Here is a 115,343-nt window from a genome sequence, read left to right as displayed (position 1 = left end):
ATCGCCACACGGACCGCGCAGTGGGTGGACCGCCTCGGCCCCCGGACCAAGGCGATCTTGCAACTGAACCTTGACTTCGGCAGGGCTGCGAAAGCTCCCACGGCAGGGACCGGCCTGCTCCGGGGCGCACTGAAGCTTGGCTCCAAGCTTCCTGTCGTCGGGTTCGGAATCACCCTGGGCGGCATCGGCTATGACATCGGCATCGCCGGCAAGGACCCGACGACCAGCGTCGCGTCCGGGCTCGGCGGATTTGTAGCGGGTGCCGCTACCACGGTCGGGTTGGCGGCGATGGGCACCCCAGTGGGATGGGTCGTCGCTGGCGGCGCCGTCGCCTCCTGGGGCGTCGGGTTCGCGATCGAGGAATGGGGCGACGATATGGTCCAGGGCATGGAGGACACCGGTAGACGACTGGAAGAGATCAACCCGAAGATGGGCCGATGAGCGACGGACTTCCACCGAAACCCGACTCGCAGACCGGAAAACCCAGGCCGCCTCGTGCTCCGCTGGAACCCGGCTGGAAGTCGCCGGAGGTCAAGCACCGGCGTGGCGTGACCAAGGTTCCCCAGCCGCCGGAGGGCGAAGGGCCGATCTTGGAATGGTTCTTTCCCACCCGAGGCCGTGCCCTTACCTTCGGCCTGATCATGGTCGCGATCATGGCGGTGTTCTTCACCTGGCGCGACTTCGGGTTCGGCTGGGTGACCGAATGGTGGCTCTGGCTGTTCATCGTTCCGTGGCCATTCCTGTTCCTGCTCACCGGCCGCAACCTCCGCATGTCGGTCGGCGCGGACTGGTTGGCCTACGATAAGAGCTTCATCAAGACGTACGAGCTGACCAAGGTCAACGTCACCGTCGGCGGAGCCGCACACTATCTCGACATCGAGGACAGCCACGGCCACCAGCTCTACGCGCAGATCAACAACCTGCAACTTAACCGGGAGTTGTGGGACCTGGTCTATCTCGGCCTGCTCTACTCGGTCCACGAGGGTGGTGCCAGCTCCAATGAGATGGCCCGTAACTACCTTGGCCTCAACATCCCCTTGCACCTACGGAAGTGGGAATCACGCGACGCCTAAACCTAGTGTTCCGTAATTCTGGTTACTTTACTCTGGCTTGATTGATCGTCGTGTTGACTGGGGCCGTGGAACTGTCGACGGGTGAGGAAACCGAGCTGCGGGCGCTGACGAACAGTCGGGATGTGCCGGCGCGGGTGGCGACGCGGGCACGGATTGTGTTGTGGTGCGCGGAAGGCAGGCGCAAGAAGGAGGTCGCATCGTTGGCCGGGGTGTCGCGGCCGACGGTGGATCTGTGGCTGGACCGGTATGCCACGGACGGGATCCCGGGCCTGCTGGATCAGTCGCATGCCGCGCCTCGCGAGCAGGTTCCGGCCCGGATTCGCGGGCGGATCCTCGCGCTGACGCAGGCAAGCCCGCCGGGCGAGACGGGACTGTCGCACTGGTCTAGCCGGGAGATGGCCGCCTATATCAAGCGCACCGAGGGCGTGGCCGTGTCTCACAACTACGTGGCGAAACTGTGGCGAGAGCACGGATTGCCACCGCATCGGCAGGGCACGTTCAAGGTCGGCAAGGATCCCGAGTTCGCCGACAAGGTCGCCGACATCGTCGGACTTTACCTCCAGCCACCAGGTAGCGCGGTGGTGCTCTGCGTCGACGAGAAAACGCAGGTCCAGGCCCTCGATCGCACGCAGCCGGTGCTGCCGATCGCCTTCGGTGCAGCCGAGAAACGCACCCACGACTACGTGCGGCACGGCACGACGAACCTCTTCGCCGCGCTCAACGTCGACACCGGCGAGGTCTTCGGCGAGTGCAAACCCACCCGCAACGGCGCGGACTTCCTGGCCTTCCTCAAACAGGCCGTGAAACCCCACCACGGCAAGGACATCCATGTCGTGCTCGACAACCTCTCCACCCACACCACCCCGCAGGTGCGGGCCTGGCTTGAGAAGAACCCACGGGTGAGGTTCCACTTCACACCCAAAGGATCCTCGTGGATCAACCAGATCGAGAACTGGTTCTCGATCATCACCCGGCAGGCGATCCGGCGCGGCACCTTCAGCTCGGTCAAGGTCCTCATCTCCCGCATCCGCGACTACATTCAGCACTGGAACACCAACCCGAAGCCGTTTGCCTGGACCGCAACAGCCGACGAGATCCTGGCCAAGGTCCGGCTCGTCCAGACCAACATCAAGAAGCTTGTCGACAACAACGCTAAGTAAAGAGTCCAGCATTACAAACCACTAGGCGCTCTGGGACCTCGTCTACAACGGCATCCGCTACTCCGTGCAACGCGGCAGCGCCAAGACCAACCAGCGCGCGTTGTACAAACTCAAGCTTCGGTAGCGTGGTCATGGTCCAGCGGTGAGGTAGCGGCGACGAACTCATCGATGTCAAAGTCGTGGGCACCTGCGCCCCGACTCGACGTAGGGTACACGGGCGAACATCGCTGGTAGGAGGGGTGCTGTAGCTTGGACCCTTGCCCGATATTGGGTGGCTAACGGAAGCTAACAGGGCGGTACTGCAAGATGTCTTGTATGCACAGCGACCTTCTCGTTCGGGCGGAGCGGAACCGAGTGGCAGCTCTAACTGCCCTTGACCCGAAGACCCAGGACTCCCTGGGGCAGTTCTTCACTCCGGCGCGGGCTGCGTCTCTGATTGCGGCGATGCCGCGTCTCCCCGCGGAAGGCCGGATAAGGGTCCTTGATCCTGGTGCCGGTTCTGGAATGTTGTCGGCGGCGTTGGTGGCTCGCGTGCTTGACGAGCGCCCTGGCCTCGCGGTGCATATTGTCGCGGTCGAGCGCGACGAGACGCTACTGCCACACCTGGTAGATACGCTCGACGCCTGTGCAGCGGCAGGTGACGGTCAGATCACCTATGACGTAGTCGAGGCCGACTACGTCATCGCCTCGACCGGCGTTGACCAAGACGACCGGACCAACGGTTTGGACTTGGTGATCCAAAACCCACCGTATGCGAAGCTAGCCGTCTCCTCTCCGGCCAGAGCCGCGGTACGCGCGGCCGGAGCCGATGTCCCGAACCTTTATGCCGCGTTCTTGGCGCTAGCGGCTAGTGCGCTAAATCCTGGCGGCCAGTTGGTCGCGATCACTCCGCGGTCGTTTTGCAATGGTCCGTACTTCGGCGCTTTTCGCTCTTACCTGTTGGATCGGATCGCTCTTGACCGGGTGCACGTCTTTGAATCGCGGTCGACTGTGTTCGCGGACACTGGTGTGCTACAGGAGAATGTGATTTTCTCCGGAACTCGGGGCGGTCTGCGAGATAATGTACTGTTGTCGGCTAGCGATGGCCACGAAGATGACGCATCCCACCGTGATGTGGCATACGCCGATGTTGTCCGTCCCGACGATCCACACCAGTTCATCCGTATCGCCACCAACGACGAAGACACTGAAGTGGCCGAGCGAATGTTGTCCCTTCCGGCCACTCTGGCGTCTCTCGGGATCACAGTGTCCACTGGCCGCGTGGTCGATTTCCGGTCGAAGGAGTGCCTGCTCTCAGAGGCCGATGATGAAGCAGTACCATTGATTTATCCCACCAATGTCCGTAATGGATTTGTGGTCTGGCCGTGCGTAACCAAAAAAGCGCAGTGGTTCCGAACGGTGAGCGAGAAGGACAAGAAGATGCTGGTTCCGGAGGGCTGGTATTGTGTGGTCAAGCGGTTCTCCGCAAAAGAGGAGCGCCGTCGAATCGTTGCCGCGGTCTGGTCGCCTGAGCAGGTAGCGGGACCTGTCGCCTTCGAGAATCATCTGAATGTCTTCCATATCCGCGGTGAAGGACTGGACCGCCACATCGCTCTGGGGCTGTCCATGTGGCTGAACTCGTCTCTTGTGGACAAATTTTTCCGGACTTTTTCCGGTCACACCCAGGTCAACGCGACCGACCTGCGGACGCTCCGATTCCCCGAACTGGATTCGCTACGGACTCTAGGCAGGCTTGCTCCCGGGCGACTTCCGGAGCAGGATGAAGTCGATGGACTGGTGGAGAAGGTGCTCAGCGTGATAGATACTGCCGCGTGAAGATCGACAGCAAGATCCGCGAAGCGAGCGAAATCCTGGCCGCGCTTGGCATGGATGACCAGCGGTCAAACGAACGATCCGCACGTGTCCTCCTTGCGCTTCTTAGGCTTCGACCGGAAGATAACTGGGACGCCGCGGACAACCCAATGCTTCGCACCAGAGAAATTATGAACTGGGTGCGTGATTATTACAATCACGAGTATGCCCCCAATACCCGCGAGACTATCAGGCGATTCACTCTTCATCAGTTTGCTGAAGCTCTTTTAGTCCACCAGAATCCCGATAAGCCCGACCGGCCAGTGAACTCCCCTAATTGGAACTACCAGGCCGCCGGCGAGGCGCTCGCAGTGATCCGCCTGTACGGGACACCGCAATTTGATGCGGCAGTGGCCGAATATCGCGCCAAAGTTCCGGGACTGAAAGAGCGCTATGCTGCTGCCCGGGAGATGAATCGGATTGCAGTAAAATTGCCAAACGGAAATCCTTTCTCTCTGTCTCCTGGCGGCCAAAACCCACTCATTAAGCAGATGATTGAGGAATTCTGCCCGCAGTTCACTCCTGGTGCTGAGATCCTCTACGTGGGGGACGCTGATGCCAAATGGGCGCTATTTGAGGCTGACCGGCTTTCCGGGCTTGGCGTGACCGTCGACCAGCATGGGAAAATGCCAGACCTTGTGGTCTATATGCCAGACAAGGATTGGCTCTTCCTTATGGAAGCAGTAACATCGCACGGGCCGGTCGACGCCAAGCGTTATGGTGAACTCGCTTCCCTGTTCAAAGATGCGACACCAGATCTGGTCTACGTCTCATGCTTCCCCGACAGGAAGAAGATGCGGGAATACCTTCCGGTGATCGCTTGGGAGACCGAGGTTTGGTGTGCAGAGTCCCCGACCCATTTGATCCACTTCAATGGGGACAAGTTTTTAGGGCCGCATAAATAGATCTCTGCGGGGTGTAGCGTTTATCCCGACCGACGACACAAGGCAAGATGCGCCTTGCCACCCGGAGGAACCCCGGAGGAACCGGGAGACGGGGCGCTGTTCATTAGCGTGAGGGCCGTTGGTTCGGGTAGCTGGGTGCGCGGGTGGAGCCGAGCAGCAGGTTGCCGAGCGACTGCGGGAGACCGGGCCGGGTTTCCCGCCATCGGGCCGCGCCGTAGACCAGGGCACCGGCGACGGGGACGAGCACGGTCGTGGCGAGAGTCTGGGCCTGTTCGCCGATGTCGGTGGGCAGGAGCCGGGTGGAGACAAGCCAGGCGATCAGCGCACCCCAGGCCGAGGGCAGGACGGTGCGGATGAGGGACACAAGGTAGCCAGCGAGCCCGCCGGGCTGCTCGCCCGGTGCCGGGTTCTGCCCTTGTGAGTTCTGGCTCGGCGGGGTTTGTCCCGGTGGCGGTGTGGGCTCGCCCCGGGGCGGTGGGTTCTGGGCGTTCGACGGCGGCGGTGGCGGGTTTCCGCCCGGCGGGGCGGGCGTGGCCGCGAGCCTGCCGAGGCTGGTCTCCATGTCGTCGAGGCGCTTGATGATGCTCTTGGGGCCGGCGTCGGCTCCGCCGTGAAAAACGGCGCCGTGCATGGTCAGCAGTGCGTTGCGTTCGTCGGGTTGCACGTCTTGCTCCCGTGGTCGGGGGTGTTGGCCGATGTCGGGGCGGGAGGTGGTGTTGATGTTGCACTCGACGCCGTCCACTCGCACGGTCTCGGTCTGCTGCACGACGTGCGCGTGCGGCGAAATCCGTTTGCGCGACCACGCTTTCGTTTGCCAGAACCAGCGGGCAACGCCATCACGCTGGGCGCGGTCGACGACATCGGCCTCGCCGTAGACCCCGACCTTTTCGACGCCGAGCACATCGCCGGCGCCGCGCAGGTACTCGACGACCGTGCGCATCTGGCTTTCGGTGGTGATGTCCTGGTCGACGGCCATGTAGATGGGCCTGTCGGCGGGCCACCCGAAGCTGTTCGCGTTGTCGAGTGCGGCTCGGGCGTTGCGGGCTCCGGCGGCGCGGCCGGCCAGGGCGTCTCCGGCGCGGTTTTCGAAGATCAGGGCGACGCCGACGCCGTTCGTGGTCATGTCGCGGTACTCGCCGGCGGTGATGTTCTTAGGTCTGCCCGGGGTTCCGACGTACCGGATTACGAAGTCGAACCCGGCGGCACGGACCGCGGCGGCTTTGGGCACGCCGGCGGAGTAGTCGAGTCCTCGGCACGGCTCTACCTCCTGCCCGGGGTTGTGGATGACGGTGTGGACAAATCGCGTTCGGGCTGGTCGCTCGGGCTTTCGCGTTGGATGAGGCCGAGCGCGGTGCTGCGGATCTGCCCGCGACCGGTGGTGCGGCGCCACAGCACGGTGACCGACACAGTGCCCTCGTAGGGCCTGCCGGGAACTGGGAACGGCCCGCGACGGCGGTTGGCGAGCTGCTCGCCGACGGCCCAGATGTCGACGACCTCGGCGTGGCCAGCGGGGTCGGTGATGACGACCCGGCCCTCGCCGGCGGTTTCCGACTCGGCGGTGTCAAGTGTGGACAGTTCGATGACGGCGTGCGTCTTGGCGAACCTCGCCTCGACGACCGTCTCGAACCCGGCGGCGGTCACCGCTGGGAGATCCTGCGGGCGTACCGGCGTCGTCGGCACGGGGATCCACGGCCGGGCCAGCGCGTTGCCGGCAGCGGGGTCGTCGGCGACCACCACGTCACCACTGTTGGCCGACAGCGCCCACCCGGGGCGCCCGTCGGTGGTGGTGTAGGTGGCGAGGATGTCACCGCCACCTTGGCGGCGGAACCGGATCATCTGCCGCCCGTCCGGTGCGGGGCCGAAGTATACGAGCTCGGGGTCATCCGGGTCGAGCATCCGCAGACTGCCGCCACGCTGGATGATCAGCGACCTGTCGGAGATCGCGCCGCCACCGGTGCCACTGGTACGGCGGACACCGGCGATCTCGCGCCGCAGCGGTGAAAGTCGATGTTATGACGGCGTCTGCCTTGATTCTTGCGGTAGCAGCGACCAGCATCGCGGCCCGTGGTGTGTAGGCGCGGGCGTTGCGGGTACCGGCGGCGCGCCCGGCGAGCGCGCCGTGGCCTAAACGACCGAGCGGCCGGTCGCCTGATCACTTTCGACATCGCGTTGCACGTCCTGCGGGACCGCTTTCGTCGATTGCGCATGGATCCGACCACGCGGCGACGTTCATGCCATGCACGGACCTGATCAGCGCCAGTTCGCTGCCGGTGCTCATCTGGTAACGCGTTTGGTTGCTCGCTTTCGGGAAACGGGCTTTGGCGGTGGGTTGGCGTGGCAAGATCGCCGTCGGAAACCGCGTAGTGGCACTGTTGTCGTTGACTGGGAGGAATCGTGGCGACCTGGGAAGATCTGCTCGCTTTTGTCCGCACCGAATACCAGCTCGCATCCGGCACCGTCGAGGACGGCGAGACCGAATATCGGATCATTGAGGACAACGACGATGAAGTCCGGATCCTCGTCGAATACGACGACAACCGCAGTCAGATCGTCATCGTCTACCACGAACAACTCGACGGCCACGAAGACTGGGTACAGGTCATCTCGGTGTGTGGCCGGGCCTCTGACGTCGATCTCCAGCGGCTGCTGGAGGAGCTCGGGCAGACCTCCGTGGTGTGCGGTGCGGTGATCATCGGCGAGCACGTCGTGCTGCGGCATTCGCTGCCGTTGGTCAACCTCGACATCAACGAGTTCACCGATCCGCTGAACTTCGTCGCCGAGACAGCCGACCACCTGGAAGCGCTCTTCTTCCGCAACGACGACTACTGACCATTTGCGGCATCCGGCTGCTGATACCGGTGCGATGACGCCTAGGAACATCAGGTGACCGGGGTCGGGACCTGATCGGCCGATGCGAGGGCTTCCTTGGGCTTCGTCGCGATCGCGGCGGCCAGCAAGCCGATGCTGATCGCGGCGAGGATCGCGCCCACCCACAGCGGGGACGTGTAGCCGAGGCCGGCGGCGATGGTGAGGCCGCCCAGCCAGGCGCCGAGGGCGTTTCCGACGTTGAAGGCCGCGATGTTGATCGCCGAGGCCATCGTCGGCGCGTCACCGCCGTACTTCATCACCCGGGTCTGCAGGGGTGGAACGGTGGCGAAGCCGAAACCGCCCAGCAAGGCGATCGCGATGATCGTGGGGATCCGGTGGCCGGCGACGAAGGTGAAGCCGACCAGGATGGCGGTCAGGGCGATCAGCGCCGCCAACATGGTGCCGTCGAGGTGCCGGTCGGCCGCCTTGCCGCCGACCAGGTTCCCGGCGAACAGGCCGATCCCGAAGATCAGCAGCAGCCACGGCACCGTCGCCGTTGCGAACCCGGAGACCTCGGTGACCAGCGGCGCGATGTAGGTGAAGGCCCCGAACATCCCGCCGTAGCCCAGGATCGTGATGGCGAGCGTCCACCACACCTGCGGGCGCTTGAGAGCGCCCAGTTCGGCACCCAGGTCGGCTGCGGCCGTGTCGCGGCCGGCCGTGCCGGGAACCAACTGCCGGATGCCGATCAGGGCGATGATGCCGATGATCGTGATGGCCCAGAACGTGGCGCGCCAGCCCAGCGCCTGACCGAGGAACGTGCCCAGCGGGACGCCGAGGACGTTCGCGGAGGTCAGTCCGGTGAACATGATCGCTACCGCGGCGGCCTTGCGGTTCGGCGGTACCAGGGCGGCGGCCACCACGGATCCGATGCCGAAGAACGCGCCGTGCGTCAGCGCGGCGAGGATGCGCCCGATCATCATCACGGCGTAGTGCGGCGCGATCGCGGAGAGCAGGTTTCCGGCGATGAACAACACCATCAGCCACACCAGCACGGTCTTGCGCGGCAGCCGCGTCACGGCGGCGGTCAACAGGATCGCGCCGACTGCCACGGCGAGGGCGTAGCCGGAGATCAGGTAGCCAGCGGTCGGGATGCTGACCGCGAAGTCGGCGGCCACTTCCGGTAGGAGGCCCATGATGCCGAACTCGGTCAGGCCGATGCCGAACCCGCCGAGTGCGAGTGCGATGAGTGCTACGGGCATGCCCGTGACTCCTTAGCGGTAGATGCGCGAGTAGGTATAGGGCGCAAGCGTGTAGTTGCAAGCGCGCTACAAAATACTTGCACGCGCTTCATGTCGGCGCAAGCTGCTATAGTTGGAAGCGGTACAAGTCACGGGAGGTGTGCAGTGGGAATCGCCGACGACGCCGTCGAGATTCGGGCCCACGGTTGGCGCACGCTCGCCGCGCTGCACGGGACGCTTGAAACCACGCTGGAGAAGGCACTGCAGGCCGAGCACGGGCTATCGGTCGTCGAATACACCGTCCTCGACGCGCTGAGCAGGCAAGACGGCTGGCACATGCGGATGCAGCAGCTCGCTCGCGCCACCGCGCTCAGCGGCAGCGCGACAACGAGGCTGGTCAACCGGCTGGAAGATCGCGAGCTGTTGACACGGATCCTGTGCAAGGACGACCGCCGCGGCATCTACACCGAGCTGACCGACGCTGGCCGGGCCCTGCTGGAGGAAGCTCGCCCAACCCACGACGAAGCGCTGGAGAAGGCACTGGCCGAAGCCAAGCAGGTCCCGGAGTTGGCGCCGATGGTGACCGCGCTGCACCACCTGCCGCCGCGCCCCGGCGCCTGACCGATCGTGCAGGTGACCCACGCGACGATCGCGACGCCCGGGAGGACGAACGAGGACTACCTCGCCACCGGGCCGGACTGGGCGTTCGTCCTGGACGGCGCCACCGCAGCCTCGGGTGTGGACAGCGGTTGTATGCATGACGTGCCCTGGCTGGTCCACCGGCTCGGCGGTGCGCTGGCCCAGCGGCTCGCCGTGCCGGGCGGAACCCTTGCGGACGTCCTCGCCGACGCGATCCAGGCGACCTGCGCAGCGCACAACGACACCTGCGACCTGCGGAACCCCTCAAGTCCCTCCGCAACCGCGTCAGTGTTGCGGCTTCGCGGCGATGCCGTGGAGTACCTGGTGCTGGCCGACAGCCCGATCGTGCTCGACGTCGACGGTGCGGTCAGGCCAATCATCGACGACCGGCTCGACCACCTGCCGAGTTACACCGTCGAGGCCGTGCGTGAGCAGCGGAACCGACCGGGCGGCTTCTGGGTCGCCAGCACGAAGCCCGAAGCGGCGTACGAGGCCGTGCTTGGAGCGGTTCCGGCGGCCGAGGTGCGCCGGGCGGCGCTGTTGAGCGATGGTGCATCGCGTTACGTCGAGCGGTTCGCCCAGTCCGACTGGGCCGGGCTGCTGGATCTCGTCGAGCGAGCCGGACCCGCCGAAATGCTGCGCCGGGTGCGGGTCGCGGAATCGGCGGAGACGGCGGCGGCGCGCCGTCGGCACCGGGGAAAACGGCACGACGACGCCAGCGTGGTGTTCCTCCGGTTCTGAGCCCGTTACGATCTGTGCGCAAGCCTGCTCTGTTCGAGCGGAAATCGGCTTGGACGGTTCCGCTCCGCCGCGAGCCCGGTACTGAATTGTGTGCAGCCCTGGGCCGGTGCGTGGAGGAACCCCCGATGAATCGTGAGCAGCGTGGCGTCGTGAAGGCAGTGTCGGTGATCGCGGCGTTGCTCTGGGTCGTGCTCGGCTTGCGGTTCGGGTGGCCATTCTGGGTGTTGCTCACCTTGATAGTCGTGACGATTGCGGCTCCGTGGCTGGTGATTTGGCGATATCGACGTTGGAAGGTGCAAAGACTCGCGTTGGCGCCCCGGCCCGTTGAGACCGTTGAACCCCCGGAACGACCGAATCCGACCGAGCGGCCGTTGTCGGGTGTGCCGCTGCGCAGCGCACATCCGGACTACAAGTTCCTTTTCTCCGGCACGGTGTTCTGGTACTCGAAGCCGGATGCGCCGGGGCTACCGCACGTCGATCCCGGTGGGCTCGCGGCCGACCTCATCCTGGAACAGGCGAGGCGCCTCGTGGCGGAGGTGCCGCCGGACGAGGGCGAACTAGCGGAGTACCGGCTGAATGCCGCGCTCGGTGCCGAACGCTGCGACCCCACCGGGCACGTGGCCGTCTGGGCAGGCGAGGTGCGGCTCGAACTCCCGGAATCGGACGCGGCGCGACTGCGGCGCCTGGCCGAGGCGCGAAAGCAGAGGGAGCTCTGGGAGCGGGCCCGAGACCACGAGCGCGACAAGCGGGCGTACCTGGCCGACGAAGTGCTGAAAACCCCTGGTAGCGCGCTGGTCTGGTGGCTGGCGCGGGAAGACTGCAACGTTGACGAGGCGGTCCGGCAGATCGGCAACCTGCGGAGGCTGACCGCGGCCGCGCACGACACGCGGGTGCCGGCCCCGGATTTCGATGCTCCACAGTGGATCACGGCGGTGTCCGCCGATCAGCCCTCGATGCACTCGTTCCTGCTGGAGGAGTTCGACCTGGGCAACAATGGCGGGGGCACGTCGCACCATGTGCTGGCCGCGATCGAAGGCCTGGCCACGGGGGAGGAGCGCGCGGTGCTCAGTCGCCGGATGGCAGAGGTACTGGCCGCGCACGGGCACCGCGAAATGGCGGAACTGGTCCGGGACACCTTCGACGCGTCCAACCGACGTGAGCTACCCGGCTCCGGCGCGTCCTGACCGGCGAGTGCCAGCCGGTGCGATTACGCGCGGAATCGCCCGCCACCCGGCCTCATGCGCTCCCGCAGCGCTTGGCCAGGGCCATCGCGTCGTGCGGGGCGTGGGCCTTCACGTCGTTGTCGAAGTAGGCGTAGACGTCGCGGCCTCGGGTGCTCGGGGCCGGGGCGGCGACCGTGTGCTTGGTGGTGGGGCACTCGCCCGCGTGCCAGGAGCGGATCAGCTTCGCCCAGCGGTCCAGGTCCTTCGCGGTGTAGCCGCTGGCGTAGAGCTCCTCGGCGCCGTGGAAGCGAAGGTAGACGAAATCGCTCGTGACGTCCTCGAGATGCGGCCAGCTGCCCGCCGCATCCGCGACGACGAGGCCGATGTCGTGGCTGCGGAGCATCTCCACGGCCTCGGCGGCGGCGAAGTCGGGGTGGCGGACCTCCAGCGCGTGGCGCAGCGGGCGATCCGCGTCGGTCTCGGCGAGCGCGCGGCCCGCGAGCCGGTCATCGTGCCGAGCGGCCAGCGCAGCGGCCGCAGCAGTGCTGCGGGGCAGGAGGCGGAAGAACGCCGTCAGGCGTTCAACATCGAAACCCAGCGACGGCGGGAGCTGCCAGAGCAGCGGTCCTAGCTTCGGGCCGAGCGCGAGGACGCCCGAGGCGAAGAAGTTCGCCAGCGGCGTTTCGACATCGCGGAGCTTCTTCATGTGGGTGATGTAGCGGCTTCCCTTGACCGCGAACAGGAAGTCGTCCGGGGTCTGCTCGGACCAGCGGCGGTAGTGCTCCGGCCGTTTCAGCGAGTAGAACGACGCGTTGATCTCGGCGGAGCCGAGCCGGTGCGAGAGATACTCCAGCTCCGCACCGCGGCGCAGATCGCGCGGATAGAACGGACCGTGCCACGGGCCGTACACCCAGCCGGAAGTGCCGATCCGGATCCTGCGCGACGTGGAGCGAGCTCGCATGACCCTGTCCACGGTACCCGCACCGGGGTGGGCAAATTCCGATCTTGCCTAAAATTGGGAGGATCTGGGCGAACCGGGCGCTGCCGTTCCGGTCAGTGCAGGGTGACGGGGAGGGTTCGCAGGCCGCGGTTCCGGAAGGAGTTCCGCCACTGCAGCTCCTCCTCGGTCACGGCCAGCGCGAGGTCTGGGAACCGGCTCAGCAGGGCGCCGAAACCGATCTCCGCCTCCATCCGCGCCAGCGATGCACCGAGGCAGAAGTGCGGCCCGTGGCCGAACGCCAGGTGCGGGTTGTCCTCGCGGCCAGGGTCCAGGCGATCCGGGTCCGCGTAGCGGTCCGGGTCGTGGTGCGCCGACACCAGCGAGAGCAGCACTGTCTCCCCAGCCGGGACCGTCACGCCACCGATTTCGATATCCGTCAACGGGAACCGGCGAAGCGCCAGCGGCAGCGGCGGGTCGAAACGCAGCAATTCGTCCACAGTGGTCGATGAAACCCCTTGGCGTGCCAGGTTGAGCGCCGAAGGTCGCGTCAGCAGCGCGGCGATGCCGTTGCTCAGCAAGTGCACCGTGTTCTCGTATCCGGCGAACAGCACCAAAAACGCCGCTGAGGTCAGCTCGTCCTCGGTGAGTTGGTCCTCCTCGTCGCGCAGCTCGATGAGCGTGCTCAACAAGTCTCGGCCGGGTGCTGCGCGTTTCGCCGCGATCAGCTCCAGCAAGTAGCGCTGCAGCGAGCTCAGCGCCTCACGGGCCTGCTCGGGGGAGTCGGGCGCTAGCAGGCCGTCCGTCCAGGACCGGAAGTCCGGCCGGTCGGCGGCACCGACGCCTAGCAGCTCGCAGATCACCGTGATGGGCAGCGGTCCGCAGAAGGTCGGCAGCAGATCCGCTTCGTCCTGCCCGGCCAGTGCGTCCAGCAACTCATCGGCGATCTGCTGGATCCGGGGGCGCAGCGGTTCGATCCGGCGCGGGATGAAGGCCTTGCCGATGATGCGGCGCAGCCTTGTGTGCTCCGGCGGATCCATGTTCAGCAGGTTCGCGTCCAGCGCGGGCGGCAGCGAGAAGCCGCGGTATCCGCCGGTGGAGTTCTTCTTGTCCAGGGACAGCCGAGGGTCGGCCAGCGCCGCGCGCACGTCCGCATAACGGGTGACCAGCCAGACCGAGGTGCCGTCCGGGGCGATGGCGCGATGCACGGGGCCCTGCGAGCGGAGCCGCGCATAGGTGGCGCGGGGCGCGGTGACGAATGCGGAGTCGATCTCGATCACGGGGTCGAAAATACGCGACATGCCGACGCTGCGTCCGGATCGCCGTCGAAATGGCGGGGGTACCAATCGGATGACGGGTGTCGGTGCTTGGGTTTCGGCCGATTTCAATGGAAATCATCGCGCCGACTTCCATTGAAATCGCCGAACGACGTGCCGCTACGCGCCGCCACGTGCTGCGGCGGCTTCCAGCGCTCGCCGCACCAACACCTTCGCCAGGTGCCTCCGGTAGTCGGCGCTGGCGCTGGCCTGGTCCGGCGGCGAGGTGTCCTCCGCCGCCCGCTCGGCTGCGTCCGCAGCGCTCGCTCCGCTCGCCAGTGCCTCTTCGACGCCGCGCGCCCGCATCGGCGTCGGGCCCATGTTCACCAGCGCGACCCGCCCTCCGGCGACGGCCACGCCGACCACCGCCCAGTCGATGGCCCGCTTGGTGAACTTCTGGAAGTCCCAGCCTTGCGCGGGGTTCTTCGCGACCCGGATCTCCACCAGCAGCTCGTCCTCGCCGAGCGCGGTCTCGAAGAAGTCGGTGAAAAACTCCGTCGCCGGGATCTCCCGGCGGCCCGAGGGCCCCTGCGCGACCAGCACCGCGTCCAGCGCGAGCGCCACCGCGGGCAGGTCCGAGGCCGGATCGCCGTGGGCCAGCGAGCCACCGATGGTGCCGCGGTGGCGGACCTGCGGGTCGCCGATGGTGCTCGCAGCTTGCGCCATCAGCGGCACTTCCCGGCCCAGCAGCTCGGCGTGCTCCAGGTCGTGGTGCCTGGTCAGCGCGCCGATCCGGATTTCCGAGCCCTCCTCGCGGACGTAGGACAGGTCGCGCAACCCGCCGAGGTCGATCAGCACCTCCGGCACCGACAACCGCAACTTCATCAGCGGCAGCAGCGAGTGCCCGCCGGCGAGCAGCTTCGCGTCCTCGCCGTGCTCGGCCAGCAGGCTCAGCGCCTCCTCGACGGAGTTCGCCTTCTTGTAGGTGAACGCGGCAGGGATCATTCCGCGGCCCCCGACTTCTCCTTGGCCGCGGCCAGCACGGCCTCGACGATGTTGTGGTAGCCGGTGCACCGGCAGAGGTTGCCCTCCAGGCCGGAACGCACCTCGGCTTCGGTCAGGTTCGGGTTTTCCGCGACGAGAGAAACCGAGGCCATCACCATGCCCGGCGTGCAGAACCCGCACTGCAGCCCGTGCTTCTGCTGGAAGGCGCGCTGCATCGGGTGCAGGGTCGCGCCGTCGGCGAGGCCCTCGATGGTGGTGACCTCGTGGCCGTCGGCCTGAGCCGCGAGCACGGTGCACGACTTCACCGACTCGCCGTCGAGCAGCACGGTGCAAGCCCCGCACGAAGTGGTGTCGCAGCCGATGTTGGTGCCGGTCAGGCCGCAGTTGTCGCGCAGGTGGTGGACGAGCAGCGTGCGGTCCTCGACCTCGTGGCTGCGCTGCTCGCCGTTGACGTTGATCGAAACTTGCACGGACGAACTCCTAAGCACTTGTCGGGCGAGCACCCGCGAGAGCGGGCCGAATCACTCACCCCAACCAACTCCCCGGGCTTTCTATGCCCGGTTGATCGCTTTCCACACTCGTTCGGGCGTGGTGGGCATGTCGATGTGCCGGACCCCGAGGTGGGCAACGGCGTCGATTACGGCGTTCTGCACCGCCGGCGTGGCGCCGATGGTGCCGGCCTCCCCGATTCCCTTGGCGCCCAACGGGTTGAGCGTCGTCGGTGTCTCCATCGTGAGCAACTCGAAGCTGGGCAGCTCGGCCGCCGTGACGAAGGCGTAGTCGGCGAGGTTTGCGTTCTGCGGGTTGCCGTCAGCGTCGTAGGAGACCTCCTCCAGCAGTGCCTGGGCGGCGCCCTGCGCGATGCCGCCGTGCCGCTGCCCCTCGGTGAGAACCGGGTTGATGATCACACCGGCGTCGTCCACCGACACGTGCCGAAGGTAGTTCACCTTGCCGGTCTCGGTGTCCACTTCGACCACCGCCAGGTGCGTACCGAACGGGAAGGTCGGCCGGTCCTCGGTGAAGTGCACGTCAGCGGCCAGCCCGCCCTCGGCGCGTTGGGCCAGCTCCGCCCAGGACAGCGTGATGTTCGGCGTGCCGCGCACCCGCCATGTGCCGTCGGCGAGCTCGATATCGGCCTCGTCGATCTCGATCAACTCCGCAGCCATCTTGCGGCCCTTCTCCAGGACGTCCACCGCGGCCCGGTGCACCGCCGACCCGCCCAGCTGCAGCGAGCGGGAGCCAAAGGTGCCGATGCCCTGCGGGATCAGGTCGGTGTCGCCGTGCACGACCTCGATCTTGTCCAGGTCGATGCCCAGCTGGTCGGACACCAGCATCGCGTAGGACGTCCAGTGGCCCTGCCCGTGCGGGGAGCTGCCGGTGAGCACCAGGACGCTGCCATCCGGGCGGATTTCGACGTGCCCGCTTTCGCCCTCGGCGTTGTTCGGCGCCGTGATCTCGACGTAGCTGGACAGGCCGATACCGAGCTGGCGGGTGGCGCCTTGCCCGCGGCGCCGGGCCTGCTCCTTGCGCAGGGCCTGGTAGTCGGCGGCCGCCAGCACCGTGTCCAGGCCCTTGACGTACTCGCCGGTGTCGTAGGTCATGCCGCCCGGCGTGTGGTACGGGAACTGTTCGGGGCGCACGAGGTTGCGGCGGCGTACCTCGGCCGGGTCCACGCCGACCTCGGCGGCGAAAAGGTCCATCGCGCGCTCCACCGCGGCGGTCGCCTCCGGCCGCCCCGCTCCCCGGTAGGCGGCGATCGGGGTGGTGTTGGTGACCACGCAGCGGGCGATCGACTCCACCTTCGGGATGTCATAGACGCCGCCGACCATGTACCGGGTCAGCAGCGGCAGGAACGCGCCCATCAGCGGGTAGGCCCCGACGTCCTGGACGATCTCCAGGCGGTAGGCCAGCACGGTGCCGTCGCTGCGCCCGCCGATGGTCACCACCTGCCGCTGCCCGCGCCCCTGCGTCATCGCGACGAGGTTCTCGCTGCGGCTTTCCACCCAACTCACCGGGCGGCCGGCCTGCTTGGCCAGGAACGCCAGCAGCCCCGCCTCCGGCTCGACGCCGATCTTGGCGCCGAAGCCGCCGCCGACGTCGGGGGTGATGACCCGAACCTGCTCCTGCGGCAGCCCCAGGTTCGCCACCAGCGCATCCCGGCAGCTCTGGGCGTTCTGGTTGGACAGCCACAGCGTGACCTTGTCGCCGGCCCAGGCGCAGGCGGCGGTGCGCACCTCCAGCGGCGCCGCGGCGACGCGCTGGTTCTCGATCTGCTTGGTGACCACGACTTCGCAGCCCTCGAACAGGGAGTCGTCCAGTTCGCCGCTGGTGCCGGTGACGTTGGTGCCCGCCGCCGGGAACAGCAGGGTCTGCCCGCGCAGTGCGTCGTCGACGTCGACCACCGGGTCCAGCGGGTCGTAGTCGATGGAAATGAGTTCGGCGGCGTCCTCGCCCTGCGCGCGGGTTTCGGTCAGCACCACGGCCACCGGCTCACCGACGTAGCGGACCGTGCCGCGAGCCAGGTGCGGGCGCGCCATCGCCTTCGGCGGGGGACCGCTGATGCCGCCATTCGGCGGGAATGGCGGGAGGTTGACCTCGCCGGCGGTGAACACGCCGACCACGCCCGGCAGGCCCCGGGCCTGTTCGGTGTCGATCTCGGTGATCTTGGCGTGCGCCAGCGGGCTGCGCACGTAGGTGGCGTGCAGCGCCCCCTCCAATGCGGGGTCACGCAGGTCGGCCACGTACGTGCCGCCGACGGTGAGCAGACGCGGGTCTTCGCGGCGTTCGACCCGGGTGCCGAGAATGCTCAATGCTGCCTCGCAGTCCACAGATCAGATCGGGAACCGGACCGCGAGCTCCATCGAGTTCACAGGCCCTGACCTGGCGTTTCGCTTAGGCGTAGTCGTTCGAGCCGGTGGCCTCCTCCGCTCCCCAGTCAGCCGACGTAGCCCGGCGTGGCCGTCCTGCGGGGCAGGACCGCGCCGGAGGCCAGCGTCGTCATGCCGAAGCCCAGGTCTTGCCAGCGTTGCACGGTTCGGACGCTGTCACAATGTGTGCCCGCCGCGACATCGTTCCGCTTGCCACTGTCCAAAATGGATAGAGTGAGCCGCTCGCCTTGTGGACCGCGTGTCGCCACCGTTTTCCTTCGAACGTGCAGCGGGAAGTCCACGGCCGACGGCCCGACTTCGAAAATGTCCAACACGGAGCGCAAAAGCCGCCGGTCCGCGCGCAGGGGTCGATGGGGGCCGGCCGGGCGGCCATGCGGCGCCGGAGACGGTGCTGGTCGAAAGGGATTCGGCTGTGCTCAGCACGCTGGCGACATTACGACACATCTGATGTTTCAGGCAATGTGGTCAGGACGTTTTGCGCCCTTTGAGGCCAACCGGACAATCAAAGCAAGCCTTTTCGTGATACGCCGTCAGGTGAACGATCAAGGTGGGAATGCGGAACATCTGATGTGTTCGCTCGCTTGGGCGTACGTACCACCACCGCCGCTGCTAGTGCCGTGTCCAGAAACGGTAATCGAGCGCGCGTTGCGTTTTCGTGCCGAAATCGGCGCTTCGGTCTTTTCCTGGGTGTCATGCCGCCGGGCTGAGGAGGGTGACGGGATTTCCCAATCTTTGGGCAAAGTCGGAGAGCGCAGCCGCTCACGTCCACAACGGACCACCTCGGTTCGGCCTTCGCATGGGTGGTCACCGGGCCGTGATCGCGCCTACTACGCTGGGCCGCCTTCGAATGGAAGGAGCGGGATGGGGCGGAGTAGCGACGCGATCGAGAAGATTCGCCGGCTCATCGCCACCGGTGAGCTGCGCCCTGGCTCCCGCCTGCCGCGCGAGCCCGACCTCGCCGCGCAACTCGGCCTGTCCCGAAGCTCGATGCGGGAGGCCGTGACGGCGTTGGTGTACGCGCAGGTGCTCGACGTTCGGCGCGGCGACGGCACTTACGTCACGAGCCTGGAGCCGCACCGGCTCTTGGCGGGCATCGCGCACGCGGTCGAGCTCATGCAGGACGGCACGCTGCCGGAGATCTTCGAGCTTCGCCGGTTACTGGAGCCGCAGGCGACGGCGCTGGCTGCGGAGCGGATCACGCCAGAACGGCTCGCCGAGCTGCGCGAGCACCTGGATGCGATGCGCCGGTCGGAGACGATCGACGAATTCGTGGTGCACGACGCGGAATTCCACGCAACCATCATGGCGGCCACGCGCAACCGCACCCTGATATCGGTCGTCAACGGCCTGGCGGCGCGAGCGTTACGCGTCCGAACCTGGAACTCCCTGAACATCGCCGATGCGCGCCAGCGCATCATTTCCCGGCGCCAGGCGATCTACCAAGCCCTCGAAAAGGGCGACGCGGCCCTGGCGCTGTCTTGGGCGACGGTCCACGTCACCGACTCCGAACGCGACCTGCTCCGCACCGTCCCCTCGGCCGCCCCCACCGAGGTCGGCTGACACCGGCCGCATAAGCGGAATGCGCACACCGGCCCGAATGTCCACAGTAGATATTCAACGATCGCTCATCGCGACTGCGAACAGGGGTTCGGCGGTGCCCTGCCGACGATCGCTAGGGCGTCACCAACGGGCTGATCGATACCGCGCAACCAGCGGATCGGCCGGGCTCAGGTGCGGCTCGGCCCCCACCGTTCAGCTGGAAGGGCGACACGCTGCACGTCGGCCACCTAGGCGACCAGAGTGACAGGTGTTGCAGGGGAGACGAAGTCGGGCATCCGCCGTGACTGTGGGTTAGCGCCTCGCTGGTGGTGCTGGCCTGCTCCGCTTTGATCGTCTACCGGGACTGCCGCCGCAACCCGCGAGACGAGGACCAGATCACCTGACTGCGCGCCACCGCGCACGGCTACCGCTGGTCAGGGCCGTCAGCACGCCGAGGCACGGTAGTCCCCGGAAGCGCTCACGGGCATCGCCCGCATCGAGGGCCGGGCCTTAGCGAGACTGCGAAATGACCCCCGCTGGGGGAATTCCCCCCGTGATCTACAGTGTGGTACTTGTCACATTTCGTCGTTCGGGGCAGAGTCGGGTCGGTACAGCCACCACTAGGCGGAAGAGGTGTTCGCCAATGGCCTCGACGACGACTGAACTGGCCGAGCTTCAGCGGGCCTTGGCGCAACTCCGCAGCAGCGTCGGAGCGCTGCGGGCCCGCTACGGCGACGCCCCGGCCGTGCGCCGCATCCACAACGACGTGGAGCGGCTGGACATCGACGTCGCCGAACTCTCCAGCGTCCTGCCTGTCCAGCGGCACAGCACCGAGTCCCGCGAAGACGTGGTGATCGTGCCGGACACCCCCTACGACCCGGCGTTGTGGCGCGACGCCGACGACGAGGGGCTGGGTGGCCAGGCTCCGCAGTAGGCACCGCCCATCACCAGTCGGCAGCCGCCGCACCTGTTCGCCGCGGACCCGTTCGGATACCAGAGATGAGCCCCCGCCTCCCGGGCTTGATCCGGGGCACGCCAGAGCCGGTTGCACCGGTCGGGGGACTACCTGTGCCGGGAACCGTGATCCACAATGAGCGATCTCAGGTGAGCACTGCCGGACAACCCACGACAACGAGGTCTGCGAATGTCCGCAACCCCAACCACCACCGGCCGGGCACGGATCTCCGTGCGAACCCTGCGAACCGACCGGTGGTGGGTAGCCCCGCTGGTCACCTCCCTCGGGTTGCTGGCCTTCGTGGTCTATGGCTTGATCCGCACCTTCATGAACCAGTGGTACTGGGTCCCCGAGTACCACTACCTGGCGCCGTTCTACTCGCCGTGCCTGAGCACCGCGTGCGTGCCGGGCTCCAGCCACTGGGGGCAACCGGCCCCGGACCTGGGACCGTTCGTGCCGCCGCCGATATTCGTGCTGCCGTTCGTCCTCGGCTTCCGGCTGACCTGCTACTACTACCGCAAGGCCTACTACCGGTCGTTCTGGGCATCGCCGCCGGCCTGCGCGGTCGCCGAACCGCACCGCCGCTACACCGGCGAGACCAGGTTCCCGCTGATCATGCAGAACGTGCACCGCTACTTCTTCTACGCGGCGCTGGTCGTGGCGGCGGTGCTCACCTACGACACGGTGATCGCCTTCACGGGCGCCGACGGCGGTTTCGGGATCGGGCTCGGCACGCTGCTGATGGTGGTCAACGTCGTGCTGCTGTGGTCGTACACGCTGTCCTGCCACTCCTGCCGACACCTGGTGGGCGGCCGGATCAACCACTTCTCCAGGCACCCGGTGCGCTACTGGTTCTGGACCAAGGTGACCTGGCTCAACGGCAAGCACATGCTGCTGGCCTGGTCGTCGCTGGTGTCGGTGGCGCTGGTGGATGCCTACGTGATGCTGGTGGCCAGCGGCGCGTTCCCGGATCCGAGACTGTTCAACTAGAAGAAGGTCAATGGTGGAGATCGAACGGCACGAGTACGACGTAGTCGTGATCGGCGCCGGTGGCGCAGGTCTGCGCGCGGCGATCGAAACGCGCTCGCAGGGCCTGCGCACCGCGGTGGTGTGCAAGTCGTTGTTCGGCAAGGCGCATACGGTGATGGCCGAGGGCGGCATCGCCGCCTCGATGGGCAACGTCAACTCCCGCGATGACTGGCAGGTGCACTTCCGCGACACGATGCGCGGCGGGAAGTTCCTGAACAACTGGCGGATGGCCGAGCTGCACGCAAAGGAAGCGCCGCAACGAGTCTGGGAGCTGGAGACCTACGGCGCGCTGTTCGACCGCACCCCGGACGGCCGGATCAGTCAGCGCAACTTCGGCGGCCACGAGTACCCCCGGCTGGCGCACGTCGGCGACCGCACCGGGCTGGAGCTGATCCGCACGTTGCAGCAGAAGGTCGTGTCGCTGCAGCAGGAGGATCACGCGGAGTACGGCGACTACGAGGCCCGGATCAAGGTCTTCCAGGAGTGCACGGTCACCGAACTGCTGAAGGACTCCGCCGGCGGGGGTGTCGGCCGGATTTCCGGGGCGTTCGGGTACTGGCGGGAATCCGGGCGGTTCGTGCTGTTCCAGGCCCCGGTGGTCATCCTCGCCACCGGCGGGATCGGCAAGTCGTTCAAGGTGACCTCGAACTCCTGGGAGTACACCGGCGACGGGCACGCGCTGGCGCTGCGCGCCGGGGCGTCGCTGATCAACATGGAGTTCGTGCAGTTCCACCCGACCGGCATGGTGTGGCCGCCGAGCGTGAAGGGCATCCTGGTCACCGAGTCGGTGCGCGGCGACGGCGGGGTGCTGCGCAACTCCGAAGGCCGCCGGTTCATGTTCGACTACATCCCCGAGGTCTTCAAGGACAACTACGCGGACAACGAGGACGAGGCGGACCGCTGGTACGACGACCCGGACAACAACCGCCGCCCGCCGGAGCTGTTGCCCCGCGACGAGGTGGCGCGCGCGATCAACAACGAGGTGAAGGAGGGCCGGGGTTCACAGCACGGCGGGGTGTTCCTCGACGTGGCGACCCGGTTGCCCGCGGAGAAGATCACCCAGCGGCTGCCGTCGATGTACCACCAGTTCAAGGAACTGGCCGATGTGGACATCACCGCGGAGTCCATGGAGGTCGGGCCGACCTGCCACTACGTGATGGGCGGCGTGGAGGTGGAGCCGGACACCGCGGCGTCGCGGGTACCGGGCCTGTTCGCGGCGGGCGAGGTCGCCGGTGGGATGCACGGGTCCAACCGGCTGGGCGGGAACTCGCTGTCCGACCTGCTGGTCTTCGGACGCCGCGCGGGAGCGGGCGCCGCCGGGTACGTCGCGGGCCTCGCTGCTCGTCCGGAGATCGACCAGTCCGATGTGGACGCTGCCGCTCGGCGCGCGCAGCATCCGTTCGAGGACTCCGCCTCGACGGTGGCGGAGAACCCCTATGGGCTGCACTCCGAGCTGCAGCAGGTGATGAACGACCTGGTCGGGATCATCCGCAAGGGCGAGGAGATGCGGGATGCGCTGGAGAAGCTGCGCGACCTCAGGGTGCGCGCCGAACACCTCGCGGTGGAAGGCAATCGGCAGTTCAACCCGGGCTGGCACCTGGCATTGGACCTGCGGAACATGCTGCTGGTCAGCGAGTGCGTGGCGCGTGCGGCGCTGCTGCGCACCGAAAGCCGCGGCGGCCACACCCGCGACGACCATCCGGCGATGGACTCGCAGTGGCGGCGCAAGCTGTTGGTGTGCGCGGCGGTCGCCGAGCGGATCGACGTCGTCGAGCAGCCGCAGGAGCCGATGCGCGAGGACCTGCTGACGCTGTTCAAGCTGGAAGAGCTGCGCAAGTACTACACCGAGGATGAGCTGGCGGAAGTCCAGGTGAAGGGGCACTGATGGGATACCAGGCGCACTTCCGGGTGTGGCGCGGATCGGCCGACGGCGGGCTCCGTGACTACACCGTCGAGGTCAACGAGGGCGAGGTGGTCCTCGACATCATCCACCGGTTGCAGGCCACCCAGTGCCCGGACATGGCGGTGCGGTGGAACTGCAAGGCGGGCAAGTGCGGCTCGTGCTCCGCGGAGATCAACGGCCGGCCGAGGCTGATGTGCATGACCCGGATGTCCACGTTCGAGCAGGCCGAGACGATCACGGTCGCGCCAATGCGCACCTTCCCGCTGATCAAGGACCTGGTCTGCGATGTGTCCTACAACTACGTCAAGGCCCGCGAGGTCCCCGCGTTTGCGCCGCCGGAGGGGCTGAAGCCGGGCGAGTACCGGATGCAGCAGGTGGACGTGCAGCGGTCGCAGGAGTTCCGCAAGTGCATCGAGTGCTTCCTGTGCCAGAACACCTGCCACGTCATCCGGGACCACGACGACAACAAGGAGGCATTCTCCGGGCCGCGCTTCCTGATGCGGGTTGCGGAGCTGGAGATGCATCCATTGGACGAGGCGGAGAACCGCCCGGAGCAGGCCCGCGGCGACCACGGCTTGGGTCTGTGCAACATCACCAAGTGCTGCACGGACGTCTGCCCGGAGAACATCCAGATCACCGACAACGCCCTGATCCCGCTGAAGGAACGAGTGGCGGACCGACGCTACGACCCGATCCTGCGTTTCTTCGGCGGCAAGAAGGACTGAGCGGCGTGCGCCGTCGTGAACAGCGAGAAGCCGTGCGTAGGTCTAGACCTGCGCACGGCTCCTGACCAGCTCGGCTGGTGACGTCAGCTCGGTGCGTTGAGCTTGGCGAGGGTCTGCTGCGCCTCGGCGACGAACTCCTCGGCCAGCTTGCGCATCTCCCGCGACGAGCCTTCCTCCTGCTCGGTGCGGGCCAGCTGTACACCGCCCTGCTGTAGCGACTGCACCGCCAGCTTCCACTGCTGTTCGAACTGCGCGCCGGAAAGCTGCGAAAGGCGCTGCACCTGCTGCGGGGTTTGCAAGCCCGCGTCGTCGGCGCCCGGGGCGTCGTCCTCCGGGGCGCTGCCGGACTGCTGCCCGGCGGCCGAGTTCAGGAACGCGTTCAGCCGCGATACCTGCGGTTGGGCCGACTGCTCAAGTTCCGTGGCGAGGGCCTTGACGTCGGCACTCTGCGCGTTCCGGCTGGCCAGTGCGGCCAGTTCCAGCACCTGCTGCCGGTTGGCCAGCAGTTGCTGGGCGAACTCGCGATCCGTCGTGGTGTGCTCGCCGTTCGAACCGTGCCCCTGCTCGGCGTGCTGCTGCGCGGTCGCGGGCGGCGGCGTGCCGGGGGCCGGGGGCTGGTCGCTGGGTTCCTCGCTCGGCGTGCAGCCCGCGAGTGCGAGACCGCCGGCCAGCACGGCGCCGATGATCGTGCTCCTCCGCACGTGCTTCCCCTCCAGGATCTGGTGGACTTCGTCGCAGGGCGGCCCGTTGATCGGTAGCGGCTGATCGCAGGTGGGCTGCCGGACCTCTTGCCCCGTAGGCTAACCGGCGCCCCGTGGGCGCGTGCGGCCGACGCCTCCCGTTCGCGGCCTGTCTGATTGATCTCACTGCGCGTGACGAGGCGGGCCGCAATGAATAGGGTGGCTACGGCCCGGCCGAACTACGGCCGGAGGCCCGGACTAGTATCCGCAGTCGGCAGGCATCGCGACTGGCTTGTACTGCAGGGGTCTGCAGCGGGTCGCGTGCTGTTGACCGGCCCAACCGGGTCGGGGCGGACCCCAGCCGGGTCCGATGAGGCTTCAAAGGGAGTGCAGGAGGCACCGTGACGGCCGTCGCGCCACAGCCGATCGCCACGCGCCCCTATCCGGTGCGCAAAACGGTCAAGGGGTCATTCCTGGCGCGGATGTTCCGCACCACGGACCACAAGCAAATCGGCATCCTCTACCTGGTCACATCCATCGCCTTCTTCCTGGTCGGCGGCCTGATGGCGATGCTGATCCGGGGCGAGCTGGCCGTTCCGGGGCTGCAGTTCCTGTCGCAGGAGCAGTACAACCAGCTGTTCACCATGCACGGCACGATCATGCTGCTGCTGTACGCGACCCCGATCCTGTTCGGCTTCGCGAACTACATCCTGCCGCTGCAGATCGGTTCCCCGGACGTCGCGTTCCCGCGGTTGAACGCCCTGGGGTACTGGTTGTACCTGTTCGGCGGCCTGATGGTCGTCAGCGGCTTCCTGCTGCCTGGTGGCGCCGCCGACTTCGGCTGGTTCGCCTACACCCCGCTGTCGGACGCCCTGCACTCGCCGGGCCACGGCGCCGACATGTGGATCGCCGGTCTGGCGGTCTCCGGTCTGGGCACCATCCTCGGTGCGGTCAACATGCTGACCACTGTGGTCTGCCTGCGCGCGCCGGGCATGACGATGTTCCGGATGCCGATCTTCACCTGGAACATCATGGTCACCAGCGTGCTGATCCTGATGGCCTTCCCGATCCTGACCGCCGCGCTGCTGGGCCTGATGGCCGACCGCCACCTCGGTGCGCACGTGTTCGACCCGGCCAACGGCGGCGTGATCCTCTGGCAGCACCTGTTCTGGTTCTTCGGCCACCCCGAGGTCTATATCGTCGCGCTGCCGTTCTTCGGCATCGTCTCGGAGATCTTCCCGGTGTTCAGCCGCAAGCCGCTGTTCGGCTACTCCGGCCTGGTCTACGCGACGCTGGGCATCGCGGCCCTGTCGGTCGTGGTGTGGGCGCACCACATGTACGCCACCGGCGCCGTGCTGCTGCCCTTCTTCGCGTTCACCACCTTCCTGATCGCGGTACCGACCGGCGTGAAGTTCTTCAACTGGATCGGCACCATGTGGAAGGGGCAGCTGACCTTCGAGACGCCGATGATCTTCAGCGTCGGCTTCCTGGTCACCTTCCTCTTCGGCGGTCTCACCGGTGTCCTGCTGGCCATGCCGCCGGTCGACTTCCACGTCTCGGACACCTACTTCGTGGTCGCGCACTTCCACTACGTGCTCTACGGCACGATCGTGTTCGCCACGTTCGCCGGGATCTACTTCTGGTTCCCGAAGATCACCGGCCGGATGATGGACGAGCGGCTGGGCCAGCTGCACTTCTGGCTGACCTTCATCGGCTTCCACGGCACGTTCCTGGTCCAGCACTGGCTGGGCAACGAGGGCATGCCGCGCCGGTACGCCGACTACCTGGAGTCCGACGGGTTCACGACGCTGAACACGATCTCCACGATCGGCGCGTTCATCCTGGGCGCTTCGATGCTGCCCTTCCTGTACAACGTCTTCAAGAGCTACCGGTACGGCGAGGTCGTCACGGTCGACGACCCGTGGGGCTACGGCAACTCCCTGGAGTGGGCCACCTCGTGCCCGCCGCCGCGGCACAACTTCACCGAGCTGCCCCGGATCCGTTCCGAGCGGCCGGCGTTCGAGCTGCACTACCCGCACATCTCGGAGCGGATGCGGCTGGAGGCGCACCTGAGCCTCACCGGCAAGACCCTCGCGCACAAGCACGAAGCGGAGGGCAAGACACCGGTGCCGGCGCGCGACGACGCCCGCAAGGAGAAGTGACCTGGTGGCTAGCCCCGCGGCACGAAATTGTGCGAGTGTGGGGTTAGCTCGACGAAGAGCCCCGGCGGGCTGTGCTCCGCTGGGGCTCGTCGTTTGTCTGGGGTCTAGAGAGGGAGAACCCTGTCGTGGATGCGACTACCGTGCTGATCACCGTGACCGGGAAGGACAAGCCGGGGGTCACCTCCGTGCTGTTCGCCGCGCTGACCCGGCATGGGGTGGACATCGTCGACGTGGAGCAGGTGGTGATCCGCGGTCGGCTGGTGCTCGGTGTCTTGGTGTCCACGGAGCGCGACCCGGAGCAGCTGCAGGAGGCCGTCGAGCAGGCGATGGCCACTGTCGGCATGACCGTTGACGTGGCCATCGGCACAGAGGACGGCGGTGCCGCCAAGCTCGGCTCCACCCACGTCGTGGTGGTGCTCGGGCAGCCGGTGACCGCCCGGAGCTTCAGCGCGGTCGCCCGCGGCCTGGCCGACATCAACGTCAACATCGACTCCATCCAGCGGGTCGCGGACTACCCGGTGACCGGGCTGGAACTGCAGGTCAGCGCGCCCGACACCGGCGACGGCTCGGATGACGCGCTGACCACGGCGATAGCCGACCTCGCCGCGCGCACCGGGGTCGACCTGGCCGTCGAGCGCACCGGGCTGTCCCGCCGGGCCAAGCGGCTGGTGGTCTTCGACGTGGATTCCACGCTGATCCAGGGCGAGGTCATCGAGATGCTGGCCGCGCGCGCCGGTTGCGAGGAGCAGGTCCGCGAGGTCACCGAGCGGGCCATGCGCGGCGAGCTGGACTTCGCCGAGTCGCTGCGGCAGCGGGTGGGGGTGCTGGCGGGCCTGCCCGCCACGGTGCTCGACGAGGTCGCCGGGCAGCTCGAACTCACCCCCGGCGCCCGGACCACCATCCGCACGTTGCGCCGGCTGGGCTTCCACACCGGCGTCGTTTCCGGCGGGTTCACCCAGATCATTGATCAGCTGGTCGACGAGCTCGGGCTGGACTTCAGCGCCGCGAACGAACTGGAGATCGTGGACGGCAAGCTGACCGGCCGGGTGATCGGGGAGATCCTGGACCGGCCCGGCAAGGCCAAGGCGCTGCGGCGGTTCGCCGAGTCGTTCGGGGTCCCGGCGGCGCAGTGTGTGGCGGTCGGCGACGGGGCCAACGACATCGACATGCTCTCGGCCGCCGGGCTCGGCGTGGCATTCAACGCCAAGCCGGCCCTGCGCAAGGTCGCCGACACCGCGCTTTCGTACCCGTTCCTGGACACCGTGCTGTTCGTGCTGGGCGTGACCCGGGCCGAGATCGAGTCCGCGGATGCTGAGGACGGGGTGCTGCGGCGGGTGCCGTTGGATGGGTGAGGTCGGTGGCCGGGCGGGATATCGATGGCCCGGAAGCCGATAATGGGTGCGTGCCTGATCCCGCCATCGCGCCCTTCTCCGTGTTGGACCCGCTGATCTCCCGGTACTCCTCGTGGCTGGCGTTGCCGGGTGAGGTCACCGCGGACACCTCGGACGAGAATCCGCAGAACGTGGTCCTGATGCCGATGGTGCTGCGGATCGAGCGCCGCGAGCCGCCGGACCGCACGGCGCTGCTGGAGGCCGCCGCCGCGGCGGCGATCGCGGTGTGCCTCGACGAACGCTGCAAGCCGGGCGGGGAGTGGCACGAGGCGATGCGCACCTGGATCTCCGGGCGGATCCGGAAGGTGGCGCGCCGGGCGCGCGGCGCGCACTGGGAGGCGGTGCAGGCGCTGCCCGGGCGCACTGTGCGGGTGGGCAACGCCGAGGTGCGGGCGTTCTTGCCGATGCGCGTGGCGGACATGCCCAAGGAACTCAGCCGGTTGCAGATCTCGGGCAGCGAACTGGACGCCGATGAGCCGCCGCAGCCCGCGGCGGATGCGCCGACGCTGTGGCTGAACCCGGATGTGCCGATGAGCGCGGGGAAGTCCGCGGCACAGGTGGGGCACGCGACGATGATCCTGGCTTCGCTGTTGCACGGGGCGGGGCTGGATGCCGCGCTGGAGCGGTGGGCGGTCGACGACTTCCGCTGCTCGGTGCGGCAGGCCGACGCGGACACTTGGGAGCGGCTGCACCCGTGCGACGACCCGGAGACGGCCTGGCGGCGGGCCCGGGTGGCGATGGTCCGCGACGCGGGTTTCACCGAGGTGGAACCGGGTACGGTTACCGTCCTCGCCCAGTGGCGTTGACCCAGTGGCGTTGACCCGGTGGCGTTGACCCGGTGGCGTTGACCCGGTGGCGTTGACCCGGTGGCGTTGACCCGGTGGCGTTGACCCGGTGGCGTTGACCCGGTGGCGTTGACCCGGTGGCGTTGACCCGGTGGCGTTGACCCGGTGGCGTTGACCCAGTGGCGTTGACCCGGTGGCGCTGACTCTGCGGCGGTTTCCGTTGAAATCGCTGAACGGGCCCAGACATAGGCCAAGCCCGAGAATGTTTTGCAATCTTTCGATTGCTTGGTCATTGGCGGCTTGATGGTCGTCAAGGCCACTGCATTCTCGGGCCGGTCGCCGGGTTTCCCCGGTAACGTTCAATATGCCCATGCCCGGGACAGCGACGATAGGGCCGAAAGTCCCTCCGCGCCGTTCAGAAGTGGGCTGATGAACTCAAAACCATGCGAGTGTCAGTCGTCGCCGACGCCGCGGGCCGCGAGGGCTTCACCAAGCTCGTCGGAATGGCGCAGCGTGCGGACCAGGAACGGCACGGCGAAGGCGGAGATGGAGCGTTCCGCGTTGCGGGCCCGTTGCGCTTCCCGGACTTGCGTCGCGATCGTCGACAGGGCCGCGACGGCCTGCAGCGTCAGGCCCACCAGCAGGCCGATCCGTTCCGGCCGGATGCCGAAGCGCCGAGCCGGGCCCGCTCCACGTTCCACGGCCGTGACCAGGTCGTCGACCCGGGTGGTCAGGGTGAAGAGATTCGCGGCACCGAGCGCGCCGAGCAGACGCAGGCACACCACGGCAGCGCTGTCGAGGCCGAGCATCCACCACTGCAACAGGAACACCAGCAGCACCAACGGGATCAGCAACCGGGTCGCCTGCCAGCAGCGACGCAGCGGAAGCCGGGCGACGAGGTAGCCGACCGCGACACCGACCACGCATCCGGCCAGTGCCAGCGGCGAACGCAGAACGAAGATCAGCACCGCAAAACCCAGCAGCGTTAGGAACTTCCACCCCGCCCCGAGCCGGTGCAGCGGGCTACTTCCGGGTTCGTACAGGCCGAGCGGGCTCATTTGATCAGCTCGCGATAGTACGGGATGGCCGCGGCCGGTTCGTCGTCGGCGACCACCTTGCCCGAGTCGAGCACCACGACCCGGTCGAACCCGTCCAGCAGGTCCAGGTCGTGGGTGACCAGCACGACCTGCTGCGGCAACCCACCCAGGACCTCGACGAAGTGCCGCTTGTTGCGCAGATCCAGCAGGGTCGTCGGCTCGTCGCAGACCAGCACGTCCGGTTCGAGCACCAGCATCGAGCACAGCGCCAGCAACTGCTTCTGACCGCCCGAGAGCTGATGCGCCGGGTGCTCGGCGTAGCCCTCCAGCCCGTGCTGGGCCAGCACTTCCACGGCCCGGCGCTGCCGCTCCGCCTTGGAAAGGCCCTGCCTGCGCAGCGAGAACGCGACGTCCTCGCCGGCTGTCGGCATCACGATCTGGCTGTCCGGGTGGGTAAAGATGAATCCCACGCGCCGCCGGACCGCCCGGCCGTTGCGCGCCGGATCCACCCCGTCGACCAGCACCCGGCCCCGGCTCGGGTGCACCAGGCCGTTGATCATCCGGGCCAGGGTGGACTTGCCGGAACCGTTCGCGCCGACGAAAGCGACGCGCTGCTCGGCCAGCCGCAGGTCCACCCCGTCCAGCACGGTGCGCTCGTCGTAACTGTGCCCGACGCCCTCGAACTCGATCAACCCACTCGCTCCCACATCGTGGCCACGCCCAGCCCGCCGCCGGAAGACAGCGCCGCCAGGCCGATGCGCGCCCCGTCCGCCCGCACCATCCGGCTGAACAAGCGCACCACGAGCACTGCGCCGGAGGCACCCCAGGGGTGGCCCAGCGCGACCGCGCCGCCGTCGGGGCTGACCAACTGCTCGTCGACGCCGACGGCGTCCAGGCAGGCCAGCGTCTGCCCGGCGAAGGCTTCGTTGAACTCGACGACCTCCGGGGTATGCCGCGTCAGCAGCTCCCGCATGGCGGGCACCGCGCCCAAACCGAGCCGATTCGGGTCGACGCCCGAGGTGCGCCAGCCCAGCAGCCGCAGCCCCGGCAGGCCGAGTCGGCGGCGCTGCTCTTCGGTGGTGACCAGCACGACCGCGGCCCCGTCATTGATCCCGCACGAGTTCGCCGCCGTCGCGGTCCCGTCCGGGGTAAACGCCGGCCGGAACCTGGCCAGCCGTTCGGCGGTGAAACCGTCGCGCGGGCGTTCGTCCGCAGCGACGCCGCCGACCGGCACCATCTCGGCGGCAAAGCGCCCTGCTTGCTGCGCGGCGACGGCTCGCGCGTGGCTGCGGGCTGCGAACGCATCCTGGCGCTGCCGCGAAATCCCGGCTTCGGCCGCCACCAGGTCCGCCGCCGGGCCCATGTCCGGATCACCGATCTCGGCCGGTGCGAACGGTGCTCGGCCGTAGAAGCGGGGTGGTTCGGCAGCCGAACGCGGTCGCCATGCCCGCCACGGCGCGGTCGACGGGCTTTCGACACCGCCCGCGAGGAACCATTCGCCGACTCCGCCGCGGATCATCGCCGCAGCGGTGGTGATCGCGGTGAGCCCGCTCGCGCACTGCCGGTCGATGGTCATGCCGGGCGTGGCCTCGCCCAATCCGGCGCGCAACGCCGCCACCCGAGCGGGATTCCCACCCGGGCCGAGCACATTGCCGAGCAGCACGTCGTCCACTGCGTCCACAGCGGCGTCGTCGAGGACGGCGCGCAGCACCGGCGCAGCGAGCCGGTCGACGGGCAGGTGGCGCAGTCGGCCGCCCGCCTCGCCGATGGGGGTTCGTCGCGCCGCGATCACCACGGGAGTTCGGTTCACAGCGCCTCCGCATCGAGAGTTCCGGCGCGAAGCCGCTCCGTGACCAGCGCGCGGGCAGGCTTGCCGGATGCCGTCCGCGGAAGTTCTCGGACGGCCAGCCAGCGTCGAGGCCGCTTCGCAGGTTCCAAGGCCGCCCTGGCGCTGGCCCGCATTTCGCGCAGCGACGGCGGGGCGAGCGGGTCGATCTCGATGACCGCGGTGACGAGCTCGCCGAACCTCGGATGCGGGCTGGCGGAAACCAGCACGTCACGCACGCCTTCGGCGCCGCGCAGCACGGACTCAATTTCCTCCGCGCCGATGATCCGGGCGCCGGTGTTGATCGCCGAGCCGGCGCGTCCCAGAACCTCCAGCGAACCGTCGGCGTGCTGCACCGCGCGGTCGCCGACCGTCGACCAGCCGTCCTCCGTCGCCGCCGGCACGATCGTTCCGTTGCTGAGGTATCCGTCGAAGGCCAGCTCGGAGCGCACCCACAACTCGCCCACGCCGTCAACGGGATCGCGCACGTCCACCTCGACCACCGGGCGCAGCGAGCCGCCCCGCCGAACCGCGATCAGCGAGTGTTCGGCGGACCCGTAGTACTCGACGAGCCGGCACCCGGGAAGCACCTTGGTGAGCCGTTCCGCCAGCGCCTCGTCCACCCGAGCCCCGCCACAAACGACCGTGCGCAAACCGCATTCGGCCCGAAGTACCGGACTTCGTTCCAAAGTGGACAGCAGCGCGGACAGCATCGCGGGCACGAGGTGGACCACGGTGGCCCACCGCGACGCCTCGGCGGCACCGGCCACGGACCACTTGTCGAGCAGCTCCACATCGGCGCCCGCGTGGAGCGCGTGCAACGCGCCGAAGAGGAACAGCGAGCTGCTCAGCGGGCCAGGGATCAGCACGCGATCTCGCGGCTCCAGTCCGAGGCCGAGCGCGGCGAAGCTGCGCGACCACGACCGCCGCGACCTGATCAGCACCTTCGGGCGGCCACTGCTGCCGGAGGTGGTGGGCAGGTAGAAGTGGGTGTCACCCGAAGCCGTGCGTGCGCCTCGGCCGGCCCGTTCGCCTCGATGTGTGGCGGTGCCGGGCCGTTCGTTCAGATCCAGCACCAGGTCCGGGCGCGCATCGGCGAGGACCGCGGCGCGGTCGGACGCGGTCCAGGTGGGCTCCACGAGCAGGGTTGCGCAGCCCGCGAGGTCGGCCCCGAGGAAGTGGGTCAAGCGCGTCAGCGCGTCCCCGCCGTCGAGGGCGACTCGTTTGCCGGATGGCAGGCCTCGCGCGGCGTGGTTGGCCCGCGCGAACAATTCCTGAGCGTCCAGCGTGGTTCCGGCGTGTGCGACTCGCGAAGCTGGGGAGCGGCCGAGGATCGGCAGCACGCTCAGCCCTCGGCGGTGGCGCGGCGCGCCGAACCGGTCAGTGTCGCCGGGATGGCGCGATGCCCCGCGACGGCGACGAGGGAGACGGCGACGAGCTTCACGGCGTCGCCGGGGACGAACACCAGCGACTGCACGGCTGCCGCGCGCAGGTCGCCGATGACCAGGCCCCAGTACGGGATGCCGATCAGGTAGTCCACGGCGACTCCGGCGAGGTTGGCCCCGAGCAGCACGAACAGGCCGGGCTTCGGCAGGCTGCGCTGCACGATCAGGCCGACGACAACCGCCGAGACCACCCAGCCGACCACGAATCCGCCGCTGGGTCCGATGAACGGTGCGATGCCGCCGCGGCCGCCGGACAGCAGCGGCAGTCCGATCGCGACGAGGGCGAGGAACAGCAGCACGGCCGCACCGCCGCGACGGGCGCCGAGGATGCTGCCGGCCAGCAGCGGGCCCATGTTCTGCAGCACGACCGGCACCGCCGCGCCGCCGAGGTAGAAGCCGGGGAAGATCCCGAGGACGGCGATGAATGCGGCGAAGACCACAGTCCTGGCCAGGTTCGCGGCGGGCGCGGCTTGGCGTGGTGCGGACACGGCGTCTCCCTAGCGGTTGATCGACAAAATTGCTTCAGAGCGGCGGGCTCAACCTACCCGCCAACCCCGCCGGAACAGAAAGCCGAACGCGGGATTGTCGATCTGCTACAAAGTTCTCCGGTGCGCTAGACCTCCGCCGCGGCTGCCGACAGGCGTCGCAGTGCGCCGCGCACGACCTCGGGATCGTGGGTGGTCCAGAACGGCGGCAGCGAAGCGCGCAGGAACCCGCCGTACCGGGCGGTGGCCAGCCGTGGGTCCAGCACTGCGATGACACCGCGATCCCGCGGCGACCGCAGCAACCGTCCGGCGCCCTGCGCGAGCAACAGGGCCGCGTGCGTGCCCGCCACCGTGATGAAACCGTTCCCGCCGCGTTCGGACACCGCTTTCTGCCGGGCCGAGGCGAGCGGGTCGTCCGGTCGCGGGAACGGGATCCGGTCCATCACGACCAGTTGCAGCGAATCGCCCGGCACGTCCACGCCCTGCCACAGCGACAGGGTGCCGAACAGCGAGGTCGCCGCGTCTTCGGCGAACCGGCGAACCAACAGCGCGGTGGCGTCGTCGCCCTGGCACAGCACCGGGGTGTCGAGCCGCTCGCGCAGCTCTTCCGAAGCTTGCTTGGCGGCGCGCATCGAGGAGAACAAGCCGAGCGTGCGGCCTCCGGCGGCCTGCACCAGCTCCGTCAGCTCGTCCAGGTACTCGGGTGGCAGCCCGGCGCGGCCGGGCGGCGGCAGGTGCCGGGCGATGTAGAGGATGCCGCTGCGCTGGTGCTCGAAGGGCGACCCCACGTCCAGCCCGGTCCACTTCTGATCGCCGGTGTCGGAGGGGGCCTCCTTCGCGGTGGCCATCCCGGCGACCGCCTGGGCCTGCTGCTGTGGCGGCAGGCCCCACTGCCGGGCGAGCGTGTCGAACGAGCCGCCCAGCGCCAGCGTCGCCGAAGTCAGGACCGTGGTGCGCTGCCCGAAGAGCCGTTCCCGAAGCAGTCCGCCAACTCCCAGCGGCGCGACCCGGATGGACGGCGGGCGGTTCGGTTCCCCTGATACCCACACGACATCGTGCTGCGTGTCGCCGTCGAAGGCATCCAGCAGCCGGACGGCGGTGTCGTGGATTTCTTCGGTGAGCGCATGGGCGAGCTTGCGCGCCGTGCTGCCATCGGTGTCTTCTTTGCGTTCCGGGCCGAGGGCGTTGACGCAGGCCCACGCCGCGTCCCGGGCCACCGTGAGCGCACCGCCGAGGTCTTGCGGAAGCTCTTCCAACCGACCGGGATTGGCCGCTTGCAGCACCAGGTCCAGCCCTTCCGCGGCCTCGTTGAGCCGGTCGGCGATCTCCTCGTCGATGACCCGTCCGCAGCGCCGGGCCGCGAGCTTGACCGCGCCCGCCGTGAGTTCGCCGGTGGCCGCCGAGGTCACCCGGTCCACCAGGTCGTGTGCCTCGTCCACCAGGACGACGTCGTGGTCGGGCAGCACCGGCCGGTCGTCCAGCGCGTCGATGGCCAGCAGGGCGTGGTTCGTCACGACGATGTCGGCACGCCCGGCCTCGGCCCTGGCGCGCTCGGCGAAGCAGTCGACCCCGGACGGGCAGCGGTGCACGCCGAGGCACTCCTTGGCGGTGACCGACAGCTGCCGCCAGGCCTGGTCGGTTACGCCCGGCACGAGCTCGTCGCGGTCGCCGGTTTCGGTCTCGGTGGCCCATTCCTGGATCCGCTTGACCTGCCGTTCCAGCGCCGACGCCGCGAAGGCGTCGAACAGGGCGTTGTCGTCGGGTTCCGCGGGCGCGTTGCCGTGCACGCGGTTCAGGCACAGGTAGTTGCGGCGGCCCTTGAGGATCGCGAAGGTCGGCCGTCGCCCGAGCGCTTCGGCCAGTGCCGTGGAGAGCCGGGGCAGGTCCCGGTCGACGAGCTGGCGTTGCAGCGCGATGGTCGCGGTCGAGACGACCACGGTGGTGCCTTCCGCGACGGCGTGCCGGATCGCCGGGACCAGGTACGCCAGCGACTTCCCGGTGCCGGTCCCGGCCTGCACGGCCAGATGCTCGCCGGAGCCGATGGAGTGCTCGACCGCTTCGGCCATCCGGGCCTGCCCGTCGCGTGGCACGCCGCCGACCGCTTCGATCGCGATCCGCAGCAGGGTCGGCAGGTCCGGGATGTCGTGCTTGGCCTTGCCCACCACCGGAAGTTCCGGCGCGTCCCGCTCCGTCCGGCCGCCCCGGGCGAGGTCGGCGGCGATTTCCGGTGGCAGTTCGTCGTCTTCGTCGGGCTCGAACGCAACCGGGTCAGACCATCGCGGGACAGAGGTGGGCACGGGGAGAAACTACCGCGCACCCCTGTCCACCGAAGGCGGACACCATCGTTCCGCGATGCGCCAGCTGGTCAGGCGTCCTCAGCAGTGCCGCGCGCGCTGGCCCCCGCAAGCTCAGGTGCCGGTGACCTACTGGACGATGGGCGCCCCGATCAGGTCGACGCCCGCCGAATCCAGCTCCGATAGCGCCGCGTCGACCGTTTGGCGCGATACGCCCGCCGTGAGCTCCAGCAGCACCGTGGTCTCCAGCCCCGCCCGGGCCGCGTCGAGCGCCGTCGCGCGGACGCAGTGGTCGGTGGCGATGCCCACGATGTCCACCCGGCGGACGCCGTGGTCGGCGAGCCAGTCGCGCAGCGGCCGGTCCCGGAAGTCGATGCCCTCGAAACCGGAGTAGCCGTCGCTGTACTGGCCCTTCGAGAACACGGCCTCCACCGGGCCCACGTCTAGCTCCGGGTGGAAAGCCGCACCGGGGGTGCCCGCGACGCAGTGCCGCGGCCAGGAGCGCACGAAGTCCGGCTCATCGCTGAAATGCGCGCCGGGATCGATGTGGTAGTCGCGGGTGGCCACCACGTGGTCGTGGTCGAACCCCGCGAGGTACCGCGAGATCGCCGTCGCCACGCTCGCGCCCCCGGCGACCGCGAGCGATCCGCCCTCGCAGAAGTCGTTCTGCACGTCCACGATGATCAATGCCTTGGTCATCACGACTCCCTCGCTGCCGTTACCGCAATTCTGCAAGCGCCGCCTGGCCTTGGGAAAGCGCGGAACTCAGGACCCGTGGAACACCGTCGGGATGGCCGGCTCGCCGTGCGAGAGCTTCAGGCCCTCCCACGGCAGTGTCACCAACGCGTGCCGCAGCCGCTGCCGATCGTCCTCCAGCGTCGGCAGTTCGTCGACGCGCTTCCCGTCGCGCAGCAACGGGATTTGCAGCAAGCGGTCGTGCGGCCCCAGCACCGGCTCGGCGGCCCCCGGCGCCACCTGGAAGATGACCTCCTCCACCGCGGTGCCGGTCTCCTTGTGCCGCCGCACCGCCGCCTTGCGGCCGCCGCGCGACGTCTTGTGCGAGCTGCGCTTGGCGACCGGGCGTCCCTCGACCTCCACCAGCTTGTAAACCATCTCGGCGGTCGGCGCACCGGAACCGGTGACCAGCGCGGTACCCACCCCATAGCCGTCGACCGGCTCGGCGCGCAGCGCCGCGATGGCGTACTCGTCTAGGTCGCCCGAGACGACGATCCGGGTGCTCATGGCGCCGAGCCGATCGAGCTGCTCGCGAGCCTGCCGGGCGAGCACACCGACATCGCCCGAGTCGATCCGGACCGCGCCCAGGCCGGTCCCGGCGACCTCCACCGCCAGCTCGATGCCGCGGGTGATGTCGTAGGTGTCGACCAGCAGCGTGGTTCCCGTGCCCAGCGAGGCGATCTGGGATTCGAAGGCGGAGCGCTCGGAGTCGTGCAGCAACGTGAACGCGTGGGCCGCCGTACCCGCGGTCGGGATTCCGTAGCGGCGGCCCGCCTCCAGGTTCGAGGTGGCGGTGAAGCCGGCGAGGTAGGCGATCCGCGCCGCGGCCACGGCCGACTCCTCGTGGGTGCGCCGCGAGCCCATCTCGATCATCCGCCGACCGTTGGCCGCCGACACCATGCGGGCCGCCGCCGCGGCGATGGCGCTGTCGTGGTTGAGGATCGACAGCACCAGCGTTTCCAGCACCACGGCCTCGGCGAAGGTGCCGCGCACGGTCAGTAGCGGGGAGCCGGGGAAGAACAGTTCGCCCTCGGGGTAGCCGTCGATCTGCCCCTGGAAGCGGTAGTCGCGCAGCCATTCCAGGGTCGTGTCGTCGACGACCCGGGCGGCGGCGAGCTGCTGAAGTTCCGGCTCGCCGAACCGGAAGTTCTCGATCGCGTCCAGCGCTCGGCTGGTGCCGCCGGTGACCCCGTAACGCCGACCATTCGGCAACCGCCGGGTGAACACTTCGAAGGTGCACGGTCGGTGCGCGGTGCCGTCCCGCAGCGCGCTCGCGAGCATCGTCAGCTCGTAGTGATCCGTCAGCAGCGCGGTGCTACCAGTCGGGGAGCTCATGCCGCAGACATTACGTGGTGGGCGGGGGGTGTCCACCCGCCGAACCCGGTGGGTGGCGGGTTTGCCCGTGTGGTCGACACGGCCGTGACGGCCGCGTGCGACGATGGGGGCATGACCTCGCCCGCTGAAATCGAGCGCGCGCAACTCGAGCCGGACGCATTCGGTACCGAGGACAGGCCGTGGGTGACCGTGGTGTGGAACGACCCGGTCAACCTGATGTCCTACGTGACCTATGTGCTCCAGAAGATCTTCGGTTACACCCGGGATCATGCGACGAAGTTGATGCTGGACGTACACCACAAGGGCCGCGCGGTGGTGTCCTCGGGCTCCAAGGAGAAAGTAGAGGGCGACGTGGCGAAGCTGCATGCCGCGGGCCTGTGGGCGACGATGCAGAAGGATTCCTGAGTGGAAGGCTGGACCCGCAAGAACGGTCACCTGCAGGCCGAGCTGTCCCAGCAGGAGGCCGCGGTCATCCGGGGCCTGGTGGGCCAGATCAAGGACATGCTCACCGCCCGGACCGACGAGGCGCCGAAGGACGAGCTGGCCGAGCTGACCGGCATTCGCACCGGACCGGCGACGCCGCCGGAGGACCGCGTGCTGGCGCGGTTGCTGCCGGACTTCTACCGGCGCGACCCGATCACCGGCGAGACCGATGAGGAGGAGTCGGACGCGGCCGGTGCGATGCGGTCGCTGCACGAGCCGGGGCTGCTGGAGGCCAAGACCGGAGTGGCCACGCTGGTGCTGGAGACCTGCCCCGCGCAGGGCGGACGAGTGAAGCTGACCGGTGAGCAGGCCGACGGATGGCTGGCGGCGCTCAACGATGTCCGGCTGGCGCTGGGCACGGCGCTGGACATCGAGGAGGACATGCCCGAGGAACTGCCCGACGACGACCTGCGCCGCGAGCACCTCGGCGTGTACCAGTGGCTCACCTGGGTCCAGGACAGCCTCGTTGGCGCTCTGACGGAGTAGGACGCGAGCAGCGGCTTAGACGCTGTTGGGTATGTGAGTGATTACGCTGCGAGATGGGTCTCCACGGTGAGTCGGCGGGCGGCTTCGCGTTCGGTGGTGTTGGACCACTGGACGGTCTGGCCGGCCAGCCGGGTGGCCATGAGGCGGATCATCGCGAGCTTGATCATGGTTTCGGAGTTGACGGTCCGGCGTTCGTAGTCTCGTGCGAGGCGGCGATGACGGATCAGCCACCCAAAAGTTCGTTCGACCACCCACCTGCGCGGTAGCACCTGGAACCCCTTGACATCGTCGCTGCGTTTGACGATTTCCAGTACCAGTCCGAGTTTTTCCTTCGCCCAGGCCAGTAGGCCGTTGACGATGGAGTTGGCGTATCCGCCATCGGCCCAGACCAGCGCGATCGAGGGGAACCGGGCGGCCAGGCGTTGCAGGATCTCCCGCCCGCCGACGCGGTCCTGGACCGACGCGGAGGTGACCATGACGACCAGCAGCAGGCCGAGGGTGTCCACGATCAGGTGCCGTTTGCGGCCTGTCGTTTTCTTGCCCATATCGAACCCGCGCGCTTGGCCGCCCTCACTGCTTTTGATGGACTGGGCATCGAGCACCGCCGCCGACGGGTCCGCCTGGCGCCCGGCCTGGATACGGACCTGATCGCGCAGCGCGTCGTGAACACGGTCGATGGTGCCGTCAGCCGCCCAGGTCCGAAACCAGCGGTAGGCGGCGTCCCAGGGCAGCAGATCGCGGGGAATCATCCGCCACTGACAGCCCGAGCGCAGCACGAAGAAGACCGCGTCCAGCACCAGACGATCGCCGTATCTCCTTGCGGCACCGCCCTTTCGGCGGTCTCGTACCGGCATCAACGGTTCCAGGACCGCCCACACCTCATCGGTCAGACTGGACGGATAACATGAGCGGCGATCATCCCCGCCGGTATCGCAGTTGCACACACAACCAGATGACGGCGGGGATGATCTTTTGGTCTTCCCGACACGCCAACCATGATCAACATCACGTGGCGCTACGTGCCCACCCGGTTACCCAACAGTCTCTTAGCTTGTTGTTTAACCTGTGCGGTTTTGGTGTTGTTGGAGGGTGAGGTTGCGTTTGATGGTCTTGCCGACATCGTGACGGGTGGCGCGGTGGGTGTTGGGGGAGCCGGGTGGGCGTCCGGGACCGGGTCGGGAGGGTTTCGGTGCGGCTGCCGGGTGACCGGCCTTCGCGCGGATGTTGCGAAACCCTCGCCGGACGCGGGCGGGAGTCAGCCGGCGGGGCTCGGTGACCGGTTTTTCCCAGGGGCGTCGAAGGTCTTCGGTGATGGGGCGGGCGAGGCGTAGTTGCGTGTGGGCGACCAGGATCAGCCAGGTCCAGCGATCGGCCGAGTCGGGTGCCCGCAGTTTCGGGCGGGTCCATCCGAGGGTTTGCTTGAGAAGTCGGAAGGTGTGTTCGAGGTCGAACCGGCGTAGGAACGCCTGCCAGAGCAGATCAACCAACTCGGCGCTGGCGCCGGTGACCGAGGACCACAGCCACACCGGTGTGGGGTCCCGATCGCCGGGCAGGTGTTCGACCTGCAAACGGATCACGGTGCCCTCGACGAGAGGCAGCTCGCCCTCATGGTCCAGCCAGGGGCCGCGGTGGGTCAGGCGCGGGTGCAGCCGGTCCCAGGCCCGCGCCTGGGCGTGTCCGTAGCGGGTGGTGTCGGTGTCGGTGGTGTGGTCGGGGGCATGCCAGCTGTTCTGGTCGGCCAGGGTGAACACGCCGCCGTGCTTGTGCGGACGCCCGATGGTCCCCGGCGGCCGGGGCGGTGCGGGCCGCAGCATGACGCGGTCGGAACGGATTCTGCCCACCAGCTCGACGGGCAGATCGGCCAGAACGAAGGCCAGCCGGGTCACGTCGTAGCCGGCGTCGGCCACGATCAGGATGTGTGGATCGCCAGGCTGCCAGTGCCCGGCGTCGATGATCCGGCCCACGACCTCACGCAGTTGAGCGGCGGTGACCGCGGTGGCATCGTCGGCGGGCCCCAGCCGCACCGCGTCGAGGATCGCCGTCCAGGAGGTACGCCCGGTCTCCAGCGCGGCGACAAAGGAGTAGGGCCAGCCCGGGATGAACTGCGAGGCACTACGGGAGCGGCCATGGACATGGCAGAACAACCGCTCGGGGCTGCACGGGGCGTCCGGACGCAGCCAGGGTGAGATGTCCACGGCCAGGGCGATCCGCCCGTCTGCGGCGCGCGGTAATGGCAGCTCGGCCACGGTGGTGCGTAACCGGTCGATCTCGATGCGGCCGTGGTTGATCGCGTCGTAGCCGGCACCATGCCCGCGCCGATGCTCCGCGGTAAGGGACAGTTCGGCCAGGCTGGTCACCGGCCCCGCAGTGCACAGCACCGCGTCGGTCAGCTCGAACAACGCATCCCCCCGCCTGGTCAGACACTCGTCGTAGAACCGCTGGCGGAACCCGGACAGCTCCCCGAACGCATCGGCCTGGCCGGTGTCGTGCACACTGATCATCGAAGCCCTTGGTTGTGATCTTCCTTCTGTCGCAAGAGGAATGATCAACCAAGGGCTTCTTCCATGATCAACCGGGGGCACACCCCGGTGCTACCTGGTTAAACAACAAGCGTACGTCCAGCAGTCCGGGCGTCATCGCAGCTCAGAAGGGATGTGAACAGATGTAACCGGGCGACAAGCTCAGGGCAGCCAGCCGGTGTGAGTCCGGTCCGGGGAGACGCCAGGGTCCTCGGTAGCTGACTCCCGGCGTCGATCGAGAGGTCGGCGTCGAAGTGGAGTGACAAGCGCCCTTCGGGGGCGTGCAACCGGCCAGTCCGCAACATCAAGTGAAGCCTGCAGCGTCGTTATTTAAGCCCTGTCAGCGATGACGGGGACCAAGGAGGAGCCGAGCCTGTGCTTGAACGGCGAAGGCCATGGAAGGCGATCTTGGACCTGGAGCGGTCGCCGAGGAACCTCCCGGCGTAAGGGGCGTGGAATGGTCGGAAGGTTGGCCTGGGAACTGGAGAGAGCCTCCTCGGCCCCACGCATGCGGCGTGGGAAGCGTGGCTTGCCTATAACCGGCGGAACCGGGAAGTGGCGGGCTGTCGAGAGGCAGTCGGAGGGGGCAGTAGTGTGCGCCGGGCGGCGCAGAGAGCTTGCTGGTGAAAGTCCAGCCGGACCGGCCCCAAGCGGGGTCCGTAGCCGAAGGCGGGGGTAATGCCTCGCTGGGCGCTGTTGGGAGGTGGATGTGATGGCCTTGGGCTGTTGGGTCGTGCTGACCAGTGGCGCAGGACAGGGCGCTCACCGTGAGGTGGGGTCTGAAGGGTTTGAGGCGAAACACCGAGCCGTAGCCGAATATGGCGAACCGGTCGGCCCGATCCAGGTGATGCCGAGCCTGCACTATGGGGGCGAAGGAAATACTTGGGGCATCTGGACACAACAAGGTGTGTGCGGGCGGCGCGGTGGGAAAGTTCTCTGCGTTACCCCGGGAGGTCTCGTACGGTCCCGCTCGACGGGGCTGGGTAGCTGGGCGTATAAGCCGCGAGGTGAAATCGCTGGTGATGCCGTGCGAGAAGTCGGAGTGATCCACGGTACTGAGGAACCAAGGAACAACAGAAACCTTGGGATCGTCGTGGTGGTGCGACGGCGGGCGGTGACTCAAAAGGCATCGACCTGGGGAAGGGATCACGGTGGAAATGGCGAGTCGGGGTGTGGTGTCGAGTGAGTAGGTGGCGCCGGACTGATGGTTGCTGAGGCAATGACCGAGGTGGCGTTGGCTGAGGAGACTCGGAATCACGCAACGGTGGGCCAGGTAGGAAAGAAACGTATGCAGGTGCGGAAGGCGCACTCGCTGATCGGTCAGATCCACGATCCACGCAATGTGGTGCGGGCGTGGGAGCGTGTGCGAGCGAACCGAGGTGCGGGTGGTGTGGATCGGGTCAGTATTGACCGGTTCGACTGCGAGCAGGATCGCTATCTCACGGTATTGCGACAGCGGCTGGCTGATGGGCGTTATCGTCCGCAGCCGGTGCGTCGGGTGGAGATCGATAAGCCAGGATCGACGGCCAAACGTCCACTGGGGATTCCTACGGTCATGGACCGGGTATGCCAGCAGGCGATACGGCAGGTGCTGGAGCCGATTTTCGAGCCGACGTTCTCCGAGGTCAGCTTCGGGTTTCGTCCGAAGCGGTCGGCGCACATGGCGATGCGTCGGATCTGGGGACAGTTGCAGGCGGGTGGGAGATGGATCGTTGACGCGGACATCGCCGATTTCTTCGGGACGATCTCGCATGACAGGCTCGTATCCCTTGTGGCGGAACGAGTTGCCGACGGTAAAGTGTTGAGTCTGATACGTCAGATTCTCACGGCCGGAGCGCTGCGGGACGGCGTCTACGAAAGCACGGTCGCGGGCACGCCTCAGGGCGGAGTCATTAGTCCTTTGCTCAGCAATATTTATCTGCACGTTTTCGACGAGCGGATGGAGCGGGCTGGATTCCAGGTGACCAGGTATGCCGATGATTGGCTGGCAGTCTGCCGGACTCGGGAGGAAGCGGAGCGGGCGCTGGCGAGCGCCTGTGCGGTGCTGGAGGAACTGGGTCTGCGGATTCATCCGGAGAAAACCAGAATCGTGCACGTCAGTCAGGGGTTCGAGTTCTTGGGCTACAAGATCGGCTTGGGCAAGGGTTTGCGCTTCAAACAAGGTGGTATTGGTTTGTATGCGATTCCCCGGCAGCAGTCGATCGACCGGTTCAAGGACAAGGTGCGCGCGTTGACACGGCGGCGCATCGCGGTGCCTCTGGAAGAGTTGATCGACATGCTGAACCCGGTGATTCGAGGATGGGGCATGTATTACCGGCGCGCGAACGTGCGCAGGTTGTTCAATCGACTCAACATGTGGATCGTGCGACGAATCTGGGGATGGCGGTTCAAACGATGGCGAAACGCCGGATGGCGCACGCTGCCGGAGAAACGCCTCTACGGTGAATATGGCCTGGTCAACCTGCTGCAACTGATTCCCAGCATGCGCGATTACTACCGCCAGAAGGGCTATACCCATTGAGAGCCGCTTGCGGGAAAACTGCACGAGCGGTTCGGCAGGGCGGGCGGAGGTAGCGGACCCTGGTCCGCCGCCTCCCCCGACCCGACAGTGCCGATCGGCGGGACAACACAACCCGCTGGGAGCGAAGGGCCCCTACTTCATCGACGCGATCCGCGAACAGGGAGGGACTCGGGTGAGTGCCGTATCGGCTAGTTCCGCCCGCCGGGAGGACACGGGCCGCGAGCAGCGGCGTCCTCTGGACAAGGTCCGAGCCTTGCAGTGGACGCTATACCGCTGTGCCAAGCAAGAACCCGAACGCCGGTTTCATGCCTTGTATGGCCACGTCCACCGCATGGACGTCTTGTGGCGGGCTTGGATCGGAGTGAGTACGAACCGGGGAGCCGCCGGGGTGGACGGGGTGACCGTCGACGCGGTGGCGGCCGCGGGGGTGGAAGCGTTCCTCCAGGGCCTGGCGGAGCGACTGCGGACGCATAGCTATCGTCCGTCAGCGCTGCGGCGGGTCCAGATTCCCAAGCCGGGGCGGCCGGGGGAGTTCCGGCCGTTGTCGATCCCCACCGTGGCCGACCGGGTGGTGATGATGGCCGCGAAGCTGGTGCTCGAACCGGTCTTCGAGGCCCAGTTCACCGAGGCCAGCTACGGGTTCCGGCCCAAGCGATCCGCGATAGACGCGTGCGAGGCCGTGCGCGTCGCAGCGAACCAGGGTCGCGAATGGGTATTCGAGGCCGACATCCGGGACTGTTTCGGCACGATCGGGCATGACGCCTTGCTCAACGAGGTGGCCCGCCGGGTGGCGGACCGGTCGATGCTCAAGCTGCTGCGGTCCTGGCTGAGGATGGGAATCCTGGAGGGCGGGGTGACTTCCCCGACCGGGGCGGGAACCCCGCAGGGCTCGCCGATTTCCCCGTTGATGGCCAACATTGCGTTGCACGTGCTGGATGAGGCATGGCAGCACGAGGGCCGCCGGTTGGGGATCTTGGTGCGCTACTGCGATGACTTCGTGGTCTTGTCGCCGACCAGGCAGCGCGCCGAGCAGGCGCGTGAATTGGCCGCGAGGGTGCTGGAACGGCTCGGGATGCGGTTGCACCCGGAGAAGTCCGGCATCGTCTGCCTCACCAGGGGCGGGCAGGGCTTCGAGTTTCTCGGATTCCACCACCGGAAAATGGAATCGTGGAGATGGCGGGGCAGGTTCTACCTGCAACGCTGGCCCTCGGCGCGAGCGATGCGGGTGCTGCGGGACAAAGTCCGCGCGGCGACCGCGTGTTCGAAGGCGGTCCGGCCGCTGTCCGCGGTGGTCGCCGACCTCAACTCCGTACTACGCGGGTGGGGTGGCTATTTCCGTAACGGGAACTCCGGGCGGAAGTTCAACGCTGTCGATGGCTACGTCCACGAGCGGTTGGCGATCCTCGCCAGCCGCAAACATGGCCTCAGGGGCCGGAACTGGACCACCCGCTTCACTTATGGGTGGGTCACCCGGCTCGGGGTCTACCGCTTGACCGGGACCGTGCGCAGGGCGACGGTGCATGCCAGTCGGTGAACGATGTCGGAAAGCCGTGTGCGGGAGAACCGCATGCACGGTTTGATGCGGCGGGGACTGGAAACGGAGCGTTATGCCACCGCGCCAGTCTCCGACCCTACTTAGACGCCTCTGCGGAACGCCGTGCGCCGGACGATTCAGCCGTGCAGGTCGCGGTAGGCGCGTGCGGCGCCGGGATGCAGCGGTATCGTGCCGGTGCCAATCAGGTTCCGGACGTCCAGGTACTGAGTTCCGACCGCCTGCTGCGGGACCAGGAACGGCGCTCGGAGTACCAGGACCCGGACCACCGCTTCGGCCAGGTCCGCGGGCAGTTCCGGGGTGCAGGCCAGGATGTTGGCCACCCCGACCGTCGGGGTTGCGGTGGTCCGCCGGTAGGCGCCCGGCGGGACCAGGACCGGATCGCACACCGGGCCGCAGGCGGCCTGCGTCGCGTCGAGCGGCAGCAGCCGGATGCCGACCCGGTCGTCGAGCGTCTTGAGCACCGGCGTCGGCAGCCCGCCGGACCACAGCAGCGCGTCGATCCGGCCGCCCTCCAACGCCGCGATCGCTTCTTCGAGCGGTAGCGACTCGCGGCGCACACCGGGGTGCGCCGCGAGCAGGCGGGAGCCGATCAACGCCGTCCCGGACTTCGCGGCGCCGATCGAAACGGAGCGGCCGACCAGCTCATCGAGGCCGTGCACGGGGCTGTCGGCCAACACGACAAGCTGCGTGTAGTTCTCGTACACCCGGCCCAAGGCGCGCAGCGCAACCCGCGGGCCGAGGTCGCCGTTGCGCGCCGCCATCGCGGTGTCGGCGAGCACCATGCCGAGATCGGCGAGTCCGTCGCGCAGCAGCTCGACATTGGCGACGCTGCCCTGGCTGCTCGACACCGTCATCCGCAGGCCCGGCTCGGTGGCGGACACTTCGGCGGCCAACTGCCGGGCGAAGGCGGTGTAGAACCCGCCCGGCTCACCGGCGCCGATGCGGAGCGTGCGCTCCGGCGTTCCCCCGGAGCAAGAACTGATCAGCCCGGCACCGGCCAGCGCGAACAGCGTCCGGCGGCGCATCACGCGTCCCCCCGGACCGGCAGCTCCACCCGCACCGACAGGCCGTGCGGCCGGACCGGTTCGATGCGCAGCGAGCCGCCGCGAGCGCTCACCAGCCGGTCGGCGATCGCCAGCCCGAGTCCGGAACCGCGACTGCCGCGATGCCGCCCGGCGCGCCAAAAGCGTTGCGCGGCAAGCGAGATCTCCGCATCGGACAGGCCCGAACCGGTGTCGCTGACGGTGAGCGCGCAACTGCGCGGCCCGGCCTCGCAGCGGACCGTCACGGTCGTCCCACGGCCGGCGTACTTGATGGCGTTGTCCAGCAGGATGTCGAGAATCTGGGCGAGGTCATGGGCGGGGATGTCGGTCTCGGCTTGGTCGAGCCGGGTATCGGCGAACCGGATTCCGGCCGCCTCGGCGGCGGCCCGCCACGCCTGGATCCGGTCGCTCGCCACGGCGTCGATCTCGCTCGGTTCCACTGTGGACTCCGGCCCGCGATCGGCCGTGGCCAAGGCCAGCAGCCGGTCCAGCAGGGACTCCAACCGGGCCACCTCGTCCAGCGCGGACCGGTAGGTGTTCGTTCCTTCCGGCGTGATCCGCCGTTCCAGCGCGTCGACCCGCAAGCGCAGCGCTGCCATCGGGTTGCGCAGCTGGTGCGACGCGTCCGCTACGAGCCGTCGCCGCTGCTCGTCGGCGTCCGCGACCGCCTCCGACATCCGGTTGAACGACACCGCCAGTTCTCGGAGCTCCGGCGGCCCCGCGTCCACCGGAACCTGCGAGCGGCGCGATCCGGCGCCCACTGCCCGGACCCCGGCCCGCAGGTCCGCCAGCGGCCGCAGAACCCACCGGGCCAGCACCCACGCCAGCAGCCCGCAAACCACCAACGCGCTCAACGCGCCCGCCGCGATCAGTGCCCACCGCCCGGTGATGTCCTGCGTCGCATGCTGGACCGAAGCGCGCAGGACTACAGCGCCGGTCACCCGCGTGCCGTCGCCCACCGGGCGGTAGCGGATCAACTCGACCTCGGACCACGGCCGCAGCCACGGCACCGGGCCGGCCAGCTCGTTGCGCAGCGCCTTGTCGATCAAGTCGGCCACCTCGGCGGCCCGCATCCCGCCCGTTTCCACCACCGGCGCGCGGTTCGCGTCCACCACCACCAGCGGCTCGCCGTAGAGCTCCGTGTACCGCCCGGTCTCGATGATCAGCTGGGTCGTATCGCCAGTGGCGAAGGCGTGGTCGGCGAGCGCGGCGAACCGGTCCAGGTCGGCGGTGCGGGCCAGCACGAGCTGCTGCGTCCGCTCCGCGGCCGTGGCGCGCAGCAGCGGGGCGGCGAACCCGGCCACCGCGAGGACCGAGAAGGTGAGCAGGACCAGCAGCAGCCTCCGGCGCATCAGCCGCCGCCGCAAGTCAACGCTGGTGCGTGGTTCTTATCGGAATGGCCGCTCACGAGCCCAGCCCCACACGGCTGCGCTGGTGCTTACCGGACGAAGCACTCACCGGCTCAGTGCTCCCCGAACCGGTAACCGAAACCGCGGATCGTCACCAGCAACTCCGGGCGCCCCAACTTGGCGCGCAGCTGCGCGATGTGCACGTCCAGCGAGCGCGAAACCGCGAGGTAAGCATCGCCCCACACCTCGTCCATCAGGCGCTGCCTGCTGACCGCCGTACCGGCCTCGCCCGCGAGCACCGCGAGCACGTCGAACTCCTTCGGCGTCAACTCGACGTCGTGGTCCTCGACCCGCACCCGGCGGGTCCGCAGATCGACGCGCACATCGCCCACCAAGACCTCGTCGGCCGCCACGGGCATCGCGCGACCCCGCCGGGCCACCGCCTCGATACGGGCCAGCAACTCCGCCATCCGCACCGGCTTGACCAGGTAGTCGTCCGCGCCGGAGCGCAGGCCGCGAACGACCATGCGCTCCTCGCCGCGGGCGGTCAGCACCACCACCGGAATCGGCCCGATCCGGCGGAGTTTTCGCAGCACGTCAAGGCCATTGGCATCCGGCAGGCCCAGGTCCAGCAGCACCAGGTCGTGGTCCCGGTGCCGGGTCAGCGCGTCCGCGCCGCGAGCGACCCGGGTGGGCTGGTGGCCGTGCGCGGTGAGGACTTCGACCAGCGCGTTCGCCACACCATCGTCGTCCTCGACGAGAAGCACGCGCACCGGCCACCTCCGAAGTTCCCGCCCAGAGTATGGCCACGCGCCGCATCAACCCTGCAGACGGGAGTCCTTCGAGGTCTCCCGCATCCGCAGGTAGACCAGCAGCGAGATCAGCACGCAGCCGGAGACGTACCAGAAGAACACCGGTTCCAGGTCCGCCTGCTTGAGCCACAACGCCACGTACTCGGAGGTGCCGCCGAAGATCGCCACCGTCAGCGCGTAGGGCAGGCCAACCCCGAGCGCGCGGATGTTGGTCGGGAACAGCTCCGCCTTGACGATCGCGTTGATCGAGGTGTAGCCGGTGACGATCACCAGCCCGGCGAGCATCAGCGCGAACGCCGCCACGGGGTTTGTCGTGGAGCCGAGCAGCGTCATGAGCGGAACGGTCAGCACGGTGCCGCAGACCCCGAAGCCCAGCAGCAGCCAGCGTCGCCCAACGCGGTCCGAAAGCGCGCCCGCCAGCGGTTGCAGACACAGGAAGACCAGCAGCGCCAGGAAGTTGATCCACGCGACGGTGCTCTTGTCGATGCCCGAGGTGTTCACCATGAACTTCTGCAGGTACGTCGTGTAGGTGTAGAACGCCACCGTGCCGCCGAGGGTCAGCCCGACCACGAGCAGGCATTCCCGGGGGTGCTGCAGCAGCGCCCGCACGGTGCCGCGAGCGTCGCTGCCGCTGGATGCCTTCTTGTAGCTGTCTGTCTCGTCCATGCTGCGGCGCAGCCACATCACGATCAGCGCACCGATCGCGCCGATCACGAACGGGATCCGCCAGCCCCACTCCGACATCTCGTCGCCGCTGAGCACCTGGAGCAGCACGATCTGCACGCCCAGCGCGGTGAGCTGCCCGGCGACGAGCGTCACGTACTGGAAGCTGGAGTAGAAGCCGCGCTTGTTCGCGCTGGCGACCTCGGACAGGTACGTCGCGGAGGTCGAGTACTCGCCACCGACCGAGATGCCCTGCACCAGGCGGGCTAGCACCAGCAGCACCGGGGCGCCGAGGCCGATCGTCTGGAAGCCCGGCGTCAGCGCGATCACCAGCGAGCCGCAGGCCATCAGGGTCACCGAAAGCGTCAGCGCGGCGCGGCGGCCGAAGCGGTCCGCGTAGCGGCCGAGCAACCAGCCACCGAGCGGACGCATCAGAAAGCCGATGGCGAACACGCCCGCGGTATTGAGCAGTTGGGCGGTCAGATCGCCCTTCGGGAAGAACGCCCCGGCGAAGTACACGCTGAAGGCGGTGTAGGCATACCAGTCGTACCACTCGATCAAATTGCCGATCGAGCCTCGCAAGACATTGGCGACCACCCGGCGTTCGCCGCCGGGCCGTACCGCCTCGCCGCGGCCGTGCACCTCAGTAGACATCCGTCCTCCTCGTCGTGAACGAACTCACAGTGCGGAGGCGGCGGGTCGGCAACAACTACGACGGCGCTTCCTTTACGTCTGGTTAACGTGATGGCGATCGTGTTGTGCGGTAACCGAGTGACCCGTGTGTCTGGCCGTCGCAACCGAACCGGCCCCGGACGCGAGGAGGCTGCCGAGTGGGCACCCGACCAGGAGAGCTCGATGCGATCGTCGACGTCGGCGGACTGCGCGTCGGGCACCAGCAGCGGCTTGACGCGCGCTGGGCGAGCGGAACCACCGTCGTCCTGGCGCCGGATGGGGCGACCGCGGCGGTGGACGTTCGCGGCGGCGGCCCCGGGACCCGCGAAACCGACGTGCTCGAACCCAGCCACCTGGTGCAGCAGGTGCAAGCCGTGGTCCTCACCGGTGGCAGCGCCTATGGCCTAGCGGCGGCCGACGGTGTGATGCGCTGGCTCGGTGAGCGGGGGCACGGTGTCCGCGTTGGTGCCGATCCGTCGCACGTGGTTCCGGTCGTGCCCGGCGCGGTGATCTTCGACCTGCCGATGAGCGACTGGGGCAACCGGCCCGACGCCGAGTTCGGCTACCGGGCCTGCGAGAACGCAAGCGGCAGCGAGATCCGGCAGGGCAACGTCGGCGCGGGGACCGGCGCGGTCGTGGGGACCGTCAAGGGCGGCATCGGCACGGCCAGCGCGGTGCTGGACGACGGCACCACCGTCGGCGCGCTGATGGTGGTCAACGCCTCGGGCTCGGCGATCGACCCGGACACCGGGCTGCCGTGGATCCCGACACCCGGGCTGCGCGCCCCCGACCCGGCGGAGGTCGAGGCAGCTCGGCGGCTGGCCGGAAAGCGTCCCGGGCGGCACGGCCCGATCGACCGCCCGCTCAATACCACGATCGGCGTAGTCGCCACCGACCTCCGGCTGGCCAAGCCCGAATGCCAACGGCTGGCGGTGGCCGCGCAGGACGGGCTGGCCCGCGCGATCCGGCCCGCGCACGCCCTGGTCGACGGCGATACGGTGTTCGCGCTGGCCACGGGCACGGGCGCGGCGCTACCGGCCCCGGGGGAGCCGGGCTGGTCCACGCGGCTCGACGCGGTCTGCGCGGTCGCGGCCGAGGTCGCCGCGCAGGCGATCGTGCGCGGCGTGCTGGCTGCTGATCCGGTCGATGAGGTGACTTCCTACACGCGCCTCTACCCCTCGGTGCGGGAATGAATCATCGTGGTCCTGCGTTTCGGCCGACGAAGCCGCACCGGTGCGAGAAACTTCCACATCGTGGGAGACCGGTGCCTCACCTACTAGGATGGTTGCTGTGCTGGTGATCCGACGCGACCTCGTGGATGCGATGGTCGCGCATGCCCGACGGGACCACCCGGACGAGGCGTGTGGCGTGATCGCCGGCCCGGAAGGGTCGGACCGCCCCGCACGCCTGATCGAGATGATCAACGCCGAGCGCTCGCCCACCTTCTACCGGTTCGACTCCGCCGAACAGCTGAAGGTGTGGCGCGAGATGGACGCCAACGACGAGGAGCCGGTGGTCATCTACCACTCGCACACCGCGACCGAGGCGTACCCATCGCGCACCGACGTCTCCTACGCCTCGGAGCCCAACGCGCACTACGTGCTCGTGTCCACCCGGGACCCGAAGACCCATGAACTGCGTTCCTACCGGATCCTCGACGGTCAGGTGACCGAGGAGCCGGTGGAGGTCGTGGAGTCGTACATGTTCGCCCACACCGGTGCCGACGAGGTTCCCGACCGCGACTGATCCGCGGTTCGCCCACCCCAGCCCGCCGATCGCGCCGCGCGTTCCGTTCCCAACGAAGTCCTTCGTGGACAGGAGGTTCCTTATGGCAGTCAACGTTTCGATCCCGACCATCCTGCGCACCCACACCGGCGGCCAGAAGTCCGTCGAGGCCAGCGGCAACACCGTCGCCGAGGTCATCAACGACCTCGACACCAACTTCAACGGCCTGAAGGACCGCCTGGTCAAGGAGGGCAGCCTGCACCGCTTCGTCAACGTCTACGTCAACGACGAGGACGTCCGCTTCGCCGGTGGCCTGGAGGCCAAGGTCGCCGACGGCGACAGCGTCACCATCCTGCCCGCCGTCGCCGGCGGCATGCGCTGACGCCCTTTCCGGCGATTTCAATGGAAATCGAAGGGTGAGGAGGTACGCCGTGGCTCGCTACGACTCGTTGCTGGACGCGCTCGGTGACACCCCGCTGGTGGGGCTGCCCCACCTGTCACCGGCTCGTGATGTCCGGCTCTGGGCCAAGCTGGAGGACCGCAACCCGACCGGTTCCATCAAGGACCGGGCGGCGCTGGCCATGATCGAAGCCGCCGAGAAGGAAGGCCGGCTCACCCACGGCTGCACGATCCTGGAGCCGACGTCCGGGAACACCGGAATCTCGCTGGCCATGGCCGCCAAGCTCAAGGGCTATGGCCTGGTCTGCGTGATGCCGGAGAACACCTCGGAGGAGCGCCGCCTGCTGCTGCAGGCGTACGGGGCGCGGATCATCTCCTCGCCCGCGGCGGGCGGCTCGAACCAGGCCGTGGCGATGGCCAAGGAGCTGGCCGAGCAGAACCCGGACTGGGTAATGCTCTACCAGTACGGCAACCAGGCAAACGCCGACGCCCACTTCCGCACCACCGGTCCGGAGATCCTGCGGGACCTGCCGACCGTCACGCACTTCGTGGCCGGGTTGGGCACCACCGGCACCCTGGTCGGGGTGGGCCGGTACCTGCGCCAGCAGAAGCCGGACGTGCAGGTGGTTGCGGCCGAGCCGCGCTACGGCGAACTGGTCTACGGCCTGCGCAACCTCGACGAGGGGTTCGTGCCGGAGCTCTACGACCCGGACGTGCTGACCCGCCGGTTCTCCGTCGGCTCCTACGACGCGTTGCGCCGCACCCGGCAGCTGCTGGAGAGCGAGGGCATCTTCGCCGGGATCTCCACCGGCGGCGTGCTGCACGCGGCGCTGACCATCGCGGAGAAGGCGGCGGCCGAAGGGGAATCGGCCGACATCGCTTTCATCGTCGCGGACGCGGGCTGGAAGTACCTCTCCACGGGCGCCTACAGCGGCACCCTGGACGAGGCCGCCCAACGCCTCGAAGGCCAGCTCTGGGCGTAGCCCAGCTCGGCTCGGCTCAGCCGGTAAACGCGAAGCCCCGGGTTCCGGTGCTGGCATTCGGGAGGACGAGCACGGAGCCGTCCGCATCGGCCGGCTCGGCGAGGCCATCGCGGGCCGAGGTGACATAGAGGTCGGTGAGATCGGGGCCGCCGAAGCAGCAGGCCGTGGGGCGTTGGGCCGGCAGCGGAATCGCCCGGTCGAGCTCGCCTTCCGGTGTGAGGCAACGGATTTCGCCGTGGTCGCGCATCGCGACCCAAATTCCGCCCTCGGCGTCCACGCACATCCCGGCGGGTTGGCCGTCGACCTGGCAAAGCACCCGCCGTTCTCCGACCGCACCCGAGGCGAGGTCGAAGTCGTGCACGTCGATGCGCCGCGCCGCGCTGTCCGCGACGTACATCCTGGTGTCGTCCGGGCTCCAGCCGATGCCGCGCCCGGCGGCCAGCCCGCGCAGCACGATGCCCGCCGCGCCGTCACCCGCGATGCGCGCCAGCCAGCCGTCGCCCGCCTCGCCCTCGGGCACCGTCGTCGCCCACAGCCGGCCCTTGCGGTCGATCATCGTCTCGCCGCCCTGGACGCCGTCCTGCGCCCAGTAGACGAGCCAGGTCCGCTGCTCGCCGTCGGCCGCGAACAGCGCGATCCCGCCGGAGAGATGCAGCACGAGCCCGCCACGACTGCGCGGTTTCGCGGCGCTGACCGGCTGCGGCACCTGCATCGTGTGATCGGTGTCGCCGGGCGCGTAGCGGTGCACGGTGCGCGTCGGCGGGTCCACCCAGAGCAAGGTGTCCGTCCCCACGTCCCAGGTCGGCGCCTGCCCCGCACGCGCCGCGGCCCGAACTGCGATCTCGACCTGGGCTTGCACGCGTCACCTTCTTCAACACCCGATGCGACGGGGCAAGACCCTACCGTGGCGGGAAAACTCAGGGTCATCCCCGAGACCGGAACGAGCCCTGCCGCGTAGCCTCGATGGTGTGAGCCGATTGCCCGACAGTCGCCGAGCGCGTGTGGTGCCGCAGAACCCGTTGCGTGCCTTGGTGGGCATGCTCATGGCCGTCGCGGTGCTGTACGGCATCGAGTTCTACGACGTTGCCACCCCCGCGACGAACTTGGACGAGTACGGCATCCAGCCCCGCCAGGTCAGCGGCCTGGACGGAATCATTTGGGCGCCACTGCTGCATCTCAACTGGCCGCACCTGTGGGCCAATACGCTGCCGTTCCTGGTGCTCGGTTGGCTGGTGCTGGCCGGCGGACTGCGCCAGTTCATCGCCGTGACGGCGATGGTCTGGATCATCGGCGGGCTCGGCACCTGGCTGGTCGGTGCGCCAGGCGTGCACGTCGGCGCGTCCGGCATCATCTTCGGTTGGATGGTGTTCCTGCTGCTGCGCGGTTTCTTCCAGCGCAGCTTCGCTCAGATCCTGGTCGCGCTGGTGTTGTTCTTCTATTGGGGCGGCATGTTGTGGGGCGTGCTGCCCGGCCAGCCCGGGATCTCCTGGGAGGGGCACCTGTTCGGCGCGCTGGGCGGCGTGCTCGCGGCCTGGCTGGTGGCGCGCAACACGCGTCCGCAAGCCACCGGAACCACACCTGGCACACTGGCCGGGTGACTGACGCCCCGATCGGGATCTTCGACTCCGGCGTCGGCGGGCTGACCGTGACCCGAGCGATCATGGACCAGCTGCCCGGCGAAACGCTGCACTACGTCGGGGACACCGCCCACGCCCCGTACGGTCCGAAGCCGCTGGCCGAGATTCGCGCCCGGACTCTCGCGATCACCGATTCGCTGGTCGACGAGGGCGTGAAGATGCTGGTGATCGCCTGCAACAGCGCATCGTCGGCCTGCCTGCGCGACGCCCGCGAGCGCTACCAGGTCCCGGTGGTCGAGGTGGTCCTGCCCGCGGTACGGCGAGCTGTGGCAACCACCCGCAACGGTCGGGTCGGCGTGATCGGCACCAATGCCACCATCCAGTCCCGGGCCTACGACGACGCGTTCACCGCCGCCCCGCACATCACGCTCACCACGGCGGCGTGCCCGCGTTTCGCGGACTTCGTCGACCGCGGCATCACCAGCGGTCGGCAGATCCTGGGGTTGGCGCAGAGCTACCTGGATCCGCTCCAGCAGGCCGATGTCGACACCCTCGTCCTCGGCTGCACGCACTACCCGATGCTCACCGGCGTGCTACAGCTCGTGATGGGTCAGCAGGTGACATTGGTCTCCAGCGCGGAGGAGACAGCGAAAGACGTGCTGCGCGTGCTCACCGAGAACGACCTGCTCGCAGCCCCAAAAACGGTGCCCGAGCACGAGTTCCGCGCCACCGGCGAGCCGGACCGGTTCGCCCGGATGGCGGCCCGCTTCCTCGGACCGGCGCTAGTGGCGGATGCCGTGCGACCGCTGATCGTGTCAAGCTCGATCGCATGAGGCTGACGATCCTCGGTTGTTCCGGCAGCTTTCCCGGCCCGGATTCGCCCTCGTCGGGATACCTGCTGGAATCCGGCGGCACCCGCATCGTGCTGGACCTCGGCAACGGCACGATGGGCGCGATGCAGCGGTTCCTCGATCCGTTCCAGCTCGACGCGGTGTTCCTGAGTCACCTGCACCCGGACCACTGCGCGGATTTCGGCGCGCTGACGGTGCTGCGCCGGTACCACCCGAACCCGCCGTACGACGCGACCGAGCGGCGGTTGCCGGTGATCGCGCCCGAGAACGCGCCGGAACGACTCGCCGCCCTCTACGCGCCGAACGCGGCCGAGCTCGCCGAGACCGATCTGTCGGATGTGTTCGAATTCATCCCGATTTCCGCGGAGCCGGTGCGCATCGGGCCCTTCGAGGTGCAGGCGGTGCCGGTGGCGCACCTGTGCGCGGCGTGGGGATTTCGGGTCGCGGCCGAGGACAAGGTGCTGGCCTACACCGGCGACACGGGCCCGTGCCCGCAGCTGACCGAGCTCGCCGCGGACGCCGATGTGCTGCTATCCGAGGCGTCCTGGGCGGACTTCCCGGACGCGCCGGACGGCGTGCACCTGTCCGGGCGCCAAGCGGCGGAGGTGGCCAAGGCCGCCAGAGCCCGTCGCCTGCTGCTCACGCACCTCGTGCCGTGGGCCGATCGCGACGCGATCATCGCCGAGGCGATCGCCACCTTCGACGGCCCCACCGAGCTCGTCGGTCCCGATCGCACCTACGACGTCTAGGCTCGCCGTCCCGGCGCTTCGTGGGTGACGGCAGTAGCGCTCACGGCGGTGCCACTTATGGGGCGGGTGCCGGGCGGGCTTAGGGTTGGGGCGTGGCTAGAGCGGATGGGCGGAGCGACGACGAGCTCCGCGAGGTGCGGATCACGCGCGGATACCAGGACTGGCCGGCCGGGTCGGTGCTGGTGGAATTCGGCCGGACCCGGGTGTTGTGCGCGGCCACCGTCCAGGACGGAGTCCCGCGCTGGCGGACCGGCTCCGGGCTGGGCTGGGTGACCGCCGAGTACGCGATGCTGCCGTCGTCGACGAACACCCGCAGCGCCCGTGAGTCGGTGAAGGGCCGCATCGGCGGCCGGACGCACGAGATCAGCCGGCTGATCGGCCGGTCGCTGCGGGCCTGCATCGACATGGCCGCGCTGGGCGAGAACACGATTACGCTGGACTGCGACGTGCTCCAGGCCGATGGCGGCACCCGCACGGCGGCGATCACCGGTGCTTATGTGGCGCTCGCGGACGCCGTGACGTGGCTGGGCGCGGCCCGTCGGCTGGCCGACCCGAAGCCGCTGTCCTGCTCGGTCGCCGCGGTCAGCGTCGGCGTGGTCGATGGTCGGGTGCGGCTGGACCTGCCGTACGAGGAGGACTCCCGCGCCGAGGTGGACATGAACGTGGTGGCCACCGACCACGGCACCCTGGTCGAGGTGCAGGGCACCGGCGAGGGCGCCACCTACACGCGCTCGACGATGGACACGATGATCGACTTCGCGCTGGACGGCTGCGCCAAGCTGGCCGAGCTGCAGGCCGCGGCGCTGGCCAAGCCGTATCCGGGCGAGTTGCCGGGGAGCGCGGCATGACCCGTGTCCTGCTGGCCACCCGCAACCAGAAGAAGCTGGTCGAGCTGCGCCGCATCCTGGCCGCCGAGGGCGTGACCGGGGTGGAGGTCGTCGGCCTGGCCGACGTCCCGCCGTTCCCGGAGGCCCCGGAGACCGGCGCGACGTTCGAGGAGAACGCGGTCGCCAAGGCTGTGGATGCGGCGAAGGCGACCGGTCTGCCGGCCGTTGCCGACGATTCCGGCATCACGGTCGATGCGCTCAACGGCATGCCCGGCGTCCTGTCGGCCCGCTGGTCGGGCAAGCACGGCGACGACCAAGCCAACCTGGACCTGGTGCTGGGCCAGCTCGCGGACGTCCCGGACGAGCGCCGCGGCGCGGCGTTCGTCTCGGCATCGGCGCTGGTCCTGCCGAGCGGCAAGGAAACCGTGGTGCGCGGCGAGTGGCGGGGCAAGGTGATCCGGGAGGAGCGCGGCGCCAACGGCTTCGGCTACGACCCGATCTTCGTCCCGGAAGGCGAAACCCGAACCAGCGCCGAGCTCTCGCCCGAGGAGAAAGACGCGGCCTCCCACCGAGGCCGTGCCCTCAGACTGCTGCTCCCCGCCCTGCGAGAACTAGCCGCGTCTTTCGCACATGGGTGAGGGTGGGACGAACCCGGGTATGCCGGATGATCATGGCGGTTGGGTGGGATCGACGGCAAGCAGGTTGAGTAGTCGGGTCTGGACGGGCCCGGGTTGCGGGATGGTCGCGGGTTGGCCGGTGGTGGCGGGGATCAGCCGGAGTTCGGACAGGGCCTGGAAGATCAAGCGGCCGGTGGGTTTGGCTTTCTGACCGGGATACAGGCCGGCCATCCTGACCTCCGGAGCGATCGCGGTCCGCACGGCGCGTTCGATCAGGCAGAAGACGAGAAGGGCGAGACAGATCACGGTGAGCAGGGCGGCGATGCGCCGGTTGGTCTTGAGGAACATCGGTGCCACCGCCAGGGGGCCCTTGAACGCCGAGTAGCGGCGTTCCACCACTTCCTGGCCCTTGTAGCGGGTGAGGACCTCGGCGGCGGTGACGGTGGCGGGCAGGTTGGTCAACAGGGCGTACCAGCCGTCGGTGGAGGCCTCGGCATCCAGCGCGGTCTGATCGAACCACCACGTCAGGGTGGGTTTACCGGTGACGGGGTCGGTGCCGACCTGGGTGCGCAGGTAGGTCTTGACACGGCGGGTGCGGGCGATGGTGGTGACCCGGTCGGTGACGGCGTGCTCACTCGGGTAGTGCCGCGACCCCAGGCCACGCACGACCCGGTCGAGGTCGCCGCGGGCCCGGTCGAGTTTCTTCGCCCGTGCCGCCATGGCAGCCGTCGCTCGGGCGGTGGAGTGCACGAACACCCGTCGCAGCCGCAGTACCGGGTCGGTCTTGCGCTTGCCGGGCAGGCTCAGTGTGTCCTCCATGACCCGCCAGGCGCCGCGGCGATCGGCTGGTTTACCGGTGTCCCGTCCAGCTACGTAATCCACAACCGTGGCCGCCTGCGGGTCGAGTGCGGCCAACTCGGCGGCGCGGACGTAGAGCTTGGATGCCGGGGCGATGAATCTCACGCCCGCGGTGACCATGGCGTGCAGGTTGCCGTAGGAGATCAGCTTCGAGTCCCCCACCAACAGAAAATCCCGTGGCCCGGCAAGGTTTTTCAGCGCGGTCATCGCCCCCACTACCTGGGCGACCTCTCCCGCGCCGCCGTCGTAGCCACGATGCAGCACCGGTATCCCGCCGTCGCCGGTGACCGCCAGTCCGGCCTGGACCTGCTTGAGATCCGGGCGACGGTCTTTCGGGTGCCCGAATCGTGGTGCGGCGTAGCCGGGATCGGTCTGTTCGTATGCGCCATACAGCGAGATCGACGTCATATCCCAATGCAACCGGGACACATCCAGCCCGAACGCCGAGATCGCTCGCGCCCCCACCGATCCCACGATCCGGTCCAGCTCCGGGGCGATCGCGTCCAACGCGCGGGCGATCCGGTCGTCATTGAGCCTGGCGGGGTCGATACCCAGCACTTCCTCCACCGCCCATGCCCGCGCCCAATCGGTGACCCGCAACAACGGCGTCGGCGAGGTCAACCGATTCGCCACCAACGCCTCGATCACCTGCCCATGCGACAGGATCGCCACATCACGCACCGGGCAGGCCCGGTCGATAATCCCGGCCAGGTCCAACCTGCCGCAGTAGTCGGCCACCACCGGCAACGCACCCAGCATCTTTTCCACACTCGGCCCACCGAAGACCATCGGTTGCGGAAGCGGTCGTGCACGCATCCCGCAACGATAAGATGATCAAAGCGGAACGCTCTTCCAACCCCAACCACCCCCATGTGCGAAACACGGGACTAGCGGGACTGAACTAGGAACACAGAGCGTTGCTGAAGGGCGCCGTTGACCGGCAAAGTCGGTCAACGGCGCCCTTCGCTCCAGAGATTCGGTGCACGCAACGGAACTTCTCGGCTGGGAGGAGGGTAGTGATGTTCCGCGTGCACCGCAGCGTCCAGCAGCATTCCTCCTTTCTGCGTGCGGTGTTCCTGACCGCTTGGGTCGCTAGCCTTCGCGCGGTGCGGGACAGCAAGGACCCAGCAGGAGCGCCGCTGATGTTCGAACCCCCCGCGTTCACGACGTTCTTGAACGCTGTCAAGGCAAAACGCTTCGACTGCATCGCATAGATGCGCGCAGTAGAAGGACTTCCGGAGGGAAAAGACGCGGCCCCCCACCGAGGCCGTGCCCTCCGGCTACTCCTGGCGGCGTTGCACGAATCAGCAGAGTGCGCACAGCTCTTCTAGCCGCTCACCGGCGAGCTCGCCGACCTCTTCCAGCTTTCGGCGTAGCGCTCGCTGATCTCGCTCGCGAAGTCCGCCGAAGCGCAGGGCGATCAGCTCGGTGAGCTCCGCGCCCCGGCGGTTTTCGCTCTTCTTCCCGCTTAGCCAGGCTGTAGCGGCGTAAGCCGGATGCCATGCACCATTCCGTCGCCCATGAACCAGTTGTAGGTGTCCGGATCGATCTCGGAGATCGGGTTGGGGCCGTTGCGCAGGTACCGGCCGACAAGATGGGCGGGGATCTCGCCGATGACGGGCAGGTCGGTGCGGGTGTATTCCTGGCGCACCGGTGCGCAATTGCCTTGCATGAACGGGTTGCTCATGGGCGAAACACTCTCCCGCGAAGTCTCGTGACAGTGTTATAAAACCATAGTGGCGTTATCGAGCGCGGACAACGGGTTCGCCGGATGCGCAGGTGTTCGGCGACCACGGTGTGATGCCGCTCGCCCCGCTGTGAGCTCGAGCGGTTCCGGAGGTTAACTTCGGAAGTCGTGTTCACCGATTGGCTCGAACTGGCCCTGCTCGTCGTCGTCGGCTTCCTGTCCGGCGCGATCAACGCGGTGGCCGGGGGCGGCTCCCTGCTGGTTTTCCCGGCGCTGTTGGCGACCGGGATGCCGCCGCTGGTCGCCAACGTGACCAACTCGGTGGCGCAAGGCCCCGGATTCGTCGGGGCCGCGATCAGCCAGCGCAAGGACCTCGGCGGCACTCCTCGGCGGTTGTGGCTGACGACGGCGGCCTCGGCCGCCGGATCGGCGCTGGGCTGCGTGCTGCTGATGGTGCTGCCGAGCGAGGTGTTCGACGCGGTAGTGCCCGCGTTGGTGGGGCTGGCCGCTGTGCTGATGGCGTTCCAGAACACCATTCGCAAGTGGCTGGGCACGCCCGGCCAGGATGCCCCGGACCGCTCCGTGCTGCTGACCGTGGGAATCTTCCTGGCTTCGATTTACGGCGGCTACTTCGGGGGCGCGCGCAGCGTCATCCTGATGGCGATCCTGGTGCTCGCCGCCACCGACACCATGCGTCGGTTGAACGCGCTGAAGAGCTGGCTGGGCATGATCGGCAGCGCGGTCACTTTCATCGTCTACGCGTTGATCGCGCCGGTCGACTGGATCGCCGTGCTGTTGTTGGTGCCCACCACCGTGCTCGGCGGGTTCGTCGGCGGCAAGATCGCCCAGAAGTTGCCGTCGAACCTGCTGCGCTACCTTGTGGTGGCGATCGCCGCGGCAGTGGCGATCTACATGATCCTGGATTAACTCCGCCGGGGACGGGCAGTTGTAGCGGCAGAAGGCCGCCGGAGAAACCGGGCGAACAAGGCGGCGGTTGGAGGCAGAACCGGCGCCGGGCGCGCCGGATCTCCCCAAGTTCAGGCAAAATCGGGATCCCGCTCCGGCGTCAGACGCCGAGGTCCTTGCGGATCCGGTCGACGTGGCCGGTGGCCTTGACGTTGTACAGCGCCTTGGCGATCTTGCCCTCCGGGTCCACGACGAAGGTCGACCGGATCACGCCCTGCACGATCTTGCCGTAGTTCTGCTTCTCGCCGAACGCGCCCCACGCCGTCATGACGGACTTGTCCTCATCGGCCAGCAGCGGGAAGGTCAGGCCCTCGGCGTCGCGGAACTTCGCCAGCTTCGGCGGCTTGTCCGGGGAGATGCCGAGAACGTCGAAACCGGCGTCGTTGAGCACTGCCAGGCTGTCCCGGAAGTCGCATGCCTGCTTGGTGCAGCCGGGGGTGCTCGCCGCCGGATAGAAGTAGACCACCACGGACCGGCCCCGGTAGTCGCCCAGCGACACGGTGTTGCCGTCGGCGTCGGGCAGTGCGAATTCGGGTGCCTTGTCGCCGACCGAGAGTCGATTCTGCTCACTCATGCGCCCGACGCTAGCCGATGCGCTCGACGGGCCGGTCGGCGGTGATGCGACGTCACTGGCGCGGGACGCCGCTGCCGCCGGCGGCCGGGGTGAGCCGTGAAAGCTGGGAGATCTCCGGCTGCGCGGGTGCGCGGTCCGCAGTGGCGAGGAAACCACCCACGAGCAGTCCGGCCACCGCCGAGGCGGTCAGGGCCAATGCGCAGGTGGTGTAGAGGCGGACGGTCACCGCAAATCCCTTTCGGCGGCAGAGGTTTCGACTGTGTGCTGTTCGGCATCGATCAAGCATCGATCGGCATCGATTAAGATCGCGAGCTTCGCCCGATTCGTTACTGATATCAATCGAAAGGGTGACTTCTGGTTTCGAGGTCGCGGGTTGTGAACACCCCGCGTAGGCGGGGAGTGGCCGTGCCGTCGACCGTCGGAGGATCCCATGCCCACTGTCGCCGACCAGTTCATCGAAGTGCTCGTGCAGGCCGGGGTGCGGCGGATCTACGGCATCGTGGGGGACAGCCTCAACCCGGTGGTCGATGCGGTCCGCCGTACCGACGGCATCGAGTGGGTGCACGTGCGCCACGAGGAGGCCGCGGCGTTCGCCGCCGGGGCCGAGGCGCAGCTGACCGGGCGGCTGGCGGTCTGCGCGGGCAGTTGCGGGCCGGGCAACCTGCACCTGATCAATGGCCTGTTCGACGCGCACCGCAGCGGAGCGCCGGTGCTGGCGCTCGCGTCGCACATCCCGTCCGAGCAGATCGGGACCGGGTTCTTCCAGGAAACCCATCCCGAGGAGCTGTTCAACGAGTGCAGCCACTTCTGCGAACTGCTGTCGCAGCCCGAGCAGATGCCGCGCCTGCTGCGCACCGCGATCCAGACCGCCTCCGGCCGACGCGGCGTTTCGGTGCTCGTGCTGCCCGGTGACGTCGCGCAGAAACCGGCGGTCCGACCCACCGGCCACGGGATCGTCGAGTGCGAGCCGCCAGTGGTGGTGCCGTCGGCGGAGCAGGTGACCGCACTGGCGGAAAAGCTGAACAAGGCCGAGCGGCCGATGTTGTTCTGCGGGGCGGGATCCCGCGGCGCGCACCGGGACGTCATGGAACTCGCCGCGCGGCTGAACGCGCCCGTCGGGCACGCCCTGCGTGGCAAGGAGTGGATCCAGTACGACAACCCCTTCGACGTCGGGATGAGCGGCCTGCTCGGTTACGGCGCCTGCTACGACGCGATGCACCGCGCGGATCTGGTCGTGCTGGTGGGCACCGACTTCCCGTACGACAACTTCCTGCCGCAGGCCCACACCGTGCAGATCGACATCGAACCCGCCCATCTGGGGCGCCGCACGGTGCTGGACCTCGCCGTGCACGGTGATGTGCGGGAGACAATTCGCGCTGTCCTGCCGCATGTTCCGCGGAAGACAGACCGGTCCTTCTTGAACCGAATGCTGCGCGAGCACGCCGGTCAGCTGGAGCGCGTCGTCGACGCCTACACGCGCCACGTCGAGACCCAGGTGCCGATCCACCCGGAGTACGTCGCCGACGTCCTCGACGACCTCGCCGCGGACGACGCGGTGTTCACAGTGGACACTGGGATGTGCAACGTCTGGGCGGCCCGCTACATCACGCCGAACGGGCGGCGACGGGTGCTCGGTTCCTTCGTGCACGGCTCGATGGCCAACGCGTTGCCGCAGGCCATCGGGGTGCAGCTAGCCGCGCCGGACCGCCAGGTGATCTCGATGTCCGGCGACGGTGGGCTTTCCATGCTGCTCGGTGATCTGCTGACCCTGCGCACCCAGCGGCTGCCGGTGAAGGTCGTGGTGTTCAACAACTCTTCGTTGGGCATGGTGAAACTGGAAATGCTGGTCGACGGGATGCCCGACTTCGGCACCGACCACGACCACGTCGACTTCGCCGCGCTCGCGGCCGCCGCCGGGATGCCCTCGTCGCGGGTGGAAAAACCCGGCGAGGTGCGTGATGCCCTGGCCGATGCGTTGCGGCGGCCAGGACCGGCGCTGGTGGACGTGGTGACTGATCCCAATGCGCTGTCGATCCCGCCGCGAATCACCGGTGACCAGGTGAAGGGGTTCGCGCTCGCGGTGAGCCGCACGGTGCTGACCGGTGGGGTGGGCAAGATGGTGCAGCTGGCCCGCAGCAACCTGCGCAACGTGCCGCGGCCGTAGGCCGCCGACCGCGAGCGGGCTGCGGTTCTTGGCGCTCGGCCCGGACTTGGTGGATCTGGGGTCGACAAGGTGGCGCGGCGCCTGCCGACCGGATCTGCTTGCCTGCCACCACAACAGGAGGCCGGAACTGGGCAGGGTGGCCCATCGCGAAACCGGAAATGCGATCCGGACGTACACCGCGAAACGCCCTCCGGTGGTCGGCGAACCGCGTTCGGCTGGTGCCCTCGGCCCGCCCATTGCACGCATCCGCCGGACAGGCCCGGCGGGCCATATGTCGTAAGGGTGATGGGGTGGTGACTCAGTGTCGACATGCGTGGAGGATGGGGCTCATGACAGTGAGTCCCACGGTGCGTCGCCGTCGCCTTGCCGCCGAGTTGCGCCGGCTTCGGGCGCAAGCGGAGGTCACCCAGCAGGGGGCCGCAACCCACCTCGGCTGCACACAAGCGAAGATCGGGCGGTTCGAGACCGCGAAGCGGTCCCCTTCGGTCGGTGATGTCTCGGCATTGCTGGACTTCTACGGAGTGGATGGAGCCGAGCGGGATCAGCTGATCAACCTGGCGCGGGACGCCCGGAAGCGCGGTTGGTGGCATTCCTACAGTGATGTCCTGCCGGAGTGGTACGAGACCTACGTCGGGTTGGAAGCCGAAGCATCTTCAATTCACACGTATGAGTCCGAAGCCATTCCGGGGCTTCTTCAAACACGCGAATATGCGTACGCGCTCACCAAAGCGACACTCATTCGGGCGGACGATTCGGAAATAACCCGAAGAGTCGATCTGCGCATCCAACGTCAGCAGCGGGTTGTTGGTTCGAACCCGCTGGAGTTGTGGGCGGTCGTCGGGGAAGCGGCTTTTCGGCGCCGCGTCGGGGGCAACGGAGTGCTACGCCGCCAGTTGGAGCACGTGCTCAAGCTGGTAGAAATGCCACACGTCACGCTGCAGGTGATGCCGCTGGACGCGGGCGCACACCCGGCGCAGGCCGGGCCGTTCGTGATCCTGCGCTACTCGAATCGCATTGACCCGGATGTGGTTTACCTGGAAACCCATGTGGGCGGGCTTTACCTCGAAAGGGAGATCGAACTGTCGAACTACGACACGATGATGGACCATTTACGGGCGCATGCGGTAGATCCGGAAGGTTCCATTCAACTCATCCAACAACGCATAGGAGAGCTGTAGATGGCAAGTATCACCGACTGGCGCACCAGCACCCGCACCCAGGGCCAGGGGCAGTGCGTCGAGGTCGGCTTCGGGGCTGATTGTGTCGGAGTTCGCGACACGAAGGACCGAGCCGCCGGGCAGATCACCGTGGCAGCGCAACGCTGGCACGAGTTCGTCCGCGGCCTGAAGCACGGCTGCTTCGACTCCTGAGCAGTAGTGGCTCCGCTCAGGTCCGAGCGGAGCCACCATCACCGATCGGTCGGACTCCTCGGGCCGCGCCCAGGACCCGGCGGCCCAGGATTCAGCGGCCCAGGATCCGGCGGCCCAGGATCCGGCGACCCAGGATCCGGCGACCCAGGATCCGGCGACCCAAGATCCCGATGATCAGGGCCGTTCAAGAAACGGCCGGAGCAGCCCCGGCACTGCCGCTTCCGCCAGTTCCAGGCCGGATTCGGTGCTCACGTCGTGCACCTCGTAGATGCTGCACCCGGCAGCCGTAGTCGCACCGACGCTCATCAGATCCGCCCGCCGCTGGAACACGGTTCGGGTGATCCGCCAGCCGATGATCCCGCTGCGTTGCAGGGTGACCGTGCGGCGAATCCCGCTGCCGGACCGCGTGATCAGGTAGCGATCGGTGACCTCGTGGCCGAGGTTGCGGTAGGCGTCCACCGCGAAACCAACGGCAACCGCGACCGTTACCACTGCCACGGCCGCTGCCAACGCGATCGGCACCCAACCGATCGTCGCCGCGACCGCGGCCGCCGCGACGAACGGCATCGCCGACACGAGCGCCCAGGTGGTCCGGCGCCGCAGCGCGGCCCGCGGGTGCCGACGCAATTCCGCGTCAGCAGGCGACTTTCGTTCCCGCAATACCGCTGATGCCACTCGTTGCGCTTCCGCTCTGGGCGCCGGGGGCAGCAACGTCTTGTTCTCCGGCTGGCGGTCTTCCTGCTTCTGCTTGAGCCCCGTGGCCACGGCGTTGAGCCGGGCACCGCCGGCCCAGCGCAGCAGCAGTGGTTCCGACAGTTCGATGCCGCGCAGTCGGCGTTCCTCCAGCGAGACCGACCGCGTGGTGAGTAGGCCACGCTTCACCCGCAGGGTGTCCCCCCGCTCCCGGGTCAGCCGGAAGCCCCACCACATCTCCACGGACAACGCGATGGCGCCGATCACGCCGACGAGCAGGACCATGGCGAGCCCGGCCGTGACGACCATCCACAACGACATCGACAGCACGGTGTCGGCGATCGCGTCGTAGAAGCCGACGGCCTTCAGCAGTTCGCTGAACGACCCGACGGCCGAACCGATCGCGCCCCAGACGATCAGCGCCAGCGACAGGGTCAGGGCGGAGTAGCGGAACCACGCCGGGTTGAGCCGAGCGATGGTGTGATCCGCGCCTGCGGCGATGCTGTCCGCGTCGCTCGCCGCCGCGGTGTCCGACGTGGACGCGCCGCCGAATAGCAGTTCCTGGCGCAGGGATTCGGCGTGGTGCCGGGCGATCGAGTCAAGCTTGAGCTCGCTGCTGTCGCCGGCCTGCCCGCCGGTGCCGACCTTGACCGTCGTGACCCGGAACAACCGGTGGCTCGGCGCCGAGGTGAGGTCGACGCTGCGGATCCGGTCGCGCGGGATCCAGCGGTGGCTGCGGGTCAGGTTGCCCCGGCGCAGTTCGAAGCGGTCCGCGGTGATCCGGTACCAGGTGAACCACCAGTCGATCGCGACGAGCGCGGTGATCAGCACATCGGCGCCAACCCAGATCAGCACGGTATTGAGCAGGGTTTGCGCCTCGGCCCCCGAGAGCAGCATGAACCCCGCGGTCGGTACCAGCGGCGCCAACACCAGGGCGCTCATCGCCGCGATGGTCTTCGGATCGAGGCGGTGCCACTGCCCGTCGATGACGCCGCTCATGTCGCATCCCCCGGGGTCGCCTGGGTGGTGGCCGTCAGCTGTTCGACGAGCGCCTCCGCGACCTGCCGGTCCAAGCCGTCGATCGACAGCGAACCGGCGGCAGACGCCGTGGTGACGGTGACGCTGGAGAGGTTGAACAGCTGTTGCAACGGGCCCCGCACGGTGTCCACCGTCTGGATGCGCGACATCGGCGCGATGCGCCACTCCTGCCGCAGCCAGCCTGCTGCCGTGTAAACGGCGTCCTGGGTGGTTTCCCAGCGGTGCACGCGATATCGCCACTGCGGCATCACCAGGGCATAAGGCACCCCGAGCACGACGACCACGATGAAAGCGAGCACCAGCCAGTGCCGTGCGGGCGGGATAAGCGCCGCCGTGACCCCCAGCGCGATCAGCGGCGGGGCGACGAGGATCAGAGCCTGCGTCGTCCACCAACCGATGGCGCGACGTTCGACGCGGTTGCGCGGTGGTCGGAGCCGGAGTCCGGCGGTATTCGTGTTGTTTTGGGCGGCCACGATCGGCCCCTCTCTTGTTCGCGCCTCGCTGAAGCCGTTGTTGCAGTGCGCGTGCTGCGGCTCGGCCCGCACCGAGCCGCTTTCATCGCTGCGCTACATGGACTGCAATTGTGGCCAGATTTCGTTCCAGGTGCCGTGTTTGCCGGTGCAGAGCCAGACCGGGACCTGACCGGACCGCACCTTTCGGACGTCGGTGAACTGCGACCGCACCGCCGCCAAGTCGTCGCCGACGAACAGCACGGAGTCGATCTGCTCGCCAGGCAGCGCGAAGTAGCCATAGCCGCGGTGCGCGCTGTAGACCTTGGGCAGTTCGTGGTGGCCGCTATCGACTTCGAGCATCGCCGCCAGGAGGTAGCTGTCGCCGAGGACTGCGGTGTGCGACTGCTGTTCCGGTGGCAGTGCGGTGAATGCGGCCGAGGTCTCGCGTGCCAGCGAATCGGCCGTTGGCACCCCGAACAGCGGAGTCAGCGCCGTGGACAGCCAGATCATGTACCCCGCCGCCGCGGCGGAAAGCGCGTATAGCGGCCACGCCGTCCAACCCAACCGCGTGCGCCGGGATTCGCGGCGCCGCTGGAGGCCCAGGGCCCCCGCCGCGATCGCCACGCCGTAGACGCCGATCAGGTAGTACGGCCGCCCGGCGGTCGCGACGAAGAAGCCGTAAAGCAGCACGATCGTGATGGCGAAGAACCGGTACGACCGCAGCTCGGCCGAGCGTGCGAGTCGCCACAGTCCGAGCAGAAACAGCGCGGCACCGGCGATTCCGGCGTAGAGCACCAGCGTCATGGCGGTGCCGCTGCGGCCCCCGGAGAGTACCGGCGACTCGCTCGCGACGACCGCGCCCATCTGCAACTGCGGCCAGCCGTGCAGCGCTTGCCAGAGCAACGTCGGCAGGGCGATCAGCGCCGCGATGCCGACACCGCCCCAGAACATCGGCCGGCGCAGGATGTCTCGTGGGCCGACCAGCAGCACGCTGATCAGCAGCGCCACGCACAAGATCGCGACCTGGAACTTGGTCTGCATGGTGATTCCGAGCACCACGCCGAACAGGAGCAGCAGCCGATCGTCCGGCCGTCCCAGGTCGCGCAGCCGCACCCAGCGCACCAGCGACCAGGTGAGCACCAGCCACAACATCGGCTCGAAGGTGTAGGGCGTGATCCAGTGCCCGACCAGTGCGGTCCACAGGCCGGTCGCACCGGCGCCCGCTGCCAGCACCTGAGCCCGTCGGTCACCGCCGAACTCGCGGGCCAGCAGCGCGGTCAGCACGACCAGCGCGGCGGTCGCGAGCACCGCGGGCAGCCGGAGCACCGGCAGCGATCCCGGTGCGATCCAGTCCATCGCGGCGGCGATCAGCGGCGCCAGCGGTGGTTGGTCGACGTAGCCCCAGTCCAGGTGGTACTTCCCGGCGGCCACCATGTACGCCTCGTCGATCCAGTAACCGCCGAAGGGGCTGATCGCCAGCTGGGCGGCCGCGACGAGCCCCGCGATGGTCAACACCGGCCATTTCGCGAGTGGTCGCAGTCCGGTTGTGGTCGGCGGCGGTGGTAGCGGGCTGATCAGCTCGGCACGCATCTTTCCCCCAGGTCTCGGATGGAATGTAGATCCATTCAAGCCTGTCGATCGGTTCCCCGACACCGCGTTTGGTCGAATTGGGTGGGCCGAAAGTTGCGACCTGGCGGGGTAGGCGCAACTTTCGGCTAGGCTCGGCCGCCGCGAGTAGGTTCCCCGCCGATTCCGTACATCCGGTCGTGCGCTGGGCGTGGCGGCCAAGGACCCGCAGATCAGGCGGGCCGCCGAGGAACTGCGCACCAGCGGCTGCGAGGCGTTGGAAGAGCTGCGGGATCTCGTCGGCGTGCTGCGGCGCGGATCGCCGGAGCAGCAGAGCGTCCCCGACGTGTCCGCGCCGACCGAGGTACCGGACCTGGCCGAGCTGGTCGGGCAGTCCGAGGCGGTCGGCGTGCCGGTCGAATTCGTCGTCGACGGTGACCCGGCGATGGTCTCGGCGGCTGTCGGGCGGACCGCCTACCGGGTGGTGCGGGAGGCGCTGACGAACGTTCACAAGCGCCTGCTTGCCTAGCAGGGCCGGGGGCTTTCCCAAGTTCAGGCAGAATCGGAAACCTCGGCCAAGTTTAGGCGAAATCGGGGTGTCCTTGCGGACTCAGGGCGCGGTGCGAATGGCGGAACTTCGGCCTTGCCCGGCGTCGAGATCGCTGGCCACCCCACCACACCAACTCCCGCTCACCGGTGTCCCGCATCCGTGGAATCCCGTTAGTGCAGGCGAAAACCGCTGGTCGGTTGCCCGGTGGCCCCGTGCGGGCGAGGAGGTCGAACCCTTGATCCGCGCAAAGTGGTTGCGCGGAGTGGTTAAAACGGCAAATTCAGCCACCTTCCCGATAGGTGAAAGCGCCGATATCGTGTGATCAAGCTTGTCGCTGTGCGTAACCGCCTGGGGGAAGTGCGCAGCGACCCTTCTGGGACAAGGAGAATCACGATGGTCGATGCCCCACATCGCCTGGGCCGGTTCGCCGGAATCGCCGCGATCGCCGTCGCCGCCCTGACCACGGCCTCCGCCGCACAGGCGCAGCCATCGGAGATCACATCGAAGATCATCGGCGGCGAAAACGCGAACATCGCGGACCACCCGTTCACCGTCGCGCTGGTGACACCGACCGGCCAACAGTTCTGCGGCGGTTCGCTGGCCGCCCCGAACAAGGTCGTCACCGCCGCGCACTGCACCACCCACCAGCGGCCGTCGGACATCAACGTGGTCAGCGGTCGCACGGTGCTGAGCGCGCAGGGCGGCACCGTTTCGACGGTGAAGGACATCTGGGTGCACCCGGAATATCAGGACGCGACAAACGGTTTCGACGTGTCGGTGCTTACCCTTGACGCGCCGGTGCGGGAAATGCCGATCGTGTTGGCCGCGACCGATGACCCCGGTTACGCGGAAAACACCCGGGCGACCATTCTGGGCTGGGGAAACACCTCCGAGGGCGGCCAGCAGTCCGACAACCTGCGCAAGGCCACGGTGCCGCTGGGCTCGAAGGACACCTGCACGAAGTCGTACCAAGAATTCAAGCCGGACGCGATGGTGTGTGCCGGGCTGCCGGAAGGCGGCGTGGACACCTGCCAGGGCGATTCGGGCGGACCGATGGTCGTGGACAACAAGCTGATCGGCGTCACTTCGTGGGGCGAGGGCTGCGCCCGTCCGGGCAAGCCCGGCGTGTACGCCCGCGTCGGCACGTACCACGACGTGCTGATGGAACAGATCGGTTCCTGACGGGGGTGTCGTGGCGATTTCAATGGAAATCGGTCGGTAGTCGGTCGATTTCCATTGAAATCGCTGATCCCCATCGTCTACTGTGGACCAGCCGTACGCAGCCAGACCACCAGCCCGAGTTCGGGTTCGACGTGTTCGGTGAATTCCTCGGCGGCAATGGCAGCGGCAGCGGCTTCGGTGATGTCGACGGCCAGGAGGGCGGCGGCGATCTCGTCGGCGTGTGCCAGCAGCGCCTCGCGCAGTTCGCCCGTCGCCCGCCAGCGCAACACGATCCGGTCCACGATGTCGAGCCCGAGCTGCTTTCGGCAGTCCTGCACGAAGCGGATCGCCTCGCGGGCCAGCCCCGCGCGCTTGAGCTCCGGGGTAATCGCGGTGTCCAGGGCGATGGTCTTCCCGCGCTGCGATTCCACCACCCACCCGGTGCGGGGCACCTCGTTGATGATCACGTCGTCGCTGGTGAGCGGCTCGGACTGCCCGTCGACTTCGATCGTGGCGCGCCCCGCCGAGCGCAGCTCCCGGGCCAGTGCGGCCGGGTCCGCGGCGTTGACCGCCGCCGCGGCCTGCTGGGTGCGGTTGCCGAATCGCTTGCCCAGGGCACGGAAGTTGGGCTTCACCGACACGTCGAGCACCTCGCCCGCCGACTCAAGCGGGTCGATGCGGCGGACGTTGAGCTCGTCGGCGAGGTCGGCGAGCAACTCGGGCGGCAACGCGGCGTTGACCAGTGCGCGACCCAGCGGCTGCCGGACCTTGATGTTGCTGCTCTTGCGCGCCGCGCGACCCGCCTCGGCCAGCTGGCGTTCGGTGTCCACTTGGGACAGCAGGGCGCGGTCGACCAGCCCGAGGTCCGGGTGCGGCCAATCGGCCAGGTGCACCGATTCCGCCGCGCCCGGCGCTCCGGGGCGGATGATGTCCTGCCACACCTGCTCGGTGATGAACGGCACGAACGGCGCGAGCAGCCTGGTGAGCACGTCGAGGCAGTCGTACAGCGTGCACAGGGCATTGATGTCGCCGTCCCAGAAGCGTTGCCGCGACCGGCGGACGTACCAGTTCGACAGGTCGTCGACGAAGGACGCCAGCGCCCGTCCGGCCCCGGCGGTGTCGTAGTCCTCCAGGCGCAGGTCGACCTCCTCGGCCAGCCGGTGGACCTTCGCGAGCACCCAGCGGTCCAGGACCGGGCGCCGGGCGGGCGGGTCCGCATCCGCCGGGATCCAGTCGACCAGGCCGGCGTACCGGCTGAAGAACGACGCGGTGTTCCAGTACGTCATGAGCACCTTGCGGACGATCTCCTGCAGCGGCCCGTGCCCCACCCGCCGCGCCGACCAGGGCGAACCCGTGCACAGCATGAACCATCGCAGGGCGTCGGCACCGTGGGCCTCCATCAGCGGCAGCGGTTCCAGCACGTTGCCCAGGTGTTTGCTCATCTTCCGGCCGTCCTCGGCCATGATGTGCCCCAGGCACACGACGTTTTCGTACGCCGAGCGGTCGAACAGCAGCGTCCCGACCGCCATCAGGGTGTAGAACCAGCCGCGCGTCTGGTCGATCGCCTCGCAGATGTACTGCGCCGGATAGGTCTTCGCGAGTTCCGCCAAGCTGCCCGGGGCGTGCGGATAGCCGAGCTGCGCGAAGGGCATCGAGCCCGAGTCGAACCACGCGTCGGCGACCTCGGGCACCCGCGCGGCGGCGAGGCCGCAGGTCGGGCACGGGAACTCGATCTCGTCCAGGTAGGGCCGGTGCGGGTCGAGGTCGGTGAAGTCCTGGCCGGTCAGCGTGCCGAGTTCGGCGCGGGAGTCGATAGCGGTGATGTGGTTGTCCGGGCACCGCCACAGCGGCAGCGGCGTGCCCCAGTAGCGGCTTCGCGACAGCGCCCAGTCGACGTTGTTGTCGAGCCATTTGCCGTAACGGCCGTGCTTGACGCTCGCCGGGAACCAGTTCGTGCGTTCGTTCTCCTGTTGCAGCTCTTCCCGGATCGCCGTGGTCCGGATGTACCAGGAGAGCTGCGCGTAGTACATCAGCGGCGTGTGGCAGCGCCAGCAGTGCGGGTAAGGGTGCTCGAAAGTGCTGTAGCGGAACAACAAATCGCGGTGTCGCAGATCTTCGATCAGGACCGCGTCAGCGTCTTTGAAGAACATGCCGCCGACCAGCGGGACATCGTCGAGGAACCGGCCGTTGCCGGCGACCGGGTTCAACACGGGCAGGTCATTGTCGCGGCAGACGGTCAGGTCGTCGGCGCCGAAGGCCGGTGCCTGGTGCACCAGACCGGTGCCGTCCTCGGTGGAGACGTACTCGGCGAGCACCACGCGGTGCGCGTTCGGGATGTCGACCAGGTCGAACGGCCGCCGGTACCGCAGCCCGGCCAGTTCGGTGCCCGGCAGCGTCGCGAGCACCTCGCCGTCCGCGCCCAGCACCGCCTCGATCAGCGGTTCGGCGACCAGGAAGGTGCCGCGCACGGTGCGCACCACGCTGTAGTCGACCGCCGGATGCACCGCGACCGCGGTGTTGGCCACCAGGGTCCACGGCGTCGTCGTCCAGATCAGCAGGTCGACGTTCCGGTACCCGGCGACCGGGCCGTCGGCCGGGAACCGCACATAGACCGACGGGTCGTGGACGTTCTCGTAGCCCTGCGCAACCTCGTGATCGGACAACGTGGTCTCGTCCCGCGGGCAGTACGGGGCCACCCGGTAATCCTCGACCAGCAGGCCCGCGGCGAAGATCTGCTTCAGCGCCCACCACACGCTGTCCACGTAGTCCGGCGACATCGTCCAGTAGGCCGCGGACAGATCGATCCAGTAGCCCATCCGCTTCGTCACCGCCTCGAACTCGCCGACATAGCGCTGCACCGACTCCCGGCAGCGCGCGTTGAATTCGGCGATGCCGATGCGCTCGATGTCCGGCTTGCCGTTGAGCCCAAGCTCCTGCTCGACGGCGAGCTCGACCGGCAGGCCGTGGCAGTCCCACCCGGCCCGGCGCGGCACGGAGTAGCCCTTCATCGTTTTGAAGCGGGGGAAGACGTCCTTGAACGCGCGTGCCTCGACGTGGTGCGTGCCGGGCGTGCCGTTCGCCGTCGGCGGGCCCTCGTAGAACACCCAGCGCGGCCCGTCGGCGGACTGGGCGAGGCTGCGCTCGAACACCTCGTGGGTGCGCCACCACTCGACGATGCGCCGTTCCATGGCCGGTAGCTCGATCGCGGGCGCGATCGGTCGAAACGGAGTATCGAACTGCTCCATCTCGATATGCTCGCACCTTCCCGGTGCCCGAACCCGAGGAAATGTTTCTGGGGTGGCCTGCGGTGCGGTGCGGGTAGCGTCGCGAGGGGCGGCACCGAACGCGGCGGCGCTTCCCCCACCGCCGGGGCAAGCTTTTGAAGCAAGAGTGGAGGTGCGATGTCGCTACCGGTGGTCTCCGACGAGGTCCGGCAGGCCGTGGCCGACGGTCTCCCGGTCGTCGCGTTGGAGTCGACGATCATCACCCACGGGCTGCCGCGTCCGGACAACGGCGAGGTGGCTCGGGCCGCCGAGCAGCAGATCCGGGACGCAGGGGCGGTGCCCGCGACGATCGGCGTCATCGACGGGGTCGCGACGGTGGGCCTGACCGGAGCGCGGCTCGACCGGCTGGCCGCCGATCCCACCGCAGTGAAGGCGAGCCTTCGGGACCTGCCGCTTGCGGCGGCCAAGCGCCGCACTGCCGGGACCACCGTTGCGGCGACGTCGTTCCTGGCGCACCGCGCGGGAATCCGGGTGTTCGCCACCGGTGGGCTCGGCGGCGTGCACCACGGTGCGGCGACCAACTTCGACGAATCAGCAGACCTGGTGACCCTGGCGGCCACGCCGCTGGCGGTGGTCAGTTCCGGGGTGAAGTCCATTTTGGATGTTGCCGCCACGCTGGAACGCTTGGAGACGTTGAACATTGCGGTGCTCGGCTACCGGACACTGCGGTTCCCCGGGTTTTACGTGGCCGATTCCGGCCATGTGATCGAGTATTCCGCCGAAAGCCCCGAGGAGGTCGCGGCCGCAGTGGCCGCGCGAGACGCGTTGGGCCTGCGTGCGGCGGTGCTGGTGGCCAACCCGGTGCCGGTGGACGAGCAGCTCGATCCGCAGCTGCACGACCGGGCGCTGGCCGAGGCGTGGGAGCAGGCTCGGCAGCTGGGCATCGGCGGCCACGACATCACGCCGTTCCTGCTCGACCGCATCCGGAGCGTCACCGGCGGGCAAAGCATGGCGGTCAACATCGCCGGCTACCGGAACAACATCGCGCTCGCGGCCGACGTGGCCGCCGCCCTGTCGCGGGCTGGTTGAGTAGCGTTTCCGCTGGTCAAATGCCATGAGTGCGGTGCGGGGCGGGCACCGGCGAAAGCGCTCACGAGGCCCTGCAAGGGAAACGCCGCAGCGGCGCGGTCGCTGCGCCTGAACGAACTGGGCGTTCCCGGCGTGCCCGCTGTACTGTGCAGAAGGCCCCGCAGGGGTGAGTGCGGCGGCAACGGAGCAGGAGGAAAGTCGGCGTGAGGGCGGAACCGGTCACCGCTGAGCAGGCAGGCAGCGGGCAGAACGTGGTCAAATCCGCCGACCGCGCCCTGGTCATCCTGGAGTTGCTCTCCCGCGGCCGCCATCGGCTCAGCGACATCGCCGAGACCCTGCGGCTGCCGCTGTCCAGCGTGCATGGTCTGCTCGGCACCCTGGTGCATCGCGGGTTCGCCGAGTTCGACCAGACCACCCGCACCTACGGGCTGGGTTTGAAGGCCTGGACCGTCGGGCAGGGCTACACCGGGCACCGCGACATCGTCGGTCTGGCGCTGCCGCTGATGGAGCGGCTCGCGCAGGAAACCGGCGAGACCGTGCAGCTGTCCCGGCTGGACGGCGTCGAGAATGTCTACATCGCCATCGCCGAGTCGCCGCAGCCGATGAAGCTGGTGTCCGCGGTGGGCATGCGGCTGCCCGCGCACGCCGTCGGGCTGGGCAAGGCGTTGCTGGCCGGGCTGCCGGACGCCGAGCTGGGCCGACGCTACCGCGGCGTGGAGCTGGAGCGCTTCACCGAGAACACCGTGACGGAGCTGGCCGAGCTGCTGACCGAGATCGCGCAGACCCGCGCCCGCGGTTACGCCACCGACAACGAGGAGTACATCATCGGCTGCCGCTGCGTCGCGATGCCGATCCGCGACCACTCCGGCGAGGTCGTGGCCGCCATGTCGGTTTCCGCGCCGACGCCCCGCTGCGGGCCGAACTGGACCGACCAGACCCGCGCCCCGCTGTCCTTTGTGGTCGCCTCCGTCGAGCAGCAGCTCCGCCGCTGAGCAGCCCTGGTGAGTGGTAATGGCCGCGCTACCGGCCAACAGCCACGCACGACCGTTCTGGCCGCCGCTCACGAGCCGAATTGGATCGAACGTTTGGCCAGGCCCCACCAGAAGCCATCGATGGCCATCTTCTGCTGGTCGAGGTCGGTGCCGGCCGCGCCCAGCGTCACGAACAGCGGTGCGAAGTGCTCGGTGCGGGGATGCGCCAGGCGGCCCGCCGGGGCCTTGCGCTGGAAGTCGAGGAGGGCATCGACATCGTGCGCCGCGAGCGCTCGCTGGCCCCAGTCGTCGAACTCCACCGACCAATTCGGGGTGGTCTCGGCGCGTAGCGCGGCGAGGTTGTGGGTGAAGAAGCCGCTGCCGACGATCAGCACACCCTCGTCGCGCAGCGGTTCCAGCGCCTGGCCAATGCGCATCAGGCGCTCCGGCTCCAAGGTCGGCATGGAGATCTGCAGAACCGGCACGTCGGCGTCGAGGTACATCTCCTTGAGCGGCACGTACGCGCCGTGATCGAGGCCGCGCTCCGGGAAGTCCTGCACCGGGGTGTCCGGGCTGCGCAGCAAAGCACGCACTCGCGCGGCAAGTTCTGGGGCGCCCGGCGCGGCGTACCGCACCGCGTAGTAGTGCTCGGGGAAGCCCCAGAAGTCGTACACCAGCGGCACGGTCGCGGTGGCGCCGATCGCCAGCGGGGCTTCTTCCCAGTGCGCCGAGATGATCAGGATTGCCTTGGGCTTGGGTAAACCGCGCGACCAGGCGGCGAGCTGGTCGGGCCACAGCGGGTCGTCGGCCAGCGGCGGGGCGCCGTGGCTGAGGTAGAGAGCGGGCATCCGTTCCGATGTCGGCGCGGTCATGGCGGTCCTCCAAAGTTCGAATTTGAACTACCACCCACCGTACTTGGTAGTTCAAATTCGAACAAGATAGCCTGCGGGCATGACGGAACCGCGCTGGCTGGACGCCGAGGAAATGGCGGCCTGGACTGCCTTCCTAGAAGCGAGCAACCTGGTCGCCCGGCGGGTCGAGCAGCAGCTGCGCGAGCAGGCCGGGCTGTCCCACCCGCAGTACGAGATCCTGGTCCGCCTCGCCGCCGCGCCGGACGGTGAGATGCGCATGACGGAACTCGCCGAGCAGGTGGTGACCTCGAAGAGCGGCCTGACCTACCAGGTCACCCAGCTGGAAAAGGCGGGATTGGTGCGCCGCCGGACCTGCGAGACCGATGATCGGGGCGTCTGTGCCGGGCTCACCGACGCGGGTCGGGAGAAGCTGCGGGCCACCGCGCCCGGGCACGTCGAACTGGTCCGCGCCAACCTCATCGACGTGCTCAGCCGCGACCAGCTGAGCGCCATCGCGACGGGGCTGGGCGCGGTGGCACGCGCGCTCCGCGAGGGCTGACCGCGCGTAAGATCTCCCGATCCGGAACTGACTTCAGATATGTGAAGACGGTTGCTAGTCCTGTGCGGCGCCGACGACGTGATGGAGCTGGAGATCGACGTCCTTGGCCGCCCGCAGCTCAAGTAGGCATGAGAGGCGGCGGCCCGGCACCGAAGTCGGTGCCGGGCCGCCGCGTTGCGGAATTCCGCAGCGAGACCCCCGCACTCGCCGCGATTCCCCAGCGCCGACCCCCAGGACGGCGCTGCCGACCAGGCTCAGGCCGCGAGCGTGCGGGCCTTCGCGAACCGGTTGTTGGCGGGGCCCGCATCCGTGCGAATAGCCCCGATCTCACCGGCCGGTACGGAACCGAACCGGGCGGTCGCCGATGGGCCGCTGCGGGCGAGCCAGATCATTACACCGCGCCGCACCGGTTTCCAGTATTTCGCGAAAAGATTTCCGGAGATCATTGGTTCTGGAAACCAGATCAGTTCGGGGCACTACACTCCCGGGCGGGGAAACAGAAGAGAGGGAAGCGTGCCGTGCCGCTAGCCGGAACCGCCAGCCTGCCCGCGACCGACCCGCGCAGCCGCTTGCTACGGTCGCCCGCGGCGTTGCTGGAGACCACCTTGGACCAGTTGCGAACGTTGATCCTGGTGCACGAGGTGGGAACCGCACTGGCCGCGGCGCGATCGCTGGGCCGCGAGCAGTCCAGTGTGCAGAAGCAGTTGGACACGTTAAACCGGAATTTCCAACAACTCTGCGGGGAACCGCTGGTCATCAAGCAGGGGCGCGGGAAGAAGGTGTTGTTCACCGCGTCCGGGGAATCCTTCGTGGCGATCGCGCGGGAAACGTTGGGCGACTGGCTGGACGGGGTGCACGAATCGCGACGCCTTCGCGGCGAAACGGTTACCGTGGGCACCACTCGCTTTACTCTGGGTTTTCTCGCGAATGCGGGTGAGCACGTCGCGGCGGAATTCCAGGAACGCGGAATCGACTTGCGCGTCACGCACTTGCGGACCCGCGAATTGCTGGATGCGCTGCGGACGAAACAGGCGGATCTGGTCTGCGGCAGCGTGTTGATCACAGCGGATGACGCCGCCGCGCTGGCCGAATTCGAGGTGATGGAATGGCGGCGCAGCGGGTTGAGCCTCGTCACGAACCTGTCCCGTGGGCGGTTGCCGAATCGGGTGATGCGGGCCAGTGAACTGCACGGCGTGCCGCTGGTGGTTCCGGCCAGCGGACTGATCTCCGGATTCCTGCACGGCTGGTTCGGCACCGATTTCCGGGAGAAGCTCGACATCGCCGCCGAGATCGACGACGTGCGCTACGGGTTCGACCTGCTGCGCTCGGAATTGCTACACGGCTGCATGATCGTCACGCAGGGCGTGGGCGAAGCGGCCGGTGACGGGCGGCTACCGGAGGGGCAGGGCCTGCGGACTATCGAGTTGGTCAACGACGTCGGCCCGAAGATGCAGGTGCTGGTGGGCGCGTTCACGCGGCGCGGGGAACGGCAGAGCTACTATGCCGAGCACCCGCTGAATCTGCTGTGGACCGCGCTGGAGCTGGAGAACGCCAAGTGGAAACGCGGCGAAGCAGCCAACGCGAAGATGTCCTGACGTTAGCGAGTGTTTCAAAGGTGGTTTGCGTAGCGGTGCCGGTAGCGGCCCCTGCGGGAGTTACCGTCGCCGCCTGGTCTCCGGGATCCCCGACTTATGTATGGCCACTGGGCGGGCCCCGCCATACCACGGCCCTGGAGTGGCTCGCCGACCGTTGATGAGTGCCCCCCAGTGAGTTTCGGGCGAAGCTGGATGCACACTGTGCAACTGTGGCAGCGAAGCGAAAGTCCCGGCCCGATGTAGTCGAGTCCACAACAGCGTCCGGCTGCACCTGCCCGGACTGCACCGGACCGCAGGACCCCGGCGAACTCCTTGAAACCATCTTCGAAAGTGCTTCGGCGCTGGCAGCCGAAGAAGATCCGCTGCGGGTGGAACTCCTGGTCGTCGGGTTCGCGCAATTCCAGCAGTTCGTTCCGGGGGCCGACGAAGTGCTGGTCGGTTCGGTCATCCCGGCCGCAGAAGCCCGTGCCGACGAATCCGCCCTGGCGTCCCTTGCCCTGATCGCCCAGGCACGGCAGGGAAAGGCCGGAGCGGCGGCAGCGGCCGCGACCGACCGCCTGGTTGAGGCGGGCATGACGAAGCCGGCGTGGGCGGAACCGGCCGAGCCCGTCATGGCGGGCGACTACCGGAGGCTGGTGGACACGGACGGTGAGTTCGCCGTTTTCTTCGGTGCCTTCTCGTTGGCGGGTCGTCGACACGCGGCCGTGGTCGAGGTCGACCTGGTGCCGTGCGGTCACGTGGTGGGCATCGCTTTTTCGGACGTCAGCGAGCTTGACGAACTCGTGGCCGATTGCATGACCGAGTTCGCTGCGGAGGGCAGCCAGCTACGAGAGGAGAAGCTGGATCCGGCCGAGTTCCGTTGGCATCTGGAGACTGTCCTTGCCACGACGGCCGACCATGACGACGACGAGCAGTCCGTCGAGGAGTTGTTGGCGGGCGAGGGGGTGCCCTACCCGGTTTCGACGGCCGTTCTGCGGTCTCGGCTGGAGGCACTGCCGGAACACGGGAAAGAACTGGCCTCGCACGGCGATCACTGCCACGATGGCCAAACGTCGCTAGCCGAGGTCATCGCAGGACTTCCGCGCGCAAGTGCACTCGGTGGCGCGCTCAGGGCTGCGACGGACAACCGCGAGCGGGCGGTCAAGCTGCCGCCGAAGCGGAAGAAGGCGGACGGTCCGGCACCGATCTACCAGCTCAAGGCCTCGCTGCGGAACGCGAAGCCGCCGATCTGGCGCCGGCTCGAAGTGCCCGCCGACCTCCGCCTGTCCGAGTTGCACGAACTGATCCAGCTCGCGTTCGGGTGGGAAGACTCCCACCTGCACGTCTTCGAAACGCCCTACGGTGACTTCGGAATTCGGGACCCAGACCTCGGTTTCCGTTCGGAGCGGCCGGTCACCCTGGAGCAGGTCGTCGGTGCGAAGGACCGCATCCGGTACCGCTACGACTTCGGCGACAACTGGGAACTCGATATCCTCGTGGAGAAACTGCTCGACCGGGACGCGGACGTGCGGTATCCACGTTGCACCGGCGGACGCCGGGCAGCGCCCCCGGACGATTGCGGCGGCATCTGGGGCTACGCAGAACTCGTTGAGGTCCTCGGCGACCCGGAGCACCCCGACCACGAAGACATGCTGGGGTGGCTCGGGTTGGACAGCGCGGACCAGTTCGACCCGAAGGCGTTCGATGCCGCAGCGGTCACGAAAGCCTTCCGAAAGATGCGCGGCTGACTCGCATCCCGGCCGCGCCGTCGATGCGCTCGCGCACCAAGTCGGCGTGGCCGTTGCCCATTGCCGCCCGTCCGGGCTGCATGATCGCGGTCGCCTAATCGACCGCGCCGGGCTACCGGGTGATCAGCCCGATGTCGAGATTCGGGATCTGGTTGATTGCGCCGTTGGGCACCTCGACGACTGCGGTGGCCGTTCCGTCGGCCGGATCGGCATCGGAGTCGGTCGCGGGCGGGCCGACGTGCTGCGGCGAGAATCCCATGCCCACGGGCGGGACGAAGCGCAGGACGTAGGTGCCGGTTGCCTGGTTCGGCATCGCGTAACGCCCGATACAGTCGGTGCCGCTGCCCCACCTGCCGATCCAGAACTGGATACCGGGCAGCAGCGGCTCGTCCGGCTGACGTTGCCCGTCGGCGTTCAGGTCGTGCCAGGTGACCCCGGTGATGTCGCTGCCGAGCTTGCCGAAGTCGGCGCGGCTGGTACCGCGCGGGACCACTTCCACGACGGTCTCGCTGGGGGTGGTCGGCTGATAGCCGATCGGGTTGATGCCGACCCGGTACCGGCCGGGCGGCACATGGGGAATCTCGTACGTGGCATCGGGATTCGTGCCAACCGTGGCCACCCAACGGCCGTCCAGGTGGTACAGGCCAACGGCGCTGCCGCCGCCCGGCTCGCCTGGCTGCCACCGGCCATCGGCGTTGCGGTCAAAGAAGTGCAACCCGCGCACGGTCCCGGTGGCCGGCTGAGCTGTCGCCGGAGTCGCCGACCCCAGCAGGGCCAGCACGCCCACCGAGACCACAACCACGCGTTTCCCTCTGCCCGCCATCGCGTCTCCGATCGCAACCGAAAGCCTTCTTGCTGCGTATACGCACATTCTCCGCCCGCGGTTGCCAGCAGGTCGGTCAGCACCGGGGCCGGTTCGACGCGGAACGCACTAGCTCGACGCCGCCGTGATGCCGAGTGGCGCAGGTCTGCGCAACCCCGCAAACACCCGCCACCCATCATCCAGAGGGCCTAACGCTTCACAACACGAACACCCCGGCGGCCAGCGACAGCACGGGAAGGCTGGTCTGTGAGCAGGCAGGGAACAAATCGAAAGGTGCTGAGCCGACGCGACGCGACCACCGCACCGTGGGGTCCTACGGGGGCTCGGCCCCGTAGGCGACACGCGAAACGCAAAATGGCGAGCGCTCTCCGCGAGCACTCGCCACCCATTGCGTGGGGCCGGAGAGACTCGAACTCTCACTGGCTAGGACCTAAACCTAGTGCCTCTGCCAATTGGGCTACGACCCCTTTTGCACAGCGTAGCGGGTGGCGTGATCTCGCCGGTAAGGGCGTTGCCCAACCGGGTGCGGGGCGCGACACGCGAACCGCTGGTGCGTGGTAGGTCCGGCAGTGCTCTACGGTGTCAACAGCCAGGTGAACGTGAGGAGGACGCGTGGCCCGTGATCCAGACACCATCGAACGCGACATCGAGCAGGCGCGTGAAGCGCTGGCTGCCACGCTGGACCAACTGAGCGTCAAGGCGGACCCGAAGCGTTTCGTCGAGTACGGCAAGTCCAGCGTGCAGGAGAAGCTCAGCGACCCGAGGGTGCGTTACGCCCTGATCGGTGTCGGCGCTCTCATTTCCATCGCAGTGGTGCGCAAGCTCTTCCGGTGATGCCCGTGGCTGTGCTGGTGTGGGCGCCCCAGCACATCCACGACTGATCGGCCTCAATGCAGCGATACGGCGTCGTCCCGGCGCACCGTTCCGGGCTTGGTGACGCGCATGATCACGCCGAACTTGTTCTCATGGCGGCGGATCAGGTGGGTTTGCAGGTCCCGCCACCGCTCCCGGCCTTCGGCGTCCCAGCTGGGTACGGCGCAGCGGATGCACGGCCCGGCCTCGTCGCCGGTGACCGCCAGTTCCACGTCACCTGCGGTGAGCACGGTGCCCGGTTCCCACTCTTCTTCGGCGAAGGCCGGCAGGTCGGCGGTCACGTGCAGGTTCGTGCGGAATCGGCGCAGGTCGACATCGGCGCCCAGTTCCGCGCAGAGCCCGGCGCGGGATGCCTCAAAAGTGACGAGCACGGTCGGCCCGCGGTCCTGCTGCCCGTCCGCCGCGTGCAGGCGCAGCGGGATGTTCAGCGAGCTGGCTAGCGCGTCGACGAGTTTGGGGTCCGACCAGGACCATTCGACCCCGTCTGGGTCTTGCACGGTCGGCGGTTCGGTCGGGTCGGTGGTCTCGCCGTAGCTGGCCCCCCAGCTGAGCATGGCGGGGTTCTGCCGGACCGTCAGCACGTTGCCGGACCGGGTGTCGCGTTCGTCGAGCAGCGTGTAGGCGCGATCGCCGGCCATGCCGCGCTCGTCGAAGCGGGCCGCGTTCACGCGCTCACCGCGCAGCGACTTCACCGGCCAGCGGCTGAGCTCCGTCACCGATCCCTGCGCCACCCAGACCTCCGTTCACCGGGTTTCTCCACCTTAACGCGTGGGTTGTGCCGCCGTATTACGCCGACGGCGTGGATCCGCCGCGCAGCAGCGGCAGAAGCGCTTCGTGGAGGAGGCGGTCGACGAATCGGGCGTCCAGCGGCTCGCCCGTGAGCATCAGGCGGTGGATGAGCCCGGCGCCGGCGAGTTCGACGACCGTGTCGATCGGGGCGTCGGAGCGGATCTCGCCGCGCTGTACGCCGCGTTCCATGATGCGGCGCAGCATGTCGCGCTGCGGCAGCAGGAAGGACTCGCGGAACGCCGCAGCCAGTTCGGGTTCGTGCGGCAGTTCGCCGACCAGCGCCTGGGCGGCCTTGCCGGCCGGGCCGGTGAGGAACGAGGCGAAGCCGCGGAGGAACTCGCCGAGGTCGCCTTCGATGGAGCCCCGGTCGGGCTCCGGGACGCTGCGTTGCACGAGCTGGTTGCAGGTGTCGATGACCAGGTCGAGCTTGGAGTCCCAGCGGCGGTAGATGGTGGCTTTGCCCGCACGCGCGTGGGCGGCGACGGCGTCCATCGTTAACGCGCGGTAGCCGACCTGGGCCAGCACCTCCATCGCGGCTTGGCGCAGCGCTGCGTCGCGGGTGGCGTCCCGCGGTCGCCCCCGGCCGGTGGCGGGGCGGCTCGGTTCGACGCTGGCCAACGCTGCTTCCTCCTCGCGTGCACTGCTCGGCGCATTCACGACCGACATCCTATGGTTCGCGCCGGATTCGTCCACTGTGCACGCATTCCGAGTGTCGCGCGCGGTCACCGGGTACCGCGAGTGCTGGGCGTACTGACCGCGGCGGCGGCCTGGCGGGTCGCCTCGTCGGACAGGCCGTGCCTGGCCTGTAGGTAGGCCGTGGTGAAGGCGAAGCCGTCGCCGTTGAGCAGGTGGATCACGACCCGACCGGCGGCGCTGGGCGAGAACTGCTCGATGAGTTGGTCGGCCTGGTCCCGCGCCGCGATCAGGCCCGGCGCGCGGGCCGTGCGGCGATCCTTACCGGCCGTGACGGTGACCAGCCAGTCGTCGCCGTCCGGCACGTAGTTGGCGGTGATGTGTCCGCTTGCCATGAATGCCTCCGCCTCCGGCTTGCTCGGGCGTTCTGTTGCGTCGCGGACCGGGTGCCACGACGGCACCGATTCGGGTCGGCGCTGCGCAGCGGCTCCGGGCCGGTCACGCGTGGCCGTCGACTCTACGGGTCCACCGGGTCGAGGTCTTCGGGACGGTCGATATCGAAGCCTTCCGATACGTCGTCACAGGACAGCAGGGTCACTTCGCGATCCTTGAGGTAACCGCGCGCACCGGCGTCACCGGTGGCCGCCTGGCTGGCCCCGGCCCAGTGCCGGCGGCCGAGCAGTACCGGGTGGCTGCGGATGCCGTGGTGGGCTGCGGCGGCGAGGGCGGTGGGGCTGGCGTGCGCGGCCACTCGCCGGACGGCCTCCGGGCCGATCCCGGGCATGTCCACCGGCAGCACGAGCGCGGCGGTGGCATCGGTCGGGGCCAGCGCGTCGAGCGCGGCGCGCAGCGAAGAGCCCATGCCGGTGGGCCAGTCCGGGTTGATCACGACCGTCACGCCGGTCAGCGCGGCGCGCTCGCGAACTTCGTCCGCGGCGGCCCCGAGGACCACCACGATCGGCGCGCAGCCGCCTGCGGCGAGCACCTGTGCGGCCCGGTCGACCAGCAGTGTGCCGCGGTATTCCACCAGTGCCTTCGGCATCCCGAAGCGGCGGCCCGCCCCGGCCGCCAGCACGATCCCGGCAACTCCCGACATTCCCACCTCCGCAAAGGTACCCATCCGTGCGACTCGGTCACGGGTACCCCGCACTCCACTTGCGCCGGGTGATCTTGATGACCGCGAACGCGACCAGACCCGCCCCGATGCCGTTGTGATCAGGTAGGCGAACGGGATGACCGCGATGGTCAGGAACGCTTGGGATCACGTAGTCGCACGGGACTTGCCGGACCTGGGCCATCATCAGCGCGCTGGCGGGCGCCACCGCTGGCGGGGCGAGTCGGCGTTCTTGCCGCGAAATTGGCGTTTCCCCAGCGCCGGGTGTCCATTGGGTTGCGGTCGCGCTGGAAAACGCGCACGACGTCAGTAGTCCACCCGGTCGGCTTTGCCGCGCCAGGCATCGAAAGCGGCGTTGCGGTTGGGCATCCGCACCCGCAGAACGGGCGTCGGGCACTTCGTCTCGGGGTCCTCGAACGCGTCGTAGAAGGCCCGGTCATCGAAGCCCGCATCGGCGGCGTCATCGCGGTCGGCGGCGAACAGCACCCGGTCGACTCGCGCCCACAGCGCCGCGGCCAGGCACATCGGGCACGGCTCGCACGACGTCACCAGCACGCAACCGGCCAGCTTGAAGGAGTCCAAGGCCCGGCAGGCGTTGCGGATCGCGGTCACCTCCGCATGCGCGGTCGGATCGAGGTCGGCGGTTACCTTATTGGTTCCGGTCGCGATGATCTCGCCATCCCGGACGATCAAGGCGCCGAAAGGCCCGCCGTCATTGTCCACATTGGACGTAGCAAGTTCGATGGCGCGGGCCATCCAGTCCTGTTCGGTGCCCACCGCGACGTCCACGGACATTGCTTCGCTCCTAGGGTTTCTCGTGGATTGGGTTGCCGTGCCGGCGGCCCGGTACCGCCGCCACAGCGGGTCCGGTCACACGATGTGTTCGGGGGCCACCGGGATGTGCGTGAGTTCCTTGCCGGTGGCGGCGCGGATGGCGGCCACGATGGCCGGAGTGGTGGAGATCGTCGGCGGCTCGCCAACCCCGCGAATCCCGTAGGGCGCGTTCGGGTCGCCGCGCTCGATCACGTCGATCTCCATCGGCGGCATGTCCAGGATCGTCGGGATCAGGTAGTCGGTGAAGGAGGGATTGCGGATGTGCCCCCCGGCGACCTTGATCTCCTCCATCACCGCCAGTCCCAGGCCCTGCGCGGAGCCGCCCTGGATCTGCCCGAGTATCGCGTCCGGGTTGATCGCCCGGCCGACGTCCTGGGCGCAGGCCAGCTGCACCACCTTGACCAGACCGAGGTCGAGGTCCACGTCGACCACCGCGCGGTGCGCGGAGAACGCGTGCTGCGCCTGCACTCGCTCGCTGCGGCCGGTGTCGTCCATCGGGAAGGTCTCGCGGTGGTGAAACTCCCGGGTTTCCTCGATCACGTCGTCGCCAAGCACCTCGACGAGATCGGTCAGCACACCGTTGACCACGGACACGATCTTGCCGCCGTGCAGGGACAACTGCGCCGGATCGACGTCGTAGCGCTCCGCCGCCCGCCGGAACAGCGCCTCCCGCACCGCGTGGCAGGCGGCCTTGACCGCACCGCCGGTGACGTAGGTCTGCCGGGATGCGGAGCTGGATCCGGCCGGACCGACGCTGGTGTCGTTGGGGTGGATGGTGACCCGCTCGACGCCGAGTTCGGTCCGGGCGATCTGCTGCTGCACGGTGACCAGGCCCTGCCCGACCTCGGCGGCGGCGGTGTGCACCATGGCCGCGGGCTCACCGCCGATGGCCTGCAACCGCACCCGCGCTGTGGAGAAGTCGTCGGCGCCTTCGGCGTAGCAGATGTTCTTGATCGTCACGCCGTAGCCGATACCGCGCACTACGCCTTCGCCGTGCGTGGTGTTCGACACCCCGCCAGGCAGTTCACGGATGTCCACGGGGCCGGTGCGTTCTTCCGGAAGCGGCAACGCGCGCACCCGCTCCAGCAGTTCCGCGACCGGCGCCGGGTAGTCCAGCACCTGGCCGGTCGGGATCGAGTCGCCCTGCTCGATGGCGTTGCGAATGCGCAGCTCGACAGGGTCCATGCGCAACGCGGCGGAGAGTTTGTCCATTTGGGACTCATACGCGAAAGTCGGCTGTACCGCGCCAAGCCCGCGCATCGCGCCGCACGGCGGGTTGTTGGTGTAGAGGCCCCAGCCCTCGATGTCCACGTTCGGCACGGCGTAGGGGCCGGCGCCGAGGGTGGTGCCGTTGCCGACCACCACCGGCGTCTTCGAGGCGTAGGCGCCGCCGTCGAAGTACTGCCGCGCCTTGATGTAGACGAGTTTCCCGTCGCGAGTCGCGCCGTGCTCGTAGTACATCTTGGCCGGATGCCGATGCACGTGGCCGTAGAACGACTCCTCGCGGTGGTAAACCATCTTCACTGGTTTGCCCAGGTGCAGCGCGAGCATGCACACGTGGATCTGGATGGACAGGTCCTCCCGGCCGCCGAACGCGCCGCCGACGCCGGACATGGTCATCCGCACCTTCTCCGGCGGCAGCCCGAGCGCCCGCGCGGTCTGCTTGCGGTCGGAGTGCAGGTCCTGGGTCGCCAGGTACAGGTCGATCCCGCCGTCCTCGGCGGGGATGGCCAGCCCGGACTCGGGCCCCAGGAACGCCTGATCCTGCATCCCGACGGTGTAAACGCCGGACACCACGACCTCGGCGGTGGCCTTCGGATCGCCCTTGATGATCTTCTGGTGGCGCACCACGTTGCCGCCCGGGTGCAGCTTCGGCAACGTGTCGTCGTGCGCGGCCCGCTCCGCGTCGACGACCGGCTCCAGTACCTCGTAGTCGACGACGATGCGCTCCAGCGCCCGCCGCGCGGTCTCCGGGTGGTCGGCGGCGACCAGCGCGACCGCCTCGCCCTTGTAGCGCACCACGCCGACGGCCAGCACCGGCTGGTCGGCGAACTTCAGGCCGTAGCAGTTCTCGCCCGGCACGTCCTCGGCGGTCAGCACGGTCTGCACCCCGGCCATCGCCATTGCCGGGCCGACGTCGATCGACTTGATCCGCGCGTACGGGTGCGGGCTGCGCAGCGTCGCCCCCCACAACATGTCCTCGGCCCACAGATCCGAGGCGTAGGCGAACTCTCCGCGCACCTTGATCGCACCGTCCGGGCGCAGCGGGGATTCGCCGATGCCGCCGCTGATGGCGTCGTTGAGCTCCTGCGGACTGCGAGCAGGTGCGTGGCCGTTCATCGGACCACCTCCAGTGCCCTGCGCGACAGCCGCACCCGGTCGGCTTTTCTGAGCGAGGAGCGGGGATTTTGGCTCATGACGCCTCCTGAGTGCGGATCCGGGCGCTCGCCCGGTGGAGTTCGTCGGTGAGAACGGTCTCCGACACCGGCATCAGCCGACCGTCGTCGACCACGACGGTGCCGCCGCGCAGCAGCCACGCCAGCTTCGGCAGCCGAGCGAGCACCAGCGCGGCGACCGGATCGGCGATGCCCGCGTGATCGAGGTCGCGCAGCTGCCAGACCGCGATGTCGGCGAGCTTCCCGGGCTCCAACGACCCCAGCTCGTCGTCCCGGCCGAGGCAGCGCGCACCGCCACGGGTGGCGAGCCGCAGCGCGTCGCGAACCGTAAGAGCCCGCGGCCCGTATCGGGCGCGCGAAACCAGCAGCGCCTGGCGCATCTCCTCGCCGAGCCCGCCGGCCTCGTTGGAGGCGACCCCGTCGACTCCCAGTCCGACCGGGGAGCCGGCGTCCAGCAACGGCCGAACCGGTGCGATCCCGGCACCCAGCCGCCCGTTGGAGCTGGGGCAGTGCGCCACGCCGGTGCCGGTCTCGCCGAGCCGGGTGATTCCCTTGCCGGACAGGTGGATCGTGTGCGCCAGCCACACGTCCGGCCCGAGCCAGCCCAGCTCGTCGGCGTACTCGACGGGGGTGCGGCCGAACTCGGCGCGGCACTGCTCCTCCTCGTCGGCGGTCTCCGCGAGGTGGGTGTGCAGCCGAACCTCGTTGCGGCGCGCCAATTCCGCGGCCTGACGCATGAGATCGGGGCTGACGGAGAACGGTGCGCACGGGCCGACCGCGACGCGCACCCGCGCGCCGGGTTCCGGGTCGTGGAAGCGGTCGATCGCGTCCTGAGTGCCGGCCAGCGCCGCGTCGAGGTCTTCGACGACGGAATCCGGTGGCAGCCCGCCGTGCAAGCGGCCCCGGTCCATCGAACCGCGTACCGCATGCAGCCGCACGCCGATCCGCTCGGCCGCGGCGACCACCGCGCCGAGAACGTCGCCGCCGGTCCGGGGAAAGACGTAGTGGTGGTCGGCGGCCGTGGTGCAGCCGGACAGCGCCATCCTGGCCAGGCCCGCCGACGCGGCGGCGTGTGTGATCTCCGCGTCAATGCCCGCCCAGACCGGGTACAGCTCGGCCAGCCAGTCGAACAGCGCCGCGTCCGTCGCGTAGCCGCGAGTGGCCCACTGGTAGAGGTGGTGGTGGGTGTTGATCAGCCCCGGGGTGACCAGGCAGCCGGACGCATTGATGCGCCGCACCGGGCCCTCCTGGGCCGAGGCGGAACCGGGGCCGACCGCCACGATGCGCTCACCCTCGACGACGACGTGGCCCTCGCCGAACTCGGTGCCCGAGTCGTCGACCGTGACCACGGCGCCGCCCTCGATGATGGTCCGGCTCATGCGTGTGCCTTCCGCTCTGTTGCCTTCCGCTGGGCGGCGAGCCGGACGGCGTCCATGATCTTCTCGTAGCCGGTGCAGCGGCACAGGTTCCCGGCCAGCGACTCGCGGATCTCCGCGTCGGACGGGTTCGGCTTGCGGTTGAGCAGGTCGTGCGTCTGTACCAGCAGCCCCGGCGTGCAGAAGCCGCATTGCACCGCTCCCGCCTCGACGAACGCCGCCTGCACCTCGTCGAGCCGTTCGCCGTCGGCAAGGCCCTCCACGGTGCGCACGTCGCGGCCCTCGGCCTGCCCGGCCGCGACCAGGCACGCACAGGCCGGGACTCCGTCCAGGTAAACCGTGCAGGAGCCGCATTCGCCCTGCTCACAAGCGTTCTTCGAGCCGGGTAGGCCGAGCCGCTCGCGCAGCACGTACAGCAGGCTCTCGCCCTCCCACACGTCGTCGGCCTCGTGCGGCTGTCCGTTGACGGTGACCGTCAGGCGCATTCCTGCCTCCCTGAACAGTGGTCGTGCCAGACCCAGGACAGGGTCCGGCGGGCCATCACGGCCAGGGCGTGGCGGCGGTAGTCGGCGGTGCCGCGCACGTCGTCGATCGGCGATGCGGCCTGCGCGACCAGCTCGCCGAAGCGATGGGCCACCGATTCCGCCAACGGCCGCCGCCGTTCCCAGTCGAGCTCGGCGTTCACAAATTCCTCGGCGACCGGCGCGCGCAGTGGTGTCGGCGCGGCGGAACCGATGCCGGTGCCGACCTGCCGCCGGTCGGGGTGCAGCGCGATGGCGAAGGTGCACATCGCGATGACCATCGCGTTGCGGGTGCCGACCTTGGAGAACTGCTGCGGGCCGGTCGCCGGGGCGAGATGCACGGCAGCGATCAGCTCATCCTCGGCCAGCGCGTTGCGTTTGACGCCGGTAAAGAACTCGGTCGCCGGGATCAGCCGCTTGCCGCGCACCGACTCCACCTCGATCAGCGCGTCGGAGGCCAACAGCGGCGGGTGGCCGTCGCCGGCGGGGGAGGCGGAGCCGAGGTTGCCGCCGAGCGTGCCGCGATTGCGGATCTGCGGCGAGCCGACGGTGCGGCTGGCGATCGCCAGACCCGGTACCCGGTCGCCGAGCTCGTTGATCAGGCGCGTGTAGGGCAGGCCCGCGCCGATGCGCAGCGCCTCGTTCGCCTCGGACCAGCCGGTCAGCTCCGGCACGCCGGTCAGGTCCAGTAGCGCGCTGGGGCGCAGGTGGTCGAAGTTGATCCCGACCATCACGTCGGTGCCACCGGCGATCGGCGTCGCGCCCGGATGCGCGGCCTTGCCTTCGAGAGCCTCCCGCCACGAGGCAGGGCGGAGGAATTCCACGCTTGCACTCCTTGTCACGGCCGGTGAAAAGGTGTGAGTAAGTACACAACCGGGGGGCTTTCGGTGACTAGCGGTGGAAGGCCCGAAAAAGCCTTCCCGGGGCCGGACGCCAGTTGTATGTTTCTCCGAATACGGGTCGCTCCGTTACCAGTTCGGGTCACCCGAGCGAAACACGGCGGAGCTCCCACCCAGAACAGATGCCTGCTTCGGGCCGGAGGTCGCGGTCGGCGGCTGCGACCGACGAGATGCAGGCTCCCGGGCTTCGCGGCGGAGCGCGGGCAGAGGCTCTGAGGTGCGCGGGTGCTGCTAGGCGATCTCCTTTCCGATCCGGAGCTCGGATTGGTGCTGCTCAACGGCGCGGAGCAGATGGACCGGCCGGTCCGCGGCGTCTACATCACCGACCTGCTCGATCCCCGGCGCTACCTGCACGGCGGCGAGCTGGTGCTCAGCGGCCTGATGTGGCGCAACGACCCCGGCGACTCGGAGAGGTTCGTCACCGCGCTGGCCGCCGCCGGGGTGGTGGGCCTGGCCGCGGGCACGGCGCGGCTCGGCCACACACCGCCCGACCTCGTCGAGGCATGCCGCCGGCACCGCCTGCCGGCCTTCGAGGTGCCGCTGGCGGTCAGCTTCAACACCCTCGCCGACCGCATCCAGCGCCGGTCCGCGCCGCGTCGGGAGCTGGTCTCGGCCGTCGCCTCCGGTGCCGACCTGGACCGGGTGCTGCGGATGGCCGCCGACGAGCTCGGCACGGACTGCTGGGTGCTCTCCGCAGCAGGGTGGATCGTCGGCGGTACCGCCGAGCTACCGGACCCGATCCGCTGCGCGGCGCTGCGCGAGTTCGCGACCGGCCGACTGCCGCGCGCCTTGCCGCCCGAACAGCCCGACGCATATCTGCTGTGGCCGGTGGAGGCCGACACCGTGCCGCATGTCGCGGGCTGGTTCGTGTTGGCGCGGGGCGATCTGGCCGGCTGGGACGAGGAGAAAGAGGCCATCGCCACGGATTTGGGCACCGTCGTGGCGTTGGTGCGGGCGCGAGTCGACGAGGCCCGCCGGATCGCGGGCCGGTCGGTGGAGGCCGCGCTGCGGCGGCTGCTAGACGGCACCTCGACCCCGGCCGAGGTCGCGGCCCGGCTGGAGACCGCCGGGCTGCCGACCAACGAGCCGCTGCGGGCGGTCGCGCTCAGTATCGGCGACCCGGCCGAATCGACGACGCTGCTGCGCGAGATCGCCGCGGCCACCGGCATGGCCTCGGTCACCGCGCCGCTCGGCGACGGAGCCACGGCTTTGTTCGTCGACGACAAAGCCCACCTGGCGGAGCTGGACGTTCGGCTGCGCCGCCTGGTCGCCGAAACTGAACCGGGCCTCGGTGAGCGGCGGCTGGCGGTCGGCGTCAGCGACGTCAGCCCGGCAACCGCGCTGCGGGGAGCGCTTGAGGAGGCTGGATACGCGCGACGGCTCGCGCAGCGCCGCCGGGGGCGCGCAGAGGTCGTCACGGCGACGGAGCTGGCCTCGCACGAGGTGCTGCTCGCTTCGACGCCGGACGAGCTGCGCCGTTCCTACCGGCAGCGGCTGCTCGCCGAGCTGATCGCCTACGACTCGGCGCACAACTCGGATCTGGTGCGCACTCTGCGTGTTTTCCTCGACTGCTCGGGCTCGTGGTCGCGCTGTGCGAAGCGACTCCACGTGCACGTCAACACGCTGCGCTACCGGATCGGGCGGATCGAGGAGATCACCGGGCGCAATCTCACCGAGTTCCCGTCCCGAGTGGACTTCTACCTCGCCCTGGAACTCGACCGCGAACCCGCCGACTAGCGCCGCCGTCACGAACTGGGCAAGCGAATCGCTCCGGCGCGTTTTTCCAGGCCAGCCGCCCTGGTACTGCCGATCGCCGGCGCACTCGCGCGTGCTGACCAGGCGATACGTCCACCTGTGCCAGGCCGATTCCCCGGCATCGGAACCCGGTGGCCCGTTGCGCGGTGCCGAATACGCGATGTTGGAAGTCGATCACGCAACGCGACAAGGGGCCCGCACGTTCGTGGGTGTGCTCACAATCGGCCCCGCTGTCCGGGGTAAGCGGTGGGCACAGTTCGAAATCTGCAAGCAGGCGCGGTACTGTGCTTGGTCGCGGTTACGCGCTAAAGGGGCCCGCCCGTTTTGGGAACTCCCCAGGGAACCCCACCCCCACCACCCGAGACGGAGGTACCGGGATTGACCGATCTGTCCGCCACCACCGGTGTGACGGACCGCCCGAGCGGCACCGCGCAGCAAGCCGGATCCGCCGCGCCGGACCCGATTCTGCAGTTCCTCGACCGGCAGCGTCCCGAAACTCCCTGCCTGGTCATGGATCTGGCGCAGGTTCGCAACCGCTACCGGCAGTTGCGAACCGCCCTACCGGACGCCCGGATCTGCTACGCGGTCAAGGCCAATCCCACTCCCGAAGTGGTCGGTGAACTCGTCGGCCTGGGAGCCTCCTTCGACGTCGCCAGCCCCGGCGAGATCGACCTGTGCCTGGCCAAGGGCGCCGCGCCGGAGTCGATCTCCTACGGCAATACCATCAAGAAGCGCCGGGACATCGCCCGCGCCTACGAGCAGGGCGTCCGGCTGTTCGTCACCGACAGCGCCGCGGACCTGACCAACATCGCCGAGGTCGCGCCGGGCTCGCAGGTGTTCTGCCGGGTCCTGGTGGACAACAAGGGATCCCGCACCCCATTCGGCCGCAAGTTCGGTTGCCCGCCGGAGACGGCCGCCCCACTGCTGCGGCGTGCGCGGGAGCTCGGCCTCGACGCCTACGGCGTGTCGTTCCACATTGGATCGCAGCAGCTGGAACCCGGCGCATGGGAGCACGGAATCGGCGCCGCACGGCGGGTTTTCGAGGACTGCGCCGCGCACGGAGTGCCACTGCGGATGGTGAACCTGGGCGGCGGATTGCCCGCCGGCTACACGGAATCCGCACCGCCGCTGGCCGACTACGTGCGCCGCATTGAGGAATCGCTGGACCACAACTTCGGTGCCCGGCGGCCGGAACTGCTCATCGAGCCGGGGCGCTTCATCGTCGGCGACGCGGGCGTGCTGCGCAGCGAGGTCGTGCTCGTAAGCGACTCGTGCGACGGTGAACGCAGCTGGGTCTACCTGGACATCGGCCGCTACAACGGGCTGGCCGAGACGGAAGGTGAGGCCATCACCTACCGGCTGCGCACCTCGCGCGACGGCGACCCGCTCGGCCCGGTCGTGCTCGCCGGGCCGACCTGCGACGGCGACGACGTGCTCTATCAGCGCACCCGGTACGAGCTGCCGCGAACGCTGCGCGGCGGCGACTGGGTCGACCTGCTCAGCGCCGGTGCGTACACCGCCAGCTATTCATCCGTGGGTTTCAACGGATTCAATCCGCTGCCCACATACTGCGTCGATGGCGACCAACGGTCGTGATCGCCTCGGCCTGCAAGCCGACACCGACAGTGCTTTCCGCACTGGAATTTCTGCGAATTGATGGGAGGTCGATAGATGTCCGTTGACACCGGGACGCCGCCGGTTGGGTTGTTCACCGGCCAGCATGTCCTCGCCGAGCTGGAGGGCGTTGATCCGGAACTGCTAGATGACGAGCAGTTCCTGCGGGAGACCTTGCACAACGCGTTGAGCCAGTCGCACGCCACCGTGTGCCAGATGATCGCCAAGCGGTTCGAGCCGCAAGGTGTCACCGTGTTGGCGTTGCTGTCGGAGTCCCACGCTTCGCTGCACACTTACCCGGAGGACGGCTCGATCTTCATCGATGTCTTCACCTGCGGACACACCGCCCAGCCGGAGCGCGCGGTGCAGCTGCTCGCCGAGGCGCTGAAGCCGGCGTCGGAGCACGTCCAGACCATTCACCGCGGCCGGGACTACGCCGAACTGGTCTCGTGACCTTGCCGAAGACTGTCGGTAGCTCGTTGTGCGTGGGTGTCCATTCGGCGGAACGCGGGTGGTCATCTTGCGCGCGTGGCGTTGAGCGGCTATGCCGCTCGAAGAACATGCCCTACCGGGCAACGCGAATCAAGGAGGAGCACCGTTGATCGAACTCGACGGGCACCGGTGGATCAAGGAACCGATGGGCGAGGACCTGCAGCGCCTGTGGCGGGTTGACGAGGTGCTGTGGGAGGGCGACACCGCCTACCAGCACGTGGTCATCGCCCGCACCGGGCAGGGCGTCTCGCTGTTCTGCGACGACGACCGGCAGAGCACCGAGTTCTCCCAGTTGGTCTACCACGAGGCGATGATGGTGCCGGCGTTCCTGCTCGCCGAGCGGGTCGAGCGGGTGCTGATCATCGGCTCCAGCGAGGGCGTGGCCAGCCAGATGTCCGTGGCCGCCGGCGCCAGCCGGGTCGACCACGTCGACATCGACGAGCAGTGCGTGCGCGTCTGTGCCGAGCACCTGCCGTACGGCTACAGCACCGAGGAACTCGCCCGCGTCGAGCAGGGTGACGGGCCGATCAAGCTGCACTACGCCGACGGCTGGGGCTTCCTCGACCATGCGCCGCCGGAGGGCTACGACATCGTGGTCGTCGACCTGCCCGACGAGCGGCCCGACGACGCCGATGGCCAGCACAACCGGCTGTACGGCTTGGAGTTCATCCAGCGCTGCCAGGCGGTGCTCGCGGCCGGTGGCGTGGTCGCCTTCCAGGCGGGCTGCCCGACCGTGTGGCGCAACGAGACGCTGATCCGCGCCTACAACCGGTTCCGGTCGGTGTTCGACACGGTCGCCTACTTCGGCTCCGATGAGCACGAGTGGGCGTTCCTGTTCGGTCGGGTCGAGCAGATCGACGACCCGACCAACGTGATGCTGGAGGCTTTCTCCAAGTCCGCCTACCGGCCGCAGACGATCGACGAAGCCAGCCTCATCGGCTGCACCGTCCCCCCGTACTCCGTCCGTAATCAGGATTAATGGGCGATTTCAAGGGAAATCAGCGCGGTGATTTCCCTTGAAATCATCGCCTACAGCGAGCCGAGGTAGGGGTGGCGCGCGGGGTTCCCGTCGCGGGGGGTGAACCACTGGTCGAAGGCCAGGCCCCGCGCGCGCAGCTCGGTCTCGAGCTTGGTCACCTGCTCCGCCACCTCCGGCTCGGCCTCGCCAGCCAGCGGCAGGTCCACCTCGTAAAGCTCGTCGTGGTCGACGCCGCCGAAGGCCCGCCCGGCGAACCCGGCGAACACCGACTCGCTGGCCTCCCAGGTCATCAACTCGGCAGCCTCCAGCACCACTCGCGCCTCGTTGATGACCAGCCGCAACGCGAGCGCCTCCGCCACCGTGCGCGGCGGCGTCCAGGTCGACTCGGTCAACCGAACCGCGACCGCCGCCGCGGACAGCACGAACGCGCGGGCGAAGAACGCGTCGTAGCGGTGGTCATAGCACGGCGGAAGCTCCTCCAGCACCAGCAGCCCGACCGCGTCGGCGACCGTCGCGTTGTTCACCGCCAGCGCCAGCTCGTCGTAGAAGATCTCGTCGGTGACCACCCGCACCGCGTGGATCAGCGCCCCGGCGCACACGACTTGATCGTCCTGCTCGGCGCCGAAGGCGCTCGCCTCGAACGCCCGTAGCTGCGGCGCCAGGTCGGTCAGCCGGGCCCGCCAGTGCTCGACGTCCATCGCGGGTTCCGCCGAGGTCTCCAATGCTTCCTCGACCGCGGCTTCCAGGGCATCGTCCGCGCTCACCTCGCCGGCTGCGGCCAGCCGCTGGTTGAACTCGTCCTCGGTGATCCGCACCTCCGAGTGCGCCACCGACCAGCCACTGAGCACCTCGGTCTCGCCGATCAGCTCGTCGAGCACTGAGGCGGCGGCGTCCTCGGCGGCCAGCAGCGATGGCGCGTCGAGCGCGAGCACCACGTTGGCGCCGGTCAGGTGCACCGTGATGCGGTAGTCCAGGACGTCGATGTCGGCGTCCCCCGGGCCGGAGACCCCTTCCACCAGCGCGAGGTGGCGGTCCAGCACGGCCGCGATCCCTTCCTGCTGCAGCGCGTCGAGCTCCACTACCTTGGTCGGCGGTTCGAGCTCCGCTGTCACCGCATAGTCCACCGCGTCTCGCCCTCTCCTCGACGGTTGGTCGGCATCGTACGTCGTCCGACAGGCCAGGACCCGTCAAGCTCTCGGGCCCCCCTCATCGGCCATGATGAACCACGTGACAACGACTGTGGCCGTATTCGGCAGCTGCAACATGGACCTGGTCGCCTACGTCGAGACCGCGCCCAAGCAGGGCGAGACTGTGCCGGGGCGGGAGTTCCACACGGTGCCCGGCGGCAAGGGCGCCAACCAGGCGATCGCTGCGGCCAAGGCGGGCGCGGCAGTGCGGATGATCGGGGCGGTCGGCGAGGATCCCTTCGGCACCCAGATCCGCGAAACCCTGCAGAAGTCTACTGTGGACGTTTCGGGATTGCGGGTGGTGCCGAGACGCAGCGGGACGGCGCACATCGTCGTAGACGCCGAGGGCGGGAACTCCATCGTCGTGGTGCCGGGCGCCAACGCAACGGTGGACGGACTTGTCGAAGGCGATGAGGACTTGATCGCCGGAGCGCGGAGTTTGCTGCTGCAGCTGGAGATTCCGTTCTCCGGGGTGGCTGCGGCCGCGGCGGCGGGACGTCGCAATGGAGTGCGGGTGGTGCTCACTCCGGCGCCGGCGGTGCCGCTGTCTGCGGACATCCTTTCAAATGTGGATCTGTTGGTGCCCAACGAACACGAGGCGGCGATCCTGGCGGGCGACGCCGACCCGCGCCGCGCGCTGGCCGCGCTACTCCAACTGGTTCCCGAGGTGGTGATCACCCTCGGTGCTCGCGGCTCGCTGTACGGCAACCGCGACGGCGCCCGCGTGGAGGTGCCCAGCTTCCCCGTCGACGCCGTGGACACGACGGCCGCGGGCGACACCTTCGTGGGCGTCCTCAGCACGGCACTCGGCGAGGGCGCCGAGGTGCCCGAGGCACTTCGGCTCGCCTCCGCCGGCGCGGCGGTGTCCGTGCAGCGCAACGGCGCCAGCAGCTCGATGCCCACCCGCCAGGAAATCATCGACTTCGTGGCGACCAGATAAGAGATACACCGCGTCAATTACCGCTTGTTCGCGGCCGCTACGAGGAGTCATTGCGCGAGTTTCACGGGCGGCCGGATTTGCCGCCAGTTCGAACCGGCCGCCCGTGCCGCGCAATCACTCAGCGTTGTCGTAAGCCTCGACGACCTCGGCCGGAATGCGGCCCCGATCGGAAACCTGCATCCCCTGATTCCGGGCCCATTCCCGAATGGCCTGGTTGCGTTCGCGGTCGGCAGCGGTCGGCGTCGCCGAGGCCTTGCCGGGCTTGCTGGCGGCGCGCTTGCGGCCACCGGTCTTCCGCGCGCTGGCCACGAAAGACGCCAGCGAGTCCCGGAGTTTGGCCGCATTTTCGGCGGACAGGTCAATTGTGTAGTTCACCCCGTCCAAGGCGAACTCGACGGTGCTGTCGGCTGGTGTGCCGTCGACGTCGTCGACGAGCTGGACAGTGACTTTCTGCGCCACGGTAACCCTCGATTCCGGCTCGATTCCCGTTGTTCTCCGCACGGCCGGTGCGGCGAAGAGCGAGCGAACAATAAACGATCGTCGTAAGAATGTTCCACCCGCCGCCGGAAAGTTCTGCGATGTGCGCTGGATTACTTTCTTGGATTGGCCCGCATCGGTTACAGTCCGTTGGCGGCCCCGATGGTCAGCGGGGCGGGGAGACACGTAACCCACCCGGCGGTTATCGGCCGGTCGCCGAGCTGTTCTATGGTTGAGCACGAGACAACGGCGGTGCCGCGTGCTAGAACGTGGCGAGGGCTCGCAGTAGTCTTACCTGCAAGTGTCGCGGATCGAGGCGGGGCACGTTCCCGAGACAGGTGATCATGGCCGAGCGGATTCAGGTCGAACTCGTCGATGACATCGACGGGTCGCCAGCCAACCACACCGTCACCTTCGCGCTGGATGGCGCGACGTATGAAATCGATCTGAACGACGCGCATGCTCAACAGCTGCGGGCCGTCCTCGATCGCTACGTCAAGGCGGCGCGCGCCCCGAAGCCGGAGCCGGCGCGCAGCACCCGCCAGCAAGAGCGTGCAGAGGAACAGGCCCGGCAGGCCAACAAGCAGCTCACCGAGCAGATCCGGGGCGCCGCGCAGCGCACCCGCGAGCACCTCAGCAAGAAGGCCGCCGACCGGCCCGAGCCGGAATCGGTCAAACAGCCTGAACCCGCCGAGGAGACGCTGTTCGACACTTCCCCTGCCGAGGAGCAGAAGCAGGACGCCGCGCGCGTCCCGGCGGTCTCGATGCCCCAGTTCTCCTCCGCCGTCGACTGAAGGCGGCTCCGCCGCATTGTTCGACGCCGAGCCTGCGCCGAACGCGTGATATTTTCCCGATTGGCGGCCCCTCGGGTTCGCTCGCGTTCCGAACGCGTTTCCGGTAGACAGCGGTCTTGTCCCCGCGGCCGTCGCCTCGGCCGTGTAACACCGTCATTGTTTTCCGGTTGATGCCGCAAATGATCACGCATACGGAGCAACGTCGTCCGTTCCGGTTCGCCGAAGCGGTTCGGTACCCGACAGTGCCGGACGACAACTTCCGGATGACCAAAACTGCGCCCTGGCGAGTCCGACAATTCCTTTGAGGGCTTTCCCGCCCCTGAGTGCCGATCCTGGTGCGGGACAACGGGATCGTGCTGCTCGATCAACCTAAACTGCTGCGCTACGACAATTGGGCGAGATCGTCTTGCCGGGGCCATCACGGGTAAGCACGCGGCGACTCGCAGCGCGGGTACATGCAATGGTTCCAGGCGGTGCCGGTGTGGGCCTCGGTGCGCCAGTGCGAGCGGACGCTCTCCGCTGAGGAATACGAACCAGCACCGAGTCCGTTGGAGGAGCTGGGTGCGGCGGGGTTCAGTTCAGTCTGCAGCGCGGTGCCGGCGGGCACGGCCGCGCTGGCCGGGCTTGGGGCGCGAGGACTTCGTCGGCTCTAGCTTCGTCCCTTCGGCCCTCTCCGCCAGGGCGGCGGCGAACTCGGGCGGGGCGCTGGGACCCCAGTTCCGGTCTTCCGGGTCCATCAGAGTCTTTCGCAGCTCGGTATAGATCGGTGTCGAGTCCACTGCAACCCCCGTTCCGCCGGACGACCTGCCGGTCGCCCCGGAGGCTACCTGCGCACTCCGGATGAATCTTGGTGGCGAAGCAGGACCACACGAACGTGCCCCCTCGATCGGGGCGGCGAGCCGTGGTCGCGGCGCCATTCCCCGGAAGACGCTTCAAGATCCCCTCTGAACTGGTGTTTTGTGGTTTAAGGGGGGGTGGTGTTCGGGGGTGTTTCGGGGGTGTGTAAATTTATCCAGGTCAGCGCGACACGGGCCGGGAAAACCGGGCCGGGGCTGACGCGGGGTCGCGAACCACACTTTCACAAGTGAGTGTTAGGGTGGGTGAGCCCGAAAAGGCTAGGACTTGATAAAGCGAAACGCTTACCCGTGTTGATAACTGAAGACATCGGTGGTTTCCGGTTCGGTGACGAATTCGGGTGGGAACGGAAAGTGAGCCCCCCCGGTTTGACAGTGGAAATCGCGATGGTCTACAGTGGGAAACACGAAAGCGCGAAAGGAAATGCTCCCCGGAGCTGCGGGTCCCTGGAATGGGGGTCTGGGTGATGGTGTGGGTGTGTTCTTTGAGAACTCAACAGCGGACTGTTTTGGTTAGTGTTCTTTTATGCCCCCGACCACATGGTTGTGTGGTTGGTGGTTTCTTTGAGTATGGCGCTCGCCTTTTGTGGGTTTGAGTGTCTGCTGGGATTGTTTCAACAGGCATTGTTGGAGAGTTTGATCCTGGCTCAGGACGAACGCTGGCGGCGTGCTTAACACATGCAAGTCGAACGCTGAAGCACTTTCGGGTGTGGATGAGTGGCGAACGGGTGAGTAACACGTGGGTAATCTGCCCTGCACTCTGGGATAAGCCTTGGAAACGGGGTCTAATACCGGATATGACATTGGATCGCATGGTCTGGTGTGGAAAGTTCCGGCGGTGCAGGATGAGCCCGCGGCCTATCAGCTTGTTGGTGGGGTGATGGCCTACCAAGGCGACGACGGGTAGCCGGCCTGAGAGGGTGACCGGCCACACTGGGACTGAGACACGGCCCAGACTCCTACGGGAGGCAGCAGTGGGGAATCTTGCGCAATGGGCGAAAGCCTGACGCAGCAACGCCGCGTGGGGGATGACGGCCTTCGGGTTGTAAACCTCTTTCGACATCGACGAAGCCTTCGGGTGACGGTAGGTGTAGAAGAAGCACCGGCTAACTACGTGCCAGCAGCCGCGGTAATACGTAGGGTGCGAGCGTTGTCCGGATTTATTGGGCGTAAAGAGCTCGTAGGCGGTTTGTCGCGTCGGCCGTGAAAACCTGCAGCTTAACTGTGGGCTTGCGGTCGATACGGGCAGACTTGAGTTCGGTAGGGGAGACTGGAATTCCTGGTGTAGCGGTGAAATGCGCAGATATCAGGAGGAACACCGGTGGCGAAGGCGGGTCTCTGGGCCGATACTGACGCTGAGGAGCGAAAGCGTGGGGAGCGAACAGGATTAGATACCCTGGTAGTCCACGCCGTAAACGTTGGGCGCTAGGTGTGGGGATGGGTTCCACTGTTTCCGTGCCGTAGCTAACGCATTAAGCGCCCCGCCTGGGGAGTACGGCCGCAAGGCTAAAACTCAAAGGAATTGACGGGGGCCCGCACAAGCGGCGGAGCATGTGGATTAATTCGATGCAACGCGAAGAACCTTACCTGGGTTTGACATGCACTAGATGGCCTCAGAGATGGGGTTTCCCTTGTGGTTGGTGTACAGGTGGTGCATGGCTGTCGTCAGCTCGTGTCGTGAGATGTTGGGTTAAGTCCCGCAACGAGCGCAACCCTTGCCCTATGTTGCCAGCGGGTTATGCCGGGGACTCGTGGGGGACTGCCGGGGTCAACTCGGAGGAAGGTGGGGATGACGTCAAGTCATCATGCCCCTTATGCCCAGGGCTTCACACATGCTACAATGGCTGGTACAGAGGGTGGCGATATCGTGAGGTGGAGCGAATCCCTTAAAGCCGGTCTCAGTTCGGATCGGGGTCTGCAACTCGACCCCGTGAAGTCGGAGTCGCTAGTAATCGCAGATCAGCAGTGCTGCGGTGAATACGTTCCCGGGCCTTGTACACACCGCCCGTCACGTCATGAAAGTCGGTAACACCCGAAGCCCATGGCCTAACCTTTGTGGGGGGAGTGGTCGAAGGTGGGACTGGCGATTGGGACGAAGTCGTAACAAGGTAGCCGTACCGGAAGGTGCGGCTGGATCACCTCCTTTCTAAGGAGCAATAACACTCTGACTCCTGTGGGGTTGGGAGTGTCCATGGTTTGGAAGCGAATGTTTTCCGCTGTGGGTGCTCGATGGATTGTGGAACACACTAACGTCAACAAGACAGTTCGCTGTTGGGTGTCTGAGGGAGCACATTGTGTGTGTTTTCTTGTGTGTTTGGTTGTTGTTTGAGAACTGTATAGTGGGTGCGAGCATCTTTGTGGCCAAGTTGTGTAGGGCACATGGTGGATGCCTTGGTACCAGGGGCCGATGAAGGACGTGGGAGACTGCGATAGTCCTCGGGGAGTTGTCAACCGAGCTGTGATCCGAGGGTGTCCGAATGGGGTAACCCAGCCCGGGTGATGTCGGGTTACCAATGCCTGAATGTATAGGGTGTTGGGGGGAACGCGGGGAAGTGAAACATCTTAGTACCCGTAGGAAGAGAAAACACTGGTGATTCCGTGAGTAGTGGCGAGCGAAAGCGGAGGAGGCTAAACCGTGCGCGTGGGATACCTGGTAGGGGTTGCGTGTGCGGGGTTGTGGGACGCTGCTGGAAGACGCTACCGAGTCTTCAGCGTTGTTGTGTGGGTTAGTCGAATGGTTTGGGATAGCCGGCCGTAGTGGGTGAGAGTCCCGTAGGCGAAAATCTGCATGGCGCGTGTGGTGGTGTTCCCGAGTAGCAGCGCTTTCGTGGAGGGTGTTGTGAATCTGGCGGGACCACTCGCTAAGCCTAAATACCCCCTGGTGACCGATAGTGGATAGTACCGTGAGGGAATGGTGAAAAGTACCCCGGGAGGGGAGTGAAAGAGTTCCTGAAACCGTGTGCCTGCAAACCGTCAGAGCCTTCGGGTGATGGCGTGCCTTTTGAAGAATGAGCCTGCGAGTTACTGCTGCGTGGCGAGGTTAACCTGTGTGTGGGGTAGCCGGAGCGAAAGCGAGTCTGAAGAGGGCGTTTTAGTCGCGTGGTGTAGACCCGAAGCGGGGTGATCTACCCATGGCCAGGGTGAAGCGCGGGTAAGACCGTGTGGAGGCCCGAACCCACCAGGGTTGAAAACCTGGGGGATGAGTTGTGGGTAGGGGTGAAAGGCCAATCAAACTCCGTGATAGCTGGTTCTCCCCGAAATGCATTTAGGTGCAGCGTTGCGTGGTTGCTTGGGTGGGGTAGAGCACTGGTTGGTTGATGGGCCTTCGCGGGTTACTGAGATCAGCCAAACTCCGAATACGCCTGAGTTGAGCGTGGCAGTGAGACGGCGGGGGAGAAGCTTCGTCGTCGAGAGGGAAACAGCCCAGAGCATCGGCTAAGGCCCCTAAGTGTGCGCTTAGTGGGAAAGGATGTGGGATCGCTGAGACAACCAGGAGGTTGGCTTAGAAGCAGCCATCCTTGAAAGAGTGCGTAATAGCTCACTGGTCAAGTGGTCCTGCGCCGACAATGTAGCGGGGCTGAAGCGCACCGCCGAAGCCATGCCAACTGTGTGGTGACATATGGTTGGGTAGGGGAGCGTCCTGCATGCGGTGAAGCGCCGGCGTGAGCCAGGTGTGGAGTGTGTGGGAGTGAGAATGCAGGCATGAGTAGCGAGTGCAGAGTGAGAATCTCTGCCGCCGGATGACTAAGGGTTCCTGGGGAAGGTTCGTCCGCCCAGGGTGAGTCGGGGCCTAAGGCGAGGCCGACAGGCGTAGTCGATGGATAACGGGTTGATATTCCCGTACCCGTGTTGATGCGTCCATAGCGAATCCTTTGATACTAACCATCCTGGTGTGTGTTGATCCTTTGGGTGATGTGCATGCTGGCATGGGGCCTGATGGGGTAGTAGTTAAGTGATGGGGTGACGCAGGAGGGTAGCTCTGCCAGTGAGTGGTTGTACTGGTGTAAGCCTGTAGCCCGGTGTGTAGGTAAATCCGCATGCCATGAGGGGTGAGGGGTGATGCGTAGCCGTGGTGGTGAAGTGAGTGATCCCATGCTGTCGAGAAAAGCCTCTAGCGAGTGTCTTCACGGCCCGTACCCGAAACCGACACAGGTGGTCAGGTAGAGTATACCGAGGCGGTCGGGTGAACTGTGGTTAAGGAATTCGGCAAATTGCCCCCGTAACTTTGGGAGAAGGGGGGCCGCTGCTGGTGAACGCCCTTGCGGTGGGAGCTGGTGGTGGTCGCAGAGGCCAGGGAGAAGCGACTGTTTACTAAAAACACAGGTCCATGCGAAGCCGTAAGGCGATGTATATGGACTGACGCCTGCCCGGTGCTGGAACGTTAAGAGGACCCGTGAACCTGTAAGGGTGTAGCGGAGAATTTAAGCGCCAGTAAACGGCGGTGGTAACTATAACCATCCTAAGGTAGCGAAATTCCTTGTCGGGTAAGTTCCGACCTGCACGAATGGCGTAACGACTTCTCCGCTGTCTCGACCACAGGCCCGGTGAAATTGCAGTACGAGTAAAGATGCTCGTTTCGCGCGGCAGGACGGAAAGACCCCGGGACCTTTACTATAGCTTGGTATTGGTGTTTGGTTCGGCTTGTGTAGGATAGGTGGGAGACTGTGAAGCCATGACGCTAGTTGTGGTGGAGTCGTTGGTGAAATACCACTCTGGTCGTTCCGGGCATCTAACTCGGGTCCGTGATCCGGATCGGGGACAGTGCCTGGTGGGTAGTTTAACTGGGGCGGTTGCCTCCTAAAGGGTAACGGAGGCGCCCAAAGGTTCCCTCAGCCTGGTTGGCAATCAGGTGTTGAGTGTAAGTGTATAAGGGAGCTTGACTGTGAGACTGACGGGTCGAGCAGGTGCGAAAGCAGGGACTAGTGATCCGGCACTGGCTGGTGGAAGCGGTGTCGCTCAACGGATAAAAGGTACCCCGGGGATAACAGGCTGATCTTGCCCAAGAGTCCATATCGACGGCATGGTTTGGCACCTCGATGTCGGCTCGTCGCATCCTGGGGCTGGAGTTGGTCCCAAGGGTTGGGCTGTTCGCCCATTAAAGCGGCACGCGAGCTGGGTTTAGAACGTCGTGAGACAGTTCGGTCCCTATCCGCCGCGCGCGTAGGAGACTTGCGGAAGGCTGTCCCTAGTACGAGAGGACCGGGACGGACGTACCTCTGGTGTGCCAGTCGTTCTGCCAAGGGCGTGGCTGGTTGGCTATGTGCGGGAGGGATAACCGCTGAAAGCATCTAAGCGGGAAGCCTGTTCCTAGATGAGGTCTCCCACCCCTTTGTGGGTTAAGGCCCCCGAGAGATGATCGGGTTGACAGGCCAGGTGTGGAAGCGCGGTAACGTGTGGAGCTGACTGGTGCTGATAGGCCGAGGACTTGTTCACAAAGATTGCTACGCACCCACTATACGGTGTCTGAGACAACAATCAGACACTTGGTAATCGAAGATGGTTTTGTGTCATTGATTCTGGCACCCGAGTTTTCCCGCTGCTTGTGGTGGTGGGGTGTGGGTTGTCGGTGGCGATGGCGGGGAGGGTCCGCCCGGTCCCATTCCGAACCCGGTAGCTAAGCTCCCCAGCGCTGATGGTACTGCACTCGACAGGGTGTGGGAGAGTAAGACACCGCCGACACACAACTAAGAGAAGGGTCCCTTTTCTTCCGATTGCGGAAGGAAAGGGACCCTTTTCGTATTGCGCCTGCAACGTTGTGGAGCCGCCGCTCGGCAAGCGGCGCAGGTGTGACGCGCCCTACAGTCGGGGTGTGGACGATGCCAAGCTCACCATTGACCAGCGCACGCTGAAGCCTCGTAGTAGCGAGGTCACCGAAGGAATGGAAAGGGCCGCGGCGCGCGGGATGCTGCGCGCCGTCGGCATGCAAGACGACGACTTCGCGAAGCCGCAAATCGGCGTGGCTTCCTCCTGGAACGAGATCACCCCGTGCAACCTCTCCTTGCAGCGCCTGGCGCAAGCCGCGAAGGAAGGCGTGCACGCGGCCGGCGGCTACCCGATGGAGTTCGGCACCATCTCGGTCTCCGACGGCATCTCGATGGGCCACGTTGGCATGCACTACTCCCTGGTGTCCCGGGAGATCATCGCCGACTCCGTCGAGACCGTGATGGAGGCCGAACGGATGGACGGCTCGGTGTTGCTGGCGGGTTGCGACAAGAGCCTGCCGGGCATGCTGATGGCGGCGGCCCGACTCGACCTGGCCTCGGTGTTCGTCTACGCCGGTTCGATCTTGCCGGGGCGCGTGGATGACCGCGAAGTCACCATCATCGATGCCTTCGAAGCGGTCGGGGCCTGCGCACGCGGCCTGATCACGCGCGCCGAGGTGGACCGCATCGAGCGTGCGATCTGCCCCGGGGAGGGTGCCTGCGGCGGGATGTACACCGCGAACACCATGGCCTGCGCGGCCGAGGCGCTGGGGATGTCGGTGCCGGGGTCGGCAAGCCCGCCGTCCGTGGATCGGCGGCGCGATGCGGGTGCCCGCGAAGCGGGCCGGGCGGTGGTCGGCATGCTGGCGCGGCAGCTGACCGCTCGCCAGATCCTGACCAAGGAGGCGTTCGAGAACGCGATCGCCGTCACGATGGCTTTCGGTGGGTCAACGAATGCGGTGCTGCACCTGCTAGCCATCGCGCGGGAGGCCGAGGTCGACCTGAGGCTGGACGACTTCAATCGGATCGGCGACAGAGTGCCGCACCTGGCCGACGTCAAGCCGTTCGGCCGGTACGTGATGCCCGCGGTGGACCGGATCGGCGGCGTACCAGTGGTGATGAAGGCCCTGCTCGCCGCGGGCCTGCTGCACGGCGACTGCATGACGGTGACCGGTCGGACCGTTGCGGAAAACCTAGCCGAACTCGATCCGCCGGAGCTGGACGGTGAGGTGCTGCACCAGCTGTCGAACCCAATCCACCCCACCGGTGGGCTCACCATCTTGCGGGGCTCGCTGGCGCCGGACGGTGCGGTGGTCAAGAGCGCGGGCTTCGACTCGGCGAGTTTCGACGGCACGGCACGCGTTTTCGACGGCGAGCAGGGCGCGATGGATGCGGTGGAGAACGACACGCTGAAGCCAGGTGATGTGGTCATCATCCGCTACGAGGGACCGCGCGGTGGGCCGGGCATGCGGGAGATGCTCGCCGTCACGGGGGCGATCAAAGGTGCCGGCCTAGGCAAGGACGTTTTGCTGGTCACGGACGGCAGGTTCTCCGGCGGCACCACGGGATTGTGCATCGGCCACGTGGCGCCGGAGGCGACCGACGGTGGGCCGATCGCGCTGGTGCAGGACGGCGACCCGATCCGGCTCGACCTCGCCAACCGCACCCTGGACCTGCTCGTCGACGACGCGGAACTCCTGCGGCGTCGCGAGAACTGGTCGCCACCGGCACCGCGTCTCCGCAAGGGTGTGCTCGGCAAGTACGCGAAACTGGTTGGCTCCGCCGCCGAAGGCGCGGTCTGTTCGTGATCAAAGGGTAAGGAACAGCGTGACCTGGACGGGAGGATCCGCGGGCGGGCGCGGGGTGGGAGTGCGCGCCCGCCCGCGGAAGTCAGGTCGTGATGCGGGTCAGTCCCACTGGAGCGAGGCGCCGGACTGGTATTCGATGACTCGGGTTTCGAAGAAGTTCTTCTCCTTCTTCAGGTCCATGGCTTCCGACATCCAGGGGAACGGGTTGTCGGTCTCCGGGAACACCGGTTCCAGGCCGAGCTGGGCGCAGCGCCGGTTGGTGATGAAGTGCATGTACTGCGCGCAGAGTTCGGCGTTGATGCCGAGCAGGCCGCGGGGCATGGTGTCGCGCCCGTAGGCGATCTCCAGTTCGCAGGCTTCGGTGAGCATGCGGCGGATCTCGGCCTGGAATTCCGGGGTCCACAGGTGCGGGTTCTCGATCTTGATCTGGTTGATGCAGTCGATGCCGAAGTTCAGGTGGATCGACTCGTCACGCAGGATGTACTGGTACTGCTCGGCGATGCCGACCATCTTGTTCCGCCGGCCCAGCGCCAGGATCTGCGCGAACCCGGTGTAGAACCACATGCCCTCGAAGATCACATAGAAGGCGACCAGATCGCGCAGGAAGGCCTGGTCGGCCTCGGTGCTGCCGGTGGCGAAATCGGGATCTTCCAGGCTTTGGGTGTACTGCAGGGCCCAGGCGTCCTTGTCGGAGATCGACGGGATCTCCCGGTACATGTTGAAAAGTTCGCCCTCGTCGAGGCCGAGACTCTCACAGATGTACTGGAAGGTGTGCGTGTGCACGGCTTCCTCGAACGCCTGCCGCAGCAGGTACTGGCGGCATTCCGGGTTGGTGATGTGCCGGTAGACGGCGAGCACAATGTTATTGGCCACCAAGGATTCCGCGGTCGCGAAGAATCCGAGGTTGCGCTTGAGCAGCAGACGCTCGTCGTCGCTGAGGCCGTCGGTGGACTTCCACAACGCGATGTCGGCCTGCATCGAGATCTCGGTGGGCATCCAGTGGTTGTTGCAGCCCGCGAGGTACTTCTCCCACGCCCAGCCGTACTTCAGCGGGAGCAGCTGGTTGACGTCGGCGCGGGCGTTGATCATCGCCTTGTCGCTGACGTCGACGCGCCCGGCGGCGCGGTCGATCTCGCCGAGTCCGGCGCCGGAGGAGGGTGTTTGCGGTGAGGTCATGCCGTTGATGCTCCTGGAGGGAAAGTCGCCGCGGTTGTGGAGATGTGATGGGGTGCTCGGGCCGCTGGTCGCCGTTATTGGCAGGCCTCGCAGTCCGGGTCCTCGACCGAACAGGCCACCGCCGCCTCCGTCGGGACCGCGTTGAGCTTGCCGTCGGTGCCGCGCAGGGTGCTCTTCTCCACGTGCGTCGCGCTGGTGGAGCGCAGGTAGTACGTGGTCTTGAGACCCTTGCGCCAGGCGAGCCGGTAGAGCTCGTCGAGTAGCCGGCCGCTGGGGTGCGACACGTAGAGGTTCAGCGACTGCGCCTGGTCGATCCACTTCTGGCGACGCGCCGCCGCCTCGACCAGCCAGTGCGGTTCGACCTCGAACGCCGTCGCGTACAGGGCCTTGAGCTCGGCGGGAACCCGGTCGATCGCGGCCAGGCTGCCGTCGAAGAACTTCAGGTCGGCGACCATCGCGGAGTCCCAGAGGCCCGCCCGCTTGAGGTCCGCGACCAGGTGCGGGTTGACCACGGTGAAGTCCCCGGACATGTTCGCCTTGACGTACAGGTTGCGGTAGACCGGCTCGATGGACTGGTTGACCCCGCAGATGTTGGAGATCGTGGCGGTCGGTGCGATGGCCATCACGTTGGAGTTCCGCATGCCGTCCCGCCGGACCCGCTCCCGCAACGCCTTCCAGTCCATAGTGGACGTTCGGTCCAGGTCGACGTCACCATCGCGGGCGTCGGCGAGCAGCTCCAGCGAATCGATGGGCAGGATTCCCCGGCTCCACAGCGACCCGTCGAAGGACTCGTACCGGCCTCGCTCGGCCGCCAGCCGGCTGGACGCGGCGATGGCGTGGTAGCTGATCTGCTCCATGCTGCGGTCGGCGAACTCGACCGCGGCCGGCGAAGACGCCGGGATGCGCTGGGCGAACAGCGCATCCGCAAAGCCCATCAGTCCGAGCCCGATCGGCCGGTGCCGCAGGTTGGAGCGACGTGCCTCGGGAATCGTGTAAAAGTTGATGTCGATCACATTGTCGAGCATCCGCACGGCGGTACGCGTGGTGCGCTCCAGCCGCTCGGTGTCGATGCCCTCGGCGGTGACATGCCGCGCCAGGTTGATCGACCCGAGGTTGCACACGGCGACCTCGTCGGCGCTGGTGTTCAGCGTGATCTCGGTGCACAGGTTGGAGGAGTGCACGACCCCGCTGTGCTGCTGCGGCGAGCGCAGGTTGCACGGGTCCTTGAAGGTGATCCACGGGTGACCGGTCTCGAACAGCATGGTCAGCATCCGCCGCCACAGCTCCACCGCGCGCACCCGCCGGAACACCCGGACCTCGCCTCGGTCGGCGGCCTGCTCGTAGGCGCGGTAGCGGTCGGCGAACGCTTGGCCGTACAGGTCATGCAGGTCGGGGGTCTCGTCCGGAGAGAACAGCGTCCACTGCTCGTCGGCCTCGACGCGGCGCAGGAACTCGTCGGGCACCCAGTTCGCGGTGTTCATGTCGTGGGTGCGGCGGCGCTCGTCCCCGGTGTTCTTGCGCAGGTCAAGGAACTCCTCGACATCGATATGCCAGGTCTCCAGATACGCGCACACCGCTCCCTTGCGCCGACCGCCCTGGTTCACCGCCACCGCGGTGTCATTGGCGATCTTCAAAAACGGCACCACGCCCTGGGACTTGCCGTTGGTGCCGTTGATGTGCGCGCCGATACCGCGCACCGGTGTCCAGTCGTTGCCCAGCCCACCGGCGTACTTCGACAGCAGCGCGTTGTTGCTGATCGAGTGGAAGATCCCGGACAAATTGTCGTCCACAGTGGTCAGAAAGCAGGACGACAACTGCGGCCGGGTCGTACCGGAATTGAACAGGGTCGGCGTCGAGCACATGAAGTCAAACGACGACAACAGGTGGTAAAACTCGATCGCCCTGGCCTCGCGGTCGTCTTCACGCAGCGCCAGCCCCATCGCGACCCGCATGAAAAACGCCTGCGGCAACTCGAACCGGGTGCCGTCGTGGTGCAGGAAGTAGCGGTCGTACAGGGTCTGCAGGCCGAGGAAACCGAAGGTCAGGTCGCGTTCGGGCACCAGCGCGCGGCCCAGTCGGGCAACGTCGAAGGTGCCCAGCTCCGGGTCGAGCCGGGCCAGTTCGATGCCGCGGCGCACGTAGTCGGCGAAATACTCCGGGTAGCGGTCGCGCATTTCCTCTTGGTCGGCCTCCTGCGGTTCGCCCAGGAAGCTCAGTGCTTCGCGGCGCATCCGGTCCAGCAAGAGCCGGGCGGTGACCTGCGAATAGTTCGGTTCGGTCTCGATCAGGGTGCGCGCCGCCATGATCTGGGCCAGCGACAGCTCGTCGTCGCTGATACCGGCGTAGCCGGTGCGACGTACCTCGTCGAGCACGGCTTCCGCCGAAACGCCGGGCAGCCCGGCGCAGGCCTGGTGGACCACAGTGGACACACGGGTCCAGTCGTTGAGTGTCGCCGTCACGGGCTCTCTCCCTCGCGAGCTCGGCGGACCACGACGGCGCACGAGGAGACCACGGCGGCACGAAACCGCTGGTCGTCCGCGTGGACCCGCCCTCGAGGTCCCGGACAGCACGCTTTCTCGCGTGCACCGGCGGCAGGTCTTCGGACTCACGGGCGGCCTACTGGTCGTGGCTTCCCGGGCTTCTTGCCCAGTGCCTTAACCCGCTACCGTTCGGCAGCCGGGTCACGACGGTCGTTCCCGTTCACCGCTGCGGGGCAGTCCCGGATTCGCACCGGGTTCCCTCTTGCCTCACCGGACGCTTCCGGTGAACCACCAGCGAGCGACACACTACATGTTGGGTTTGGATGTGACGTGCATGGGCAGATAACGGCGTGTCGCGGTCTTGGTCGACAGCGCGGGCGAGGTAGCAGAGACTGGGCGGCCGGAGCCGGGCGAAAGGGGTACCAGTGGACGAGGCGAAGCTGCGGTCGTTGGTCTCGCGGCTGACTGTGGCGGATAAGGCAAGGTTGCTCACGGGGGCGGACTTATGGACCCTGCACCCGATGCCCCAGATCGGACTGCGGTCGCTGGTGCTCTCCGACGGGCCGAATGGGGTGCGCGGCACGGCCTGGGACGAGCGCGACCCGTCGCTGTTGTTGCCGGTGGCGTCCGCGCTGGCCGCGACGTGGGACCGGGCGTCGGCACGCATCATGGGAGAGCTGTTCGGCGACGAGGCGCGCCGCCGGGGCGTGCACGTGGTGCTGGCACCGACGGTCAACGTGCACCGAAGTCCCTTTGGCGGACGGCATTTCGAGAACTTGTCGGAGGATCCGCTGCTGATCGCCGAGATCGGGGCCGAGATCGTCGCGGGTATTCAGTCGCGCGGGGTGGCCGCGACCCCGAAGCACTACGTAGCCAACGACAGCGAAACCGAGCGGCTCAGTTACGACGCCGTGATCGACGATCAGACGTTGCGAGAGGTCTACCTCAAACCGTTCGAGCGGGTCATCGCGAAGGCTTCGCCGTGGGCGCTGATGGCCGCCTACAACTCGGTGAACGGCCACACGATGACCGAGAATTCCGTGCTGGTCAACGACATCCTCAAGGGTGAGTGGGCGTGGGACGGCATGCTCGTGTCGGACTGGTTCGCCACCCGATCGGTCGAGGCGGCGGCCCTCGGCGGCCTCGACCTGGCCATGCCCGGCCCGAAAAGCCCGTGGAGCGACGGGAAACTCGCGACGGCCGTGGAGCAGGGCAAGGTTTCCGAGAGGGTCCTCGACGACAAGGTGCTGCGGGTGTTGCGGCTGGCGGCACGCGTCGGCGCCTTCGCGGACTCGAAACCCGGAGACGGCCCGTCGGAGCAGGCCAGGCCGGTCATCCGGGTGCTGGCGGCGCGGGGATTCGTGCTGCTTCGCAACGAAGTGGTGGGCGACGCGCCGCTGCTGCCGATCGACCCGAAGGTTGCCAAGGTCGCCGTGATCGGCGAGAACGCCACCATTCCCGCGGTACAGGGCGGTGGATCGTCGCACGTTAGCCCGCCGCACGTGGTGACGCCGCTGGACGGATTGCGGGCCGCGTTGCCCGGGACGGACGTGGTGTACCAGCGCGGTGTCCGGCACCGCCGGCTGCTCGACGTGATCCCGCGAGCCGAGATCACCGATCCGGTCGGCGAAGGGGCGGGCTTTCGGGTCGAGTACCTGGACGGCTCCGGCGAGGTCCTCGACAGCGAGCTGCGCGGCACCGACCGGCTGCTGTGGCTCGGGGGCCTGCCTTCCGGGGCGAAATCGTTGCGGATGCGAGGAAAGCTTCAAATCGACGTTGGGGAGCACGTGTTCGGGGTCAACGGCACCGGGCACTTCCGCGTCGAGATCTCCGGTCGGGAGGTGCTGGCTGCGGACGTGACGCGCGCCGACAGCGTCGACGATCCCATGGGGGACATGCTGGAACCGCCGGAACAGCGGTTCAACGTCATGCTCGTGGAGTCGGACCTGGACGCCTCGGGGCAGGCCGCGCTGACCGTGGAGTTCTCCCCGCAGGGCTCCTCCGGGCCCGTGGGCGTCGGGATCGGCCACCGCGCGTCGGAGTGGGACCACGCGACCGAACTCGCCGCCGCACTGGCGATCGCCCGGGACGCCGACGTCGCGGTGGTCGTGGTCGGCACCAACGACGAAGTCGAGACCGAGGGCCGGGATCGCACCTCGCTTGACCTGCCGGGCGCCCAGGACGAGCTGATCCGCGAGGTGGTGGCGGCGAACCCGAACACCGTCGTGGTAGTCAACGCGGGGTCACCGGTGCTCATGCCCTGGGCGGCCGACGTGCCTGCGGTGCTGTGGACCTGGTTCGGCAGCCAGGAGTACGGGGACGCGCTGGCCGACGTGTTGCTGGGCCGGCTCGAACCCGGCGGCCGACTGCCCACCACCTTCCCGGCTGAGCTCGCCGACGTGCCGGTCCCGCTGCCCGGCGTGCAGCCGCTGGACGGCGAACTCCACTACGCCGAGGGAACTTCGGTGGGCTACCGCGCGTATGAGGAGCGGGGCGTGGCCCCAGCGTTCCACTTTGGACATGGGATTGGGTATACGAGCTGGGACTATGTCGAGGCGGTCGCCGAAGGCGAGGCCGTGCGGGTGAAGCTGCGCAACACCGGCGCCCGAGCGGGACGCGAGGTCGTGCAGGTGTACCGCACGGATCCGCTCCGGCTGGCGGGGTTCGCCGTCGCCGTGGCCGAGGCGGGAGCCGAGGTGTCGGTGGTGGTCGACGTCGAGCCGGGCGGCGAGTTCGTGGTGGGGCGAAGCGTCGGTGATCTGCGGATCGGCGCAGCAAAAAGCCCGTGAGTCCGGCGGACTCACGGGCTCGTGCGGGTCACTGCTGCGCGACGGCCTTCTGCAGGTCGTCCAGGACCAGGTTGGCGGCGAGCGGGCCGAGGCCGAGGAACCAGGTGTCGTCGTGTACCTCGACGGCCTTGCCGTTCTTGACGACGCCGAGGGTCGTCCACTGCACTGAGTTGACCACGTCGGCCATCTGCTGCTTGGCGGTCTCGCCGTACGCGGCGTAGAAGAGCTGGTCGCCGTCGGCCTGGGAGATCTGCTCGCGGCTGATCTTGGCGAAGGTCTGGTCGGTCTGCTGGTTGTCGGGGCGGCCGAAGCCCGCGTCGGTCAGGATCGTGCCGATGAACGAACCCTTGCCGTACAGCCGGATGTCGCCGGGAATGAAGCGGAGCATGCTGATTTTGCGGGCGGCCGGGTCGCTGGTCTGCTTGCCGATCTCGGTGGCCCGCTGCTGATAGGCGTCCAGGATTTGCTGTGCCTGCGCCTTCTTGTCCAGCGCGTCGGCGTCGAGCAGGAAGTTCTGCTTCCAGGACTTGCCGACGCTCTGGGCGAACACGGTCGGTGCGATCTTGCTCAGCGCGTCGTAGTTCTGGTCGTCGCGGACCTTGTTGGACAGGATCAGGTCCGGCTTGAGCGCGGCGATCTTCTCCAGGTTGGGCGAGCCGATCGTGCCGACGATCTCGATGTTGCCGGCCTTCTCGGCCAGGTAGGGCTGCAGCGTCTTGTTGGCGTCCGGCAGCACGGTGCCGACCGGCTTGATCCCCAGTGCTAGCACCGCGTCGAGCTCACCGGTGTCGAGCACGACCACCCGCTGCGGGGCGCCGGTGATCTTGGTCTGGCCCTTGGCGTGCGTGACGATTCGCTCGCCGCCCTGAGGCGCGGCGGGCTGCTCGGAGGCCGACGTGCCGCACGCTGCGGCGCTACCGAGCGCGAGCACGGTGGTGACCGCCGCGAGCAGTCGACGGGGACGGAACATGATGCTCCTTACCTGTCCGATTGATTCCAAAAGTTTGGCAAGCCTAACCTGAACGGCGTAAGGAGACCAGCGTTGAGAGCGTTGTCACTGGAAGATCGTCCGCTCAGATGATCATCGCGTGGTAGGGGGGCGAACGTGGAGTCGTTGATC

At 67.8% G+C, this 115,343-nt stretch carries 102 protein-coding genes, 1 tRNA gene, 3 rRNA genes, 1 pseudogene and 1 riboswitch (2 of these 108 only partly in view); of the genes and pseudogenes, 56 read left to right on the top strand and 51 right to left on the bottom strand.

The genetic code is table 11. The annotated features are described in order from the left end of the window. The 5 genes from BJ970_RS04050 to BJ970_RS39375 all read left to right on the top strand — a co-directional run. On the top strand, positions 1–441 hold the 3' end of the coding sequence (locus tag BJ970_RS04050; protein ID WP_184723903.1) for a WXG100-like domain-containing protein. The gene continues 783 nt to the left of window position 1, outside the view; only the last 441 of its 1,224 coding nucleotides appear in the window; the start codon falls outside the window, past its left edge; it ends in the stop codon at positions 439–441. After that, positions 438–1,073, top strand: a complete 636-nt coding sequence (locus BJ970_RS04045) for a hypothetical protein (protein WP_184723902.1) — start codon at positions 438–440, stop codon at positions 1,071–1,073. Before BJ970_RS04050 ends, BJ970_RS04045 begins: the two co-directional genes overlap by 4 nt. Before the next feature lie 50 nt (positions 1,074–1,123). Next, entirely contained in the window at positions 1,124–2,233 is a 1,110-nt protein-coding gene (locus tag BJ970_RS04040) for an IS630 family transposase (RefSeq protein WP_312864427.1), read from the top strand. Positions 2,234–2,539: 306 nt separating this feature from the next. Next, positions 2,540–4,048 carry an Eco57I restriction-modification methylase domain-containing protein gene (locus BJ970_RS04035; protein ID WP_312864104.1) on the top strand — a complete coding sequence of 503 codons (1,509 nt, stop codon included), beginning with the start codon at positions 2,540–2,542 and terminating at the stop codon, positions 4,046–4,048. Further along, a complete protein-coding gene (locus BJ970_RS39375) occupies positions 4,045–4,989 on the top strand; it encodes a BsuBI/PstI family type II restriction endonuclease (RefSeq protein ID WP_184723900.1) in 945 nt (314 codons plus the stop codon). Before BJ970_RS04035 ends, BJ970_RS39375 begins: the two co-directional genes overlap by 4 nt. A 103-nt stretch (positions 4,990–5,092) precedes the next feature. Here the strand turns inward: BJ970_RS39375 and BJ970_RS04025 are convergent, their stop codons facing one another. Next, the gene (locus BJ970_RS04025) at positions 5,093–6,217 is read right to left on the bottom strand and encodes a glycoside hydrolase domain-containing protein (RefSeq protein ID WP_184723899.1); all 1,125 of its coding nucleotides are present in this window, start codon (positions 6,215–6,217) and stop codon (positions 5,093–5,095) included. Positions 6,218–6,249: 32 nt separating this feature from the next. Next, positions 6,250–6,885 (bottom strand): hypothetical protein, encoded by a 636-nt coding sequence (locus tag BJ970_RS04020; RefSeq protein WP_184723898.1) that lies wholly within the window; start codon positions 6,883–6,885, stop codon positions 6,250–6,252. A 498-nt stretch (positions 6,886–7,383) separates the two neighbouring features. Between BJ970_RS04020 and BJ970_RS04015 the strand changes: the two genes are divergently transcribed. Next, positions 7,384–7,818, top strand: coding sequence for a hypothetical protein (locus BJ970_RS04015; RefSeq protein WP_184723895.1), 435 nt, complete (start codon positions 7,384–7,386; stop codon positions 7,816–7,818). Positions 7,819–7,868: 50 nt separating this feature from the next. Here the strand turns inward: BJ970_RS04015 and BJ970_RS04010 are convergent, their stop codons facing one another. Further along, the gene (locus tag BJ970_RS04010) at positions 7,869–9,059 is read right to left on the bottom strand and encodes an MFS transporter (protein WP_184723892.1); all 1,191 of its coding nucleotides are present in this window, start codon (positions 9,057–9,059) and stop codon (positions 7,869–7,871) included. 144 nt (positions 9,060–9,203) lie between these two features. Here BJ970_RS04010 and BJ970_RS04005 point away from each other — a divergent pair, with 144 nt between their 5' ends. The 3 genes from BJ970_RS04005 to BJ970_RS03995 all read left to right on the top strand — a co-directional run bounded on the left by BJ970_RS04005 (position 9,204) and on the right by BJ970_RS03995 (position 11,602). Further along, on the top strand, positions 9,204–9,659 hold the full coding sequence (locus BJ970_RS04005) for a MarR family winged helix-turn-helix transcriptional regulator (RefSeq protein ID WP_184723889.1): 456 nt from the start codon (positions 9,204–9,206) through the stop codon (positions 9,657–9,659). 12 nt (positions 9,660–9,671) lie between these two features. Further along, positions 9,672–10,418, top strand: coding sequence for a protein phosphatase 2C domain-containing protein (locus BJ970_RS04000; protein ID WP_312864103.1), 747 nt, complete (start codon positions 9,672–9,674; stop codon positions 10,416–10,418). 125 nt (positions 10,419–10,543) lie between these two features. After that, a complete protein-coding gene (locus tag BJ970_RS03995) occupies positions 10,544–11,602 on the top strand; it encodes a hypothetical protein (protein WP_184723883.1) in 1,059 nt (352 codons plus the stop codon). Between the two features lie 52 nt (positions 11,603–11,654). Here BJ970_RS03995 and BJ970_RS03990 read toward each other — a convergent pair whose 3' ends face one another. From BJ970_RS03990 to BJ970_RS03970, 5 genes are all read right to left on the bottom strand, one after another. Further along, positions 11,655–12,542: a DUF72 domain-containing protein gene (locus BJ970_RS03990; RefSeq protein ID WP_184723880.1), complete on the bottom strand. Its 888-nt coding sequence runs from the start codon at positions 12,540–12,542 to the stop codon at positions 11,655–11,657. Positions 12,543–12,634: 92 nt separating this feature from the next. Further along, a complete protein-coding gene (locus BJ970_RS03985) occupies positions 12,635–13,798 on the bottom strand; it encodes a cytochrome P450 family protein (protein WP_312864102.1) in 1,164 nt (387 codons plus the stop codon). Between the two features lie 156 nt (positions 13,799–13,954). Next, positions 13,955–14,779 carry an FAD binding domain-containing protein gene (locus tag BJ970_RS03980; RefSeq protein WP_184723874.1) on the bottom strand — a complete coding sequence of 275 codons (825 nt, stop codon included), beginning with the start codon at positions 14,777–14,779 and terminating at the stop codon, positions 13,955–13,957. Beyond that, on the bottom strand, positions 14,776–15,249 hold the full coding sequence (locus BJ970_RS03975; RefSeq protein ID WP_184723871.1) for a (2Fe-2S)-binding protein: 474 nt from the start codon (positions 15,247–15,249) through the stop codon (positions 14,776–14,778). The genes BJ970_RS03980 and BJ970_RS03975 overlap by 4 nt, the downstream gene beginning before the upstream one ends. Before the next feature lie 81 nt (positions 15,250–15,330). Continuing rightward, a complete protein-coding gene (locus tag BJ970_RS03970; RefSeq protein WP_184728856.1) occupies positions 15,331–17,589 on the bottom strand; it encodes a xanthine dehydrogenase family protein molybdopterin-binding subunit in 2,259 nt (752 codons plus the stop codon). A 939-nt stretch (positions 17,590–18,528) separates the two neighbouring features. Between BJ970_RS03970 and BJ970_RS03965 the strand changes: the two genes are divergently transcribed. From BJ970_RS03965 to BJ970_RS03945, 5 genes are all read left to right on the top strand, one after another. Beyond that, the gene (locus tag BJ970_RS03965; RefSeq protein WP_184723868.1) at positions 18,529–19,227 is read left to right on the top strand and encodes a FadR/GntR family transcriptional regulator; all 699 of its coding nucleotides are present in this window, start codon (positions 18,529–18,531) and stop codon (positions 19,225–19,227) included. 622 nt (positions 19,228–19,849) lie between these two features. Then, positions 19,850–20,140 carry an Rv0250c family protein gene (locus tag BJ970_RS03960; RefSeq protein WP_184723865.1) on the top strand — a complete coding sequence of 97 codons (291 nt, stop codon included), beginning with the start codon at positions 19,850–19,852 and terminating at the stop codon, positions 20,138–20,140. A gap of 210 nt (positions 20,141–20,350) precedes the next feature. Continuing rightward, a complete protein-coding gene (sdhC, locus tag BJ970_RS03955; RefSeq protein ID WP_184723862.1) occupies positions 20,351–21,151 on the top strand; it encodes a succinate dehydrogenase subunit SdhC in 801 nt (266 codons plus the stop codon). Positions 21,152–21,161: 10 nt separating this feature from the next. After that, positions 21,162–23,075: a fumarate reductase/succinate dehydrogenase flavoprotein subunit gene (locus BJ970_RS03950; protein WP_184723860.1), complete on the top strand. Its 1,914-nt coding sequence runs from the start codon at positions 21,162–21,164 to the stop codon at positions 23,073–23,075. Then, a complete protein-coding gene (locus tag BJ970_RS03945) occupies positions 23,075–23,818 on the top strand; it encodes a succinate dehydrogenase/fumarate reductase iron-sulfur subunit (RefSeq protein WP_184723857.1) in 744 nt (247 codons plus the stop codon). Before BJ970_RS03950 ends, BJ970_RS03945 begins: the two co-directional genes overlap by 1 nt. An 83-nt stretch (positions 23,819–23,901) precedes the next feature. Here the strand turns inward: BJ970_RS03945 and BJ970_RS03940 are convergent, their stop codons facing one another. After that, a complete protein-coding gene (locus BJ970_RS03940; protein WP_184723854.1) occupies positions 23,902–24,519 on the bottom strand; it encodes a DUF305 domain-containing protein in 618 nt (205 codons plus the stop codon). Positions 24,520–24,899: 380 nt separating this feature from the next. Here BJ970_RS03940 and ctaD point away from each other — a divergent pair, with 380 nt between their 5' ends. The 3 genes from ctaD to BJ970_RS03925 all read left to right on the top strand — a co-directional run bounded on the left by ctaD (position 24,900) and on the right by BJ970_RS03925 (position 28,857). Beyond that, complete coding sequence (gene ctaD, locus BJ970_RS03935) at positions 24,900–26,660, top strand: aa3-type cytochrome oxidase subunit I (RefSeq protein ID WP_184723851.1); 1,761 nt, start codon at positions 24,900–24,902, stop codon at positions 26,658–26,660. Positions 26,661–26,785: 125 nt separating this feature from the next. Continuing rightward, a complete protein-coding gene (serB, locus tag BJ970_RS03930; protein WP_184723848.1) occupies positions 26,786–28,012 on the top strand; it encodes a phosphoserine phosphatase SerB in 1,227 nt (408 codons plus the stop codon). A 50-nt stretch (positions 28,013–28,062) separates the two neighbouring features. Next, on the top strand, positions 28,063–28,857 hold the full coding sequence (locus BJ970_RS03925; protein WP_312864101.1) for a peptidyl-tRNA hydrolase: 795 nt from the start codon (positions 28,063–28,065) through the stop codon (positions 28,855–28,857). A 431-nt stretch (positions 28,858–29,288) separates the two neighbouring features. Here the strand turns inward: BJ970_RS03925 and BJ970_RS03920 are convergent, their stop codons facing one another. The 8 genes from BJ970_RS03920 to BJ970_RS03885 all read right to left on the bottom strand — a co-directional run bounded on the left by BJ970_RS03920 (position 29,289) and on the right by BJ970_RS03885 (position 37,992). Beyond that, entirely contained in the window at positions 29,289–29,894 is a 606-nt protein-coding gene (locus BJ970_RS03920) for an energy-coupling factor transporter transmembrane component T family protein (RefSeq protein ID WP_184723845.1), read from the bottom strand. Then, the gene (locus BJ970_RS03915) at positions 29,891–30,565 is read right to left on the bottom strand and encodes an energy-coupling factor ABC transporter ATP-binding protein (protein ID WP_184723842.1); all 675 of its coding nucleotides are present in this window, start codon (positions 30,563–30,565) and stop codon (positions 29,891–29,893) included. Before BJ970_RS03915 ends, BJ970_RS03920 begins: the two co-directional genes overlap by 4 nt. Then, positions 30,562–31,683 carry a thiolase family protein gene (locus BJ970_RS03910; RefSeq protein ID WP_312864100.1) on the bottom strand — a complete coding sequence of 374 codons (1,122 nt, stop codon included), beginning with the start codon at positions 31,681–31,683 and terminating at the stop codon, positions 30,562–30,564. Before BJ970_RS03910 ends, BJ970_RS03915 begins: the two co-directional genes overlap by 4 nt. Then, the gene (locus tag BJ970_RS03905) at positions 31,680–33,041 is read right to left on the bottom strand and encodes a class I adenylate-forming enzyme family protein (RefSeq protein WP_312864099.1); all 1,362 of its coding nucleotides are present in this window, start codon (positions 33,039–33,041) and stop codon (positions 31,680–31,682) included. The genes BJ970_RS03910 and BJ970_RS03905 overlap by 4 nt, the downstream gene beginning before the upstream one ends. A gap of 2 nt (positions 33,042–33,043) precedes the next feature. Beyond that, positions 33,044–33,631 carry a biotin transporter BioY gene (locus tag BJ970_RS03900; RefSeq protein WP_184723839.1) on the bottom strand — a complete coding sequence of 196 codons (588 nt, stop codon included), beginning with the start codon at positions 33,629–33,631 and terminating at the stop codon, positions 33,044–33,046. 125 nt (positions 33,632–33,756) lie between these two features. Further along, positions 33,757–35,925, bottom strand: coding sequence for an ATP-dependent DNA helicase (locus BJ970_RS03895; RefSeq protein ID WP_184723836.1), 2,169 nt, complete (start codon positions 35,923–35,925; stop codon positions 33,757–33,759). Between the two features lie 126 nt (positions 35,926–36,051). Further along, on the bottom strand, positions 36,052–36,621 hold the full coding sequence (locus BJ970_RS03890) for a nicotinamidase (protein ID WP_184723833.1): 570 nt from the start codon (positions 36,619–36,621) through the stop codon (positions 36,052–36,054). A 66-nt stretch (positions 36,622–36,687) separates the two neighbouring features. Next, entirely contained in the window at positions 36,688–37,992 is a 1,305-nt protein-coding gene (locus tag BJ970_RS03885; RefSeq protein WP_184723830.1) for a nicotinate phosphoribosyltransferase, read from the bottom strand. Between the two features lie 111 nt (positions 37,993–38,103). On the opposite strand from BJ970_RS03885, the gene clpS reads away from it, so the two are divergent. Further along, positions 38,104–38,397, top strand: coding sequence for an ATP-dependent Clp protease adapter ClpS (gene clpS / locus BJ970_RS03880; protein WP_184728852.1), 294 nt, complete (start codon positions 38,104–38,106; stop codon positions 38,395–38,397). Beyond that, a complete protein-coding gene (locus tag BJ970_RS03875; RefSeq protein ID WP_184723827.1) occupies positions 38,398–38,961 on the top strand; it encodes a DUF2017 domain-containing protein in 564 nt (187 codons plus the stop codon). It abuts the gene before it with no gap. Between the two features lie 41 nt (positions 38,962–39,002). On the opposite strand, the gene BJ970_RS03870 is transcribed toward BJ970_RS03875, so the two are convergent. Further along, positions 39,003–39,905 carry an IS5 family transposase gene (locus tag BJ970_RS03870; protein ID WP_312864098.1) on the bottom strand — a complete coding sequence of 301 codons (903 nt, stop codon included), beginning with the start codon at positions 39,903–39,905 and terminating at the stop codon, positions 39,003–39,005. A gap of 114 nt (positions 39,906–40,019) precedes the next feature. Beyond that, positions 40,020–41,453 carry an NF041680 family putative transposase gene (locus BJ970_RS03865; protein ID WP_312864426.1) on the bottom strand — a complete coding sequence of 478 codons (1,434 nt, stop codon included), beginning with the start codon at positions 41,451–41,453 and terminating at the stop codon, positions 40,020–40,022. A 1,246-nt stretch (positions 41,454–42,699) separates the two neighbouring features. Between BJ970_RS03865 and ltrA (BJ970_RS03860) the strand changes: the two genes are divergently transcribed. Continuing rightward, positions 42,700–44,001 carry a group II intron reverse transcriptase/maturase gene (gene ltrA / locus BJ970_RS03860; protein WP_221467022.1) on the top strand — a complete coding sequence of 434 codons (1,302 nt, stop codon included), beginning with the start codon at positions 42,700–42,702 and terminating at the stop codon, positions 43,999–44,001. Between the two features lie 172 nt (positions 44,002–44,173). Beyond that, the gene (gene ltrA, locus BJ970_RS03855; RefSeq protein ID WP_184723821.1) at positions 44,174–45,535 is read left to right on the top strand and encodes a group II intron reverse transcriptase/maturase; all 1,362 of its coding nucleotides are present in this window, start codon (positions 44,174–44,176) and stop codon (positions 45,533–45,535) included. Between the two features lie 137 nt (positions 45,536–45,672). Here ltrA (BJ970_RS03855) and BJ970_RS03850 read toward each other — a convergent pair whose 3' ends face one another. The 4 genes from BJ970_RS03850 to BJ970_RS03835 form a co-directional block, all read right to left on the bottom strand. After that, on the bottom strand, positions 45,673–46,581 hold the full coding sequence (locus BJ970_RS03850; protein ID WP_184723818.1) for a TAXI family TRAP transporter solute-binding subunit: 909 nt from the start codon (positions 46,579–46,581) through the stop codon (positions 45,673–45,675). Beyond that, positions 46,581–47,951, bottom strand: a complete 1,371-nt coding sequence (locus tag BJ970_RS03845) for a sensor histidine kinase (RefSeq protein WP_184723815.1) — start codon at positions 47,949–47,951, stop codon at positions 46,581–46,583. The genes BJ970_RS03850 and BJ970_RS03845 overlap by 1 nt, the downstream gene beginning before the upstream one ends. Before the next feature lie 110 nt (positions 47,952–48,061). Then, the gene (locus BJ970_RS03840) at positions 48,062–48,721 is read right to left on the bottom strand and encodes a response regulator transcription factor (protein WP_184723812.1); all 660 of its coding nucleotides are present in this window, start codon (positions 48,719–48,721) and stop codon (positions 48,062–48,064) included. Between the two features lie 45 nt (positions 48,722–48,766). Continuing rightward, positions 48,767–50,077, bottom strand: a complete 1,311-nt coding sequence (locus BJ970_RS03835; protein WP_184723809.1) for an MFS transporter — start codon at positions 50,075–50,077, stop codon at positions 48,767–48,769. A 176-nt stretch (positions 50,078–50,253) separates the two neighbouring features. Here BJ970_RS03835 and BJ970_RS03830 point away from each other — a divergent pair, with 176 nt between their 5' ends. From BJ970_RS03830 to BJ970_RS03815, 4 genes are all read left to right on the top strand, one after another. Then, entirely contained in the window at positions 50,254–51,288 is a 1,035-nt protein-coding gene (locus BJ970_RS03830; protein ID WP_184723806.1) for a P1 family peptidase, read from the top strand. Between the two features lie 97 nt (positions 51,289–51,385). Beyond that, positions 51,386–51,841, top strand: coding sequence for a M67 family metallopeptidase (locus BJ970_RS03825; RefSeq protein ID WP_312864097.1), 456 nt, complete (start codon positions 51,386–51,388; stop codon positions 51,839–51,841). 82 nt (positions 51,842–51,923) lie between these two features. Next, entirely contained in the window at positions 51,924–52,202 is a 279-nt protein-coding gene (locus BJ970_RS03820) for a MoaD/ThiS family protein (RefSeq protein WP_184723800.1), read from the top strand. A gap of 49 nt (positions 52,203–52,251) precedes the next feature. Then, positions 52,252–53,202, top strand: coding sequence for a PLP-dependent cysteine synthase family protein (locus tag BJ970_RS03815; protein WP_184723797.1), 951 nt, complete (start codon positions 52,252–52,254; stop codon positions 53,200–53,202). A gap of 16 nt (positions 53,203–53,218) precedes the next feature. On the opposite strand, the gene BJ970_RS03810 is transcribed toward BJ970_RS03815, so the two are convergent. Next, entirely contained in the window at positions 53,219–54,061 is an 843-nt protein-coding gene (locus BJ970_RS03810; RefSeq protein ID WP_312864096.1) for an SMP-30/gluconolactonase/LRE family protein, read from the bottom strand. A gap of 109 nt (positions 54,062–54,170) precedes the next feature. On the opposite strand from BJ970_RS03810, the gene BJ970_RS03805 reads away from it, so the two are divergent. The 5 genes from BJ970_RS03805 (at position 54,171) to rdgB (ending at position 57,844) form a co-directional block, all read left to right on the top strand. Then, the gene (locus BJ970_RS03805; RefSeq protein WP_312864095.1) at positions 54,171–54,800 is read left to right on the top strand and encodes a rhomboid family intramembrane serine protease; all 630 of its coding nucleotides are present in this window, start codon (positions 54,171–54,173) and stop codon (positions 54,798–54,800) included. Then, a complete protein-coding gene (gene murI / locus BJ970_RS03800) occupies positions 54,797–55,612 on the top strand; it encodes a glutamate racemase (RefSeq protein WP_184723794.1) in 816 nt (271 codons plus the stop codon). The genes BJ970_RS03805 and murI overlap by 4 nt, the downstream gene beginning before the upstream one ends. Beyond that, positions 55,609–56,379, top strand: coding sequence for an MBL fold metallo-hydrolase (locus BJ970_RS03795; protein WP_184723791.1), 771 nt, complete (start codon positions 55,609–55,611; stop codon positions 56,377–56,379). Before murI ends, BJ970_RS03795 begins: the two co-directional genes overlap by 4 nt. A 92-nt stretch (positions 56,380–56,471) precedes the next feature. Next, the gene (gene rph, locus BJ970_RS03790) at positions 56,472–57,227 is read left to right on the top strand and encodes a ribonuclease PH (RefSeq protein WP_184723788.1); all 756 of its coding nucleotides are present in this window, start codon (positions 56,472–56,474) and stop codon (positions 57,225–57,227) included. Continuing rightward, a complete protein-coding gene (rdgB, locus tag BJ970_RS03785) occupies positions 57,224–57,844 on the top strand; it encodes an RdgB/HAM1 family non-canonical purine NTP pyrophosphatase (protein ID WP_184723785.1) in 621 nt (206 codons plus the stop codon). Before rph ends, rdgB begins: the two co-directional genes overlap by 4 nt. Positions 57,845–57,874: 30 nt before the next feature. Here the strand turns inward: rdgB and BJ970_RS03780 are convergent, their stop codons facing one another. Beyond that, positions 57,875–59,497, bottom strand: a complete 1,623-nt coding sequence (locus BJ970_RS03780) for an IS1634 family transposase (RefSeq protein WP_246470688.1) — start codon at positions 59,495–59,497, stop codon at positions 57,875–57,877. A 203-nt stretch (positions 59,498–59,700) separates the two neighbouring features. Between BJ970_RS03780 and BJ970_RS03775 the strand changes: the two genes are divergently transcribed. Beyond that, a complete protein-coding gene (locus BJ970_RS03775; RefSeq protein WP_184723782.1) occupies positions 59,701–59,895 on the top strand; it encodes a DUF397 domain-containing protein in 195 nt (64 codons plus the stop codon). A 275-nt stretch (positions 59,896–60,170) separates the two neighbouring features. Here BJ970_RS03775 and BJ970_RS03770 read toward each other — a convergent pair. After that, a pseudogene (locus tag BJ970_RS03770) lies at positions 60,171–60,368 on the bottom strand (carotenoid oxygenase family protein); the annotation flags it as partial. 168 nt (positions 60,369–60,536) lie between these two features. Between BJ970_RS03770 and BJ970_RS03765 the strand changes: the two are divergent. Further along, entirely contained in the window at positions 60,537–61,295 is a 759-nt protein-coding gene (locus tag BJ970_RS03765) for a sulfite exporter TauE/SafE family protein (protein ID WP_184723779.1), read from the top strand. Between the two features lie 139 nt (positions 61,296–61,434). Here BJ970_RS03765 and bcp read toward each other — a convergent pair whose 3' ends face one another. Next, the gene (bcp, locus tag BJ970_RS03760) at positions 61,435–61,908 is read right to left on the bottom strand and encodes a thioredoxin-dependent thiol peroxidase (protein ID WP_184723776.1); all 474 of its coding nucleotides are present in this window, start codon (positions 61,906–61,908) and stop codon (positions 61,435–61,437) included. 52 nt (positions 61,909–61,960) lie between these two features. Beyond that, positions 61,961–62,134 (bottom strand): hypothetical protein, encoded by a 174-nt coding sequence (locus BJ970_RS03755; RefSeq protein ID WP_184723773.1) that lies wholly within the window; start codon positions 62,132–62,134, stop codon positions 61,961–61,963. A gap of 204 nt (positions 62,135–62,338) precedes the next feature. On the opposite strand from BJ970_RS03755, the gene BJ970_RS03750 reads away from it, so the two are divergent. From BJ970_RS03750 to BJ970_RS03740, 3 genes are all read left to right on the top strand, one after another. After that, the gene (locus BJ970_RS03750) at positions 62,339–64,072 is read left to right on the top strand and encodes a pyruvate dehydrogenase (protein WP_184723770.1); all 1,734 of its coding nucleotides are present in this window, start codon (positions 62,339–62,341) and stop codon (positions 64,070–64,072) included. 347 nt (positions 64,073–64,419) lie between these two features. Then, positions 64,420–65,250, top strand: a complete 831-nt coding sequence (locus BJ970_RS03745; RefSeq protein ID WP_312864094.1) for a helix-turn-helix domain-containing protein — start codon at positions 64,420–64,422, stop codon at positions 65,248–65,250. Beyond that, positions 65,251–65,442, top strand: coding sequence for a DUF397 domain-containing protein (locus BJ970_RS03740; protein ID WP_184723763.1), 192 nt, complete (start codon positions 65,251–65,253; stop codon positions 65,440–65,442). A 174-nt stretch (positions 65,443–65,616) separates the two neighbouring features. Here the strand turns inward: BJ970_RS03740 and BJ970_RS03735 are convergent, their stop codons facing one another. From BJ970_RS03735 to BJ970_RS03725, 3 genes are all read right to left on the bottom strand, one after another. After that, entirely contained in the window at positions 65,617–67,134 is a 1,518-nt protein-coding gene (locus tag BJ970_RS03735) for a PH domain-containing protein (protein WP_184723760.1), read from the bottom strand. Then, entirely contained in the window at positions 67,131–67,646 is a 516-nt protein-coding gene (locus BJ970_RS03730) for a PH domain-containing protein (RefSeq protein ID WP_184728846.1), read from the bottom strand. The genes BJ970_RS03735 and BJ970_RS03730 overlap by 4 nt, the downstream gene beginning before the upstream one ends. Before the next feature lie 93 nt (positions 67,647–67,739). Then, complete coding sequence (locus tag BJ970_RS03725; protein WP_184723757.1) at positions 67,740–69,215, bottom strand: ArnT family glycosyltransferase; 1,476 nt, start codon at positions 69,213–69,215, stop codon at positions 67,740–67,742. A gap of 187 nt (positions 69,216–69,402) precedes the next feature. Between BJ970_RS03725 and BJ970_RS03720 the strand changes: the two genes are divergently transcribed. After that, positions 69,403–69,720: a sensor histidine kinase gene (locus BJ970_RS03720; protein WP_184723754.1), complete on the top strand. Its 318-nt coding sequence runs from the start codon at positions 69,403–69,405 to the stop codon at positions 69,718–69,720. Positions 69,721–70,134: 414 nt separating this feature from the next. After that, positions 70,135–70,923, top strand: coding sequence for a S1 family peptidase (locus tag BJ970_RS03715; RefSeq protein WP_184723751.1), 789 nt, complete (start codon positions 70,135–70,137; stop codon positions 70,921–70,923). Between the two features lie 77 nt (positions 70,924–71,000). On the opposite strand, the gene ileS is transcribed toward BJ970_RS03715, so the two are convergent. Continuing rightward, positions 71,001–74,147: an isoleucine--tRNA ligase gene (gene ileS / locus BJ970_RS03710; RefSeq protein WP_184723748.1), complete on the bottom strand. Its 3,147-nt coding sequence runs from the start codon at positions 74,145–74,147 to the stop codon at positions 71,001–71,003. A 156-nt stretch (positions 74,148–74,303) separates the two neighbouring features. Here ileS and BJ970_RS03705 point away from each other — a divergent pair, with 156 nt between their 5' ends. After that, the gene (locus BJ970_RS03705; RefSeq protein ID WP_184723745.1) at positions 74,304–75,215 is read left to right on the top strand and encodes a pseudouridine-5'-phosphate glycosidase; all 912 of its coding nucleotides are present in this window, start codon (positions 74,304–74,306) and stop codon (positions 75,213–75,215) included. 203 nt (positions 75,216–75,418) lie between these two features. After that, positions 75,419–76,207 carry an IclR family transcriptional regulator gene (locus BJ970_RS39370; protein ID WP_184723742.1) on the top strand — a complete coding sequence of 263 codons (789 nt, stop codon included), beginning with the start codon at positions 75,419–75,421 and terminating at the stop codon, positions 76,205–76,207. A 68-nt stretch (positions 76,208–76,275) separates the two neighbouring features. Here the strand turns inward: BJ970_RS39370 and BJ970_RS03695 are convergent, their stop codons facing one another. After that, positions 76,276–77,058, bottom strand: coding sequence for a dioxygenase family protein (locus BJ970_RS03695; protein WP_184723739.1), 783 nt, complete (start codon positions 77,056–77,058; stop codon positions 76,276–76,278). 79 nt (positions 77,059–77,137) lie between these two features. Here BJ970_RS03695 and BJ970_RS03690 point away from each other — a divergent pair, with 79 nt between their 5' ends. Further along, positions 77,138–77,596: a MarR family winged helix-turn-helix transcriptional regulator gene (locus tag BJ970_RS03690; RefSeq protein ID WP_184723736.1), complete on the top strand. Its 459-nt coding sequence runs from the start codon at positions 77,138–77,140 to the stop codon at positions 77,594–77,596. A gap of 254 nt (positions 77,597–77,850) precedes the next feature. Here the strand turns inward: BJ970_RS03690 and BJ970_RS03685 are convergent, their stop codons facing one another. Further along, a complete protein-coding gene (locus tag BJ970_RS03685; RefSeq protein ID WP_184723732.1) occupies positions 77,851–78,003 on the bottom strand; it encodes a hypothetical protein in 153 nt (50 codons plus the stop codon). Positions 78,004–78,114: 111 nt separating this feature from the next. Between BJ970_RS03685 and BJ970_RS03680 the strand changes: the two genes are divergently transcribed. After that, positions 78,115–79,191, top strand: coding sequence for a LysR family transcriptional regulator (locus BJ970_RS03680; RefSeq protein ID WP_312864093.1), 1,077 nt, complete (start codon positions 78,115–78,117; stop codon positions 79,189–79,191). Between the two features lie 209 nt (positions 79,192–79,400). Continuing rightward, positions 79,401–80,918 (top strand): plasmid pRiA4b ORF-3 family protein, encoded by a 1,518-nt coding sequence (locus tag BJ970_RS39365; RefSeq protein WP_184723729.1) that lies wholly within the window; start codon positions 79,401–79,403, stop codon positions 80,916–80,918. Positions 80,919–81,030: 112 nt separating this feature from the next. Here the strand turns inward: BJ970_RS39365 and BJ970_RS03670 are convergent, their stop codons facing one another. Both BJ970_RS03670 and BJ970_RS03665 read right to left on the bottom strand, forming a co-directional pair. Beyond that, on the bottom strand, positions 81,031–81,741 hold the full coding sequence (locus BJ970_RS03670; RefSeq protein ID WP_184723726.1) for an SdrD B-like domain-containing protein: 711 nt from the start codon (positions 81,739–81,741) through the stop codon (positions 81,031–81,033). 393 nt (positions 81,742–82,134) lie between these two features. After that, positions 82,135–82,208, bottom strand: a tRNA-Leu gene (locus BJ970_RS03665). Between the two features lie 145 nt (positions 82,209–82,353). Between BJ970_RS03665 and BJ970_RS03660 the strand changes: the two genes are divergently transcribed. Then, the gene (locus BJ970_RS03660) at positions 82,354–82,575 is read left to right on the top strand and encodes a DUF3618 domain-containing protein (protein ID WP_184723723.1); all 222 of its coding nucleotides are present in this window, start codon (positions 82,354–82,356) and stop codon (positions 82,573–82,575) included. A 53-nt stretch (positions 82,576–82,628) separates the two neighbouring features. On the opposite strand, the gene BJ970_RS03655 is transcribed toward BJ970_RS03660, so the two are convergent. From BJ970_RS03655 to BJ970_RS03610, 10 genes are all read right to left on the bottom strand, one after another. Next, positions 82,629–83,345, bottom strand: a complete 717-nt coding sequence (locus BJ970_RS03655) for an MOSC domain-containing protein (protein WP_184723720.1) — start codon at positions 83,343–83,345, stop codon at positions 82,629–82,631. A 55-nt stretch (positions 83,346–83,400) separates the two neighbouring features. After that, the gene (locus BJ970_RS03650; protein ID WP_184723717.1) at positions 83,401–84,069 is read right to left on the bottom strand and encodes a TetR/AcrR family transcriptional regulator; all 669 of its coding nucleotides are present in this window, start codon (positions 84,067–84,069) and stop codon (positions 83,401–83,403) included. A 56-nt stretch (positions 84,070–84,125) separates the two neighbouring features. Next, positions 84,126–84,431: a hypothetical protein gene (locus BJ970_RS03645; RefSeq protein ID WP_184723715.1), complete on the bottom strand. Its 306-nt coding sequence runs from the start codon at positions 84,429–84,431 to the stop codon at positions 84,126–84,128. A 122-nt stretch (positions 84,432–84,553) separates the two neighbouring features. Further along, on the bottom strand, positions 84,554–85,132 hold the full coding sequence (locus tag BJ970_RS03640) for a nucleotidyltransferase family protein (RefSeq protein ID WP_184723712.1): 579 nt from the start codon (positions 85,130–85,132) through the stop codon (positions 84,554–84,556). Positions 85,133–85,169: 37 nt separating this feature from the next. Continuing rightward, entirely contained in the window at positions 85,170–85,358 is a 189-nt protein-coding gene (locus BJ970_RS03635) for a hypothetical protein (RefSeq protein WP_184723709.1), read from the bottom strand. A gap of 98 nt (positions 85,359–85,456) precedes the next feature. Continuing rightward, entirely contained in the window at positions 85,457–85,945 is a 489-nt protein-coding gene (locus BJ970_RS03630) for a nucleoside deaminase (RefSeq protein WP_184723706.1), read from the bottom strand. A 75-nt stretch (positions 85,946–86,020) separates the two neighbouring features. Continuing rightward, entirely contained in the window at positions 86,021–88,324 is a 2,304-nt protein-coding gene (pucD, locus tag BJ970_RS03625; RefSeq protein ID WP_184723703.1) for a xanthine dehydrogenase subunit D, read from the bottom strand. Positions 88,325–88,397: 73 nt separating this feature from the next. Continuing rightward, positions 88,398–89,759, bottom strand: a complete 1,362-nt coding sequence (locus tag BJ970_RS03620; RefSeq protein WP_184723700.1) for an 8-oxoguanine deaminase — start codon at positions 89,757–89,759, stop codon at positions 88,398–88,400. Then, positions 89,756–90,241, bottom strand: a complete 486-nt coding sequence (locus BJ970_RS03615) for a (2Fe-2S)-binding protein (RefSeq protein WP_184723697.1) — start codon at positions 90,239–90,241, stop codon at positions 89,756–89,758. The genes BJ970_RS03620 and BJ970_RS03615 overlap by 4 nt, the downstream gene beginning before the upstream one ends. After that, on the bottom strand, positions 90,232–91,101 hold the full coding sequence (locus BJ970_RS03610; protein ID WP_184723694.1) for an FAD binding domain-containing protein: 870 nt from the start codon (positions 91,099–91,101) through the stop codon (positions 90,232–90,234). The genes BJ970_RS03615 and BJ970_RS03610 overlap by 10 nt, the downstream gene beginning before the upstream one ends. Before the next feature lie 300 nt (positions 91,102–91,401). Here BJ970_RS03610 and BJ970_RS03605 point away from each other — a divergent pair, with 300 nt between their 5' ends. From BJ970_RS03605 to BJ970_RS03590, 4 genes are all read left to right on the top strand, one after another. Continuing rightward, complete coding sequence (locus tag BJ970_RS03605) at positions 91,402–92,913, top strand: PucR family transcriptional regulator (protein ID WP_184723691.1); 1,512 nt, start codon at positions 91,402–91,404, stop codon at positions 92,911–92,913. Between the two features lie 396 nt (positions 92,914–93,309). Continuing rightward, positions 93,310–94,527 carry a type III PLP-dependent enzyme gene (locus tag BJ970_RS03600; protein ID WP_184723689.1) on the top strand — a complete coding sequence of 406 codons (1,218 nt, stop codon included), beginning with the start codon at positions 93,310–93,312 and terminating at the stop codon, positions 94,525–94,527. A gap of 75 nt (positions 94,528–94,602) precedes the next feature. Next, complete coding sequence (gene speD, locus BJ970_RS03595; protein WP_184723686.1) at positions 94,603–94,998, top strand: adenosylmethionine decarboxylase; 396 nt, start codon at positions 94,603–94,605, stop codon at positions 94,996–94,998. A 145-nt stretch (positions 94,999–95,143) separates the two neighbouring features. Then, positions 95,144–96,016, top strand: coding sequence for a spermidine synthase (locus BJ970_RS03590; RefSeq protein ID WP_184723683.1), 873 nt, complete (start codon positions 95,144–95,146; stop codon positions 96,014–96,016). Between the two features lie 50 nt (positions 96,017–96,066). Here BJ970_RS03590 and BJ970_RS03585 read toward each other — a convergent pair whose 3' ends face one another. Further along, positions 96,067–97,140 carry a hypothetical protein gene (locus BJ970_RS03585; protein ID WP_184723680.1) on the bottom strand — a complete coding sequence of 358 codons (1,074 nt, stop codon included), beginning with the start codon at positions 97,138–97,140 and terminating at the stop codon, positions 96,067–96,069. Positions 97,141–97,243: 103 nt separating this feature from the next. Here BJ970_RS03585 and rbsK point away from each other — a divergent pair, with 103 nt between their 5' ends. Further along, complete coding sequence (rbsK, locus tag BJ970_RS03580; protein WP_312864092.1) at positions 97,244–98,143, top strand: ribokinase; 900 nt, start codon at positions 97,244–97,246, stop codon at positions 98,141–98,143. Between the two features lie 114 nt (positions 98,144–98,257). Here rbsK and BJ970_RS03575 read toward each other — a convergent pair whose 3' ends face one another. Further along, positions 98,258–98,602, bottom strand: a complete 345-nt coding sequence (locus BJ970_RS03575) for a histone-like nucleoid-structuring protein Lsr2 (RefSeq protein ID WP_184723677.1) — start codon at positions 98,600–98,602, stop codon at positions 98,258–98,260. A gap of 362 nt (positions 98,603–98,964) precedes the next feature. Here BJ970_RS03575 and BJ970_RS03570 point away from each other — a divergent pair, with 362 nt between their 5' ends. From BJ970_RS03570 to ilvD, 6 genes are all read left to right on the top strand, one after another. Then, positions 98,965–99,414, top strand: a complete 450-nt coding sequence (locus tag BJ970_RS03570) for a histone-like nucleoid-structuring protein Lsr2 (protein ID WP_184723674.1) — start codon at positions 98,965–98,967, stop codon at positions 99,412–99,414. A 455-nt stretch (positions 99,415–99,869) separates the two neighbouring features. Further along, positions 99,870–100,067 carry a hypothetical protein gene (locus BJ970_RS03565; protein ID WP_184723671.1) on the top strand — a complete coding sequence of 66 codons (198 nt, stop codon included), beginning with the start codon at positions 99,870–99,872 and terminating at the stop codon, positions 100,065–100,067. An 825-nt stretch (positions 100,068–100,892) separates the two neighbouring features. Next, a 16S ribosomal RNA gene (locus BJ970_RS03560) occupies positions 100,893–102,414 on the top strand. Between the two features lie 213 nt (positions 102,415–102,627). Beyond that, positions 102,628–105,701: ribosomal RNA gene (locus tag BJ970_RS03555) — 23S ribosomal RNA — on the top strand. A 129-nt stretch (positions 105,702–105,830) separates the two neighbouring features. Continuing rightward, positions 105,831–105,947, top strand: a 5S ribosomal RNA gene (gene rrf / locus BJ970_RS03550). The 16S, 23S and 5S rRNA genes sit together here, the layout of an rRNA operon. A gap of 130 nt (positions 105,948–106,077) precedes the next feature. After that, entirely contained in the window at positions 106,078–107,778 is a 1,701-nt protein-coding gene (gene ilvD / locus BJ970_RS03545) for a dihydroxy-acid dehydratase (protein ID WP_312864091.1), read from the top strand. Between the two features lie 99 nt (positions 107,779–107,877). On the opposite strand, the gene BJ970_RS03540 is transcribed toward ilvD, so the two are convergent. Both BJ970_RS03540 and BJ970_RS03535 read right to left on the bottom strand, forming a co-directional pair. Further along, entirely contained in the window at positions 107,878–108,954 is a 1,077-nt protein-coding gene (locus tag BJ970_RS03540) for a ribonucleotide-diphosphate reductase subunit beta (RefSeq protein ID WP_184723668.1), read from the bottom strand. Between the two features lie 74 nt (positions 108,955–109,028). Next, on the bottom strand, positions 109,029–111,413 hold the full coding sequence (locus BJ970_RS03535; protein ID WP_312864090.1) for a ribonucleoside-diphosphate reductase subunit alpha: 2,385 nt from the start codon (positions 111,411–111,413) through the stop codon (positions 109,029–109,031). Positions 111,414–111,527: 114 nt separating this feature from the next. Next, a riboswitch (cobalamin riboswitch) is annotated at positions 111,528–111,742 on the bottom strand. A 117-nt stretch (positions 111,743–111,859) separates the two neighbouring features. Here BJ970_RS03535 and BJ970_RS03530 point away from each other — a divergent pair. Then, positions 111,860–114,223 carry a glycoside hydrolase family 3 protein gene (locus BJ970_RS03530; protein WP_184723665.1) on the top strand — a complete coding sequence of 788 codons (2,364 nt, stop codon included), beginning with the start codon at positions 111,860–111,862 and terminating at the stop codon, positions 114,221–114,223. A gap of 28 nt (positions 114,224–114,251) precedes the next feature. Here BJ970_RS03530 and BJ970_RS03525 read toward each other — a convergent pair whose 3' ends face one another. Next, the gene (locus tag BJ970_RS03525) at positions 114,252–115,193 is read right to left on the bottom strand and encodes an ABC transporter substrate-binding protein (RefSeq protein WP_184723662.1); all 942 of its coding nucleotides are present in this window, start codon (positions 115,191–115,193) and stop codon (positions 114,252–114,254) included. Positions 115,194–115,328: 135 nt separating this feature from the next. Here BJ970_RS03525 and BJ970_RS03520 point away from each other — a divergent pair, with 135 nt between their 5' ends. Continuing rightward, a protein-coding gene (locus BJ970_RS03520) for an alpha-ketoglutarate-dependent dioxygenase AlkB family protein (RefSeq protein WP_184723659.1) crosses the window boundary here: on the top strand, positions 115,329–115,343 show its 5' end (the start). Its footprint extends 633 nt past the window's final position; the window shows 15 of its 648 coding nt (coding positions 1–15); the start codon lies at positions 115,329–115,331; the stop codon falls past the right edge of the window.

The organism is Saccharopolyspora phatthalungensis (genome assembly GCF_014203395.1).
Taxonomy (GTDB): Bacteria; Actinomycetota; Actinomycetes; order Mycobacteriales; family Pseudonocardiaceae; genus Saccharopolyspora; species Saccharopolyspora phatthalungensis.
This window is presented reverse-complemented; position numbering and strand designations above follow the sequence as displayed.

Excerpts from the sequence above, each read along its gene's own strand:
- BJ970_RS03890 (WP_184723833.1), bottom strand. The coding sequence starts at position 36,621 with ATGACCAAGGCATTGATCATCGTGGACGTGCAGAACGACTTCTGCGAG.
- BJ970_RS03920 (WP_184723845.1), bottom strand. The coding sequence starts at position 29,894 with ATGAGCCCGCTCGGCCTGTACGAACCCGGAAGTAGCCCGCTGCACCGG.
- BJ970_RS04010 (WP_184723892.1), bottom strand. The coding sequence starts at position 9,059 with ATGCCCGTAGCACTCATCGCACTCGCACTCGGCGGGTTCGGCATCGGC.
- BJ970_RS03620 (WP_184723700.1), bottom strand. The coding sequence starts at position 89,759 with ATGAGCCGGACCATCATCGAGGGCGGCGCCGTGGTCACGGTCGACGAC.
- BJ970_RS03540 (WP_184723668.1), bottom strand. The coding sequence starts at position 108,954 with ATGACCTCACCGCAAACACCCTCCTCCGGCGCCGGACTCGGCGAGATC.
- BJ970_RS03640 (WP_184723712.1), bottom strand. The coding sequence starts at position 85,132 with ATGTCGGGAGTTGCCGGGATCGTGCTGGCGGCCGGGGCGGGCCGCCGC.
- BJ970_RS03980 (WP_184723874.1), bottom strand. The coding sequence starts at position 14,779 with ATGATCCCTGCCGCGTTCACCTACAAGAAGGCGAACTCCGTCGAGGAG.
- BJ970_RS03990 (WP_184723880.1), bottom strand. The coding sequence starts at position 12,542 with ATGCGAGCTCGCTCCACGTCGCGCAGGATCCGGATCGGCACTTCCGGC.
- BJ970_RS04020 (WP_184723898.1), bottom strand. The coding sequence starts at position 6,885 with ATGCTCGACCCGGATGACCCCGAGCTCGTATACTTCGGCCCCGCACCG.
- BJ970_RS03850 (WP_184723818.1), bottom strand. The coding sequence starts at position 46,581 with ATGCGCCGCCGGACGCTGTTCGCGCTGGCCGGTGCCGGGCTGATCAGT.
- BJ970_RS03750 (WP_184723770.1), top strand. The coding sequence starts at position 62,339 with ATGCCCACTGTCGCCGACCAGTTCATCGAAGTGCTCGTGCAGGCCGGG.
- BJ970_RS03780 (WP_246470688.1), bottom strand. The coding sequence starts at position 59,497 with ATGCGTGCACGACCGCTTCCGCAACCGATGGTCTTCGGTGGGCCGAGT.
- BJ970_RS03995 (WP_184723883.1), top strand. The coding sequence starts at position 10,544 with ATGAATCGTGAGCAGCGTGGCGTCGTGAAGGCAGTGTCGGTGATCGCG.
- speD (WP_184723686.1), top strand. The coding sequence starts at position 94,603 with ATGTCCGTTGACACCGGGACGCCGCCGGTTGGGTTGTTCACCGGCCAG.
- BJ970_RS03650 (WP_184723717.1), bottom strand. The coding sequence starts at position 84,069 with ATGTCGGTCGTGAATGCGCCGAGCAGTGCACGCGAGGAGGAAGCAGCG.
- rdgB (WP_184723785.1), top strand. The coding sequence starts at position 57,224 with ATGACCCGTGTCCTGCTGGCCACCCGCAACCAGAAGAAGCTGGTCGAG.
- BJ970_RS03795 (WP_184723791.1), top strand. The coding sequence starts at position 55,609 with ATGAGGCTGACGATCCTCGGTTGTTCCGGCAGCTTTCCCGGCCCGGAT.
- BJ970_RS03950 (WP_184723860.1), top strand. The coding sequence starts at position 21,162 with ATGGTGGAGATCGAACGGCACGAGTACGACGTAGTCGTGATCGGCGCC.
- BJ970_RS03570 (WP_184723674.1), top strand. The coding sequence starts at position 98,965 with ATGGCCGAGCGGATTCAGGTCGAACTCGTCGATGACATCGACGGGTCG.
- BJ970_RS03775 (WP_184723782.1), top strand. The coding sequence starts at position 59,701 with ATGTTCCGCGTGCACCGCAGCGTCCAGCAGCATTCCTCCTTTCTGCGT.
- BJ970_RS03960 (WP_184723865.1), top strand. The coding sequence starts at position 19,850 with ATGGCCTCGACGACGACTGAACTGGCCGAGCTTCAGCGGGCCTTGGCG.
- sdhC (WP_184723862.1), top strand. The coding sequence starts at position 20,351 with ATGTCCGCAACCCCAACCACCACCGGCCGGGCACGGATCTCCGTGCGA.
- BJ970_RS03885 (WP_184723830.1), bottom strand. The coding sequence starts at position 37,992 with ATGAGCTCCCCGACTGGTAGCACCGCGCTGCTGACGGATCACTACGAG.
- BJ970_RS03705 (WP_184723745.1), top strand. The coding sequence starts at position 74,304 with ATGTCGCTACCGGTGGTCTCCGACGAGGTCCGGCAGGCCGTGGCCGAC.
- pucD (WP_184723703.1), bottom strand. The coding sequence starts at position 88,324 with ATGAACGGCCACGCACCTGCTCGCAGTCCGCAGGAGCTCAACGACGCC.
- BJ970_RS03835 (WP_184723809.1), bottom strand. The coding sequence starts at position 50,077 with ATGTCTACTGAGGTGCACGGCCGCGGCGAGGCGGTACGGCCCGGCGGC.
- BJ970_RS03670 (WP_184723726.1), bottom strand. The coding sequence starts at position 81,741 with ATGGCGGGCAGAGGGAAACGCGTGGTTGTGGTCTCGGTGGGCGTGCTG.
- BJ970_RS03820 (WP_184723800.1), top strand. The coding sequence starts at position 51,924 with ATGGCAGTCAACGTTTCGATCCCGACCATCCTGCGCACCCACACCGGC.
- BJ970_RS03945 (WP_184723857.1), top strand. The coding sequence starts at position 23,075 with ATGGGATACCAGGCGCACTTCCGGGTGTGGCGCGGATCGGCCGACGGC.
- clpS (WP_184728852.1), top strand. The coding sequence starts at position 38,104 with ATGACCTCGCCCGCTGAAATCGAGCGCGCGCAACTCGAGCCGGACGCA.
- BJ970_RS04045 (WP_184723902.1), top strand. The coding sequence starts at position 438 with ATGAGCGACGGACTTCCACCGAAACCCGACTCGCAGACCGGAAAACCC.
- ileS (WP_184723748.1), bottom strand. The coding sequence starts at position 74,147 with ATGGAGCAGTTCGATACTCCGTTTCGACCGATCGCGCCCGCGATCGAG.
- BJ970_RS03845 (WP_184723815.1), bottom strand. The coding sequence starts at position 47,951 with ATGCGCCGGAGGCTGCTGCTGGTCCTGCTCACCTTCTCGGTCCTCGCG.
- BJ970_RS04035 (WP_312864104.1), top strand. The coding sequence starts at position 2,540 with ATGTCTTGTATGCACAGCGACCTTCTCGTTCGGGCGGAGCGGAACCGA.
- BJ970_RS03965 (WP_184723868.1), top strand. The coding sequence starts at position 18,529 with ATGGGGCGGAGTAGCGACGCGATCGAGAAGATTCGCCGGCTCATCGCC.
- BJ970_RS03725 (WP_184723757.1), bottom strand. The coding sequence starts at position 69,215 with ATGCGTGCCGAGCTGATCAGCCCGCTACCACCGCCGCCGACCACAACC.
- BJ970_RS03615 (WP_184723697.1), bottom strand. The coding sequence starts at position 90,241 with ATGCGCCTGACGGTCACCGTCAACGGACAGCCGCACGAGGCCGACGAC.
- BJ970_RS03715 (WP_184723751.1), top strand. The coding sequence starts at position 70,135 with ATGGTCGATGCCCCACATCGCCTGGGCCGGTTCGCCGGAATCGCCGCG.
- BJ970_RS03630 (WP_184723706.1), bottom strand. The coding sequence starts at position 85,945 with ATGTCCGTGGACGTCGCGGTGGGCACCGAACAGGACTGGATGGCCCGC.
- bcp (WP_184723776.1), bottom strand. The coding sequence starts at position 61,908 with ATGAGTGAGCAGAATCGACTCTCGGTCGGCGACAAGGCACCCGAATTC.
- BJ970_RS03735 (WP_184723760.1), bottom strand. The coding sequence starts at position 67,134 with ATGAGCGGCGTCATCGACGGGCAGTGGCACCGCCTCGATCCGAAGACC.
- BJ970_RS03565 (WP_184723671.1), top strand. The coding sequence starts at position 99,870 with ATGCAATGGTTCCAGGCGGTGCCGGTGTGGGCCTCGGTGCGCCAGTGC.
- BJ970_RS03690 (WP_184723736.1), top strand. The coding sequence starts at position 77,138 with ATGACGGAACCGCGCTGGCTGGACGCCGAGGAAATGGCGGCCTGGACT.
- BJ970_RS03645 (WP_184723715.1), bottom strand. The coding sequence starts at position 84,431 with ATGGCAAGCGGACACATCACCGCCAACTACGTGCCGGACGGCGACGAC.
- BJ970_RS03740 (WP_184723763.1), top strand. The coding sequence starts at position 65,251 with ATGGCAAGTATCACCGACTGGCGCACCAGCACCCGCACCCAGGGCCAG.
- ltrA (WP_221467022.1), top strand. The coding sequence starts at position 42,700 with ATGACCGAGGTGGCGTTGGCTGAGGAGACTCGGAATCACGCAACGGTG.
- BJ970_RS03695 (WP_184723739.1), bottom strand. The coding sequence starts at position 77,058 with ATGACCGCGCCGACATCGGAACGGATGCCCGCTCTCTACCTCAGCCAC.
- BJ970_RS03525 (WP_184723662.1), bottom strand. The coding sequence starts at position 115,193 with ATGTTCCGTCCCCGTCGACTGCTCGCGGCGGTCACCACCGTGCTCGCG.